The 111,770-nt window shown below is 68.5% G+C and carries 112 protein-coding genes, 3 pseudogenes and 2 riboswitches (1 of these 117 only partly in view); of the genes and pseudogenes, 75 read left to right on the forward strand and 40 right to left on the reverse strand.

Annotated elements, in window-relative coordinates:
* The first annotated feature begins 135 nt into the window (after positions 1-135).
* The 10 genes and pseudogenes from clpB to glpX all read left to right on the forward strand — a co-directional run.
* A complete protein-coding gene (gene clpB / locus RHCRD62_RS14190) occupies positions 136-2,688 on the forward strand; it encodes an ATP-dependent chaperone ClpB (RefSeq protein ID WP_050065386.1) in 2,553 nt (850 codons plus the stop codon).
* A 444-nt stretch (positions 2,689-3,132) separates the two neighbouring features.
* Complete coding sequence (locus RHCRD62_RS14195) at positions 3,133-3,873, forward strand: FadR/GntR family transcriptional regulator (RefSeq protein ID WP_253277324.1); 741 nt, start codon at positions 3,133-3,135, stop codon at positions 3,871-3,873.
* A gap of 107 nt (positions 3,874-3,980) precedes the next feature.
* Positions 3,981-5,009: a DUF5666 domain-containing protein gene (locus tag RHCRD62_RS14200; protein WP_050065388.1), complete on the forward strand. Its 1,029-nt coding sequence runs from the start codon at positions 3,981-3,983 to the stop codon at positions 5,007-5,009.
* A gap of 72 nt (positions 5,010-5,081) precedes the next feature.
* Positions 5,082-5,771: a type III secretion system chaperone family protein gene (locus tag RHCRD62_RS14205; protein WP_157050931.1), complete on the forward strand. Its 690-nt coding sequence runs from the start codon at positions 5,082-5,084 to the stop codon at positions 5,769-5,771.
* Between the two features lie 61 nt (positions 5,772-5,832).
* Positions 5,833-6,456: a LemA family protein gene (locus RHCRD62_RS14210; protein ID WP_084734278.1), complete on the forward strand. Its 624-nt coding sequence runs from the start codon at positions 5,833-5,835 to the stop codon at positions 6,454-6,456.
* The gene (pyrE, locus tag RHCRD62_RS14215) at positions 6,453-6,983 is read left to right on the forward strand and encodes an orotate phosphoribosyltransferase (protein ID WP_050065390.1); all 531 of its coding nucleotides are present in this window, start codon (positions 6,453-6,455) and stop codon (positions 6,981-6,983) included. Before RHCRD62_RS14210 ends, pyrE begins: the two co-directional genes overlap by 4 nt.
* 89 nt (positions 6,984-7,072) lie before the next feature.
* Positions 7,073-8,197 carry a galactose-1-phosphate uridylyltransferase gene (gene galT / locus RHCRD62_RS14220; RefSeq protein ID WP_050065804.1) on the forward strand — a complete coding sequence of 375 codons (1,125 nt, stop codon included), beginning with the start codon at positions 7,073-7,075 and terminating at the stop codon, positions 8,195-8,197.
* Positions 8,122-9,384, forward strand: a complete 1,263-nt coding sequence (gene galK / locus RHCRD62_RS14225) for a galactokinase (protein WP_084734279.1) — start codon at positions 8,122-8,124, stop codon at positions 9,382-9,384. Before galT ends, galK begins: the two co-directional genes overlap by 76 nt.
* Before the next feature lie 375 nt (positions 9,385-9,759).
* Positions 9,760-9,981 (forward strand): hypothetical protein, encoded by a 222-nt coding sequence (locus tag RHCRD62_RS14230; protein WP_050065391.1) that lies wholly within the window; start codon positions 9,760-9,762, stop codon positions 9,979-9,981.
* 192 nt (positions 9,982-10,173) lie between these two features.
* Positions 10,174-11,121, forward strand: a pseudogene (glpX, locus tag RHCRD62_RS14235) (class II fructose-bisphosphatase); the annotation flags it as partial.
* A 174-nt stretch (positions 11,122-11,295) separates the two neighbouring features.
* On the opposite strand, the gene RHCRD62_RS26615 reads toward glpX, so the two are convergent.
* Together RHCRD62_RS26615 and RHCRD62_RS14240 are read right to left on the reverse strand one after the other, a co-directional pair.
* Positions 11,296-11,424, reverse strand: a complete 129-nt coding sequence (locus RHCRD62_RS26615) for a hypothetical protein (protein WP_301280722.1) — start codon at positions 11,422-11,424, stop codon at positions 11,296-11,298.
* A 1,752-nt stretch (positions 11,425-13,176) separates the two neighbouring features.
* On the reverse strand, positions 13,177-14,904 hold the full coding sequence (locus tag RHCRD62_RS14240) for an APC family permease (protein WP_157050959.1): 1,728 nt from the start codon (positions 14,902-14,904) through the stop codon (positions 13,177-13,179).
* A gap of 493 nt (positions 14,905-15,397) precedes the next feature.
* On the opposite strand from RHCRD62_RS14240, the pseudogene RHCRD62_RS25495 reads away from it, so the two are divergent.
* Positions 15,398-15,923, forward strand: a pseudogene (locus RHCRD62_RS25495) (CorA family divalent cation transporter).
* On the opposite strand, the gene RHCRD62_RS14245 reads toward RHCRD62_RS25495, so the two are convergent.
* The 5 genes and pseudogenes from RHCRD62_RS14245 to RHCRD62_RS14260 all read right to left on the reverse strand — a co-directional run bounded on the left by RHCRD62_RS14245 (position 15,901) and on the right by RHCRD62_RS14260 (position 19,444).
* The gene (locus tag RHCRD62_RS14245; RefSeq protein WP_157050932.1) at positions 15,901-16,389 is read right to left on the reverse strand and encodes a hypothetical protein; all 489 of its coding nucleotides are present in this window, start codon (positions 16,387-16,389) and stop codon (positions 15,901-15,903) included. The pseudogene RHCRD62_RS25495 and the gene RHCRD62_RS14245 sit on opposite strands and share 23 nt — an antisense overlap.
* Before the next feature lie 358 nt (positions 16,390-16,747).
* Positions 16,748-16,902: pseudogene (locus tag RHCRD62_RS26415) on the reverse strand (DUF3703 domain-containing protein); the annotation flags it as partial.
* A 115-nt stretch (positions 16,903-17,017) separates the two neighbouring features.
* Positions 17,018-18,271 carry an MFS transporter gene (locus RHCRD62_RS14250; protein ID WP_050065807.1) on the reverse strand — a complete coding sequence of 418 codons (1,254 nt, stop codon included), beginning with the start codon at positions 18,269-18,271 and terminating at the stop codon, positions 17,018-17,020.
* A gap of 29 nt (positions 18,272-18,300) precedes the next feature.
* A complete protein-coding gene (locus RHCRD62_RS14255) occupies positions 18,301-18,774 on the reverse strand; it encodes a MarR family winged helix-turn-helix transcriptional regulator (protein ID WP_050065394.1) in 474 nt (157 codons plus the stop codon).
* A gap of 70 nt (positions 18,775-18,844) precedes the next feature.
* Positions 18,845-19,444 carry a phosphoribosylanthranilate isomerase gene (locus RHCRD62_RS14260; RefSeq protein WP_050065395.1) on the reverse strand — a complete coding sequence of 200 codons (600 nt, stop codon included), beginning with the start codon at positions 19,442-19,444 and terminating at the stop codon, positions 18,845-18,847.
* Between the two features lie 92 nt (positions 19,445-19,536).
* Here RHCRD62_RS14260 and RHCRD62_RS14265 point away from each other — a divergent pair, with 92 nt between their 5' ends.
* The 8 genes from RHCRD62_RS14265 to RHCRD62_RS14295 all read left to right on the forward strand — a co-directional run bounded on the left by RHCRD62_RS14265 (position 19,537) and on the right by RHCRD62_RS14295 (position 25,242).
* Entirely contained in the window at positions 19,537-20,217 is a 681-nt protein-coding gene (locus tag RHCRD62_RS14265; protein ID WP_050065396.1) for a lysoplasmalogenase family protein, read from the forward strand.
* Positions 20,214-20,999, forward strand: a complete 786-nt coding sequence (locus RHCRD62_RS14270) for an SDR family oxidoreductase (protein WP_050065397.1) — start codon at positions 20,214-20,216, stop codon at positions 20,997-20,999. The genes RHCRD62_RS14265 and RHCRD62_RS14270 overlap by 4 nt, the downstream gene beginning before the upstream one ends.
* 80 nt (positions 21,000-21,079) lie before the next feature.
* Positions 21,080-21,661: a hypothetical protein gene (locus RHCRD62_RS25500; protein ID WP_253277325.1), complete on the forward strand. Its 582-nt coding sequence runs from the start codon at positions 21,080-21,082 to the stop codon at positions 21,659-21,661.
* A gap of 181 nt (positions 21,662-21,842) precedes the next feature.
* Positions 21,843-21,977: a hypothetical protein gene (locus tag RHCRD62_RS26620; protein WP_301280723.1), complete on the forward strand. Its 135-nt coding sequence runs from the start codon at positions 21,843-21,845 to the stop codon at positions 21,975-21,977.
* Positions 21,978-22,081: 104 nt separating this feature from the next.
* Positions 22,082-22,783: a TrmH family RNA methyltransferase gene (locus RHCRD62_RS14280; RefSeq protein ID WP_050065399.1), complete on the forward strand. Its 702-nt coding sequence runs from the start codon at positions 22,082-22,084 to the stop codon at positions 22,781-22,783.
* 34 nt (positions 22,784-22,817) lie between these two features.
* Positions 22,818-23,975 carry a glycoside hydrolase family 76 protein gene (locus RHCRD62_RS14285; RefSeq protein WP_050065400.1) on the forward strand — a complete coding sequence of 386 codons (1,158 nt, stop codon included), beginning with the start codon at positions 22,818-22,820 and terminating at the stop codon, positions 23,973-23,975.
* Between the two features lie 42 nt (positions 23,976-24,017).
* Positions 24,018-24,506 (forward strand): DUF6194 family protein, encoded by a 489-nt coding sequence (locus RHCRD62_RS14290; protein WP_050065401.1) that lies wholly within the window; start codon positions 24,018-24,020, stop codon positions 24,504-24,506.
* On the forward strand, positions 24,499-25,242 hold the full coding sequence (locus tag RHCRD62_RS14295) for a TipAS antibiotic-recognition domain-containing protein (protein ID WP_157050933.1): 744 nt from the start codon (positions 24,499-24,501) through the stop codon (positions 25,240-25,242). Before RHCRD62_RS14290 ends, RHCRD62_RS14295 begins: the two co-directional genes overlap by 8 nt.
* Here RHCRD62_RS14295 and RHCRD62_RS14300 read toward each other — a convergent pair.
* Both RHCRD62_RS14300 and RHCRD62_RS14305 read right to left on the reverse strand, forming a co-directional pair.
* Positions 25,227-25,877 (reverse strand): DedA family protein, encoded by a 651-nt coding sequence (locus RHCRD62_RS14300; RefSeq protein ID WP_050065402.1) that lies wholly within the window; start codon positions 25,875-25,877, stop codon positions 25,227-25,229. The two genes, RHCRD62_RS14295 and RHCRD62_RS14300, sit on opposite strands and share 16 nt — an antisense overlap.
* Positions 25,878-25,880: 3 nt before the next feature.
* Complete coding sequence (locus tag RHCRD62_RS14305) at positions 25,881-26,624, reverse strand: VTT domain-containing protein (protein WP_172671067.1); 744 nt, start codon at positions 26,622-26,624, stop codon at positions 25,881-25,883.
* A gap of 152 nt (positions 26,625-26,776) precedes the next feature.
* Here RHCRD62_RS14305 and fbaA point away from each other — a divergent pair, with 152 nt between their 5' ends.
* Both fbaA and RHCRD62_RS14315 read left to right on the forward strand, forming a co-directional pair.
* Complete coding sequence (gene fbaA / locus RHCRD62_RS14310) at positions 26,777-27,814, forward strand: class II fructose-bisphosphate aldolase (RefSeq protein ID WP_050065403.1); 1,038 nt, start codon at positions 26,777-26,779, stop codon at positions 27,812-27,814.
* Between the two features lie 102 nt (positions 27,815-27,916).
* Positions 27,917-28,753 (forward strand): NAD(P)H-binding protein, encoded by an 837-nt coding sequence (locus RHCRD62_RS14315; RefSeq protein WP_050065404.1) that lies wholly within the window; start codon positions 27,917-27,919, stop codon positions 28,751-28,753.
* A gap of 18 nt (positions 28,754-28,771) precedes the next feature.
* On the opposite strand, the gene RHCRD62_RS25890 is transcribed toward RHCRD62_RS14315, so the two are convergent.
* The gene (locus RHCRD62_RS25890; RefSeq protein WP_157050934.1) at positions 28,772-29,386 is read right to left on the reverse strand and encodes an Rv0361 family membrane protein; all 615 of its coding nucleotides are present in this window, start codon (positions 29,384-29,386) and stop codon (positions 28,772-28,774) included.
* 62 nt (positions 29,387-29,448) lie between these two features.
* Here RHCRD62_RS25890 and RHCRD62_RS14325 point away from each other — a divergent pair, with 62 nt between their 5' ends.
* Both RHCRD62_RS14325 and RHCRD62_RS14330 read left to right on the forward strand, forming a co-directional pair.
* Positions 29,449-29,865 carry a DUF3151 domain-containing protein gene (locus RHCRD62_RS14325; protein WP_050065406.1) on the forward strand — a complete coding sequence of 139 codons (417 nt, stop codon included), beginning with the start codon at positions 29,449-29,451 and terminating at the stop codon, positions 29,863-29,865.
* A gap of 37 nt (positions 29,866-29,902) precedes the next feature.
* Positions 29,903-30,994 (forward strand): FUSC family protein, encoded by a 1,092-nt coding sequence (locus RHCRD62_RS14330; RefSeq protein WP_050065810.1) that lies wholly within the window; start codon positions 29,903-29,905, stop codon positions 30,992-30,994.
* Between the two features lie 59 nt (positions 30,995-31,053).
* Here the strand turns inward: RHCRD62_RS14330 and RHCRD62_RS14335 are convergent, their stop codons facing one another.
* Positions 31,054-32,193: a serine hydrolase domain-containing protein gene (locus RHCRD62_RS14335; RefSeq protein ID WP_050065407.1), complete on the reverse strand. Its 1,140-nt coding sequence runs from the start codon at positions 32,191-32,193 to the stop codon at positions 31,054-31,056.
* Positions 32,194-32,329: 136 nt separating this feature from the next.
* Here RHCRD62_RS14335 and RHCRD62_RS14340 point away from each other — a divergent pair, with 136 nt between their 5' ends.
* The gene (locus tag RHCRD62_RS14340; protein ID WP_050065408.1) at positions 32,330-33,259 is read left to right on the forward strand and encodes a cation diffusion facilitator family transporter; all 930 of its coding nucleotides are present in this window, start codon (positions 32,330-32,332) and stop codon (positions 33,257-33,259) included.
* A gap of 4 nt (positions 33,260-33,263) precedes the next feature.
* On the opposite strand, the gene RHCRD62_RS14345 is transcribed toward RHCRD62_RS14340, so the two are convergent.
* Together RHCRD62_RS14345 and RHCRD62_RS14350 are read right to left on the reverse strand one after the other, a co-directional pair.
* Complete coding sequence (locus RHCRD62_RS14345) at positions 33,264-34,184, reverse strand: SDR family oxidoreductase (protein ID WP_050065409.1); 921 nt, start codon at positions 34,182-34,184, stop codon at positions 33,264-33,266.
* On the reverse strand, positions 34,181-34,645 hold the full coding sequence (locus RHCRD62_RS14350) for a pyridoxamine 5'-phosphate oxidase family protein (protein ID WP_050065410.1): 465 nt from the start codon (positions 34,643-34,645) through the stop codon (positions 34,181-34,183). Before RHCRD62_RS14350 ends, RHCRD62_RS14345 begins: the two co-directional genes overlap by 4 nt.
* Before the next feature lie 64 nt (positions 34,646-34,709).
* Between RHCRD62_RS14350 and RHCRD62_RS14355 the strand changes: the two genes are divergently transcribed.
* Positions 34,710-35,666, forward strand: a complete 957-nt coding sequence (locus tag RHCRD62_RS14355; protein ID WP_050065411.1) for a helix-turn-helix transcriptional regulator — start codon at positions 34,710-34,712, stop codon at positions 35,664-35,666.
* 33 nt (positions 35,667-35,699) lie between these two features.
* Here RHCRD62_RS14355 and RHCRD62_RS14360 read toward each other — a convergent pair whose 3' ends face one another.
* From RHCRD62_RS14360 to RHCRD62_RS14380, 5 genes are read right to left on the reverse strand one after another with little or no spacing between them, the layout of a single operon-like run.
* Positions 35,700-36,662, reverse strand: a complete 963-nt coding sequence (locus tag RHCRD62_RS14360; RefSeq protein ID WP_050065412.1) for a DUF389 domain-containing protein — start codon at positions 36,660-36,662, stop codon at positions 35,700-35,702.
* A 47-nt stretch (positions 36,663-36,709) separates the two neighbouring features.
* Positions 36,710-37,474, reverse strand: a complete 765-nt coding sequence (locus tag RHCRD62_RS14365) for an ABC transporter permease (protein ID WP_050065413.1) — start codon at positions 37,472-37,474, stop codon at positions 36,710-36,712.
* Positions 37,471-38,247, reverse strand: a complete 777-nt coding sequence (locus RHCRD62_RS14370) for an ABC transporter ATP-binding protein (protein ID WP_050065414.1) — start codon at positions 38,245-38,247, stop codon at positions 37,471-37,473. The genes RHCRD62_RS14365 and RHCRD62_RS14370 overlap by 4 nt, the downstream gene beginning before the upstream one ends.
* Complete coding sequence (locus tag RHCRD62_RS14375; RefSeq protein ID WP_050065415.1) at positions 38,244-38,606, reverse strand: DUF1048 domain-containing protein; 363 nt, start codon at positions 38,604-38,606, stop codon at positions 38,244-38,246. Before RHCRD62_RS14375 ends, RHCRD62_RS14370 begins: the two co-directional genes overlap by 4 nt.
* A gap of 2 nt (positions 38,607-38,608) precedes the next feature.
* The gene (locus tag RHCRD62_RS14380; protein ID WP_050065416.1) at positions 38,609-38,938 is read right to left on the reverse strand and encodes a PadR family transcriptional regulator; all 330 of its coding nucleotides are present in this window, start codon (positions 38,936-38,938) and stop codon (positions 38,609-38,611) included.
* 141 nt (positions 38,939-39,079) lie between these two features.
* On the opposite strand from RHCRD62_RS14380, the gene RHCRD62_RS14385 reads away from it, so the two are divergent.
* Positions 39,080-39,991: an aminotransferase class IV gene (locus RHCRD62_RS14385; protein WP_050065417.1), complete on the forward strand. Its 912-nt coding sequence runs from the start codon at positions 39,080-39,082 to the stop codon at positions 39,989-39,991.
* Between the two features lie 79 nt (positions 39,992-40,070).
* Here the strand turns inward: RHCRD62_RS14385 and RHCRD62_RS14390 are convergent, their stop codons facing one another.
* Positions 40,071-40,892 (reverse strand): class I SAM-dependent methyltransferase, encoded by an 822-nt coding sequence (locus RHCRD62_RS14390; protein WP_050065418.1) that lies wholly within the window; start codon positions 40,890-40,892, stop codon positions 40,071-40,073.
* Between the two features lie 148 nt (positions 40,893-41,040).
* On the opposite strand from RHCRD62_RS14390, the gene RHCRD62_RS14395 reads away from it, so the two are divergent.
* Entirely contained in the window at positions 41,041-41,712 is a 672-nt protein-coding gene (locus RHCRD62_RS14395; RefSeq protein ID WP_050065811.1) for a winged helix-turn-helix transcriptional regulator, read from the forward strand.
* Positions 41,713-41,759: 47 nt separating this feature from the next.
* Complete coding sequence (locus RHCRD62_RS14400) at positions 41,760-42,626, forward strand: alpha/beta fold hydrolase (RefSeq protein WP_050065419.1); 867 nt, start codon at positions 41,760-41,762, stop codon at positions 42,624-42,626.
* Between the two features lie 6 nt (positions 42,627-42,632).
* On the opposite strand, the gene RHCRD62_RS14405 is transcribed toward RHCRD62_RS14400, so the two are convergent.
* Both RHCRD62_RS14405 and RHCRD62_RS14410 read right to left on the reverse strand, forming a co-directional pair.
* Complete coding sequence (locus tag RHCRD62_RS14405; RefSeq protein ID WP_050065420.1) at positions 42,633-43,406, reverse strand: site-2 protease family protein; 774 nt, start codon at positions 43,404-43,406, stop codon at positions 42,633-42,635.
* 36 nt (positions 43,407-43,442) lie between these two features.
* Positions 43,443-44,105 (reverse strand): hypothetical protein, encoded by a 663-nt coding sequence (locus RHCRD62_RS14410; protein WP_050065812.1) that lies wholly within the window; start codon positions 44,103-44,105, stop codon positions 43,443-43,445.
* A gap of 196 nt (positions 44,106-44,301) precedes the next feature.
* Between RHCRD62_RS14410 and RHCRD62_RS14415 the strand changes: the two genes are divergently transcribed.
* The 6 genes from RHCRD62_RS14415 (at position 44,302) to RHCRD62_RS14440 (ending at position 50,743) form a co-directional block, all read left to right on the forward strand.
* On the forward strand, positions 44,302-44,802 hold the full coding sequence (locus RHCRD62_RS14415) for a hypothetical protein (RefSeq protein ID WP_050065421.1): 501 nt from the start codon (positions 44,302-44,304) through the stop codon (positions 44,800-44,802).
* 89 nt (positions 44,803-44,891) lie between these two features.
* Positions 44,892-45,191: a hypothetical protein gene (locus RHCRD62_RS14420; RefSeq protein ID WP_050065422.1), complete on the forward strand. Its 300-nt coding sequence runs from the start codon at positions 44,892-44,894 to the stop codon at positions 45,189-45,191.
* A 128-nt stretch (positions 45,192-45,319) separates the two neighbouring features.
* Positions 45,320-46,609: an adenylosuccinate synthase gene (locus RHCRD62_RS14425; RefSeq protein ID WP_050065423.1), complete on the forward strand. Its 1,290-nt coding sequence runs from the start codon at positions 45,320-45,322 to the stop codon at positions 46,607-46,609.
* 275 nt (positions 46,610-46,884) lie between these two features.
* Complete coding sequence (locus RHCRD62_RS14430) at positions 46,885-47,289, forward strand: nuclear transport factor 2 family protein (RefSeq protein WP_050065424.1); 405 nt, start codon at positions 46,885-46,887, stop codon at positions 47,287-47,289.
* A 4-nt stretch (positions 47,290-47,293) separates the two neighbouring features.
* Positions 47,294-48,967, forward strand: coding sequence for an FAD-binding protein (locus RHCRD62_RS14435; protein ID WP_050065425.1), 1,674 nt, complete (start codon positions 47,294-47,296; stop codon positions 48,965-48,967).
* A gap of 270 nt (positions 48,968-49,237) precedes the next feature.
* Positions 49,238-50,743, forward strand: a complete 1,506-nt coding sequence (locus tag RHCRD62_RS14440; RefSeq protein WP_050065426.1) for an MFS transporter — start codon at positions 49,238-49,240, stop codon at positions 50,741-50,743.
* 30 nt (positions 50,744-50,773) lie between these two features.
* On the opposite strand, the gene RHCRD62_RS14445 is transcribed toward RHCRD62_RS14440, so the two are convergent.
* The gene (locus RHCRD62_RS14445) at positions 50,774-51,307 is read right to left on the reverse strand and encodes a methylated-DNA--[protein]-cysteine S-methyltransferase (protein WP_253277344.1); all 534 of its coding nucleotides are present in this window, start codon (positions 51,305-51,307) and stop codon (positions 50,774-50,776) included.
* Positions 51,308-51,370: 63 nt separating this feature from the next.
* A complete protein-coding gene (locus RHCRD62_RS14450) occupies positions 51,371-51,613 on the reverse strand; it encodes a hypothetical protein (RefSeq protein ID WP_050065428.1) in 243 nt (80 codons plus the stop codon).
* Between the two features lie 61 nt (positions 51,614-51,674).
* Here RHCRD62_RS14450 and RHCRD62_RS14455 point away from each other — a divergent pair, with 61 nt between their 5' ends.
* Positions 51,675-53,174, forward strand: a complete 1,500-nt coding sequence (locus RHCRD62_RS14455; protein ID WP_050065429.1) for a MocR-like transcription factor YczR — start codon at positions 51,675-51,677, stop codon at positions 53,172-53,174.
* Between the two features lie 19 nt (positions 53,175-53,193).
* Here RHCRD62_RS14455 and RHCRD62_RS14460 read toward each other — a convergent pair whose 3' ends face one another.
* The gene (locus RHCRD62_RS14460) at positions 53,194-53,445 is read right to left on the reverse strand and encodes a hypothetical protein (RefSeq protein ID WP_050065430.1); all 252 of its coding nucleotides are present in this window, start codon (positions 53,443-53,445) and stop codon (positions 53,194-53,196) included.
* Positions 53,446-53,598: 153 nt separating this feature from the next.
* On the opposite strand from RHCRD62_RS14460, the gene RHCRD62_RS14465 reads away from it, so the two are divergent.
* Positions 53,599-54,306 (forward strand): PadR family transcriptional regulator, encoded by a 708-nt coding sequence (locus tag RHCRD62_RS14465; protein WP_050065431.1) that lies wholly within the window; start codon positions 53,599-53,601, stop codon positions 54,304-54,306.
* A gap of 29 nt (positions 54,307-54,335) precedes the next feature.
* Positions 54,336-55,244, forward strand: a complete 909-nt coding sequence (locus tag RHCRD62_RS14470; RefSeq protein WP_050065432.1) for an alpha/beta hydrolase — start codon at positions 54,336-54,338, stop codon at positions 55,242-55,244.
* A gap of 30 nt (positions 55,245-55,274) precedes the next feature.
* On the opposite strand, the gene RHCRD62_RS14475 is transcribed toward RHCRD62_RS14470, so the two are convergent.
* The 4 genes from RHCRD62_RS14475 to RHCRD62_RS14490 all read right to left on the reverse strand — a co-directional run bounded on the left by RHCRD62_RS14475 (position 55,275) and on the right by RHCRD62_RS14490 (position 59,637).
* Positions 55,275-56,066, reverse strand: coding sequence for an IclR family transcriptional regulator (locus RHCRD62_RS14475; RefSeq protein ID WP_050065433.1), 792 nt, complete (start codon positions 56,064-56,066; stop codon positions 55,275-55,277).
* 195 nt (positions 56,067-56,261) lie between these two features.
* Positions 56,262-57,194 (reverse strand): biphenyl-2,3-diol 1,2-dioxygenase, encoded by a 933-nt coding sequence (gene bphC, locus RHCRD62_RS14480; RefSeq protein ID WP_050065434.1) that lies wholly within the window; start codon positions 57,192-57,194, stop codon positions 56,262-56,264.
* Between the two features lie 45 nt (positions 57,195-57,239).
* On the reverse strand, positions 57,240-58,421 hold the full coding sequence (locus RHCRD62_RS14485) for an acyl-CoA dehydrogenase family protein (protein WP_050065435.1): 1,182 nt from the start codon (positions 58,419-58,421) through the stop codon (positions 57,240-57,242).
* A 40-nt stretch (positions 58,422-58,461) separates the two neighbouring features.
* Positions 58,462-59,637, reverse strand: a complete 1,176-nt coding sequence (locus RHCRD62_RS14490; protein ID WP_050065813.1) for a 3-ketosteroid-9-alpha-monooxygenase, oxygenase component — start codon at positions 59,635-59,637, stop codon at positions 58,462-58,464.
* Positions 59,638-59,846: 209 nt separating this feature from the next.
* Here RHCRD62_RS14490 and RHCRD62_RS14495 point away from each other — a divergent pair, with 209 nt between their 5' ends.
* The 3 genes from RHCRD62_RS14495 to RHCRD62_RS14505 are packed head-to-tail and all read left to right on the forward strand — an operon-like array spanning position 59,847 to position 62,325.
* Positions 59,847-60,656 (forward strand): mycofactocin-coupled SDR family oxidoreductase, encoded by an 810-nt coding sequence (locus RHCRD62_RS14495; protein ID WP_050065436.1) that lies wholly within the window; start codon positions 59,847-59,849, stop codon positions 60,654-60,656.
* Positions 60,656-61,489 (forward strand): mycofactocin-coupled SDR family oxidoreductase, encoded by an 834-nt coding sequence (locus RHCRD62_RS14500; RefSeq protein WP_050065437.1) that lies wholly within the window; start codon positions 60,656-60,658, stop codon positions 61,487-61,489. The genes RHCRD62_RS14495 and RHCRD62_RS14500 overlap by 1 nt, the downstream gene beginning before the upstream one ends.
* A gap of 11 nt (positions 61,490-61,500) precedes the next feature.
* Entirely contained in the window at positions 61,501-62,325 is an 825-nt protein-coding gene (locus tag RHCRD62_RS14505) for an SDR family NAD(P)-dependent oxidoreductase (RefSeq protein WP_050065438.1), read from the forward strand.
* 98 nt (positions 62,326-62,423) lie between these two features.
* Here RHCRD62_RS14505 and RHCRD62_RS14510 read toward each other — a convergent pair whose 3' ends face one another.
* On the reverse strand, positions 62,424-64,049 hold the full coding sequence (locus RHCRD62_RS14510) for a flavin-containing monooxygenase (RefSeq protein ID WP_050065439.1): 1,626 nt from the start codon (positions 64,047-64,049) through the stop codon (positions 62,424-62,426).
* A gap of 275 nt (positions 64,050-64,324) precedes the next feature.
* Entirely contained in the window at positions 64,325-65,428 is a 1,104-nt protein-coding gene (locus RHCRD62_RS14515) for a CaiB/BaiF CoA transferase family protein (RefSeq protein ID WP_050065440.1), read from the reverse strand.
* 147 nt (positions 65,429-65,575) lie between these two features.
* Between RHCRD62_RS14515 and RHCRD62_RS14520 the strand changes: the two genes are divergently transcribed.
* Both RHCRD62_RS14520 and RHCRD62_RS14525 read left to right on the forward strand, forming a co-directional pair.
* Complete coding sequence (locus RHCRD62_RS14520) at positions 65,576-65,953, forward strand: VOC family protein (protein WP_050065441.1); 378 nt, start codon at positions 65,576-65,578, stop codon at positions 65,951-65,953.
* Positions 65,954-66,083: 130 nt separating this feature from the next.
* Positions 66,084-66,566 (forward strand): DUF456 domain-containing protein, encoded by a 483-nt coding sequence (locus RHCRD62_RS14525; RefSeq protein WP_050065442.1) that lies wholly within the window; start codon positions 66,084-66,086, stop codon positions 66,564-66,566.
* 4 nt (positions 66,567-66,570) lie between these two features.
* Here the strand turns inward: RHCRD62_RS14525 and RHCRD62_RS14530 are convergent, their stop codons facing one another.
* Both RHCRD62_RS14530 and RHCRD62_RS14535 read right to left on the reverse strand, forming a co-directional pair.
* Positions 66,571-67,311 (reverse strand): amidohydrolase family protein, encoded by a 741-nt coding sequence (locus RHCRD62_RS14530; protein ID WP_050065443.1) that lies wholly within the window; start codon positions 67,309-67,311, stop codon positions 66,571-66,573.
* A gap of 69 nt (positions 67,312-67,380) precedes the next feature.
* Entirely contained in the window at positions 67,381-68,748 is a 1,368-nt protein-coding gene (locus tag RHCRD62_RS14535; RefSeq protein WP_050065444.1) for an FAD-dependent oxidoreductase, read from the reverse strand.
* Between the two features lie 291 nt (positions 68,749-69,039).
* Between RHCRD62_RS14535 and RHCRD62_RS14540 the strand changes: the two genes are divergently transcribed.
* The 9 genes from RHCRD62_RS14540 to RHCRD62_RS14580 all read left to right on the forward strand — a co-directional run bounded on the left by RHCRD62_RS14540 (position 69,040) and on the right by RHCRD62_RS14580 (position 77,524).
* Positions 69,040-69,924 carry an ABC transporter permease gene (locus RHCRD62_RS14540; RefSeq protein ID WP_050065814.1) on the forward strand — a complete coding sequence of 295 codons (885 nt, stop codon included), beginning with the start codon at positions 69,040-69,042 and terminating at the stop codon, positions 69,922-69,924.
* Positions 69,925-70,018: 94 nt separating this feature from the next.
* Positions 70,019-71,002 (forward strand): taurine ABC transporter substrate-binding protein, encoded by a 984-nt coding sequence (locus tag RHCRD62_RS14545; protein WP_253277345.1) that lies wholly within the window; start codon positions 70,019-70,021, stop codon positions 71,000-71,002.
* Positions 71,003-71,036: 34 nt separating this feature from the next.
* Positions 71,037-71,780, forward strand: coding sequence for an ABC transporter ATP-binding protein (locus RHCRD62_RS14550; protein WP_253277346.1), 744 nt, complete (start codon positions 71,037-71,039; stop codon positions 71,778-71,780).
* 32 nt (positions 71,781-71,812) lie between these two features.
* Complete coding sequence (locus tag RHCRD62_RS14555; RefSeq protein WP_050065446.1) at positions 71,813-72,229, forward strand: rhodanese-like domain-containing protein; 417 nt, start codon at positions 71,813-71,815, stop codon at positions 72,227-72,229.
* Entirely contained in the window at positions 72,226-73,449 is a 1,224-nt protein-coding gene (locus RHCRD62_RS14560) for an O-succinylhomoserine sulfhydrylase (protein ID WP_050065816.1), read from the forward strand. Before RHCRD62_RS14555 ends, RHCRD62_RS14560 begins: the two co-directional genes overlap by 4 nt.
* 19 nt (positions 73,450-73,468) lie before the next feature.
* Positions 73,469-74,389, forward strand: coding sequence for an ABC transporter substrate-binding protein (locus RHCRD62_RS14565; RefSeq protein ID WP_050065447.1), 921 nt, complete (start codon positions 73,469-73,471; stop codon positions 74,387-74,389).
* 59 nt (positions 74,390-74,448) lie between these two features.
* On the forward strand, positions 74,449-75,411 hold the full coding sequence (locus RHCRD62_RS14570; RefSeq protein WP_253277347.1) for a FecCD family ABC transporter permease: 963 nt from the start codon (positions 74,449-74,451) through the stop codon (positions 75,409-75,411).
* On the forward strand, positions 75,408-76,184 hold the full coding sequence (locus RHCRD62_RS14575; protein WP_050065449.1) for an ABC transporter ATP-binding protein: 777 nt from the start codon (positions 75,408-75,410) through the stop codon (positions 76,182-76,184). Before RHCRD62_RS14570 ends, RHCRD62_RS14575 begins: the two co-directional genes overlap by 4 nt.
* On the forward strand, positions 76,184-77,524 hold the full coding sequence (locus RHCRD62_RS14580) for a bifunctional adenosylcobinamide kinase/adenosylcobinamide-phosphate guanylyltransferase (RefSeq protein WP_050065450.1): 1,341 nt from the start codon (positions 76,184-76,186) through the stop codon (positions 77,522-77,524). Before RHCRD62_RS14575 ends, RHCRD62_RS14580 begins: the two co-directional genes overlap by 1 nt.
* A gap of 77 nt (positions 77,525-77,601) precedes the next feature.
* On the opposite strand, the gene RHCRD62_RS14585 is transcribed toward RHCRD62_RS14580, so the two are convergent.
* Positions 77,602-78,408 (reverse strand): HAD-IIA family hydrolase, encoded by an 807-nt coding sequence (locus RHCRD62_RS14585; RefSeq protein ID WP_050065451.1) that lies wholly within the window; start codon positions 78,406-78,408, stop codon positions 77,602-77,604.
* Between the two features lie 111 nt (positions 78,409-78,519).
* A riboswitch (SAM riboswitch) is annotated at positions 78,520-78,611 on the forward strand.
* 133 nt (positions 78,612-78,744) lie between these two features.
* Here RHCRD62_RS14585 and RHCRD62_RS14590 point away from each other — a divergent pair.
* From RHCRD62_RS14590 to RHCRD62_RS14665, 17 genes are all read left to right on the forward strand, one after another.
* A complete protein-coding gene (locus tag RHCRD62_RS14590) occupies positions 78,745-79,653 on the forward strand; it encodes an amino acid ABC transporter permease (RefSeq protein ID WP_253277348.1) in 909 nt (302 codons plus the stop codon).
* Positions 79,650-80,432 carry an amino acid ABC transporter ATP-binding protein gene (locus tag RHCRD62_RS14595; protein WP_050065453.1) on the forward strand — a complete coding sequence of 261 codons (783 nt, stop codon included), beginning with the start codon at positions 79,650-79,652 and terminating at the stop codon, positions 80,430-80,432. The genes RHCRD62_RS14590 and RHCRD62_RS14595 overlap by 4 nt, the downstream gene beginning before the upstream one ends.
* A 33-nt stretch (positions 80,433-80,465) precedes the next feature.
* On the forward strand, positions 80,466-81,434 hold the full coding sequence (locus RHCRD62_RS14600) for an ABC transporter substrate-binding protein (RefSeq protein ID WP_050065454.1): 969 nt from the start codon (positions 80,466-80,468) through the stop codon (positions 81,432-81,434).
* A 4-nt stretch (positions 81,435-81,438) separates the two neighbouring features.
* Positions 81,439-82,569 carry an FAD-dependent oxidoreductase gene (locus tag RHCRD62_RS14605; protein WP_050065455.1) on the forward strand — a complete coding sequence of 377 codons (1,131 nt, stop codon included), beginning with the start codon at positions 81,439-81,441 and terminating at the stop codon, positions 82,567-82,569.
* Entirely contained in the window at positions 82,566-83,075 is a 510-nt protein-coding gene (locus RHCRD62_RS14610; protein WP_050065456.1) for a GNAT family N-acetyltransferase, read from the forward strand. Before RHCRD62_RS14605 ends, RHCRD62_RS14610 begins: the two co-directional genes overlap by 4 nt.
* On the forward strand, positions 83,072-84,118 hold the full coding sequence (locus RHCRD62_RS14615; RefSeq protein ID WP_050065457.1) for an LLM class flavin-dependent oxidoreductase: 1,047 nt from the start codon (positions 83,072-83,074) through the stop codon (positions 84,116-84,118). The genes RHCRD62_RS14610 and RHCRD62_RS14615 overlap by 4 nt, the downstream gene beginning before the upstream one ends.
* The gene (locus RHCRD62_RS14620) at positions 84,115-85,329 is read left to right on the forward strand and encodes an LLM class flavin-dependent oxidoreductase (protein WP_050065458.1); all 1,215 of its coding nucleotides are present in this window, start codon (positions 84,115-84,117) and stop codon (positions 85,327-85,329) included. The genes RHCRD62_RS14615 and RHCRD62_RS14620 overlap by 4 nt, the downstream gene beginning before the upstream one ends.
* Positions 85,330-85,344: 15 nt before the next feature.
* Positions 85,345-86,703, forward strand: coding sequence for an NtaA/DmoA family FMN-dependent monooxygenase (locus RHCRD62_RS14625; protein ID WP_050065459.1), 1,359 nt, complete (start codon positions 85,345-85,347; stop codon positions 86,701-86,703).
* Positions 86,704-86,875: 172 nt separating this feature from the next.
* Positions 86,876-86,968: riboswitch (SAM riboswitch) on the forward strand.
* A gap of 25 nt (positions 86,969-86,993) precedes the next feature.
* On the forward strand, positions 86,994-87,194 hold the full coding sequence (locus RHCRD62_RS26735) for a putative leader peptide (RefSeq protein WP_367379649.1): 201 nt from the start codon (positions 86,994-86,996) through the stop codon (positions 87,192-87,194).
* Positions 87,110-88,750: an ABC transporter substrate-binding protein gene (locus tag RHCRD62_RS14630; protein WP_050065460.1), complete on the forward strand. Its 1,641-nt coding sequence runs from the start codon at positions 87,110-87,112 to the stop codon at positions 88,748-88,750. Before RHCRD62_RS26735 ends, RHCRD62_RS14630 begins: the two co-directional genes overlap by 85 nt.
* 3 nt (positions 88,751-88,753) lie before the next feature.
* Positions 88,754-89,752, forward strand: coding sequence for an ABC transporter permease (locus RHCRD62_RS14635; protein WP_050065461.1), 999 nt, complete (start codon positions 88,754-88,756; stop codon positions 89,750-89,752).
* Entirely contained in the window at positions 89,745-90,644 is a 900-nt protein-coding gene (locus RHCRD62_RS14640) for an ABC transporter permease (protein WP_050065462.1), read from the forward strand. The genes RHCRD62_RS14635 and RHCRD62_RS14640 overlap by 8 nt, the downstream gene beginning before the upstream one ends.
* The gene (locus tag RHCRD62_RS14645; RefSeq protein WP_050065463.1) at positions 90,641-92,278 is read left to right on the forward strand and encodes a dipeptide ABC transporter ATP-binding protein; all 1,638 of its coding nucleotides are present in this window, start codon (positions 90,641-90,643) and stop codon (positions 92,276-92,278) included. The genes RHCRD62_RS14640 and RHCRD62_RS14645 overlap by 4 nt, the downstream gene beginning before the upstream one ends.
* Positions 92,268-93,371, forward strand: coding sequence for an LLM class flavin-dependent oxidoreductase (locus RHCRD62_RS14650; RefSeq protein WP_050065464.1), 1,104 nt, complete (start codon positions 92,268-92,270; stop codon positions 93,369-93,371). Before RHCRD62_RS14645 ends, RHCRD62_RS14650 begins: the two co-directional genes overlap by 11 nt.
* A gap of 14 nt (positions 93,372-93,385) precedes the next feature.
* The gene (locus RHCRD62_RS14655) at positions 93,386-94,774 is read left to right on the forward strand and encodes an NtaA/DmoA family FMN-dependent monooxygenase (RefSeq protein WP_050065465.1); all 1,389 of its coding nucleotides are present in this window, start codon (positions 93,386-93,388) and stop codon (positions 94,772-94,774) included.
* Complete coding sequence (locus RHCRD62_RS14660) at positions 94,771-95,538, forward strand: DUF1684 domain-containing protein (RefSeq protein WP_050065466.1); 768 nt, start codon at positions 94,771-94,773, stop codon at positions 95,536-95,538. The genes RHCRD62_RS14655 and RHCRD62_RS14660 overlap by 4 nt, the downstream gene beginning before the upstream one ends.
* Positions 95,535-96,731 (forward strand): LLM class flavin-dependent oxidoreductase, encoded by a 1,197-nt coding sequence (locus RHCRD62_RS14665; RefSeq protein ID WP_253277326.1) that lies wholly within the window; start codon positions 95,535-95,537, stop codon positions 96,729-96,731. The genes RHCRD62_RS14660 and RHCRD62_RS14665 overlap by 4 nt, the downstream gene beginning before the upstream one ends.
* A 97-nt stretch (positions 96,732-96,828) precedes the next feature.
* On the opposite strand, the gene RHCRD62_RS14670 is transcribed toward RHCRD62_RS14665, so the two are convergent.
* Both RHCRD62_RS14670 and RHCRD62_RS14675 read right to left on the reverse strand, forming a co-directional pair.
* Complete coding sequence (locus RHCRD62_RS14670; RefSeq protein ID WP_050065467.1) at positions 96,829-97,302, reverse strand: VOC family protein; 474 nt, start codon at positions 97,300-97,302, stop codon at positions 96,829-96,831.
* 99 nt (positions 97,303-97,401) lie between these two features.
* A complete protein-coding gene (locus RHCRD62_RS14675) occupies positions 97,402-97,893 on the reverse strand; it encodes a C40 family peptidase (protein WP_084734313.1) in 492 nt (163 codons plus the stop codon).
* Positions 97,894-98,091: 198 nt separating this feature from the next.
* Between RHCRD62_RS14675 and RHCRD62_RS14680 the strand changes: the two genes are divergently transcribed.
* Together RHCRD62_RS14680 and fgd are read left to right on the forward strand one after the other, a co-directional pair.
* The gene (locus RHCRD62_RS14680; RefSeq protein WP_050065468.1) at positions 98,092-98,433 is read left to right on the forward strand and encodes a YidH family protein; all 342 of its coding nucleotides are present in this window, start codon (positions 98,092-98,094) and stop codon (positions 98,431-98,433) included.
* A 111-nt stretch (positions 98,434-98,544) separates the two neighbouring features.
* Positions 98,545-99,558, forward strand: a complete 1,014-nt coding sequence (gene fgd, locus RHCRD62_RS14685) for a glucose-6-phosphate dehydrogenase (coenzyme-F420) (RefSeq protein WP_050065469.1) — start codon at positions 98,545-98,547, stop codon at positions 99,556-99,558.
* A gap of 62 nt (positions 99,559-99,620) precedes the next feature.
* Here the strand turns inward: fgd and RHCRD62_RS14690 are convergent, their stop codons facing one another.
* Genes RHCRD62_RS14690 through RHCRD62_RS14700 form a run of 3 tightly spaced genes read right to left on the reverse strand, consistent with a single transcriptional unit; the run spans position 99,621 to position 102,970 of the window.
* Positions 99,621-100,559 (reverse strand): tyrosine-protein phosphatase, encoded by a 939-nt coding sequence (locus tag RHCRD62_RS14690; RefSeq protein WP_050065470.1) that lies wholly within the window; start codon positions 100,557-100,559, stop codon positions 99,621-99,623.
* A gap of 33 nt (positions 100,560-100,592) precedes the next feature.
* Positions 100,593-101,756, reverse strand: coding sequence for an Rv3169 family protein (locus RHCRD62_RS14695; RefSeq protein ID WP_050065471.1), 1,164 nt, complete (start codon positions 101,754-101,756; stop codon positions 100,593-100,595).
* Complete coding sequence (locus RHCRD62_RS14700; RefSeq protein WP_050065819.1) at positions 101,753-102,970, reverse strand: phosphotransferase family protein; 1,218 nt, start codon at positions 102,968-102,970, stop codon at positions 101,753-101,755. Before RHCRD62_RS14700 ends, RHCRD62_RS14695 begins: the two co-directional genes overlap by 4 nt.
* Positions 102,971-103,165: 195 nt before the next feature.
* Here RHCRD62_RS14700 and RHCRD62_RS14705 point away from each other — a divergent pair, with 195 nt between their 5' ends.
* The 3 genes from RHCRD62_RS14705 (at position 103,166) to RHCRD62_RS14715 (ending at position 107,115) form a co-directional block, all read left to right on the forward strand.
* On the forward strand, positions 103,166-103,813 hold the full coding sequence (locus RHCRD62_RS14705) for a TetR/AcrR family transcriptional regulator (RefSeq protein ID WP_050065472.1): 648 nt from the start codon (positions 103,166-103,168) through the stop codon (positions 103,811-103,813).
* Between the two features lie 17 nt (positions 103,814-103,830).
* Positions 103,831-104,433, forward strand: coding sequence for a suppressor of fused domain protein (locus RHCRD62_RS14710; protein ID WP_050065473.1), 603 nt, complete (start codon positions 103,831-103,833; stop codon positions 104,431-104,433).
* 69 nt (positions 104,434-104,502) lie between these two features.
* A complete protein-coding gene (locus RHCRD62_RS14715; protein ID WP_050065474.1) occupies positions 104,503-107,115 on the forward strand; it encodes a LuxR C-terminal-related transcriptional regulator in 2,613 nt (870 codons plus the stop codon).
* Here the strand turns inward: RHCRD62_RS14715 and RHCRD62_RS14720 are convergent.
* Entirely contained in the window at positions 107,098-107,742 is a 645-nt protein-coding gene (locus tag RHCRD62_RS14720; RefSeq protein ID WP_157050936.1) for a hypothetical protein, read from the reverse strand. The two genes, RHCRD62_RS14715 and RHCRD62_RS14720, sit on opposite strands and share 18 nt — an antisense overlap.
* Positions 107,714-109,063 (reverse strand): hypothetical protein, encoded by a 1,350-nt coding sequence (locus tag RHCRD62_RS25895; RefSeq protein WP_157050937.1) that lies wholly within the window; start codon positions 109,061-109,063, stop codon positions 107,714-107,716. The genes RHCRD62_RS14720 and RHCRD62_RS25895 overlap by 29 nt, the downstream gene beginning before the upstream one ends.
* A gap of 225 nt (positions 109,064-109,288) precedes the next feature.
* On the opposite strand from RHCRD62_RS25895, the gene pta reads away from it, so the two are divergent.
* Both pta and RHCRD62_RS14735 read left to right on the forward strand, forming a co-directional pair.
* Positions 109,289-111,382, forward strand: coding sequence for a phosphate acetyltransferase (pta, locus tag RHCRD62_RS14730; RefSeq protein ID WP_050065477.1), 2,094 nt, complete (start codon positions 109,289-109,291; stop codon positions 111,380-111,382).
* A gap of 2 nt (positions 111,383-111,384) precedes the next feature.
* On the forward strand, positions 111,385-111,770 hold the 5' end (the start) of the coding sequence (locus RHCRD62_RS14735; protein WP_084734280.1) for an acetate kinase. 814 nt of this gene lie beyond the right edge of the window; only the first 386 of its 1,200 coding nucleotides appear in the window; its start codon is at positions 111,385-111,387; the stop codon falls past the right edge of the window.

Consider the following 111,770-nt stretch of genomic DNA (forward strand, 5'->3'; position numbering starts at 1 on the left):
GTCCGGCTTCTCCGAGAATTTTCAAAGTTGAGCGGAACAGACTCAACCTTTCGTGCGTTGATCTTGATGACAACGCCGCACCAGCCGCGCCTAGGCTGACAGGTGGCGACCTACGTCCTCTCGAAGGGGTGACCAGTGGACTCGTTTTCTCCGACCACCAAGACTCAGGCGGCCTTGACGGCCGCCCTGCAATCCGCATCCTCGGCAGGCAATCCGGACATTCGTCCGGCGCACCTGCTCGTGGCGCTGCTCGACCAGACGGACGGCATCGCCGCGCCGCTCCTCAAGGCGGTCGGCGTCGACCCGACCGTCGTACACCGAGAGGCGCAGGCCCTCGTCGACCGGCTACCCCAGGTGACCGGCGCAACCGCTCAGCCGCAACTCGGTCGTGAGGCGATCGCCGCGATCACCGCGGCGCAGCACCTCGCCACCGAGATGGACGACGAGTACGTCTCCACCGAGCACGTCCTCTTCGGGCTCGCGTCGGGCGACTCCGATGTGGCGAAGATCCTCACCGGACACGGCGCCACCCCGCAGGCACTGCGGGATGCATTCACCGCCGTCCGCGGCAGCGCCCGCGTCACCAGCCCCGACCCCGAGGGCAGCTACCAGGCGCTCGAGAAGTACTCGACCGACCTCACCGCCGCCGCCCGCGCGGGCAAGCTCGACCCCGTCATCGGCCGCGACACCGAGATCCGCCGCGTCGTGCAGGTTCTCAGCCGCCGCACCAAGAACAACCCGGTGCTCATCGGTGAGCCCGGCGTCGGCAAGACCGCCATCGTCGAAGGGCTCGCGCAGCGCATCGTCGCGGGCGACGTCCCGGAGTCGTTGCGCGGCAAGACCGTCATCTCCCTCGACCTCGGTTCGATGGTCGCGGGCGCCAAGTACCGCGGCGAGTTCGAGGAGCGTCTCAAGGCCGTTCTCGACGACATCAAGAACTCGGCCGGGCAGGTCATCACGTTCATCGACGAGCTGCACACCATCGTCGGCGCGGGCGCGACCGGCGAATCCGCCATGGACGCAGGCAACATGATCAAGCCGATGCTCGCCCGCGGCGAACTGCGACTGGTCGGCGCCACCACTCTCGACGAGTACCGCAAGTACATCGAGAAGGACGCCGCCCTGGAGCGTCGCTTCCAGCAGGTGCTCGTCGGTGAGCCGTCGGTCGAGGACACCGTCGGCATCCTGCGCGGACTCAAGGAGCGCTACGAGGTGCACCACGGCGTGCGCATCACCGACTCGGCTCTCGTGGCGGCGGCCACGCTGTCGGACCGCTACATCACGTCCCGATTCCTGCCGGACAAGGCGATCGATCTCGTCGACGAGGCGGCGTCGCGACTCCGCATGGAGATCGACTCGCGTCCCGTCGAGATCGACGAGGTGGAACGGAAGGTGCGTCAACTCGAGATCGAGGAGATGGCACTGACCAAGGAGACCGACGCCGCCTCCCAGGACCGGCTCGCGAAGCTGCGCGAAGAGCTCGCCGACGACCGCGAGAAGCTCTCGCAGTTGAGCGCACGCTGGCAGAACGAGAAGCAGGCCATCGACTCGGTCCGCGAGATCAAGGAGCAGCTCGAGGAACTGCGGGGTGAGTCGGAGCGTGCCGAACGCGACGGCGACCTCGGCAAGGCCGCCGAGTTGCGGTACGGCCGGATCCCCACGCTGGAGAAGGATCTCGAGGCCGCGGTGGAGGCGTCCGGTGGCGCCTCCGACGGCGACGTGATGCTCAAGGAGGAGGTCGGCCCGGACGACGTCGCCGATGTCGTCGCCGCGTGGACCGGCATTCCCGCCGGTCGGATGATGGAAGGTGAGACGGCCAAGCTGCTGCGGATGGAATCGGAGCTCGGCAAGCGTGTCGTCGGTCAGTCCGACGCCGTGCAGGCTGTTTCCGACGCGGTGCGCAGGGCGCGTGCCGGGGTCGCCGACCCGAACCGGCCGACGGGCTCGTTCATGTTCCTCGGCCCGACCGGTGTCGGCAAGACCGAGCTCGCGAAGGCGTTGGCGGACTTCCTGTTCGACGACGAGCGGGCGATGGTGCGGATCGACATGTCCGAGTACAGCGAGAAGCACTCGGTCGCACGCCTCGTCGGCGCGCCTCCCGGGTACGTCGGCTACGAGACCGGTGGCCAGCTGACCGAAGCGGTGCGTCGACGGCCGTACACGGTGGTGCTGTTCGACGAGGTCGAGAAGGCGCACCCGGACGTGTTCGACATCCTGCTGCAGGTGCTCGACGACGGCAGGCTCACCGACGGGCAGGGCCGCACCGTCGACTTCCGCAACACCATCCTGATCCTCACCTCGAATCTCGGGGCGGGTGGTGACAAGGAGCAGGTGATGGCCGCGGTGCGGTCGAAGTTCAAGCCGGAGTTCATCAACCGGCTCGACGACGTCGTGATCTTCGATCCGCTGTCGGAGGAGCAGCTCGAGTCGATCGTCGACATCCAGCTCGGCCAGCTCGCCAAGCGTCTGCAGGCGCGGCGGCTCACGCTGGACGTGTCGCCCGCGGCGCGCATGTGGCTGGCCGTCCGTGGGTACGACCCGCTGTACGGGGCACGGCCCCTGCGTCGGCTCATCCAACAGTCGATCGGTGACCAGCTCGCGAAGAAGTTGCTCGCGGGTGAGGTGCACGACGGGGACGCGGTCTCGGTCGGAGTATCCGAGGACGGCGATCGGCTGGTTCTCGGCTGACACGCACAGACGCACGGTCCGGGAGGGGGTATTTCGGACCGTGCGTCTGCTTTTCACGCATCCGGCTCATGACTCGTGAGGGGCGAGGCATGCGGTGCCGAATACGGCGTCGTGCCAACAGGCACTCGATCGAAACTATCGGCATCATTCGCGTGGATCAACGAAATCGACACGACCCGAGTGAGACACATGTCACGCATGTCTTGCGCGACATCCGGGTTGGAGTGTGATCCGAGGGTGAGGCGGACGACACAATGCGCGCGGATGACTCTCCACACCCGCCTCCCGACGGTATTGTTCGCAACCACCGCGCCGGGAGGCGGTGCGGTGCACGGGGACCGACGGTGCACGGGGGCATCAAGTGCACGGGGATTGCAGTGCCGAGGGGTTCGCAGTGTCATGGGGTATGCACTGCCAGGGGATATGCAGGGGGCAACAGCAGTGGTGAGCAACAGGTCCGGGCGTCCGCAGAAAACGGCGATGATCATCGCGCGGCGCATCGTCGGAGAGATCCACCGAGGCGGTCTCGTGCGGGGCGACAAACTGCCGTCCGAGAAACTCATGCTCGACGAGTACCAGGTGGGTCGCGGCACCCTGCGTGAAGCGTTGCGCTACCTCGAACTGTCCGGGGCCATCTCCCTCAAACCGGGGCCCGGCGGCGGACCCACCGTCGAGAAGCCCGACGCGACCCACCTGATGAACAGCCTCGGGCTCGTCCTCCAATTCGAAGGTGCACCCTTCTCGACCATCGTCGAGGCCCGCGCCGGGCTCGAGCCGATGGCCGCGCGGCTCGCGGCCGAACGGATCACCGGCGACCAGCTGCAGGCACTGGCCGACTCGGTCACGAAGATGGGCGAGAACCTCCGCGACCTCGAGGTGTTCCTCGAGACCAACAGGGTCTTCCACGACGTCATCGCGACGGCATCGGGCAACGTCCTGTTCGGATACCTGATCGACGCCGTCGACGGGATCTTCGAAGGCGTCGCGGTCGGAGTCGAGTATCCGACCGTCCGGCGAGCGAAGGTTCACGAGGCGCACCGGGCGATCCTCGACGCCATCGAATCGGGTGACGGCACGGCGGCTGAAGAGGCGATGCGCACGCACGTGGCGGAACTGTCGGCCTACCTCCGGAAGAAGTTCCCCAGCGCATTGTCGAAGCCGGTCACCTGGGAAGCAATGCAGTGAAGGGGCGGGAGCAGGGGTAGTGCCCGCACCGTCTCACAGGCGCGCCTCAGGATCTGCCCCTACCCTGGAGGGTCGGCCCGAACCCGCGGAGAGAGCAGGCCCGAACCATGAGCAACACGGACGACAAGCGCACACCCGACGGCACAGAAGCGCTGCCCGTCGACGCCGATCCGACATCGGACTGGGCGCCGCGCCCGAACCCGCAGACACCGGACCAGCAGACGGAGCGGCTGGATCCGCAGGGCTACACCACCAACCCGTACGAGGCGTACGGCGGCGGGCCCACCCAGTCGATTCCCACACACGTCGATCCGGCACAGAACCAACCCACGCAGGCGTATCCGACGTACGAGGCGTACCAGGGCCAGCAGCAGCCGAACGCCACGCAGGCGTATCCGACGTACGAGGCGTACCAAGGTCAGCAGCAGCCGAACGCCACGCAGGCGTATCCGACGTACGAGGCGTACCAAGGTCAGCAGCAGCCGAACGCGACGCAGGCGTATCCGACGTACGAGGCGTACCAAGGTCAGCAGCAGCCGAACGCGACGCAGGCCTACCCGACGGGTGATCCTCGGCAGCCGTACCCGCCGGAGCAGCCGTACGAGTCGGGCGAACCGGGTGGCGGCAAGAAGGGGCCGAGCAAGGGCGTGCTCGTCGCGGCGGTCACCGTCGCAGGGCTGTTGCTGATCGCGGTCATCGGAGTCGGCGCGTTGCTGTTCTCGGGTGGCGACGACGACACGACGGCATCGGCGCCGACGACGACACGGGCACTGCCGCCGGCGCCAATACCGGCACCGAGCACACCCCGGTCCGCGGATCCCGAGATCGTGCCCCCGGACCTGTCGCAGATCCCGGGTGGTGTCGGCGAGGCGATCGGAGCGGCGGGTGCCGCTATCGGGAGCGTCACCTCCAACGACGGCACCACCCTGATCCTCAATGGGATCGGTGGTTCCAAGGTGACGGTGACGACCGACGCGTCCACGCAGGTGATCGCGATCGGCGCGAGCAGCGTCGACGAGCTCGACGTGGGGGAGACGGTGCTCGTCCAGGGCGACCCGGGCCCGGACGGCACGGTCGCCGCCCGCGTCATCATCAGCACCACGATTCCGAATCTGGGTGAGTTCGGTGGCAACTGACGCGGCCCCCGATCCGAGCGAGTTCGAGCCGAGTGCCGCGCGTGTCGGTCCGGCTGGATATTGTGGCGTGCAATGACGCTCATCTGGTTCGGACTCTCGGCGATCGCGCTCGCGGGCGCGGTCGTGTTGTTGTACATCGATCGCGACCGCCGTGAGCAGTTCGGCCGGGTCCGGCAGATGTGGGCGAAGGCGCAGGGCTACATCTACAACGAGTCCGACGACCATCTCCCGTCCACCTGGCATCGGGCCGCGCTCTCCCGGCAGGAGTATCTCGGTGCGGTCGACGTGGTGCACGGCACCCGGCGCGGTGAGAACTTCGTGCTGTTCGACCTGCCCGAGTCGATGACGATCGTCGCGGTGCAGCGGACCTCCGGTTCCGACGTCGACATCGACCTGCGTCTCAAGTCGACGCCGCCGCCCAAGGACTCGGACCTGAATCTGCTCGGTGCCATCGGGCCGCGCGTGGTGTTCACGACCGACCTCGAGATCGCCCGTCGCGTGTGCGACCAGCGGATGGTGACGTTCACCGAGTCGGTGCCCCCGCAGATCCAGATGTTGTGGAGCGAGGGCGACTGGACGCTCGGCTCGCTTCCGATCACGAGCAGTGGCCGGGACTGGGAAGCCGCCATCGAAGCGGTGTCGCGGCTGTCGGGCATTCTGCACGTCCTGCCGCCCGCGTCCCAGCCGACGGGCACTCGCTCGGGCAGCGTGCACGATCCGGGTCGGCCTCGTCCGCATCCGCTGGATCTTCACGACGACTGACGAGTTCTCGCCGCCTGACCGGTGTGGCGGGTGATGTCCGAAGTGAGTAGATTTCTGCTCCGTGACTGTTGTGGCGATTGTGCTTGTTGTTGCCCTGGTTGTGTGCTGGGTCGCGACCGTGGCGCGCCGCGTGCGGCGGTGCAGCGCGAGCCTCACCGCGAGTCGCGCGCTCCTCGAGACGGAGATCGACCGTCGTCACGCGCAGACCGAGACCCTCGTGGCAGCGACGCGCGTCGCGGGGGTCGGCTCGGCATTCACCGGGCCGCTCGCCGGGGCCCGATCACTGGCGATCGGCGTCCGCGACCAGGGCCTGACGCTGCGTGAACGGGCGGGCGCCGAGAATGCGCTGTCCGTCGCCCTGCACGCGGTGACGAACGTCGCGGCGACGGACCCGACGGTGAAGAACGACTGGGCGGTCCAGCGCCCCATCCTCGACCTCGCGACCACCGAGCAGCGTCTCGCCGGAGCGGCCCGCGTCTACAACGACCACGCTGCCGCGATGAACGCACTGCTCCGCGGAGTCACGCGTGCGCCGGCCCAATTGTTCGGCGCCCTCCCGGCCACCCTGTTCGAAGCGGACGTCACCGAGGTGGCGCCGTACGCCGACGACGCGGTGCGGTCGTCGGATGATCATGGCCTAGGCTCATTGGTCGAGACTGGACGCGACGAGGGAGCGGTTCGATGACGGAAAAGGCTGAGCTCGCAGGGCTCGTACGCGAGCTGGCTGTGGTGCACGGCAAGGTCACCCTGTCGTCCGGCAAGGAAGCCGACTACTACGTGGACCTGCGTCGCGCGACGCTGCATCACCGCGCGGGACCGCTCATCGGCTCCCTGCTGCGTGACCTCGTCGCGGACTGGGACTTCGACGCCGTCGGTGGCCTCACCATGGGAGCCGACCCGGTCGCGCTCGCCGTCATGCACGCCCCCGGACGCCCCATCGACGCGTTCGTGGTCCGCAAGGCAGCGAAGGCGCACGGCATGCAGCGTCAGATCGAGGGCCCGGACGTCGTGGGCAAGCGGGTGCTCGTCGTCGAGGACACCACCACCACCGGCAACTCCCCGCTGACCGCGGTCCGCGCGCTGCGTGAGGCCGGCGCGATCGTCGTCGGCGTCGCGACCGTCGTGGACCGTGCCACCGGCGCCGACGAGGTCATCGCCGCCGAGGGCGTCGAGTACCGGTCGCTGCTCGGTTTGGCAGATCTGGGCTTGTAGCCGCCCTCGGCGCTCGTGCGCCTTCTGGGGTCCAGGGGACCCGCGATCAACGCACGAGCGGCGGCGCCCCCTATCGTGGTGCGGTGCCGATCCGGAAGACCACGACCGCGCTCGCCGACGGCCGCGAGCTGATCTACTTCGACGACACCGCGCCGTACGTGGACGGGTCGGCGACACGCGAACTGCGCGACAGCAGGACGCTCGATGCCGTCGCGTCGACCGGGACGATGCGCTACGACGTCCTCACCGGCGAGTGGGTGACGCTCGCGTCGCACCGCAACGCCCGGACCTTTCAGCCCGCGGCCGCCGAATGCCCCCTGTGCCCGACCCGTCCGGGCCTGCCCGCGACGGAGATCCCCGGCGACTACGACGTTGCGGTGTTCGAGAACCGCTTCCCGTCCTTCGCATCCGGAGTGGCGGAGCCCGGCGCGGACCATGTCGACGGCGAACCGCTGTGGCCGCAACGCGCCGCGGCAGGCCGCTGCGAGGTGGTGTGTTTCACCAGCGATCATGACGTCGACTTCGCTCGGCTACCGGTGTCGCGGGTGCGGACGGTGCTGGGCGCGCTGGTCGACCGGACCCGCGCGCTGTCGGCGTCGCCCGGTGTCGCGCAGGTGTTCTGCTTCGAGAACCGTGGCGCGGAAATCGGTGTGACGCTGGATCATCCACACGGGCAGATCTACGCCTACCCGACGGTGACGCCACGAACGGAGGCGCTGCTGCGGCAGTCGCGTGCGCACCGTGCCCGGACCGGAGGCAACCTCCTGCGCGACGTCATGGACGCCGAACGACGCGCCGGGACCCGCATGGTGCTCGAGGGTGAGCACTGGTGCGCCTACGTGCCTGCAGCGGCCCGCTGGCCGGTGGAACTGCACGTCGCGCCGCTGCGTGACGTCGCGGACCTCACCGAACTCACCGATGCCGAACTCGACGAGCTCGCCGGCGTGTACGTCGACGTACTGGGACGGCTGGACCGGTACTTCGACGGAGTCGAGCGGCTGCCGTACATCGCGGGCTGGCACCAGGCGCCGGTCGGCGACGGTCGGGAACTGGGCCGGCTGTACCTGCAGGTGTTCTCGCTGATGCGGTCGCCACACCGGATGAAGTACCTGGCCGGGTCGGAATCGACGATGGGGGCATGGATCTCCGACGCCGCACCGGAGTCCATCGCGGCCCGCTTGCGCGACGTGGCGCCGGGGCGGTCGGCGCCGTGACGGAGTGGGTGCGGGCGACGCCCGACGCGGATCTCGCCGCATCGGCGACCGCGACGTTCCGGGATGCGTTCGGAGGTCCTCCGGACGGGGTGTGGGTGGCACCGGGCCGAGTGAATCTGATCGGCGAGCACGTGGACTACGCGGGCGGACTGTCGCTGCCGATCGCGCTGTCTCACCTCACCGCCGTCGCCGTGCGGCAACGCGGGGACGGATACCTCCGTCTGCGGTCGGGTCTCGGGTCGTGGGAGGGCGCGGTGGACGCCGTCGGGCCCGGCGCTCCGTCGGGATGGCCGGCGTACCTCGCCGGGGTGGTGTGGGCGATGCGTCGAGGCGGATTGTGCGACACCGATTTCGGCGCCGATGTCGCGGTCGCGTCGGCGGTCCCGATCGGTGCGGGCCTGTCGAGTTCGGCGGCGCTGGAGTGTGCACTGGCGATCGCGGTCGCCGACCTGGTCGGTGCGCCGACCGACGACGCCGGACGCACCGCGCTCGCAGCCGCGTGCGTCGCGGCGGAGAACGAGATCGCCCTCGCCCCGACCGGCGGCATGGACCAGGCGATCGCCCTGCACGCCAGGGCCGGTCACGCAGTCCTCGTCGACTCGGGCGACGGTACCGTCGCCCCCGTCCCGTTCGACCTCGCAGCGGACGGCCTGGCGCTGCTGGTGATCGACACCCGCGCCCCGCACCGTCTCGTCGACGGGAAGTACGCGCAGCGGCGGCGGTCGGTGGAGGATGCGGCAGCGCGGCTCGGCGTGCCGACGCTGCGGCACGCGACGCGCACCGATCTGGACCGACTGGGTGATCCGCTCACGGAACGCCGGGCCAGGCATGTCGTCACCGAGATCGACCGGGTGCGGGAAGTCCTGCAGTTCTTGAGCTCTGGACGTCTCAGAGATGTGGGCGCCGTGCTCACCTCCTCGCATGTCTCGCTGCGCGACGATTTCGAGGTGTCCTGTCCCGAACTCGACAGCGCGGTCGACGCCGCGCTTGCCGCAGGCGCGCACGGAGCCCGGATGACGGGCGGCGGATTCGGAGGCTCCGCCATCGCACTCGTGGACGCGGTGGATGTGGACAAGGTTGCGGGGGAGGTGCTTTCGACGGCAGAAACGCGGGGGCTTGTGGCCCCCGCGTTCCTCCGGATCGACACCGGGGGAGCCGCGGCGCGGCGTGTGACCCCGGTGTCGTGACGTTCCGATTACGGAACCACGAAGTAGGCCTGGATGGACGAAGAGGTTCGAGGTCGGACGCGCACCCCATTCCATGCACGCCCCACGAGTTCTGAGCGACCGTCGCCGAGACCGATCGCGTGGGTCCGTCCTGTAGGCCGTTGCACCTGAACCTGCACCTGGCCTTCGCGGCCGGTCATCGGCAGGTACGCCTCCTGGCGCGACAAGAGCGCCGGCTGCGGTGCGGCAGCCGAAGTCGCGCATCGGCGGTCTGCGACGGTGAATCCTGCGCCGGCGTGCCGATGTGGACAAGGCGGTGGGGAACCCTGCTCGACGCCCGGAGCAGGGTGGTCCGCGCGGACGCGGTCCCCGCGGGTTCGTTGGTAGACTGCATTGGTGCAGATCAGGTACAGGGCTCCGCGTATGGAGCTGCGGTCTGCCTTCATTCCCGCGAGTGCCGAGTGCTCATCCGACAGATATGCGGTGCGGTTCGGTGCCCCGTCGATGGTGTTCGTTGAGGAGAACCTGCGCCCCGGCGGGACGAACGGGTACACCACCTCGTGGGGGACCAACGCGCACGGCAAGCTCGCGGGCGCCCCGCCGCCAGCACTGGACTGAGCGGCTCCTTCTCGGCGTACACCTTGACCTTCCTCGATTACCCTGCCCGGACGGGCATAGGCGGACGGTCGAACCGCAACCTCGTCGGTATCCGATAGGTGTGCCCCTGAACCGCTTGCAGTCGACTTCCCTTTCCCTGGCTCGATCCACCCTCTTGCAGGGGTGGTGAGTCCGGTCTGCCGATGGAGTGAGATGAACCCAAATACTGTTCCTGACCGCAATCTGGCCCTAGAACTCGTTCGTGTCACCGAGGCGGGCGCTCTTGCCGCCACCCGCTGGGTCGGCCGCGGTGACAAGGAAGGCGGCGACGGCGCCGCGGTCGACGCGATGCGCGCGATGCTTGCAACCGTCGCCATGGACGGCATCGTGGTGATCGGCGAGGGCGAGAAGGATGATGCACCGATGCTTTTCAATGGGGAACGCGTCGGTGACGGGACCGGCCCGGAGTGTGATTTCGCAGTAGACCCGGTGGAGGGCACCACACGGATGGCCACCGGCAGTCCCGGCGCGATCAGTGTCGTCGCGGTCGCCGAGCGAGGCACGATGTACGACCCGTCGGCAGTGTTCTACATGGACAAACTCGTGGTCGGGCCCGAGGCCGCGGGGCTGGTGGATCTGGACATGCCGACTGCCGACATCGTCGAGGTGGTCGCGAAGGCGAAAGGGATCCGGCGGCGGGACGTGACCGTCGCGGTTCTGGACCGGCCACGCCACCAGCGTCTGATCGACGATATCCGCGGCTGCGGCGCGCGGGTGAATCTGCTCGGTGACGGGGATGTGGCGGCTGCGATCGCCGTCACCCGCCCCGAGTCGGGTATCGACATCGCCGCGGGAATCGGGGGCAGCCCCGAAGCGGTGCTCGCCGCCGCGGCATTGCGTTGTGCGGGCGGTGAGATCCAGGCCCGGATCGCCCCACGGGACACTGGCGAGGTTGACCGCGCCCGTGCGGCCGGCCACGACACCGATCAGGTGCTGTCGACCACCGATCTCGTTCGGGGCGAGAACGTGTTCTTCGCCGCGACCGGTGTCACGGACAGCCCCCTGCTCGACGGTGTCCGCTTCCACGGTGGACGCGCGCTCACACAATCGATCGTGATGCGCAGCCGGAGCGGAACGCAACGCATCATCAACGCCGAACACATCTGGCCGCAGGCACCACGCGCCCGCTGACCAACCGGTCCCGGCAGGCTCTCGCCCTCCACCGGAAAGTGCCGACCGAACGGCATGGCAACTTCGCCCGGGCGGACTGCTGGCACTCGCAGAACTTGCGGAAGGCCCGGCCCCCATCGGGGACCGGGCCTTCCGTGTGTTGGGTCAGTGGCTGTTGTCGTTGTTGAAGTGTTGGTCGGCGCTGCCGTTGCCGTCCGCGCCGGGGCCGCGGCCGTCGGTGCCAGGCTCGACGTGGTTGGTCTTGGTGTGCACGAAGTCGTAGTAGACGCTCATGTCGGCTGTGTTCACTACGGGCAGTACGAGCTGTAGTCCGCGGCCGTGTCGCTTTGTTCCGCTTCCGAGAATGTCTTGTCAGGCAACATCACCACCCGCAACGCCTGACACTCCTCGTATGAGTACGACGGACCCTCGTCTCGAGCGGGCGCGTTCCCATCGTTGCCACCGAAACCGCCACCAACACGCAACGAAACTCGGTGGACATGTCGGCGTCGCGGAGCTGTTGTAACCAGGCTGGACGCAATACAGCGTCGACTCCTGTCCGACAACGGGAATGGACTTCCGTGAAACGAGTGCCGTCGAGATTTCGTATGGATCCTGGTGTGGACGTGAGAGTGGGGGTAGGTGTGAATGCATGGCTACTGAGGAACCTCCCGACTTGAGGATTGATGAGCTTGAGCGCGGGATCGGGGTGTGGGCGGGTACTCGCAGGTGGGGGGCGTGTGCAGGTGCCGCCGGCTTGTTTCGGCTGGTGTCTGAAGGTGGTGGTGTATCCACCAGGAATCAGTGCAGGGGAACCGCGGTGGATGCGGTGAGCGTGGCTTCTTCCGTCGTCGGCGGTGGTCGTGTTTCGGGCGATGGTTGCGGTGGTGGGAGAGGGGCTCACAGCGTGGGCGGCCTGATCAGTGAGTTGGAGTGTGAATTCAGGCGGGCACGTTGTCATTCGGTGGCGTCCTCGATAGGGCTGGCCATTGGGGGACTGGGTCGATGATTGATCCAGTCGTGTTGGCACTGCTCGGTATTCCACTGTTGGTGCTGTCGACGGTGAGATTTCTCAATCGACGCGATGAGCGTCGTGACACTGCCCGGGAGCAGTCGGCGCCAGGAATGGTGCGCATCGCCGGGTCGGGAGGTCCCGTTCCACAGGCTGTGGGATGTGATTGAACCAGCCGACCCATTCGAGGGTGGCGGATCTCGACATGGTCCGTGGCCCGCAGCAGTCCCTGGGTCCTGATCAGTTCGTTGGTGTCAGTCGATCGGTTCTGCGAGCACGTTGTCGTATCTGTTGCCGGTTGCGCCGATCGAGGCATCGATGCCGGCGTCGATACGGATGATCGTTGAGGGCCACGGACGTGTACAGAAGCCTCGGCAGAACTGGTTTCTGCACCGGCTTGTCCGGACGCCCTCCTGCGGATCAGTGATCGTGGCGCGCTGGGTCCTGCCGTGACGGGCTCCCTCGAGGCCGATATATCCCCCATCAGGCGTTCGGCCGTGCGGCGGGCCACCCCGATGCCCTCCCGGTGGCAGTGCAGCCATATCTCGCGGGCGCCGTCGACCGAGTAGTTCTCCCGGTGAACGCGTGCGATCTCCACGTTGAGGTCTTTGTCGTGGATCTGCCGCTTCGAGGGCTGACGCCGGCGCCGCATCCCTGTGCGGTCAGCACGCGGCAGATCGGTTCGACCGCCGCGAAGTAGATCGACGCAGGAACCAGAATACTGCTGGCGCGCTTGAGTTCTCGATCATCGTCCCGGAGTCGACGTGTTCTCGGGTTCCGGGTGAGTACTGGATCGGCGACGAGTGTCCGGAACGATCCGACCGACGCGAGACGGTTGCCTCGAACTGGTGGTGCATCACTACGGTCTTCCTGCCGCCGGCTCGAGTGACCGGTGACGTGCCGGCACGCCTTTCCCGACAATGCCGCAACCTGGTGGGAGTGATGTCACCGCCACCGAGCGCGTCGAATGCGATCGACGCGGCAGGAACGGGGGGTCCTTGAGCAGCGTGCACCGCACGACCGCGGTACCGCCGTCAGGCCCGCAGGCTCAGATTCCGGTGTGCGGGGTTGATGTGGAACGCGATCTGGCACACCAGCGCATCGCTGTGCTTGCGCAGGGCGTGTTCGATCTCGTCGGCGCGGTGAGTGGGCAGGAGCCGGTGCCACGTGGTGGCGGGTTCGATGGTGGCCACGACCACGAACACGCGGTCGTCTCCGAAGTGGGTGCGAATGTATCGCGCCAGCGACAGCCCGACCGAGTTGTCTGTGTCCTCGATCAGAATGAGTCGAGTGTCGGGGTACCGTTCCTGCCACTGCCGGGTGAACTCGGTTGTGGATTCGTGGGGGTGGCAGACGCGGATCGCGGCCGGCGTAGGTGTCATCGCCGTGGCGGCGGCCAACGCCATCCGGCTCAGTTCGGTCACCCCTGACACCGGAACCAGTACCGTCGGCCGTGATCCGATGACGCGTGGGCCAACACGGTCCGGGCCGATGGTGAGCCGGTCGCCGAGGTGTTCGTAGGCGGCGCGGACCCGTTGCATCCCTGCCACGAGCAGCGGTAGGGCAACGACGACGAGCCAGGCGCCCTCGGTGAACTTCATTGTCGTGGTCACCACTGCCGCAACGGCGGTCAACAGTGCGCCTGTGCCGTTGAGGGCGGTTCGCCATGCCCATCCAGACGTCCGCTCGATGCACCAATGCCGCACCATCCCGACCTGCGCCAGGGTGAATCCGACGAACACACCGATGGCGAACAGGGGCACGAGGGCGTTCATGTTGCCCCCGGATCCGATCACCAGCACCCCGGCCGCGACCCCCAGCGCCAGCACCCCATACGCGTACACGTCCCGGGAAGTTCGCCGGGCAAGTCGATGGGGTAGAAGGTTGTCGTCGGCGAGAACGCGCATCAGGGTCGGCAAACCGCCGTACGAGGTGTTTGCTGCGAGCGCCAGCAGCACCACCGTCGAGAACTGGACGACGTAGTAGCCGGCACCGTCTCCGAGGGACGCCGCGGTGAGCTGGGAGAGCACGGTGGTGCCCTCGACGGGGGCGAGTGAGAACTTTTCGATCAGTACAGCCAGACCGATCAGCATCGTGCCGAGGAGCACACCCAGTGCCACTTCGGCGCGCTGAGCATTGACCACTCGTGGCGTCCTGAAGCTCGGGACGGCATTCGCGATCGCCTCCACACCCGTGAGCGCCGCGCACCCACTCGAAAAGGCCTTGAGCAGTAGCAGAATGCCGATCGTGTGGGCATTGTCCATGGCGACACCTTCGCCGACGGTGCCCGCCGGTTCCGAGCGCAGCAGGCCGGCGACGATGACGGTGAGGATGCTCGCGACGAAGACGATCGTCGGAAGCATGAACGCACGAGCCGAATCCGCGATTCCCCGCAGGTTCAGTGCGGTGATACCGAGCAGGATCACCAGCGCGATCCACACCGTGTAGGGAAGCAGCGCGGGAAAGGCCGATGTCAACGCCGCCACACCGGCCGCGATCGACACGGCGACGTTGAGAACGTAGTCGATGATCAACGATGCCGCCGCGGTCAGACTCGACCGCCGGCCCAGGCGTTTGCGTGCCACCGCGTAGGCGCCGCCGCCGTTGGGGAATGCCGCGATGACCTGACGATAGGACGCGACCAACACGGCCAGGAGTACGGCAATGGCGACAGTGACCGGGAGGGTGAAGCCCAGTCCGGCTCCTCCCGCGACCGCCAGCACCAGGACGATGGCCTCGGGCCCGTAGGACACCGAGGCCATCGCATCGAGGGAGAGCCCCGCCAATCCTGTCGCAACAGAGAGTTTCTTCCGTTCGCTGCCGGAACGGGTCACCCCGGGTTCCTGGTGGCCGATCGTGGCTCCAATTCTCACTGGCCCAGCGTGAGCATTTTCGCGGTGACAGAGAAGCACTTTGACACCATCTTGACGATCGCGGCGAGCTCCTGACGCACCTCACTTGCCCGCTGCACCACCTCCCGGAGCAACCACAACCGTCTCGCATGGCACTGCTGGACAACGGAATGTGCCTCCGGCTGCCGATTGTCGAGGCGAGTGCGCGGGCCGCACCGGCATCGACCGCACACGGGCCCGAGACGGCGCCCGGCATCGAATCCGGGCGTTCGACCCGATCCTGACGACTTCCAGACGCCGGAAATCGTGAATCGGACGCTGAGTTCGGCCCACCCGGTGGTGGAATGGGGTATTCCCCCGGCGCCAGCAGTCCTCAGCGCTCGCCGTCTGGGACGAGGGTGACATGACGATTGTGGACAACGCGGTGTACGTCGACGGGAAACGTACCGACAACCAGGAAAGCCACGACTGCACCTACGAGACCATGCGGGGCGTGGCGGGATGGCCTGGATCGGTCTGTACCGGCCCGACCGCGCCGAAATCAGCTCCGCCGCGAACGAGTTCGACCTGCATCATCTCGCGGTCGACGATGCCATCGCTGCCCACCAACGACCCGAACTCGAACGATAGGACACCACGTTGTTGGTCGTCCTGCGCCCTGCCCGCTATCTCGACGACGTGGAGAAGGTCGAATTCGGTCCCCACACCTGCTGAAACTGGGGCCGGAGGCGGTTCTGTATGCGGTCAAGAAGATCTCGGCCTGGGCCGCCATCCTTTTCGCTCCCACCCTGGTGGGAACCATCTACGGGATGAATCTTGACCACATGCCCGAACTCGGCTGGACCATCGGGTACCCGCTGGCGCTGGTGCTGATGGTGGCAACCTCGGTGGTCCTGTTCCGGGTCTTCAAACGTCAGCGCTGGTTGTAGTCGACGCCTCTGTGTCGTCCAACACGGCACGTGATCGCCCTGTCACCTCCCCGGCGAACGGGCGGGTCATGAAGGTGATGCTGGGGCGAGGGAACCGGTAGGTGACGCACGCCGTCTCGATGGTGTCGTTGACGGACTCGATCAGGTCGGCTTCGTGACCGGCCGGCGAATGGTCCATTTCGAGGACCAGCTCGGGCAGGATCAGTCCGTGATCGAGGTAGACCTGGTGCATTAGGGAGATCACCAGGTCGATGGTGGCCCGCGAGCTCGGTGTTTGGGGATCGCCGCCGGGGTGCAGCGTGCAGCTCAAACCCACGAGTGTGAGGTTTGGCTGTGCGATGGCCTCGGCGAGCTCACGGCCAATCGAATCCCGCGTGGCGGAATCGGCCCGCGAGGGGACATGGACCAACGTGTTGCAGCGCAGTCGTGGATCGACCCGGTGTCGACGCTGGAGATGAATGGTCATCGAATCCTCCTCGGTCACCCCGGTGTCCGTAGATTCGTGGGGGCCTGCTTCCCGGTGTACCGGCCTGATCGGGTGGCGGGCACCATACTGGCGCGTTTCTGACAGCGCTGACGCAAACCCTGATGCCCCGGTTACACCGGGGTCGCGCGCCCCTGAATCTTCTCCGAACGCCACCCGGAACTCGCTCGTCGTGTCACCGCTCGCGCTTGCCTTGCCGCCGGCTGTGTAGTGGCTCCGGTCATCGTGGTCACCCGTACCCTCGTCGGACTCGTCGGCATGGTCGTCTGCGTCAATCAGGGTCCCCGGCCTGGTCCCCGACACCGAGACCGGGCCACCGCGCCAGGACCCCCACTCGTCCTCACCGGCGCGTGGCGGCCGCCAGGTCAGGCGGAACTGGCATCGGCGTCGTGAGCCCTGCGGCGACGCGGCCGGTGTTGCCCTCGGGTAGCGGCTGGTGAGCGATTCGGGTGCGGCGACGACGATGCGGTTCGCCTGGCCGAGCGCCTCACGGCGTGTTGCCGCAGCGCCGAAGCCGGCATGGCCACGCTTGTCGCCATTGCAGCCACGCCCGATTCGCCTGAATTGTCTGCCCAGTCGGCGGTGGCTTCGTAGTGCTGCCGTGGGATCCTCAGTCGGCGTCGCCGACGGTGACCGCGGTGGCTTCCTCGATGCTGTGCGGCGCGGGGTCGTGGTCGTCCACGTGCGCGAGAACCTTCCGCCCGCTGGCGAGCACACCGATCGCGAGGACGGTGCACGCCGCACCCACCCAGAACGGCAGGTTCGCCTGGTGTTCGCCGAGCTTGCCTGCCACCCAGGGTGCGGCGGCGCCGCCGACGAAGCGGACGAAGCTGTACGCCGCGGACGCGGTGGACCGTTCGACGGGCGCCGAGATCATCACGGTTTCGGTGATGAGGGTGTTGTTGACGCCGAGGAACAGTCCGGCGGCGACCACGCACGCGATCAGTACCGGTTTCGAGTCGGTGAACAGGGCCATCACTGCCAGGTCGGCCGCGAACAGCGTCAGTGACAGCATCATCATCGGCAGTGTGCCGTAGCGGCGTTGGAGGCGAGGCGCGAGGAACACCGACGAGATCGCCAGCGCGAGGCCCCATCCGAAGAAGATGAACCCGATGGGATAGGCGCCCATGTCGAGAGGGAACGGCGTGTAGGCGAGCAGGGTGAAGAAGCCGTAGTTGTACAGCAGTGCCGTGATCGCGACGGTGAGCAGTCCGCGGTGCCGCAGGGCGAGGAAGGGTGCGGCGAGGGAGGTGCCTCCGGATGCGGGTGGCGGTGTCGCGGGCAGCATCACGACGAGCAGGATGAACGCGACCGCCATCAGCGTGGCGACCCCGAAGAACGGTGCCCGCCAACTGATGTCGCCGAGGACGCCCCCGACGAGCGGCCCGACGGCGATGCCGACGCCGAGTGCCGCCTCGTACAGGATGATCGCCTTGGCGACTCCTCCGGATGCGGCGCCGACGATGGTGGCCAGGGCGGTCGCGATGAACAGGGCGTTGCCGAGTCCCCAGCCGGCGCGGAAGCCGATGATGCCGCCGACGGTGTCCGAGGCTCCTGCGAGCGCGGCGAAGACGACGATGATCGCGAGGCCGCTGAGCAGCGTCTTCTTGGATCCGATGCGGCTGGAGATGGCTCCGGTGACGAGCATGGCGACGCCGGTGACGAGCATGTACGACGTGAACAGGAGTGAGACCTGGGACGGCGAGGCATCGAGTTCCTCGCCGATCGGTTTGAGGATGGGATCGACGAGTCCGATTCCCATAAAGGCGATGACGCTGGCGAACGCGACCGCCCAGACCGCTTTCGGTTGGTGCAGGATGCTGGACGCGCGTTCCGTGACGGGGGCCGTGGCAGTGCTGGTCACCGGCACCTCCTTGTATGTGAAATATGTTGCTATCGTGTGATTTTCGATTCCTTCACGATTTCTCTGAGATCGCGGAGGCTGCGGGACAAGCGCTCGACCTGGTCGACATCGAGGTCGCGCAGGTGTTCGGCGAGGGTTGCGCCGATGTGGTCGCGTGCCTGCGCTAGCCACTGGCGTCCCGCGTCGGTGATCTCGACGACAACGGCCCGAGAATCGATCGGGTCGCGTTGCCGCCGCACGAGTCCCGCCTCGCCGAGCTGCTTGAGCAGGGTGGTTGCCGTCGGTTGTGACGTGCTGTCGAGGCGGGCGAATTCGCTGACTCGGAGTCCGCCGTACTCCTCGAGGAGGGAGAGCGCGCGCGTCCACGGCCGGGGGAGGTTGTCCGTGGCCATGGACGACGCGAGCCGGGTGAGGCGGGACGAGTTCGTGACCAGTTCCGCCAGTACTCGGCGCAGGTGGGCCTCGGTGTCGTCGGATGCGTTCGAGTGCCCTGCTGTCTCCACGAGGAGAATTATTGCATAGCGTAACTATGTATGTAAACGGTGTCCGCAGCGCGTGCGGAACGATGCGTCGTCAGGACGCCGACCGCACCGCCGCCGCGAAGGCCGTCATCAGCTCCGGGTCCTTGACGCCGCGGCTCGACTCGATGCCGCTGGACACGTCGACGCCCCACGCCCCCGACGTCGTGACTGCCCGCGCGACGTTCTCGGGGGTGAGGCCGCCCGCGAGGATCCACCGGCCGGTGGGCAGGGCGCTGCGGTCCTGCCAGTCCCAGGTCACCCCGGCGCCCGCGACGGCGCCGTCGACGAGGAGCAGGTCGGCGCCGAAGTCGGCGTTCACGGCGTCGGCGCCGCCCGAGTTGACGGCGCGGATCACCGTCAGGCCGGCGTCGTGCAGGACGCGGACATCGTCGGCCGAGCGGAGATCGTGAACCTGCACGTGGTCGAGGCCCGCCGCCGACGCCGTCGCGACGATCTCGTCGAGCGGCATCCGGACGTACACCCCGACCGCGAGCACGCCTGCGGGCACCCGCGCGCGCAGCTCCGCGGCCTGCTCCGGCGTCACACGCCGCGGGCTCTCGGCGAGGACGAAACCGACCGCATCGACGCCGAGCTCCACCGCGTGATCGACCGTCGCCTCGTTCCGCAGCCCGCACATCTTGATGAACGCCATCGCCTACCTCTCCGTCACATCCCGGTGGTTCGAGGATATGGCCAGGGGAGGCGGCTACCGTCATGCGGAGATATCCGCAACCGGAGGTGGGCATGAAACTCGAGCACGTCGTGTTCCTTGGCGCGACCGCGGCGACCGTCGTCGGCGCCGTCACCGAGAACGAGAAGTTGCAGTTGGCCGCGAAGCCGCTGATCGGCCCGGCCCTGGCGGCACGGGTGCTGCGGCGACGCGGGAACATCGACCGCCTCGACACCGGACTGCTGCTCGGGTCGCTGGCCGCCGCCACGGTCGGTGACGTGTTCATGATCGACCCCGACGACGACGCCCGCTTGAAGGCAGGCGCGCGGTCGTTCGCGGTGATGCAACTCGGGTACTCGGCCGTCCTCGCGCGCCGCGGCGCGCGCCCGACCGCGCCCGCGCTGGTCCCGCGTGTACTCGGCTGGCTCGGTGCCGCCGGCCTGCTGCGGGCTCGGGCAAAGTCCGTGGCACCGACGCTTACTGCCTACGGCGCGGTGCTCGCGACGACGTCGACACTGTCGGCCGATCCCGCGCTCGCACCGGGCGCCCGGGTGGTCGCGGGCACGGCCGTGCCGAACGCCGATCCGCGGAGCAGGCTCGCGCTCGGCGGAATCCTGTTCACCGGATCGGACGCGATGATCGTGGTTCGGCGACTGTTCGTCCGCGGGCACGCGGGTCGGCGGGTCGCGGAGGCCGCCATCCTCGCGAGCTACGCCGCCGCCCAGGCTCTGCTCGTGGAGGGCATGACCGAATGACGGTGCGCGCCGTCGCGATCACGGGAGCTGCCGCGGGTATCGGGCGTGCGACGGCCTTGCGGTTCGCCCGCGACGGCTGGTCGGTCGGGGCGTTCGACGTCGACGAGGCCGGGTTGGCGTCGCTCGCGGACGCGATCCGGGGTGCGGGCGGAACCGTGCACACCGGGGTCCTCGACGTCACCGCCGCGGGGCAGTGGCGCGAGCGTCTCGCCGAGTTCGTCGCGGCTTCGGGCGGACGGCTGGACGTGCTGGTCAACAACGCCGGGGTGCTGGCGTCGGGGCCGTTCGCGCAGACCGACCCGGCCCGGCATCGCGCGATGATCGACGTCAACGTCGGCGGCGTGGTCAACGGCTGCATCGCCGCGTACCCGCATCTGGCCGCGAACCCGGGATCGGTGCTGGTGAACCTGTGCTCGGCGTCGGCGATCTACGGCCAACCCGACCTCGCCACGTACAGCGCGACCAAGTTCGCGGTCCGCGGACTCACCGAGGCACTCGAACTGGAATGGCGGGCGGTGGGGATCAGGGTCCTCGCCGTCTGGCCGCTGTTCGTGCAGACCGCGATGGTCGAGGGGATGCACACGGGGGCCGTCGCCTCGCTCGGTGTCCGGTTGACCGCCGACGACGTCGCGGACGAGATCGTGTCGGCGGTGCGGAAGGGCCGGCGCCTGCCGACGGTGCACTATCCCGTCGGCCGCCAGGCGCGGGCGATGATGCTCGCGTCGCGGTTCGCACCCGCCTGGCTGAGCCGCGCGATCAACTCCCGCCTCACCCGTATGTAACGACCAGGGTTCGCGACGTGGGTTCCGTCACTCTCGTCGCGGCCCGTAGGGTCTAACGGGTTCTTTGCGAGGAAGAAGGAGTGCCGGTGGTTTTTCGTCGAACGGTGATCGGGCTGGGTGCGGTTGTGACCGCAATGGCGGTGACGGGCTGCGGAGGGGCCGAGACGCCAGAGGCGGCGAGCATCACGACGACCACCGCCGCGTCGTCGGTACCGGTCACGACGACCACGGCGCCTCCGACGACCACCACTTCGAGCGCCACCCCGACCACGACCAGCGCGGCACCGACCACGACGTATCGGCGTAACGAAGCCGTGTACTTCACGGCACTGAACGGCGAGTTCCAGTGCGGCATCATCGAATTGGCGACCCGCGTCGAAGCGGGCTGTCAGGGACCGACGACGCCGATCCCGCCGCGTCCGGAGAACTGCATGATCGCGTGGGGAACGGGCATCCGCGTCACCAGTGCCGGACCTGCGGAATTCCTGTGCGCCGGCGGTGTCGTCTACACGTCTGGTGACAGTGATCCGGAGTTGCCGGTCGGGGAGTCCGTGTCCTCGTTCGGGTTCACATGCACATCGGAGGCGGCCGGCGCAAGATGCCTTAACGACTCGAATGGTCATGGCTTCGCGATAGGCGAAGATTTTAACGAAATTTTTTGAAAAGTCCTGGTTAACAACAGGTTGCGCATGTGCTTATGTGAGCCAACTCACTGCTGTAGCGCTTGAAGCAGACCTTGGTCGGTACGTACGGTCATCACCGTTGTTGTCATCGAATTGTGATGTCGACTCCGATCACAAGCCCAGTGCGGCCCGCCAGCTGCGCTCGACGAAAAGGAACACCATGGACTTCGATCAGGCCATCGAGCTGCTCACCGCCCTCGGCGACTTCGGCAACCTTCTCACCGGCGTCGGCGACGCCCTCGTTGGTGTCGTTGAGTTCGGCGGCTCCGTCGAAAAGCTCGCCAGCGGCAGCTAGTCATACCCCTCGCCTGTGGGCGGGTACCGCATCTGCGGTACCCGCCCACAGGTGTATCCGGGGTCCCTTCGCTCGGCGTTCGCAGCGAGCGGAACAATGACCTCATGAGTGCGAGCGGTCCCAGCGGCAACGAGCCAGGCCCCGGCGAGGACCACGAGGCCGGCCCCACCGAGTGGGGTGAGCATCCGCACGGAGTCGGTCCGTGGACCCTCGAGCATCCGGGCGAGCCGGCCGACGATCCGCGGTACGACCCCGAGTTGCTCGCAGGCGGTGACCGCCGCAACGTCGTCGACGCCTACCGGTACTGGAGCCGCGAGGCGATCGTCGCGGACATCGACTCCCGCAGGCATCCGTTCCACGTCGCGATCGAGAACTTCGGGCACGACGCCAACATCGGCACCGTCGTCCGCTCCGCAAATGCGTTCGCCGCGGCGGCCGTGCACATCGTGGGTCGCCGCCGCTGGAATCGGCGCGGAGCAATGGTCACCGACCGCTACCAGCACATCGTGCACCACCCGACCGCCGAGGAACTGTTCGAGTACGCGGCCGTCGAGAACCTGGCAGTCGTCGCCGTCGACAACGTTCCCGGGTCGGTTCCACTGGAGACGGCGAGCCTGCCTCGCGAGTGCATCCTGCTGTTCGGGCAGGAGGGTCCCGGCGTCAGCGACCACGCCAAGCAGTCCGCGGTGATGACCGTGTCGATTGCGCAGTTCGGTTCCACCAGAAGCATCAACGCCGGGGTGGCCGCAGGCATCGCCATGCACGCCTGGGTCCGGCAACACGCCGATCTCGGCCGTAGTTGGTAGCGATTTGTGACACGAGTGGGCAAGATCGGTTGTCATGCAGCACCAGTGGTCGGGGCGGGCGGATGCGGCGGAAGCCGCTGTGGTCACCCGGCACCTCCGACGATTGTGGGCGCTGCCCGGCACATCGATGGCGGTCGTCGCGTGGCCCCCGGTCCGTCGTGAGCGGATGTTCTTCTCCTGGCACTACTGGTGGCAGGCGCATCTGCTGGACTGCGTCGTCGACGCCGCCGACCGAGAACCCACCCCGCGCCGTCGGCGCAGGATCACGAAAATCGCCCGGGCCCACCGAATCCGGAACGTGACCGGGTGGACCAACAACTATTACGACGACATGGCCTGGCTCGGGATCTCGTTGGAGCGGGCGCAGCGGCTGCAGCATCTGGACTTCCGTCGTCCGATCGGTGACCTCGAAGCCCAGCTGTGGGATGCCTGGGCGCCGGAATCCGGCGGTGGAATCCCGTGGCGAACCCGGTCCGACTTCTACAACGCCCCCGCGAACGGGCCAGCCGCGATCCTGCTCGCCCGCACCGGGCGCCTGCTGCGCGCCCAGGCGATGACCGACTGGATCGACCTCGCTCTCAAGGATCCGGCTACCGGGCTGATCCTCGACGGCATCCGCTTTCCTCCGGGGAAGCCGGTGCCCGCAGGCATCCTCGACCGCGCCGTCTACAGCTACTGCCAGGGCGTGGTGCTCGGCGCGGAGACGGAACTCGCCCGCAGTCTCGACGAGCCTCGGCACCGACTGCGGGTCCATGCCCTCGTCGATGCCGTCGACAAGCACCTGACCGTCGACGGGGTGATCGTCGGAGGTGGGGGTGGAGACGGGGGACTGTTCAACGGCATCCTGGCCCGCTACCTCGCGCACGTTGCCGCGTCGCTGCCAGGGAGTGAGGACGCCGACCAGCGTGCGAGGACGGTCGCCGCGCAGATCGTTCTCGGCTCCGCCGAGTCGGCCTGGGAGAACCGGTTGCAGGTGGAAGGTCAGCCCCTGTTCGGCTGCGACTGGGCGAGCCCGGCCCGCCTGCCCGGTTTGGGTGACGGCATCGCCGCGTTCTCAGGCGGAACCGTGCACGCGTCCGACATCGCCGAGCGGGACTTCTCGGTGCAGCTCGGTGGCTGGATGCTGATGGAGGCCGCCCACGTCGCGGCGGGCACACTCGAACGGAAGGCGACCCGTCCGCGTCACGTCTGACGACTTGCACCTCACGTAGCGTGAGGTTCTAGCGTGGCTGACATGACCGACCTACCGCGCTCCTGGACACTCGACGAGATGACGACCAGGGTCGCCGCGATGGACGGGGTACGGATTCTCGTCGCAGATGCGGAGTCCGGGGCCCCTGAGTCCGCGTGGGGTGACATGTTCGTCTACGACGCCGGCGCTTCCGCTGCCGCGGCATCTGCGGGCGCCGGGATCCCGTTCGCGACGATCGTGGTCAGCGACTACCCCGGATTCGACACCGCATCGGACCTCGACCGCCTCGGCGTGTACCGGGTCAACATCCATGTCGGACGCGACCGGTTCCGCGACCTCGTCGGGTACGGCCCGGAGTCGAGTTCGTCCCGCCGCGACGAGCACGACTACCGCGAAGCGGACCGGGTGCTCCCGCATCCCGTGTACGCGCCGCAGGCGTGGGTGTCGATCGTCAATCCGGGTCCGAGGACCGGTGACCTGGTGACGTCGCTGCTCGCCGAGGCGCTGGCGTGGAGCCGCCGTCGTGGCTGACTACTCCGTCGGCGAGGTCGCGGCCATGTCGGGAATCTCGATTCGGACGCTGCATCACTACGACGAGATCGGCGTGCTGGTCCCGAACTCCCGTACCGCGGCGGGGCACCGCCGCTACTGCGACGACGACCTCGCGCGACTGCGGCGCATCCTCTACTACCGCGCGCTCGACTTTCCCCTCGACCGGATCGCGGCACTGCTCGACGACCCCGATCCCGGGACGCATCTGCGACGCCAGCACCGGTTGCTGAGGCAGCGGCAGGCCCGCACGTCCGACATGCTCGCCCAACTGGACCGCGAGGTGGAGGCGCTGGAACTGGGCATCGCGCTGTCGCCGGCCCAGCAGCGGGAGATCTTCGGGACGGACCGGTTCGCGGACCTGCTCGCCGAGGCCGAGGGAACGAGCGCGCAGTGGCGGGTGACGGCGGTGTACGGGGAGCAGGAGTGGCGAGCGATCAAAGCGGAGGCGGACGCCGTCATCGGGCTCTTCGCGGATGCCATCGCGGCGCAGGCACCCGTCGGATCGGACTCGGCGACGGACGCCGCGGAGCAGCATCGGCAGCACCTCGAGCGATGGTTCTTCGAGTGCGGCCCGCAGCGTCACGTCGAGATCGCAGACCAGTATCTGGCGGATCCGGCGGCCGCCGCGACCTGGGATGCCGTCGCCCCGGGATTCGCGCAGTACGTCCACGACGCTGTCGTCGCGAACGTCGCGCGTCGTCACTCCACCTCGTAGTCCTCGGCCGGTTTCGCGAGTTCCTGCCGGTACTGCGCCACACCGACGGCGGTGCCGACGACGAGTCCGACCACCAGCACCCCCAGGACCGCGGGCATCAGCCACGGCACCCGTTCGAGGAACTCGCCCGCATAGAAACCGAGCAGCAGCAGGACCGGCGCCCAGGCGAGCGCGCCGAGGGTGCTCGCGATCGTGTAGGTGCGGTGGTTCATCCGCGCCGCGCCCGCGACGAGCGGGCAGAGGGTCCGCACCCACGGAATCCAGCGGGCGATCAGGACAGCCCAGAATCCGTTCCGGTCGAGCAGGGCGTTGACCTTGTGCAGATTCTGGGTGTTGACGTAGCGGCCGTTGCGGCGGGCGACGAGGTGGTGACCGCTGCGATGCCCGAGCACATAGCCGACCTGGTTCCCGGCGATCGCGGCAGCAGCAGCGGCCGCCGACAGCGTCCACACATGGGTGCTGCCCGCCGAATGACCGGCCAGGACGATGCCCGCGGTCAGCAGCATCGAGTCACCGGGCAGGAACAGTCCGATGACGAACGCGCACTCGAGGAACACGAATGTGACGACCAGGACCCACACGAGCACAGGGCCGACGGTCGCGAAGTGCCCCAGGTCGGGGGCTGCGAACGCCATCGATTACGGCGTGTACTCGTCCGCGGGGTTGTCGGCGGCTGGCTTGCTCTTACGGGACGCCGTGTAGCGCTTGACGATCTCGACCATGATCGGGATGACCGAGACGAACACGATGAGCAGGAAGATCGCGTCGACGTTGTCGCGGATGAACTCGATCTGGCCGAGCAGGAATCCGAGCAGCGTGACGCCCGCGCCCCACACGACCGCGCCGAGGATGTTGTAGGTGAGGAACACCGTGTACTTCATCTTCGACGCGCCGGCGACCAGCGGCGCGAAGGTGCGCACGATCGGAACGAAGCGGGCCAGGAAGATGGTGATCGGACCGTGCTTCTCGAAGAACGCATGCGACTCGTCGATGTAGCTCTTCTTGAAGAACTTCGCGTCGTTCGACTTGAACAGTGCGGCGCCGCCCTTCGCGCCGATCCAGTAGCCGACCTGGTCGCCGAGGAACGCGGCGATCGGAATGGTCACCAGCAGGACCCACAGGGGGGCGAACGGCTCGACCTCGGTGGACTTCGACGCTGCGATCAGGCCCGCGGTGAACAGCAGGGAGTCGCCGGGCAGGAGCGGGAACAGCAGACCCGACTCGATGAACACCACCAACAGCAGACCGACCAGCACCCAGGTGCCGAACGAGTTGAGGAGGTTGACCGGGTCCAGGAATCCCGGCAGAAGTGCCAGATTCGTCACGGAGTCCTGGCCTGCGGTCACGAGGTCAGCGGCTGCCTGCACAATCACGCGGACCACAGTACCGTCGATGCGGGGCAGCGCCCGTATCGCCCGATCTCGGACTTGCAGGAGACGGCGTGCCCGGCAGTTGCCATACTGCTAGGACGACGCTGCCGGCCCGACCGGCCGAGCGCACCCGAATGAATTCGTCGACGTGGAGGTCAGCCGCCGTGCCCATCGCAACTCCCGAGGTCTATGCCGAGATGCTCGGACGGGCCAAGGAACACTCCTTCGCCTTTCCCGCCATCAACTGCACCTCGTCCGAGACGATCAACGCGGCCATCAAGGGGTTCGCGGACGCGGGCAGCGACGGCATCATCCAGTTCTCCACCGGTGGCGCCGAGTTCGGTTCGGGCCTCGGCGTCAAGGACATGGTGACGGGCTCCGTCGCGCTCGCCGAGTTCGCGCACGTCATCGCCGCGAAGTACGACGTCACCATCGCGCTGCACACCGACCACTGCCCGAAGGACAAGCTGGACGGATTCGTCCGCCCGCTGCTGGCCATCTCGCAGGAGCGCGTCAACCAGGGTCTGAACCCGCTGTTCCAGTCGCACATGTGGGACGGGTCGGCCGTGCCGATCGACGAGAACCTGCAGATCGCGCAGGAACTCCTCAAGCTGTCGAAGGCAGCGAACATCATCCTCGAGGTCGAGATCGGCGTCGTCGGCGGCGAAGAGGACGGCGTCGAGGCCGAGATCAACGACAAGCTGTACACCTCGCGTGAGGACTTCGAGAAGACCATCGACGCCCTCGGCGTCGGTGAGAACGGCAAGTACCTGCTTGCGGCCACGTTCGGCAACGTCCACGGCGTCTACAAGCCGGGCAACGTAGTCCTCAAGCCGGAGGTTCTCAAGGAGGGCCAGGAGGCGGCCGTTGCCAAGCTCGGCCTCCCTGCCGGTTCGCAGCCGTTCGACTTCGTCTTCCACGGCGGCTCGGGCTCGCTGAAGTCGGAGATCGAGGACTCGCTGCGCTACGGCGTCGTGAAGATGAACGTCGACACCGACACCCAGTACGCGTTCTCGCGTCCGATCGCCGGACACTTCTTCAGCAACTACGACGGCGTGCTGAAGATCGACGGCGAGGTCGGCAACAAGAAGGTCTACGACCCGCGCAGCTACCTCAAGAAGGCCGAGGCGGGCATGACCGCTCGCGTCGTCGAGGCCTGCAACGACCTCAAGTCCGCCGGCCGGTCGGTTTCCGCCGGATAGTCCTCCCGCCACGGTTCTCGCCGACAGTGCAGTTCCCGTCGCGTTCGCCGAATGGCGCGACGGGCACTGCACTCTCGTGCTTTCCCGCCTTAGGCTTGTCGCATGACCGTCGCGGTGTCTGGGGCAAGCGGATTCATCGGCGGGGGAGTGGCTCGCCTGCTCTCCGAGGCGGGCACCGACCTGCGCCTGCTCTCCCGCGACCCGTCCCGACTACCCGACCTGCCGCACGCGACCGCCGTGCAGGCCGGATTCGGTGACGCCGGGTTGACGGACGCGCTGCGCGGCGTCGACACCTTCTTCATGGTCTCGGCGACCGAAACCGAGCACCGCGTCGACCTGCATCGCGCCGCCGTGCGGGCCGCCGCGGACGCCGGGGTCCGGCGGATCGTGTACCTCTCCTTCGTCGGCGCCGCACCCGACTGCACGTTCACCTTCGGGCGCGACCACTGGCACACCGAACAGGCCGTCCGCGACACCGGGCTGACGTTCACGTTCCTCCGCGACAACCTGTACCTCGACCTCATGCCCGGCATGGTCGGCGCCGACGACGTCATCCGTGGGCCCGCCGGCCACGGGCGTGCCGCGATGGTCGCGCGGGCCGACGTCGTGGAGGTCGCTGCCGCGGTGCTCGGCTCGGCCCGTCACGACGACCGGACACTGGACCTCACCGGTCCGGCGGCGCTGTCGCTGACCGATGTCGCGGACGCGTTGACCGCAGCGCTGGGACGCCCGATCCGGTACCACCGCGAAACGCTCGACGAGGCGTACGCGTCCCGCTCGGACCTCGGCGCGCAGCGGTGGGAGGTCGACGGCTGGGTCAGCTCCTACGCGGCGATCGCGAATGGGGACCTCGCGCGGGTCACGAGGGACGTCCGACATGTCCTGCACCGCGACCCCGTCGGGATCGGTGACGTGTTTCCGCCGCTCGCCGAACTGTAGGGCGTCAGGAGACACGCCCTAGCTGCACACCTTCCACACGCCGTCCTGCTGCTCCAGTGCGAACGAGCGCACCGACGTCGCCGCCGGATCGTTCGCCGTGTGCACGGTGACCTGCGCGAGGGCGGTGCCGTCGGTGACGGCGACGGCGTCGATGCTGTCGATGATCGGGACCGCACGGTCCGAGTTCGCCGACTTGTACACGTCGGCGAAATCGGCATCGGACACCTGTTGGTAGTAGGCGCCGAGTTCGCCGCAGGTACCGGCCCGCAGGGTCGCGAGGTCGCCGCGGTCCACGGCGTCGACGAATCCGTTGATGGCGCCGCGGACGTCGTCCTCGGTGGAGTTGCCGCCTACTCGGCTCGCGAGAAGCGCGATGCCCGTCGCGACCACAGCGAGCAGAACCACGGCCGCGAGGACCAGTGGCCAGCGTCGCCGCCCGCGTGGGGCAGGGTCGGGGATACGGGTCGGCGTCGGTGCCACGCCGGGTGGGGGAGGCGTCCCGGGCCCGACACGGGTAGGGGTTGCCCGCGCCGCGTGCGGGATGGCGACCGTCGGTGCCTCGGACGGCGCGGCGGGCGGCGGGGGTACGGCTGCCGGCGACGACGGCGTCGCGTCCGATTCGCTGTTGTCCACGGCCAGCAGCCTACGGGGGTGTCGGGGGATCGTCGGGGATGCGCGGCGCGCACAATGGACGAATGACCTCCTTCGGTGATCTGCTCGGCCCCCAGCCCACCCTCCTGCCCGGCGATGACGACGCCGAGTCCGAACTGCTGAACAAGGCCGACCCCAAGCAGGTGGCCGCCGACCATCCGACGGCGTCGATCGCGTGGGCCTACCTGGCGGAAGCTGCGCTCGAGAGCGGCGAGACGATCACCGCCTACGCCTACGCTCGTACCGGCTACCACCGCGGACTCGACCAGCTGCGTCGCAACGGATGGAAGGGCTTCGGGCCCGTCCCCTACAGCCACGAACCCAACCGTGGATTCCTGCGGTGCGTGGCCGTGCTGGCACGTGCCTCGCAGGCCATCGGTGAGAACGACGAGCACGCCCGCTGCCTGGACCTGCTCGAGGACTGCGATCCGCGCGCCGCCGAAGCGCTTGGCGTCGAATAGGTTCCGTCCCTACTCACGCAGTCGCGCGCGAGAGCGACTGCGGGCGTCGACTGTCCGGGTGCGGGCGTCCGCGTTCCCGGTACTGCAGTGCGCGTTGGCGGCGGGCCTTGCATGGTTCGTCGCCAACGACGTGTTCCATCACCATGATCCGTTCTTCGCCCCGATCGCGGCGGTGGTGTCCCTCGGGCTCTCGCTCGGTGCGCGGGTCCGTCGCTCGGTCGAGCTGATCGTCGGTGTCACCGTCGGAATCGGCATCGGCGACACCCTGATCTCGCTGATCGGTACCGGCGCCTGGCAGATCACACTCGCCGTCGCGTTGGCGATGACGACGGCGATCTTCCTCGACGGCGGCCCGATCATCTCCATGCAGGCGGGGACGTCCGCGGTCCTGGTCGCGACCCTGATTCCGCCGCAGCAGGGCGGCGGTCCGGACCGGATGCTCGACGCCCTGATCGGTGGGGTGGTCGGTTTCCTCGTCGTCACACTCGTCCCCGTGCATCCGGTGCTGCGCGCCCGCAAGACCGCTGCCGACATCCTCGGCGCCGCGTCCGAGGTGCTGCAACTGGTCGCGGACGGGCTCGTGGCGAACGATCCGAAACCGATCGAGGCGGCGCTGCGCAAGGCTCGGGCGTCGCAGTCCGCGATCGAGGGGCTGCGGTCGAGCCTGAGTGGTGGTCGCGAGATCAGCCGGTTGTCGCCGCTGTACTGGGGGTCGCGGGATCGGTTCGACCGGCTCGCCGCCGCGGCGGACCCCCTCGACAACGCGATGCGCAACATCCGCGTGTTGGCGAGACGGTCGCTGACGTTGGTCCGGGACGACGAGATTCTCGACCCCCGGCTGGTCGACGAGGTGGAGAAGCTCGCGCACGCGGTGGACGTGCTGCGCGGTGTCGTCCTCGCCGACCCGGGCCAGCAGCCCGACCGCGCGGAGGCGGCGCGGGTGCTGCGTTCGGTAGCGGTGGGCGCGAAGGCCGAACTGGTCGAGAACGCGGGTATTTCGGCAACCGTGGTGTTCGCGCAGATTCGGTCGCTGATCGTGGACCTGCTGCAGGTGGCGGGGCTGAGCCGGATCTCGGCGATCGCGACCCTGCCCCCGACGGTGCCGAACCCCGCCTACCCGCCGGAGTAGGCGGTTCCGCCCGCCCGTGGGTCCTGGTGGCCCCCGAGTGGACCGGAAGGACTCACGGTTCAGTCGAGTGCGGCGTACGCGGCGGCCACGTATTCGGCGGAACGCGGGGAGCCGAGGAAACCGGCACCCATCCGGTTCATCGTGTAGGCGATGGTCGCGCGGCGCTCGGTGTCGATGATGATCTGCGAGCCACCCCAGCCACCCCAGAAGCAGATCCGGCCCTCGGGGATGAAGGCCACGGATTCGGGGGTGGGCAGACCGAATCCCATGCCGAATCGGACCGGTACACCGAGAACGACGTCCACGCCGTCGGACTGCTTCTCGAAGATCAACTCGACGGTGTCGGGGGACAGCAGTCGCACCCCGTCGACCTCGCCGCCGCACGCGATCACGGACTGGATGCGGGCCAGGGCGCGGGCGTTGGAGTGGCCGTTCGCGGCGCCGATCACCGCGCCTCGCCATTCGTCGGTCCAGGCGATGGTGGCGTTGGCGGGAGGGTTGCCGAACGTCTTGACGAGGATCGAGTCGGGGTCGAGGGATGCGAAGTCGATGGGGAGCGGCGGCGGGGGAACGACGTTCGAGACGCGCCCGTAGTCGGCGCGGTCGACGCCGTACCGGAAGTCGGCGCCGAGTGGGCCAGTGATCTCGTCGGCGACGAACTGCTGCAGGTCGCGTCCGTCGACGCGCCGGACGAGTTCGCCGAGCAGGTGGCCGTGGTTGATCGCCTGGTAGCCGGACGCGGTGCCGGGTTCCCACCACGGCGCCTGTTCGGCGAGCCGGGAGCAGGCGAGGGTCATGTCGTAGATCTCGTGGGGCGCGATGGGTTCCTGCCAGCCGGGCACCCCGGAGGTGTGGGACAGCAGATGCCGGACCTCGACGGTGTCCTTGCCGTTTGCCGCGAACTCGGGCCAGTACTTCGACACCAACGCGTAGGGGTCGATGCGACCGCGGTCGATCAGGATCAGCACCGCCAGTGCGGTGACGGTCTTGCTGCACGACCACACGTTGGTGATCGTGTCGCGCTGCCAGGGTGTGGTCCGTTCGGTGTCGGACCAGCCGCCCCAGATGTCGACGACGGGGGAACCGTCCACCGTGACGGCCAGGGACGCGCCGAGGTCCTCGCCCGTGTCGAGGTTGCGGCGCAGCGCCTCGCGCAGTCCGTCGAAGCGTGCGTCGCAGGTACCCGAGATGTCGGTCATGGTGGCCCTTCGAGACGAGTGGTGTGAGTCAGGTCACCTTAGTTGAAGTTGACTTCAACTGTGAATGGGCGGGCTGGGGTTTCTATATATGCGAATGTATGCATATGATGGCCGCGAGTGAACCAAGGGAGTGGTGATGGGCGTCGGACACGGACATTCGCACGGGCAGGTCGGGGTCGAGCCCGGCGCAGCCGGGCCGAGCACGCAGCGCATCCGCCGCATGGTGTTCGCGCTCGCGATCCTCCTGGGCTTCCTCGTCCTCGAGGTCGTGGTCGGCCTCGCCATCGGGTCGCTCGCCCTGCTCGCCGACGCGGGGCACATGGTCACCGACGTCGTCGGTATGAGCATGGGCCTGGCCGCGCTCCTCCTCGCCCGCCAGGGTTCGACCGCCGCCGCCCGCACCTTCGGCTGGCATCGCGCCGAGGTGCTCACCGCGATGGCCAACGCCGTCCTGCTTCTCGCCGTCGCCGCCTGGGTGATGTACGAGGCGATCGGGCGCATCGGGGACAGCCCCGAGATCCCCGGCCTTCCGCTGATGCTCACCGCCGCCGCAGGTCTCGCCGCGAACCTCGTCGTCATGCTCATGCTCCGCGGCGACTCCAAGGATTCGCTCGCCGTCCGCGGCGCCTACCTCGAAGTCCTCGCCGACGCCGTCGGTAGCGTCGGTGTGCTCATCGCCGGCGCCCTCGTTCTCGCGTTCAACTGGACCTGGGCCGACGTCGTCGTCGGCGTCGCGATCTCCCTGTGGGTGGTGCCGCGGGCGGTCAAGCTCGCCGCCGCGTCGCTGCGCATCCTCACCCAGGCATCACCGGCGAACGTCGACATCGAGGGCGTCCGCGCCGATCTGCTCGCGCTGCCCGGGGTCACCGACCTGCACGACCTGCACGTCTGGACGCTGACCACCGGCATGGACGTCGCGACCGTGCACCTGACCACCGACACCGACACCCAGGCCGTGCTGCGGGCCGCGAAGACGGTGCTCGACGCGCACGGACTCGGGCACGCGACCGTCCAGGTCGAATCCAGCGCGGACGGCGCGCACTGCGAGGAGAACCTGACCTGGTGACGGGTCAGCGATAGCCGTCGGTGTTCGCAGGCAGGTCGCGGTCGGCCACCTCGACGAGATAGCGCCAGCAGTCGGGCCGCGATCCGTCCACATCGGTGAAGCCGTACCGCTGCGCCAACTGCCCGCTCGAGACGACGGTGCCGCTGAACTCACCCGCATCGGGGTCGGCGGCCAGCGCCGCAACCGCCCGGCCGACGAACGTCGGCGTCTCCGAGATCGCGAAGTGCGGCACCCGGTCCAGCGCGTCGCGCCAGGTGTCCTCCGTGACGCCGAACGCGTCGAGCATGTTCTCCGACCGCAACCAGCCCGGCGTCAGCGCGACCGCCGCGCCACCGTGCGGCGCCAGTTCGTAGGCCTGCGCGGTGGTCATCCGCTGCACCGCGGCCTTCACGAGGTCGTAGTAGAAACCCACGTGGTGCCGGTAGGCGACGTTGTAGTCGGCTGTCCCGTCGGTCATCTCGACGACCAACCCGCCTGGCCTGCGGATCAGCAGCGGCAGCGCGAAATGACTCGTGATCGCGTGGGTGTCGATGCCCATCCGCAGCATCCGCAGCCCGCCGTCGAGGTCGTGCTCCCACAGGGTCGTGCCGAACTGCGCGTACCGATCACCGCCGAAGATGTCGTTGACGAGAACGTCGAGACGCCCGTGGTCGGCATCGATCCGCTCGACGAGGGCGCGCACCTCGTCGGGCTCCAGGTGGTCGACGCGCAGCGCGACGCCGTCGCCGCCCGTCGCGGCGATGAGTTCACCTGTCTCCTCGATGGTTTCGGGCCTGTCGATCTCGGACCTGCCCGCGCGACTGCTGCGCCCCGTCGCGTAGACGTATGCGCCCGCCCGTGCCAGTTCGACGGCGATCGCCCGCCCCGCGCCGCGTGTCGCGCCCGCGACCAGCGCCACCTTCCCGGTCAGATCGGGTGTGCTCATCGGCTCCTCCTGACGACACCGGCGCCCGGCCGCCACAGGTCGACGTGCAGTTTGTTTGCCGACACGGTGGTCAGCACCACCGACTCGATGTCGAGTGCGAAGAACTGGGCGTCGCCGCCCGGATCGTCCGGGTAGCAGTCGCGGATCGCCCGCTTCTCGGCGCCGAGCAGTTCACGGGCGCGCCCCGAGATCTTGGCGTCTCCGCCGTCCATCGTGTGGTGTCCGGGATTCGAGTGCAGCGAGTAGCGCGGGTCCCGTCGCAGGTCCAGGACCTTGCGGGCGTTCGGCATGGAGCCGAGCACGAGCTCGCCGAGGAACGTCTCGACCTCGGTGCCGCTGACCCGCGGTGAGCCGTCCGCCCGCAGGGTCGCGAGGACGTGGTGCTTGTGCGCCGTGAGGCGTGCGCGGACGGCATCGGCAAGGTCGGGGGCTTCGTCGGTGAACTGCTGCCAGGTCGTCATGGATTCCAGTCTGCGCCCGTATCCCTGACATCTCCTGTCAGGGATTGTCACTACTCTGTCCGGTATGCGATCCAGCCGATTGCTCGACCTGATGCTGCGACTGCAGGGCAGTGCGGGCAGCACCGCGGGTCGCCTCGCCGACCAGCTCGGAGTGTCCGTCCGCACCGTCTACCGGGACGTCGCGGCGCTGCAGGCGGCGGGCGTCCCGCTCTACACCGAATCTGGGCCGGGCGGCGGAATCCGTCTGCTCGACGGCTGGCAGTCCAAGCTCAGCGGCATGACGGCACTCGAAACGTCCGCGCTCATGCTGCTCGGCATCCCCGGGCTCGCGGACGACCTCGGCCTGGGGGAGGAGACGGCCGCTGCCGAGGCCAAACTCCTCGGGGCCATGCCCCTGCCCCTTCGTGCGGGAGCGCAGATGTGGCGCAGCAGGATTCACGTCGACGCCCCCGGCTGGTTCGACAGCCCCACGCGCGCACCGCACCTCGCCACCGTCGCGCGGGCTGTCCTGGAGGGGAGACGGCTGTGTGTCGACTACCGGCGCGGGGAAGGCACCGTCACCCGAACCGTCGACCCGTACGGTCTCGTCGCGAAGGCCGGGACCTGGTACCTCGTCGCCGCGCACCGGGGTCGCGTTCTGTCCTACCGCGTGACGCGGATCGACTCTGCCGAGCACCTCGACGCCCCCGCCGAGCGGCCCGCCGACTTCGACCTGGCGTCGTGGTGGACCGAGTCGACCGCCGAGTTCGACCGGTCCCTGCTGCGGTGCCCGTGCCGGGTGCGACTCGCTCCCGCCGCGTGGCGCGCGCTTCCCGCCGTCGTCGGGGTCGAAGCCGCCCGCGTGACACCGGGGCCGCCGGACGGCGACGGCTGGGTGGAGGTCGACCTCGCCCTCGAATCGGAAGCCGTTGCGGTGCATCAGTTGACCGCGCTCGGCGATGGCGTCGAGGTGGTGGCGCCCGCGTCGGTGCGAGCAGGTCTACGCGAGATTGCGCAAAGGATGGTGGCGAACAACTGCTGACCGGACCTCGTGTCCCGGCATGGTCTCCCTCTTCTACAACATGCGTCGTCTGCGGTCGAGTGCCTTGGCCCGGCGGACCGACACCTTCGACCACACCGCCTGCTGGATCGCCAGCGTCGCCCAGCCTGCCAGCGCCATTCCCGTCAGGTTGAGCAGCAACTGCAGTGTGCTGCCCCAGATCTCCGCACCGATACCGAACGCGAGACCGAGCCCGACATTGCCCGCCGCCGGAACCGTCGTCACGGAGATGAACACGCCCGACAGCCCGCCGAGCTTCGACGACGTCAGTGACAGCACTCCCGCGGCGGCAGCGATGATGGCGACGATGAAGGACCACTTGTCCGGGGTGTAGATGAACGCGGTTTCCGGGCGTGGACCCGTCACGTCCTCGAGGGTCACCCAGCCGAGGGCGCGCCCGGCCAGCGCCGCGAGCGCCGTCGCCGCGATCGCGACGACGAACCCGACCACGAGTGTGCGTATTGCCGTCGCGAGCAGCACGTACCGATGTTTGACCAGCGCGACACCGAGGGCGGCGATGGCGCCGAACTCCGGTCCGAGCACCATCGCGCCGATGACCAGGATCTGTGAGTCCGTGATGATCGCGATCCCGGCGAGCAGCGTCGCCATGGTCATGAAGCTGAGGTACGTCCAGTTCAGTTCGACGTCCTCGTAGGAGCGTTGCGCGACCTCCGCCCACACGACGGTGTCGGCGGAGCTGCCGGGGCTCTTCAGTTCCGCGTCGAGGCCGTCGCGGGAGAGCCAGGTGTGCACCGGTTCGAGTTCGATCGTGCCGTGGTGGTGCAGGCCGGTCGCGCGCAGTTGCTGGATCACGTCGTTGGCGACTTCCCGCGCGAGGTCGGCGTGGACGATGTCGCCCACCGGACGGACCGCAGCCCCGCGGTGGACCGCGAGGCTGCTGACGCCGGGTTCGTCGCCGAGGATTCCCAGGACGTCGTCGGTGTATGCCGTGGGCGCCAGGATCCGAAGATGCAGCATCCGCTCAGTCTGCCGGGAGCGGCCCGCTGCCGCGCGCAGGCGCGCGCCTAGCTGATCTTGCGGTTGTAGACGGCCGTCGCTGCGATGTAGGCGAGGACGAGAATGCCGACGCACCAGGCGAGGGCGATCCAGATGTCGCCGCCAACCGGCTGCTGCGCGAACAGGGCGCGAATGGTGTTGACGATCGAGGTGACCGGCTGGTTCTCGGCGAACCAGCGCACCGGGCCCGGCATGGTGTCGGTGGGCACGAACGCGGAGCTGACGAACGGCAGGAAGATGAGAGGGTAGGCGAAAGCGCCTGCGCCGTCGACGGTTTTCGCGGAGAGGCCGGCGATCACCGCGACCCAGGTCAACGCCAGGGTGAACAGGATCAGGATGCCCGCGACCGCGAGCCACGCCAGCACACCGGCGCCGGTGCGGAAGCCCATGAGGAGGGCGATGCCGATAACGACGACGAGGGAGATCATGTTGGCGACCAGCGAGGTGAGAACATGTGCCCACAGTGCGCTCGACCGGGCGATCGGCATGGACTGGAATCGCTCGAAGATCCCGCCCTGCATGTCCATGAAGAGCCGGTAGGACGTGTAGGCGATGCCCGACGCGACCGTGATGAGCAGGATGCCGGGCAGCATGTAGTTCACGTATGACGCGGACCCGGTGTCGATCGCGCCGCCGAACACGTAGACGAACATCAGCATCAGGGCGACCGGGGTGACCGCCGTGGTGATGATGGTGTCCGGGCTGCGCAGGATGTGGCGTAGTGAACGCCCCGTCAGCGCGGTGGTGTCGCCGTAGAAGTACGTGGTGGTCATCGCCGTTCCTCCTGGTCCGTGTGGGTGTCGCCGACGATCGCGAGGAAGACCTCCTCGAGGGTGGGCTGCTTCTCGACGTACTCCACGGTCGCGGGTGGCAGCAGTGCCTTGAGCTCGGCGAGGGTGCCGTTCACGATGATCCGGCCCTCGTGGAGGATCGCGATGCGGTCGGCGAGGTGTTCGGCCTCGTCCAGGTACTGCGTCGTCAGCAGCACGGTCGTCCCGCGGTTGGCGAGCTCCTTGACCGTGTGCCACACGTCGATCCGCGCCTGCGGGTCGAGCCCGGTGGTCGGTTCGTCGAGGAAGACGAGCGGCGGATCCCCGATCAGGCTCATCGCGATGTCGAGGCGGCGCCGCATGCCGCCGGAGTACTCGGTCGCCTTCCGGTCACCGGCGTCGGTGAGCGAGAATCGAGCGAGCAGGTCGTCGGCGACCTGGGCCGGGTTCTCGACGTGACGCAGCTTGGCGACGAGCACGAGATTCTCTCGCCCGCTGAGGATCTCGTCGACTGCCGCGAACTGGCCCGTGAGGCTGATCGACTCGCGGACGTTCTGCGGCTGTGCGGCGGCATCGAAGCCGTTGACCGTGGCTGTGCCCGCATCCGCCTTGAGCAGCGTCGCGAGGATCTTCACGACCGTGGTCTTGCCCGCGCCGTTCGAGCCGAGCAGCGCGAAGATGCTGCCCGGCGCCACGTCGAAGTCGACGCCGCGCAGCACCTGCAGATCCTTGTACGACTTCTCCAGGCCCCGCACCTGGATCGCTGCCGAGGTCATGACTGCTCCCGTTCCGCGTCGTCGATCGCCTTGGTCAGGCGGGCACGTTCCTTGTCGATCCACTGCTTGCCGGTGTAGGCCTCGACGAACGCCTCGGCGAACTCGACCGGGTTCTCGCCGACGATCTCGCGGACCGGTGTGCCGTCGACTGCGGCGCGCTCCCAGAGGTCGGCCAGGTCACCCACCATCTGGACGAGGGTTGCGCCGTCGGTGATTCCACTGGAGTAGGTGAAGTACCGCAGCAGCGCCTTCGCGGTGGTGCTGTACGGCTCGGGAAGGGTGTCGATGCGTGCCTTGTTCTGCTTGTACTGCTTCTTCTCGCCGAACGATCCGGTGACGTTCTCGATCCAGTTGGTCATGATCACTTCTCTCCCTCGTGAAGCTGTTCGATACGGTCCGAGAGGAACGTCCATGTCCTCCAGAACTCGTCGAGTTGGTCGCGTCCTTGTGCGTTGATCGAGAACACCTTTCGCGGCGGCCCCTTCTCCGAAGGGACCTTCTCGACGTCCACGAAGCCCCGCTGCTCGATCCGGACGAGCAGGGCGTACACGGTGCCTTCGGCGAGATCCGTGAATCCCTGCTCGCGAAGCAGTGCGGTGATCTCGTAGCCGTACGCGGATTGCCTGGCGAGGAGCGCCAGGACGATGCCCTCGAGAGTGCCCTTGAGCATCTCCGTCATCTGATTGGCCATTGCCCACCTCCGATCTAGTCTGTGTCGCTGACTACCGGTAGAAAGTAACACTGAGTACCGGTACTTAGCAAGAGCGAATAGCGATGGATTTCGAGAAAAGGGAAGGACGCCAACCAGGGGTCGGCACTAGCATTGCCCGCCATGGCCAAACCACACCCCCGCGTGTACTTCGGTGACCGGATCGTCGACGCGGCCGAGGCGACCCTCGGCGTCGCGACATCGGCGATGCTCTACGGGCTCAGCGTGTACACCGTCTTCCCTGTCCATGTCGACGGTGACCGCCGCACCGCGTTCCGCCTCGCCGACCACTTCCAGCGGATGGTCGAGTCCTGCCGGATCATCGGGATGGACGGGTTCGCGGCGGAGTGGGACTACGACCGGTTCGTCTCGGCGGCAACCGAACTCGTCGCCGAGAACGCTCCGACTTCGGACGTGTTCGTCCGGGCGAGCGTGCACGTCGACGAGTCCATCCCCGGCACCCGGGTCCGCGGCTGTCACACCACAGTCAGCATGTTCGTCTACGACGCCGTCCCGATCGTCCCGCAGGACGGCATGCGCCTGAAGACAAGTCAGTGGCGCCGCATCCCGGACGCCGCGATCCCGTCGCGTGCCAAGGTCAACGGCGCATATGTGAACTCGGTCCTCGCGAAGCAGGACGCCATCGACGCCGGCTACGACGACGCGGTGTTCCTCGACGGCAACGGTCACGTCTGCGAGGCCAGCGCCGCGAACATCTTCCTCGTCCGTGGCGGCACTCTGATCACACCCGACGTCTCGTGCGACATCCTCGACGGCATCAACCGCCGGACCCTGCTCACTCTCGCCGCCGAGGACGGTGTCCCGGTGGTGGAGCGGACCGTCGACCTCACCGAGCTGTACATCGCGGACGAGGTCTTCGTGACCGGCACTTCGGCAGGCGTCGCGCCCGTCCTCGAGGTCGACGGCCGGGTCGTCGGCAGCGGGCGTCAGGGCCCGATCTCGGAGGCGCTGCGCAAACGTCACGCATCGGCGTTGCGGTCGGACACCCTGCACGGCTGGGTCACTTCGCTGTAGGCGCCAGAGGCGCCCGTGCGCCTTTTTGGTAGTGGCCGCTACCAAAAAGGCGCACGGCGGCGAAGCCGCCAGCAATGGATCAGGCCCTGCGGGCCGTGGTGAGCAGGTACTCCCACTCCATCGTTCCGCCGCCGGTGTCGTGCGAGGCGGCGAGTTCGGACAGCGCGGCGTCGAGCGCCCGCACCTTGTCCTGGTCGTCGGCGATCGCCCGGTACACCGCGATGGTCGGGCCATAGCAGGCCTTGAAGAAGTCGCGGAACTGTTCGGGGGTGTCGAAGCAGTCGACCGTCAGCCGCCTGCGCTGCCCTTTCAGGTCCACCACCCGGTCACCGAGCAGGTCGCGGACATGGGCCTCGTCTCCCCACAGCGGCGGCGGCTGGGCACCGGGCGGTGGCGGCGGGGCGTACGGCTTCATCGTCGCGAACATACGGCCGATGAACCCTTCCGGTGTCCAGTTGATCAGGCCGAGGGTTCCACCCGGCCGGAGCACCCGAACCAGTTCGTCCGCGCTCGCCTGGTGGTGCGGCGCGAACATCACGCCAACGCAGGAGATCACGGAATCGAACTCGCCGTCCGCGAACGGAAGTGCCTCGGCGTTCGCCTCCCTCCAGTCGAGGCTCAAGCCGAGCGAGTCCGCCTGCCGACGTCCCGCGTCGAGGAGTTCCGGGGTCAGGTCCGACGCGACGACGCGTGCGCCCGCCGCGGCGGCGGGAATCGATGCGTTCCCCGAGCCGGCGGCGATGTCCAGGACTCGGTCGCCGGCGCCGATCCCGGTCGCGTCCACGAGGGTCGGGCCGAGTTCCGCGATCACGTCGGCGGCGACGGACGGGTAGTCGCCGAGCGCCCACATCGCGCGGTGGCGTGCGGCGAGGTCGTCGGTGGGTGGGGGTGTCGTGGACATGTCCTACTCCTGATCGTGGGTGGATCTCGGTCTGAACCCAGACTCCGCCCGTCGCCCCGGTGCAATCCAGTTCTGGATCTGTACTGGCGGCACCGGCCGACCGGGCGTGTACTTGTCGGGTAGCGCTCGCGACGGCGAGGAGACGCCCATGACCGAGTACGGCCAGTTCTGCCCGGTGGCGAAGGCGATGGAACTGCTCGACGAACGCTGGACGATGCTGGTGGTCCGGGAACTGCTCGCGGGCAGCACCCGGTTCAACGACCTGCGGCGCGGGAACCCGAAGATGTCCCCGGCGCTACTGTCCAAGCGGCTGCGCACCCTCGAACGTGCGGGAGTCGTCCTCCGCACCGTCGAGGGCGGGCACAGTAGCTACACGCTCACACCCTGCGGCGCCGAACTCGCCACGGTCGTCGAGGCCCTCGGCGCCTGGGGCGTGCGGTGGGTCGCCGAACTCGACGACGCCGATCTGGACCCGCACCTGCTGATGTGGGACATGCACCGAACCATGCCGATCGGCGCGTGGCCGCGCGAGCGCACCGTCGTCGCGTTCGAGTTCGAGCAGTCCGCCCGGCCCCGCAGCTGGTGGTTGTGCGTGTCGGACGGCGAGGCCGACGTCTGCGAACGGGACCCCGGCTTCGACGTCACCGCCACCGTCGACACCGGATTGCGGACGCTCGTCGAGATCTGGCGTGGCGACCGGTCCTGGGAGCAGGCGATCGGCGCCGGGATGGTGACGATCGCCGGCCCGACGTGGGCGGCCCGCGAGGTGCCGCGCTGGCTTGGGCAGATGACCTTGGCCGCCACCACCCGCCCCGGCTGACCGGTCCCGGTCCGTGGCGGTCGCCGCCGACCGGCTAGCGTCAGATCATGAGCACTGAGAACGACACGGCGCCACGGTGGTTCGTCGACGCGATCGCTGCCCCGGTCGAGACGGGACGGGTCACCGTCGACGGCACCTCCATCGCGTACCGCGCCTGGGGTGAGCCCGACCAGCCCGGCGTCGTGCTCGTGCACGGCGGCATGGCCCATTCGCGCTGGTGGGACCACGTGGCGCCGCAGCTCGCGGTGGGACGACGCGTCGTCGCGCTCGACCTCTCCGGGCACGGCGACAGCGCACACCGCGAGAACTACACCCTCGAACAGTGGGTCGAGGAAGTGCTCGCGGTCGCGCCCGCGGGCGGCATCACCGGGCGCCCGACGCTGATCGGCCACAGCATGGGCGGCATCGTCTCGTACCTGGCGTCGACCCTGTACGGGGACCGCCTCGACGGCGTGATGATCCTCGACTCGCCGATCCGCGATCTCACGCCCGAGGAACGCGAGATGCGCGACCAACGGAAGTCGTCGACCACGAAGGTCTACCCGAGCGTCGACGCCGCGGTGGAACGGTTCCGGCTCGTACCGCCACAGGACACCGCCGAACCGTACGTCTTCGACTACATCGCGCGGGCTTCGCTGAAGGAGGTCGACGGCGGCTACAGCTGGAAGTTCGACCTGAGCCGCATCGGAAAGGGCGGGCGCAGCAGCCTCGACGGGACGGTCGCCGGGTGCCGCGTTGCGTACTTCCGCAGTGAGAACGGCATCGTCTCGCCCGAACTGCTGGACCGGATGCGGCCGATGTTCGGGCCGGACGCGCTGGTCGTGGAGCTGCCCGCGGCCGGACACCACCCCGTGTTCGATCAACCGATCGCGGTGGTCACCGCCGCGCGGATCGTCCTCGACGCCTGGTCCTGATCTGGTTCACAACCAGAAGCGCATCAGGTAGTTGCCGTACTGGGCCCAGACACTCGGCACGCCGGACAGTTCGAACAGTCCGTAGATCGCGTCGAAGAACGCCCGGTTGATCGACGGGACGAACAGCAACGCGATCAGCGCCAGCAGACCCACGCTTTTGTACTGATCGAGGGCGCGGCGGGTCTTCGGCGACAGCGACGGCTCCAGCGCGGCATAGCCGTCCAGGCCGGGGATCGGAATCAGATTCAGGACCGTCGCCATCACCTGAAGGAAGGCGAGGAAGCTGAGTCCCCACCAGAACACCGGGTGGGACTCGGTGTCCGCGAACAACCGGATCACCGTCAGCAGCACCACCGCGGCGAGGGCGTTGACCATCGGCCCCGCCAGCGAGATCCGTCGGGCGGCTCGCGGCGAGAGCAGGTCGGTGCGCAGATACACGGCGCCGCCAGGAAGGCCGATTCCGCCGAGCGCGATGAACAGCACCGGCAATCCGATCGAGAGCAGCGGGTGGCTGTACTTGAGCGGATTCAACGTCAGGTAGCCGCGGGCCGCGACGTCACGGTCGCCGTACCGCCACGCGGTGTACGCATGCGCGAACTCGTGGAGGCAGACGGTGACCACCCAGCCCGCGACCACGAGGACGAAAACCCCGACACTCGCGGCCGTCGACTTCGGCGCCGCCTGCCACGCCATCGCGCCGCCGGCGATGGCGACGGCCAGTACCGCCAGGAAGACCGGGCTCGGCCGGACCGCGGAGCGGCGGGTGTCGGGGGACGTCATGAATCCAGTATCACCGCGGCGTTCACTGCGCGGCGATCAGCGGACCAACAGCCACGACCGATCGTCGCGATAGAAGCTGCAGCGCTTGAGGGCACGGGGAGTGGTGACGCCGTCGCGGGTCACGACCGCGCCGACCGCCCCGAGCTGAACGGCCCGCGCAGGCAGCCAGTGCGTGCGCAGCAGTCGCCTGCCCGCACTCGCCCGGACCCCCGGCAGGGCGGGGGTCGGCGCGACCCGCAGCGCGGGGATCTCGCCGGAGAAGACGCGTTCGGAGTCTGCGTACGCCTCCCCGACAAGCGGTCCGCCGTCGGGTCCGGTGATTGTGGCCTCTCCGACGAGCGCGGTGCCCGAGTCGTCGCGGATCAGTGGCAGCGGCGACACGGCCCCGGTGACGGCCAGGCGTGCCGCCCGCGCACCGACCGGCAGTCCGTACAGCCGCGTGACCGGGGTCCGCTCGGCCGCGACGTACGCGACCTCGACGTGCAGTCGTTCGCCGCGCATCAGCCGGGTCACCGTCGCGGCGAGGGCGCCGTCGTCGCCGACCACGACGAGACGCGCGTCGGTGTCGTCGAGCGCGGGAAGCAGTGCGTCGAAGTCGGGTTTCGCGGGCACCGCGGGCACAGGTGTGCAGGGAAGGGTCGACAGGGACTCCGGCAGTGCGGCGTCGCCGCACACGAGTACGTGAATGGTCAAGATCAGCTCCGGTCGGTCCGCGGTCGTCGTGGTCGACGATACGAACGCGCACCCGACGGCCGGCAACCGGTGGCCCGATGCTTACGGAATTGGCGGTCTGATCGAGACTTTTCGGTTCTAGGCTGGATAGCTGCAGGTACCGCCGACACGCACGCGCGACCGGCCGATCCGACCGCCCGCGCGTCGACCACCGGAGCATTCGATGCTGACCGCTGACACGTCGTCACACCGCCCGTCGACCCGAGTCACCCGCTTCTGCCGGTCGGGTCTCACCTCCGTGGTGAGCGAGTTGCGCAAGGAGGGCCTCGCCGAGACGTCGGCTGACCTCCTCGCGGCGAAGGACCTCCTCGACCTCGGCATCGGCCAGATGTCGACTCCGACGTCGGCGCTGAGCCACCCGTTCCAGGTTCAGCCGGTGATCGGGGCGCACGTGCTGCACGCCGACGTCGAGCGGTCGCTGACCGATCCCGACGTCGTGCTGCTGCATGCGGACCTCCCGGACGACACCGCTCCCGGTCCGGTCCGCGTCGTGTGGTTCAACATGTCGACGTTGGTCGGGGGAACCGCGACGGTCGAGCCGACCCGAGTCGAGGACGGGAGCTACCGAGCCGAGGGGAGGATGCGGGCGGGCCACGGGGTCGTCGTTGCCGGAATCGTCCCGGGCGACGGGGGTAGTCCCGGGTTCGCGCTCGTTGCCGAATGAGGGAGTGAACGGGACTTGTGGGCAGCGGGGGAGTGTTGAACAGAGTGTGACCCGGCACGTCGAGGTGAGTTGGAGTCGAGGTGAGTTCGATGACAACCGTGAGCGTCACCATGGTCAACACTACGAACGAGGACCTGATTCTCGACACCGGTGACTACCCGTCCGAGATCCCGCGTCGAATAGCGGCGCACGCGACCGGCCGCTTCGGTATGGACGGGCACGGTGTCGCCTATCTCGTGGGTGGTGACCCGGACCGGGCCGTCTACCTGCAGGAGAACGGTTCCGTGTGGGCGCCGCCGACGTGCGTGATCCGATCCGCGACGGTCGGGGAGGCGGTCGCGGTCCAGGTCAGTCCCGCGCCGTGGCTGCACGATCACTCGGCTGCCTGAGACCTGTTCCGTGATGTACCTGTGAGGGTTCCGACGGCACTGGACTAAACTGTCGTCCCGGCCACTGTCCACGGACGGCTGGCCTCTGCGCTGAGATGCGCAGAAGTCTGTCGACTCTAGGAGACGTCATGCCGGCAATCGTCCTCATCGGAGCCCAGTGGGGCGACGAGGGTAAGGGCAAAGCTACCGATCTACTGGGCGGCCGCCTGCAGTGGGTGGTGCGGTACCAGGGTGGCAACAATGCCGGTCACACCGTCGTTCTCCCCAACGGCGACAAGTTCGCCCTGCATCTCATCCCGTCCGGCATCCTCACGCCGGGTGTGAAGAACGTGATCGGCAACGGCGTCGTCGTCGACCCGGGCGTTCTGCTCACCGAGCTCGCCGGCCTGGAGGATCGGGGTGTCGACACCTCCGCCCTGCTGCTCTCGGCCGATGCGCACCTGATCATGCCGTACCACGTGGCCATCGACAAGGTCACCGAACGGTTCCTCGGTGCCAAGAAGATCGGCACCACGGGACGCGGTATCGGGCCTTGCTACCAGGACAAGATCGCCCGTGTCGGCGTGCGTGCCGCGGACGTTCTCGACGAGAAGATCCTCACCCAGAAGGTCGAGGCTGCACTGGAGTTCAAGAACCAGGTGCTGGCGAAGATCTACAACCGCAAGGCACTCGACGCGCAGCAGGTCGTCGAGGAGGTGCTCGAGCAGGCGGAGGGGTTCAAGCACCGCATCACCGACACCCGCCTCGAGCTGAACCTCGCGCTCGAGCGCGGCGAGACCGTCCTCCTCGAAGGCTCGCAGGGCACGTTGCTCGACGTCGACCACGGCACGTACCCGTACGTGACGTCGTCGAACCCGACGTCGGGTGGCGCGGCCGTCGGCTCCGGCATCGGCCCCACCCGGATCACCACCGTGCTCGGCATCCTCAAGGCGTACACGACCCGTGTCGGCTCGGGACCGTTCCCGACCGAACTGTTCGACAATCACGGTGAGTACCTCGCCAAGCAGGGCGGTGAGGTCGGTGTGACCACCGGCCGCGCCCGCCGCACCGGCTGGTTCGACGCCGTCATCGCGCGCTACGCGACCCGGGTCAACGGCATCACCGACTACTTCCTCACGAAGCTCGACGTGCTGTCCAGCCTGGACACGATCCCGATCTGCGTCGCGTACGAGGTCGACGGGGTCCGCTACGACGAGATGCCGATGACGCAGACCGACATCCACCACGCGAAGCCGATCTACGAGGAGATGCCGGGCTGGTGGGAGGACATCTCGCACTGCCGCACCTTCGAGGAGTTGCCCGTCAACGCGCAGAACTACGTGCTGCGGCTCGAGGAGCTGTCCGGCGCGTACATCTCCTGCATCGGTGTCGGCCCGGGTCGTGACGAGACGATCGTCCGCCGCGACATCCTGGCCTGATCTCGGGCGCCTTCATTCACGGGAAGACCCCGGACCGATCGATTCGGTCCGGGGTCTTTCGCGTGCGACGACGACTGCGATCGGGGTAGGGGAGGCGCCGGCCGGCCTGGCGGAGCCGGCTGGGAAGCAGGTGTGGGCCGATCTCCGGCGACCTCGTGGCGTGGCCCCGGACCGGGGGTGACGGACTTCCCGCTCGGTGGGAGAGCGGGGGGTCGGACCGGCCGGAACGTCGCTACCGTCACGTCGCAGTTCCCTCCCGACACATTGGAGTAGCAATGGCCTACGAAGACGACGTCCGTACCGCGGTGTCCAACTATCTGGATGCGGTCGCGAACGGCACCTCGGCCGACATCGCCGCCCTGTACGCCGACGACGCGACCCTCGAGGATCCCGTCGGGACCGAACCCAAGGTCGGACGAGAGGCGATCGAGAAGTTCTACTCGGCTCTCGACGCCGTCGACAACCGCACCGAACTGCTTGCGGCCAAGGTCTCGGGCAACACCGCCGCCTTCCACTTCCGGGTCGTGACCGAGACGGGCGATCAGACGATCACGGTGGAGCCGATCGACGTCATGACCTTCGACGAGCAGGCCCGCATCACCAGCATGCGTGCGGTGTGGTCGGTAGCTGACATGACCGTCGCCGACGGTGCGGACCTGACGGTCACCGACGGGAAGTAGTGGCATGAACGAGAACGAGAACGAGAAGTGGGACCACGAGGTCGATTTCGTCGTCGTCGGTAGCGGCTGTGGTGGACTCACCGGTGCTCTCGCCGCCCGGGACGGTGGCCTGGACACGCTGATCGTGGAGAAGGCGTCGGTCTACGGCGGCACCACTGCGCTCTCCGGTGGCAACATCTGGATCCCGAACAACCCGACCCTGCGTCGCGAAGGGCTCTCCGACACCCGGGAGGACGTCCGGCGCTATCTCGACGCCGTCGTCGGTGACCAGGTCCCCACCGCGAACCTCGATGCCTTCATCGACGAGGGCCCGGCCACGATGGAGTTCCTCGAGAAGACGAGCCCGCACCTTCGTTTCCAGTGGTGCACGGGCTACTCCGACTACCACCCGGAGAAGGACGGCGGCAGGCCCCGCGGCCGCACGATCGAGCCGCTGCCGTTCGACCTGAAGCGGCTCGGCGAGGACGAGAAGCTGCTGCGCCCCGGTGCATTGGCGACACCCGCGGGTCTGTACATCACGTCCAAGGAATTCGTGAAGCTGAACATGGTGATGCGGACCTGGGCGGGCCGCCGGGCCGCACTGGCCACCGGATGGCGTGCGATGACCAGCATTCTGCTGCGACGGCACATGGAGACCCTCGGTCAGGCGCTGATCGGACGCCTCCGACTGGCGGTCAAGGAGGCGGGAATTCCGCTGTGGCTGGGCAGCCCGATGCGGGAACTGGTCACCGACTCCTCCGGCGCGGTGCGCGGACTGGTGGTGCGCCGCGGCGGCGCGGACCTGCGGATCCGGGCCCGCAAGGGCGTCCTGCTCGCAAGTGGCGGCTTCGAGCAGGGCGACCAGCTGCGGAAGAAGTACCTGCGCGACGGCGGCAAGGACAACTTCAGCGCGGGATCCGTCGACAACACCGGTGACGGTATCCTCGCCGGCGAAAAGGTCGGGGCCGCACTGGACCTGATGGACGACGCCTGGTGGATGCCGTCGTTCCGTCGGCCGGACGGCATCATGCACGTGCTGGTGTCGGAGCGATCGATTCCCCGGTCGATCATCGTCGACCAGTCGGGGCGTCGATTCACCAACGAGGCGGCGCCATACGTGACGTTCGTGCACGAACAGCTCGCCGGGCGGCACGACCCGATCTGGTTCATCTTCGATGGAAAAGCGAAGAACCGCTACCAGTTCGGCGGTGTGATGCCAGGCCAGAAGTTCTCCGAGTCGTGGTACTCGACCGGGCTGATGCACCGCGCGGATTCCATCGAGGAGCTCGCGTCGGCGATCGGGCTTCCGTCCTCGCAACTGTCGGAGACGGTCGCGCGTTTCAACGGATTCGCCCGCGCGGGCCGCGACGAGGACTTCGGTCGCGGTGAAAGCGCCTACGACAACTACTACGGCGATCCCACTCTTCCCGCGCCTGCGCTGGACGTCCTCGACACCGGACCGTTCTACGCGGTCCGGATGGCCGCAGGTGACCTCGGCACGAAGGGGGGCATCGTCTACGACGAGCATGCCCGGGCTCTGCGCGAGGACGGGTCGGTGATCGACGGCCTGTACGCGACCGGCAACACTTCGGCCGCCGTCATGGGCAACGACTACGCGGGCGCCGGAGCAACCATCGGTCCCGCAATGGTCTTCGGGTACATCGGTGCCCGGCACGCCGCGAGCGCTCCGACCGACTGACGCGCGCCCCGACCACACGCTCTGACTGTTCCCCGATTCCGCAACCGCTCACTCACGCTGAGCGAGGCGCGGAATCGGGGAACTTTTTGTTTGTCCGGTCGGTACTCCTCCCGGTGGGCGGAACACTGTCTGGCACGACACACCGTGCCGCCAGTGTGATGTGGGTTACACGATCCACTCGGGTCCGTGAATCTGCTTCGTCAACAACGAATCTCGTCCCGCCTCTCCAACACGCGCGGGAGCTCGGGATGTCGAACGGAAGGAACATCAATGGTCAACGGAACTCCCGCGGTTCCCGACGCGAGCGGGTCCGCCCAGCGCTGGACGCCGCGGCTCATCTTCTCGCTCGCCTCGATCGTGCTTCTCCTGGAGATGCTCGCGGTCAGCTACATGATGATCAGCATGGCGCTGCCCGCCATCTCCGGCCATTACCAGACCACGCAGGGCGCCTGGCTGCTGACGTCGTTCCTCCTGGTCGGTGCCGTCACCGCGCCGCTCATCGGCAAGCTCGCCGACATGTACGGCAAGCGCAGGCTGCTGATCGCGTGCGTGGGCGTCGCCGCGGCAGGCTCCCTCGTCTCCGCGGTTGCGGACAGCTACGCGGTGCTGATCGCGGGCCGTGCCCTGTCGGGCCTGCTCGTGCCGTGCCTCTTCCTGAGCTACTCGCTCATCCGGGACGTGTTCCCGCCGAAGACGATCGCGCTCGCGGTGAGCATCGCAACCAGTGGCATGGGTCTGATCGCGATTCCCGCCCCGTTCCTCACCGGCTGGCTCATCGACAACCACGGGTTCCGCAGCATCTTCTGGTTCTTCGTCGTCGGGCTCGTCGTACTCGGTGCCCTGATCCTCGTCACCACCGACGAATCCCCTGTCCGCCTGCGCTCGAGCGTCGACCTGATCGGTGCGGTCCTCCTCGGGGCAGGTATCGCGGGCGTTCTGATCGCGGTGAGCTTCGGACCCACCTGGGGATGGGCGAGCGGATCGACCCTGGCGTACCTGGTCGGCGGTGTCGCATTGATCGCCGCCTGGCTGGTCTCGGCGCGGCTCGTCCGCGAACCGCTGATCGACCTCAAGGTCCTCGGACGCAGGCCGGTGCTGCTGACGGCCGTGGGAGCCGGATTCTGCTACGGCGCCAGCGGCCTGTTCACGATCCTGCTGCCGATGCTCGCGATGACGCCGGCGATCCTCGGGCTCGGTTACGGATTCGGTGTGAGCGCAGAAGGATTCGCAATCTTCCAGGCACCGATCGGCGGCATGGTGGTCGTCGGCGGTGTGATCGTCGGCATGCTCGTCGGGCGGGGTGCACGACCGCGCCCGCTGATGGCGATCGGCATGCTCGGTATGGCGGCGGGCTTCACCTGTGTGGCGCTGTCCCACGACAGCAAGCCCCTGCTCATCGCATTCGCGGGACTGTTCGGGACCGGGATGGGTATGGCGTACGCGTCGATTCCGAACCTGCTCATCGAGGCCGTCCCGCCGCAGTTGCAGGCGAGCACCGCGAGCATCGTGGGAGTGTTCCAGTCGGTGTTCCCGGCGGTGCTTCCCGTCATCGCGTTCACGGTGCTGAACAACTCGTACATCGCACCGATCCCGCTGGAGATGACGCAGGGCGTCGTCTTCTACACCGATGCGGGGTTCCAGGTCGCGTTCCTCATCGGTGCGGTCGCAGCCGTCCTCGGCGCGGTGGTCGCGTTCGCCCTGCCGCGCCGCATCGAGCAGGTCGTGGTCCCCGGTACCGACGACCGGTCGTCCGCACCGGTCCTCGTGGCCGACTGACGCGCCGATACGGCGCACCGGGTCCCGGGTTCAGAACAGGGTCGGTTCGCCGAACCCGGGTGTGTGCTCGGCGGCGAGCAGGGCGCGTTTGGTGACGGTGCCGCCGGCGGCGGAGAACCCGCCGACGGCACCGTCAGCGGCAAGGACCCGGTGGCACGGGACGAGAACGGGAATCGGGTTGCGGCCCAAGGCCTGTCCGACGGCCTGTGCCGCACCGGGGCTGCCGATCGCCGCGGCCACCTCGCCGTAGGTGAGTGTGTGGCCGGGCGCGATGGCGCGGGTGACGGCATAGACGCGGCGGTCGAAGTCGGGGAGACCGGTCAGGTCGAGGTCGACGTCGGTGAGGTCGTCGGTGGTGCCGGCGAGCAGGGAGGCGACGCGGTCGGCGACCGGGCGAACGGCGGTGTCGAGTGCGCTCTCGACCGCCTCGGGGAAGCACTTACGCAGGCGGCCGATGGTGCGGTCGTCGGAGCCCTCGGGTAGCTGGAAGCCGACGATGCCGTGCTCACCCCAGACCAGGCCGCACCGGCCGAGGTCGGTGTCGAAGAGCGAATAGTTCAGCATCGTCACGCCACCAGTATGGCCGCCGGCACCGACACCCGGCTTCATCGACCAGTCCAGTTGGTGTCAACTGGACTGGTTATCGACGAGGGTGCGACCGACGGCGATTCCCGGCTCGGAGCGCGATGCCACGGCCTGGAGGTCGCGGTAGGCGCGGTCGGCGTCGTGGGTCTCCGGCAGGCGACCGGCCAGCGGAGCGGCAGGTCGGAACTGGTCGAGGCGGAAGAGTGGCGTGCCGCGGTCGCGGCGGACGAGAGCGACTGCCGTGAGGGCGGCGAGGACTGCGAGGAAGGTCAGGAAGGGGGCCATGTCTCCATCGTGCGGACAACTGGCCTTGTAGAAAATGGCCACTTTCGGAATACTGGCCTGCATGCCACGTGTGATCGGAGCTTCCACTCTCGCCCGCGACCTCGGCCACTGGCAGCCCGACGACGCCCGCGGCGCGGCGACGACTGCCCGAGGGGCCGGCCGCCGTCCCGGGTACCGCGCCCTCGCGGACGGCATCCGGTTGCTGATCGCCGACGGACGCATCCCGATCGGGGTCTCGCTGCCGAGCGAGCGGGATCTGGCCGTCGTACTCGAGCTCAGTCGCACCACCATCACGTCCGCATACGCGGTGCTGCGGGAGGACGGCTTCCTCACCAGCAGGCAGGGGTCGCGGAGCACGGTGACGATGCCCGCCGCGGTACCGCCGCGCCAGGCCCGCGGCGCGGTCGCGGGGGAGGCACTGGTCTCGCGGCAGCCGGCCATCGATCTCACGTGCGCGGCGATGCCCGCGCCCGCCGAGCGCATCCGCGACGCCTACGCCGGTGCGCTGCTCGACCTGCCTGCGTATCTACACACCCCGGGGCTGGAGTCGCTCGGACTGCCGGTGCTGCGCGAAGCCGTCGCGCAGCGTTACCGCGATCGCGGCGTCCCGACGACCGCCGACCAGATCATGGTCACGACGGGCGCTCAGCAGGCACTGGTGCTGGTGCTCTCGCTCCTGGCGTCGCCGGGCGAGCGGATCCTGATCGATCACCCCACCTACACCAACGCCATCGAAGCGATCAAACGTACTGGGGCGCGGCCGGTTCCGGTCCCACTGAGACTGGAGTCGAAGGGCTGGGACCTCGACGCGATGCGCAACGCCGCCCGGCAGACCGCCGCCAAGATCGCCTACGTCGTCCCGGACTTCCACAACCCCACCGGCTTCTGCCTCGACGACGCCGGCCGCGCCGAGATGGTGCGGATCGCGGGCGACACCCATATGACACTCGTGGTCGACGAGACGATGACGGACCTCGGTCTCGACGCGCCGACGCCGACGCCCGTCGCGCGGTTCGCGGTCGGTGCCCGCGCCGACGTGATCACCGTCGGATCGATGTCGAAGGCGTACTGGTCCGGGCTACGGATCGGCTGGATTCGCGCCGACGTGTCGACGATCAACGCCCTGCTCGCGATCCGCTCGGCCCTGGACCTCGGTTCGGCGGTCCTCGAACAGGTCGTCGCGGCCGAGCTCCTTTCGGATCCCGATTCGGTGCTGCCCGCACGACGCGATCGGCTGCGGGCCCAACGCGCGGCTCTCCTCGACGAGCTGGCGGTCGAACTGCCCGAGTGGCAGTGCGACCCCGGTCCCGGAGGAATGGCGCTGTGGGTGCACCTGCCTGCGCCGCTGTCGACGGCCATCGCCGCGACCGCACCCAGCCACGGCGTGCAGGTGGCGGCGGGTCCGCGGTTCGGTCTCGACGGTGCGTTCGAGCGGTACCTTCGCCTGCCCTACGCCCGAAGCGAGGACGAACTGCGCGCGGCCGTTCGGGGGCTTGCACACGCTTATCGCGGGCTCGCGGGTGACGCGCGCCTGGGCGCAAGCGTGCCGGTTGTGGTGTGAGCGCAGGTCGTCTGATGCGCTATTCGAGCCGGCCGGGGATCGGGTAGCTGCGCAGGGACATGCCGATCTGCCCGGACAGCGTCAGCCCGTCGATGCTCTCCTGCAGGTTGTGGCATGTCGGGACCCGGGCGCGTCCGTCCCGGGGATGCGACTCCGCGAATTGGGGGCATGCACTGTCGACGTCCCCCAGCCACTGGATGCTGGTGTGCGCCTCGCTGTACTTCTCGACGAGGACTCGGGTGCTGCAGGTGGTGCAGCGGACGCTTTCCATGATGTCGGACCTCCCTGGTGTCCTTCGCGACGGTAGTTGCGGTTCGAGTGCTCCGGGTGTCGTCCTCCCGTGGAGCGGGAGGGGAAGTCCGCTGACCGGTACGACGCCACTCGGGTCGTGAACGGCGCCTACCTGGGCTGTTAGTCTTCGCTCATGTCCGACACCGAGTCCGTTGCCGACGGTTTCCCAGCCGCGGCCGCAGACGACCGCTACCCGTCTCTGCCCGCGACCAGCTGGGCCGTTCTCGGGATGCTCACTCTCGGTGAGGGACTCACGGGATACGACCTCAAGAAGTGGGCCGACTGGAGCATCGGCTTCTTCTATTGGAGCCCGTCGATCAGCCAGATCTACGCCGAGCTCAAAAGGCTCGAGAAGGCGGGGCTGGTCGAGTCGGAAATGGTGTCGGAGCCCGGTGAGCGGGGTCGACGGGTCTACCGCATCACAGCGGAGGGAACGCGCGCGGTACGGAACTGGTCCCGCGACGCGCCGGTGGAGCAGCCAGTTCTCAAGCACGGTTTGATGTTGCGGCTGTGGATGGGTCACCTCAACGAGCCGGACCAGCTGAAGGCGTTGATCCGGTCGCACATCGAGAACATGGAGTCGATGCGCGACAGGGCGACACTGCACGCCGAACATGCGACGCGTGAGCCCTCATGGGCCTTCTCGCAGATGAGCCTGGTCTGGGCGGAGCGCTACTTTCAGGCCGAGGTCGATCTCGCCCGGCAGATGCTCGACGACATCGACGCCGCCGCTACCGAGTTCTCGCACGTTCGGAGACGGGACGAACTGGGGAACCCGCTTCCCGAGGTGGTCGGCTCCTGGCGTGCCGTCGAGGACTTCGTGGAAGGTCTCGAACCCTGAGGGGCTCGCCGGCTCGATAGCCTGGGCAGGTGAAACTCGGCCTGTCCCAGCTGATCGACCCGCGTCTGCTTCCTCTGGTGGACTCGACCCGCGAGTTCTACGAGCACCGCGGCACGGGTCGGGGGCCGCGTGATCAGGACGAGCTGCAGTCGATCCGGCGCGGGGCGAAAACTCCCGAGCGGTCGAGTCCTCCCGCGGAGGTGGAGACGGCCAGGCACGGTGACCGCACGGTCCCGGTCAGGATTCACTCTCCGGTGTCGATCACTCCTCGGGGCGTGCTTCTCGACATTCACGGCGGTGGCTTCTACGGGGGGTCGGCGGCGGCGGACGACGTCCGCAACCGCGAGCTGGCGGACGCTCTCGGCATCGTGATCGTCAGCGTGGACTACCTTCTCGCGCCGGAGAATCCGTGGCCGGCCGCACCCCGCGACTGCGAGACCGCGGCATTGTGGCTCGCGGAACACGCGGCCGGTCGTTTCGGAACGGGTCGACTCTGCATCGGCGGGTTCTCGGCGGGCGCGACGCTCGCGATGACGACGCTCGTCCGTCTCCGGGACCGCGGCATGTCCGCGTTCGACGCCGCCGTGTTGCAGTTCGGCACCTATGACCTCAGCGGGCAGACACCGAGCGGACGCCTGATCGCCGGCGAGTACTTCATCGAGGCGTATGCGGGTACGGCGCCCGACCGGACCGATCCGGACTTCTCGCCCGTCTACGCCGACCTGACCGGCCTGCCCCCGGTGCTGATCGTCGTCGGCGAGGAGGACGTCCTGTTGCGCGACAACCTCGCCATGGCCGCGCACCTGTCCGCGGCAGGCGTTGCCGTCGACCTGCGTGTCTACCCCGCCGCGCCGCATGGCTTCACCGGGCACCGGACGGCCATGGCGGATGCGGCGAACGGCGACCTTCGTGCCTGGCTCGACCGTCGGTTCGGCTGAGCGCAGGACCGACGGTCGGGTGTACCGCGGTCAGGCGGACTGAGCGCGCAGTCCGGACACCGCGGTGGGCAGGCTCTGGAGTCGGTTGCGGTGCGCGATCGGTCCCGCACCCGCGGCGTGTCCGGCGAGGGCGTGTTGAATCGCGTTCGCGGCCATGCGGACGGGCGACGAGTGACGGTGGTCGAACTTGAGATGGCTGGTCGGTCCGCAGATCGACAGTGCGGCGTGGACACCGCCCACGGGGCCGATCGGGACGGCGATGATGCCGATTCCTCCGGAGATCTGGCTGACCTCGTACGCGACCCCCAATTCGCGAACCTTGTGCAGTTCGGGGGTGAACCCGACGAGGTCGTCGGTGCGCCCCGGGGTGTAGGCCAGGAGCGCCTTGCCGATTGCGGAGTTGCGCGCCGGGTAGCGGCTCCCGACGCGGGTGGGGAGTTCGGCGGCGAGTCGCCCGCCGACCTTGTCGAGGTACAGCACGTCGGAGCCGTCGAGGACGCCGAGGTGGACGACGTAGCCGGTGACCCGGTGCAGTTCCTGCAGGATCGGCGCGGCGGCGCCGTGAAGGCGGTTCTGATGCAGGGCGATCGACCCGAGTTCCATCAGCCCGGTCCCGAGCTCGTACGCGCGGCCGTCGCGGCGCAGCCAGCGCATCGTGACGAAGCGCTCGAGCATGCGGTGGACCGAGGACCGTGGCAGTCCGGTGCGCTCGACGACCTGCGAGAGGGTGAGCCGGCCGGGGCCGTCGAAGGTGTTCAGGACGAGCGACACCCGGTCGAGTACCGCGGTCGGGGTGGATTCTGCGGTTGCTGCTGCAGTCATCACTGTCTCCTTGGTTCTGGCGCTCTCTGCCGCTAGACCCATCTGGCATGGGTGTTTCGATTAGGAATAGTGGCACAGAATCAGGAGATTGTGAAGTGGGTCACGAAAGATCTTGATGCGAAGGAGGGGCGCGACGTCCGTCGAGACGTCGCGCCCCTCCATCTGGAACCGGGTTCGCGCGGTGCGGGCGACGCGCTACATCGCCGCCAGGGGCTCGCTGCCGGACCAGTCGTGACCCCAGTAGCTGTCCGCGGTGATCTCCTCGGCCGAGTAGTGCGCCTCGTCGACCTTCATGCCCTCGGTGCCGAACTCGATGTCCCAACCGCCGGGTGCGCGGACGTAGAAGGACACCATCTTGTCGTTCGTATGGCGGCCCAGCGTCGACGAGACGGAGAAGCCGTCCTTCACGACGCGGTCGAGTGCCTGGCCGACGGCATCGAGCGTGTCGACCTCGACCATGATGTGCACCAGGCCGGGCGCACCGCCGTGCGGGGAGGGGCACAGCGCGAGGCTGTGGTGGCGCTGGTTGACTCCGAGGAAGCGCACACGCATCGGGCCGAACTCCGGCGGAGCCGGAATCCGGAAGGCGCCGCGGGGCAGGAAGCCGAGCACCTCGGTGTAGAAGTCGAACGTGCCGTTCGGGTCCATCGTCGGCAGCACGACGTGGCCGAGACCCTGTGCGCCGGTGACGAACTTGGCGCCGAACGGCGTGACGACGGGGCTGTGGTCGAGCACCGCGCCGTGGAAGACCTCGAGGGTGGTTCCGGCCGGATCCTGGAAGGTCACGACCTCCTCGACACGGCGGGCGTCCGCCTCCTCGAGCGAGAGCGGCTTGACCGCGATGCCTGCGCGCTCGACGGCCTCGGTGACCCGGACCAGTGCGGCGTGGTCGCGAACCTCCCAACCGACGGTGACGACCTCGTCGGTCTCACCGGGCACGATGACGATGCGGGCGGCGCGCTCGTCCATGCGCAGGTACAGGGCGTTTTCGTCCGGACCGGTGCCTTCGGCGAAGCCGAGCACGTCGAACGCGAACGTCCGCCAGCGTTCGATGTCGTTGGTCTGGATCTTCACGTATCCCAGGCCGCGGATGTCGGTGCCGAATCCGCCGAGGTCAGGGTTCGTCATTGTGTTTGTCTCCGTTGTCGATTCGAGTGGTGTGGATTCGGCGGGTCAGATCATCGCGCGGAGCGGGCCCTGCGGGTCGACGCCCAGTCCGCTCAGCGTCGCGGCGTGGTACACGGTGCCGGGTACGTGGATCGCGTGGTGCAGGCCCGCGTGCGCGTCACGCCAGAAGCGCTGCATCGGCTTGTCCATCCGCAGGGCGTTGCCGCCGCAGCGTGCGTAGACCTGATCGATCGCGGTGACGGCCTGCCAGGCCGCGTTCACCTGGGTCTCGCGGCCGGCGGCGCGCTGCGCGAACGTCGGGGTCTTCCCGGCATCCACCAGATCCCACATGCGATCGACGTTGGCGAGCAGGGAATCCCGGGCAGACTGCAACTTCGCGGTGGCCTCGCCGATCGCGAACATCGAGTACGGGTCGTCCTTGACTGCGGTGCCCTGCGGGTTGATGCGCTCACGCTGGTAATCGTTCGCGTGCTGCAGCAGGCCCTCGCAGATGCCGATCGTCGCCGACGTGATGCCCAGCGGGAACATCGTGGACCACGGCATCAGGTACAGCGTTTCGGTACGGCCGTACTCGCGCACCGCGGTGCCGTCGATGACCGCATCGCCGTCCATGACCCGGTAGGCAGGCACGAACGCGTCCTTGACGACGAGGTCCTTGGATCCGGTGCCGCGCAGGCCCATCACGTCCCACGAGTCCTCGATGATCTCGTAGTCGGTGCGGGGGATGATGACGTGCAGCATGCGGGGCGGCATCTCGATGCTGCCGTCCGGGTTGCATGCCATTGCGCCGAGGAATGCCCAGTCGCAGTGGTCGGTTCCCGACGAGAACGACCACTTGCCAGAGAACTTGTACCCGCCGTCCACCGGCACGCACAGGCCGGCGGGCATGTACGGCGATGCGAGCCACGTGTCCTGGTCCTCGCCCCAGACCTCCTGCTGGACCTTGGGATCGGCGAACGCCAGCTGCCACGGGTGGACGCCCACGATGCCGTGCACCCAGCCTGCAGAGGGGTTCAGCGACGCCATCCGCATGACGGTTTCCGCGAACTCGCGCGGGTGGACCTCGAGTCCTCCGTGCTCCTTGGGCTGGAGCATCCGGATCGAACCGGCCTCCTTCATCCGCTTCGCGGTCGCATCCGCGACCTTGCCGATCCGCTCGGCCTCGATGCCCTCGAGGAAGATGTCGTCCGAGGCCGCCTCGATACGGGCGAGAACTTCGTAACTCATGGTGTGATTCCTTCTGATCATGTGGTTCGACGGCTGGTGGTCAGGAGTTCGCGGCGGAACCCTCTGCCTGCTTCGCGACGTTCTCGTCGACCTCCTGCTGCCAGCTAGCGACGGCCCGGGTGGTGTCGATCTCGAACTCGAAACGCGTCGTCATGTCCTCGGTGATGTCCTCGACGTCCACGTAGAACTGCTGGTACCAGCGGCGCAGCTGGTACACGGGGCCGTCCTCCTCGGACAGCAGCGGGTTGTCGATGGGTGCCTTGTTCTTCCAGATCTCGACGTCCTGCTCGAAGCCCGTCTCGACACCCTCCGCGAACTGGGCCGCCATGCCCTCCGACATCTCGTCCGACAGGCCCGGGAGCTTCTTGACGATCGCGCCGTACTGGAGGACGAACTCGTTGTTGCTGACCGGGTAGTGGCAGTTGATCAGAACGGTTTCGATGGTTTGTCCGTTCGCATCCGACTCGAGCCAGTCGATCATGTACGACGGACCGAAGTACGTTGCTTCCGAGCGGAGCTCGGCGTTCGGGTCGTCGTAGTTGGTGCCGGAGATGACGTCCTCACGGCCCGTCGACTGCATGTACTGCGTCGCGGTGTGGCCCTCGAAGACGTTCTTGAAGTAGCGCGGGAACGAGTAGTGGATGTAGAAGAAGTGGGCCATGTCGACGACGTTGTCCACGATCTCGCGGCAGTGCGAACCCTTGATCCGCAGCGTCTTCCAGCTCCAGTCCGTCCACTCGTCGGTGCCGTAGCCGGCGATCTCCGGGATGGTCACGTCGGCGGGAGGGGGATTTCCCTGCGGGTCGTTCCACACGTAGAGCTGGCCGTTGCGCTCCAGCGTCGTCCAGGCACGGGTCCTGGCGAGCGGGGGCACGCGGCGGGCGTACGGGATGTTCGTGCACTTGCCGTTGCCGCCCCAGCGCCAGTCGTGGAACGGGCACGCGATCGAATCGCCCTTGACGGTGCCCTGGGTCAGATCGCCGCCCATGTGGCGGCAGTAGCCATCGAGGACGTTGAGCTTGCCGTTGCTGTCGGCGAAGACGACGAGTTTGGTGCCGAAGGCCTCGACCGCGTGCGGCTCACCGTCCCGGAAGTCCCGGAGCAGGCCGATGCAGTGCCATCCGCGGGCGAACCGCACGGGCGCGGCAGCGGCCTCGATCTCGCGGATGTCGCCGTCGTCGGCTGAGTTGGTCGTGGATGTGCTGGCGAGCGACATGTGTTCCTCCGTGCCATCAGGGGGCTGTCCTGTGATGCGGATCATGGAACTGGCGGTTCGTCCGGCGGGTAAGGGGTCTTCCCGCTCAATGGAACGGTGCCGACCCGTCTAGGGGAAACCGGGTCCACACCTCCCATCACGCGGGAGAACAGCTGCCGTCGCGCCCGATTTCGCCGTTAGCGTCCCGACGCCGGCGAAAGGAACGAACCATGACACGGATGGCGGGCAAGAACGTGCTCATCACGGGCGCGAGCAGGGGGATGGGGCGCGCACACGCGGTTCGCCTCGCGGAGGAGGGCGCGGACGTCCTCGCGATCGACCTGCCGGGGCAGGAGTCGGAGGCCGACCTGGCGGAGACCGTCCGCCTCGTGCGGGAACTGGGGCGCCGTGCGGTCGCAGGCACCGCCGACACCCGAGACTTCGCGGCGGTCACCGCGGCGGTGCAGGCGGGTGTACGCGAACTCGGGCCGCTCGACACGATCGTCGCCAACGCGGGCGTCTGCGACAATCCCGGGCCGTCGTGGACGATCGACGACGACGTCTGGGACCGGTCGATCGACGTCAACGTCACCGGAACGTGGCACACGATCAAGGCCGGCGTCGCCGAGATGAATTCGTCCGGCGGCTCGATCGTCGTGGTCGGCTCCACCGCCGCGATCAAGGCAGTGCCGGGGGCATCCCACTACTCGGCCGCCAAGCACGCGATCACCGGCCTCGCGAAGACGCTCGCGAACGAGCTGGGTGCGCAGTCCATCCGGGTCAACACGGTCCATCCCGGTGCGGTGGCCACACCGATGACCATCAACCCCGCCACCTTCGCCCGCCTGCGACCGGACCTGGAGAACCCCACGGAGGCGGACGTGGCCGAGGTCCTGGCGAGACGGATGCTGCTGCCGGTGCCGTGGGTGGAGCCGATCGACGTGAGCAACGCGGTGCTGTTCCTGGCATCGGACGAATCCCGGTACGTCACAGGCCTGCAGCTGGTCGTCGACGCCGGTCAGACCCAGAAGGTGGCGTGATGAGTGGACGGCTCGAAGGCAAGGTTGCGCTGGTGACCGGCGCCGCGCGGGGCATGGGCCGCGCGCAGGCGGTGCGGTTCGCGCAGGAGGGCGCGGACGTCATCGCCGTGGACGTGTGTGCGCCCGTCGAACACTCGACCAACCCCGGCGCGTCGCCGGGTGATCTCGCGGAGACGGTGCGACTCGTGCAGTCGCACGGCCGCTCGATCCGCGCGTTCGTCGCCGACGTCCGCGACCAGCAGTCGCTCGACGCCGCGGTGGCGCAGGGCGTCGACGCCCTCGGTCGCCTCGACGTCATCTGCGCGACAGCCGGGATCAGCTCGTCCGGCCGCGCCGTCGAGATGGGAGCCGACCGCTGGCAGACCATGCTCGACGTCAACCTCACCGGTGTGTGGCGCACCTGCAGGGCAGGCATCCCGCACATCCTGGACGGCGGACGCGGCGGCTCGATCGTGCTGATCAGCTCCATCGCCGGCCTGCGGGGTCTGGTGAGCGTCGGCCACTACACCGCGGCCAAGCACGGTGTGGTCGGCCTGATGAAGTCCCTGGCCAACGAGCTCGCACCGCACAATGTCCGGGTCAACACCGTTCATCCCGCGAACACCCGCACACCGATGATCCAGAACCCGGCCACGATGCGGACGTTCTGCCCCGGTGACGACAAGCCGACGCAGGAGCGGTTCGAGGCGGCGACGCAATCCATGCACCTGCTGCCCGTTCCGATGATCGAACCCGAGGACATCGCCGCGGCGTGCCTGTTCCTCGCGTCCGACGAGTCCCGGTACATCACCGGCGTGACACTGCCCGTCGACGCCGGTCACTGCGTCAAATAGGAAGGGGCACCGTGCGATACGAGGACCTATGGGGCCGAACCGCCGTCGTGACCGGGGCGGGCAGTGGAATCGGGGAGAGTGCGGCCCGACGTGCAGCCGAACTGGGCATGAACGTCGTGCTCGCCGACATCTCGGCTCCGCGGGTGGACGCGGTGGCGGCGGATCTGCGCGCGGACGGTTACGCCGCCCTCGCGGTGCCCACCGACGTCCGGGACGCCGCCGCGGTCGATGCGCTCGCCGACGCCGCCTACCACGAATTCGGTTCGGTCACGGTGCTGCTCAACAACGCCGGCCTCGAGTCGCTCGGGTTCACGTGGGAGGTGCCCGCCGACGAGTGGCGGCGCGTGATCGACGTCAACCTGCTGGGCGTCTTCCACGGCATCCGCTCGTTCGTGCCGCGAATGGGCGCCGACCCGCGCCCGTCGCACATCGTCAACACGTGTTCGGTGGGCGGAATCGCGATCACGCCGCGGATGACGGCATACGCGGCGTCCAAGCACGGCGTGCAGGCGCTCACCGAGTCCCTGTACCTCGAGTGCGCCGAGGCGTTCCCGCAGATCGCGGTGTCGGTGTTCAGCCCCGGGCAGGTCGCCACCCGCATTTTCGAGGACGCCCCGGACCGCGGGGAGACCGCCGTCGACGCCGAATTCTGGCGCGATCAGATCCGGGAGGGGATGAGCCCGGGCACCGCCGCCGAGCTGCTGTTCGATGGCATTGCGCGCGACGACTTCTGGATCCTCACCCACCCCGGCTCGTTCGAGCGGCTCGCGTCCCGGCGTGCTCGGGTACTGAGTGGGAAGCTGCGTCCGGACGCGGCGCTCGACGAGCAGTCCTGACCGACGGCGCGGAGCCGAACACAGCACGGGGCCGGACCCTTTCGGGTCCGGCCCCGTGCTGTTCTGGATCGCTGCCGTTCCAGAGCGCCCCGGCGGTATCAGTTCTGGAGGATGTCGAAACCCTTGTACCCGGATTCGGCCACCTCGGTGATGATCTCGCGATAGGCGGAGAAGCCGCCGAGGAACGGCATGAACACGCGCGGTCGGCCGGGGATGTTGGCACCGAGGTACCACGAGTTCGCGGTGTTCAGCAGTGACGCCTCGGCCCGCGTACGGCACTCCTCGATCCAGCCGGTGACGGCCTCCGGCGTGCCCTCGATGGCGGCGGCGCCGCGGTCGTCGAGGTGGGCAATGGCGTCGGCGACCCAGTCGACGTGCAGCTCCGAGTGAAGCACCATGTTCGCCAGCACCGACGGGCTGCCGGGGCCCGTGAGGTTGAAGAAGTTGGGAAAGCCGTCGATGCCGAGTCCGAGGTAGGTCTCGGGGCCGGCGGCCCACTTCTCCTTGAGGGTGCGTCCACCTCGACCGACGATCTCCAGCTTGTCGAGCGAGCCGGTCATGGCGTCGAATCCGGTGGCGAGGACGATCGCGTCGAGGTCGTAGTGTGCGGCGGTGGTGTTGATGCCGCTGGCGTCCATGCCGACGATCGGCGCGACCTTGAGATTGACCAGTTCGACGTTGTCGCGGTTGTAGGTCTCGTAGTAGCCGCTGTCGGTGACGATGCGCTTGGCGCCGATCGCGTGATCGTTGGGGATGAGCAGTTCGGCGATCGCGGGGTCGTCGATGACGGCGCGGACCTTCTCCTCCCAGAACTCGCGGGCGGTGTCGTTCGCGGCCTGGTCGGTGAGCTGGTCGGCGAAGGTCTTGGAGTAGAGGACGCCGCCGAGCTTCCAGCGCTCGTCGTAGGCGGCACGGCGTTCGTCCTCGGACGCCTCGAGCGTCAGCTTGGGGTGCGTGCGGTGCGGGGAGCCGCCACCGGATTCCCAGGACAGACGGCGTCGTTCGGCGTAGCCGGCCTTCTGCTCGGCGCGGGCCGCGTCGTCGAGTTCGGCGTTGCCCGCGGGGACGCTGTAGTTCGCGGACCGCTGGAAGACGAACAGCTTGTCGGCCTGCTCGGCGATGTGGGGAATCGACTGGATGCCCGACGATCCGGTGCCGATCACGCCGACGCGCTTGCCGGTGAAGTCGACGCCCTCGTGCGGCCACCGCGCGGTGTGGAGGACGTCGCCGGTGAAGGTGTCGAGGCCGGCGAAGTCGGGGGTGTTCGCGTTGGACAGCGGCCCGGCGGCGACGACGAAGAAGCGGGCGGACACGACGTCACCGCGGTCGGTACGGACGGTCCACCGCAGCGTGTCCTCGTCGAGTGTCGCGGAGGTGACCCGGGTGTCGAACTGGATGTCGCGTCGCAGGTCGAAGCGGTCGGCGACGTGGTTGATGTAGCGGAGGATCTCGGGCTGGGTGGCGTACTTCTCGCTCCAGTCCCACTCCTGTTCGAGCTCGGGGGAGAAGGAGTAGGAGTAGTCGACGGACTCGACGTCGCAGCGGGCACCGGGATAGCGGTTCCAGTACCAGACGCCGCCGACCCCGCTCGCCGCCTCGAAGGCGCGCACCGTCAGCCCCTGCTGACGGAATCGGTGGACGGCGTACACGCCCGCGATGCCCGCACCGACCACGACGACGTCGTACTCGGCGGTGACGGTGGGTGCCGAATCCTGATCGTTCACTTGAATGTCCTTCCACGAGCGCGATATTCCGGCCCGGAACCTTCCGGGTGTCGCGGCTCAAGCGTGAAACCACGCTAGGGCGGGGCCGGCCACGAGGGCATCGGTGCATCCCGCCCAGCGGGCGCCCCGCGCGGTCGCGGACCGCGACCGTGGATGTGTCCAGTGGAGACGACGAGGACATCGGTGGTGTGGATCTCCCACCACGAGGGACGTCGTGGTGGGCGGTACGGCGGCGCGCCTGCGGATGCCGGGCATCCGCAGGCGCGCCGGGTCGATCAGCGCCAGAGGGTACCGAGGTCCGTGTTCTCGGTCGCGGGCGCGGACGGCAGGTCCGGGTTGGTGCGGGAGAACCGCGGTGCGGGACGGTGCTGGACGACGCCGTCGAGCTCGACGAGCGTGCCGCGGGCCGCGAGGTGCTCGTTCTCCGGGGCCTCGGCGAACGTCAGGACCGGAGACACGCAGGCGTCGGTGCCGAGGAAGATCGCCGACCACGCGTCGCGGGTCTTCGACAGGAACGTCTCCGTGAACACCTTGCGTAGCTCCGGCCACGCGCTCTTGTCGTTCTGGCCGGGCAGCGACGCCGGATCCAGTTCGAGCAGACGCAGCAGCTCGGCGTAGAACTGCGGCTCGATCGCCCCGACCGCCATGTACTTGCCGTCGGACGTCTCGTAGGTGTCGTAGTAGGGGGCTCCGGTGTCGAGCATGTTGGTGCCACGCTCGTCCGACCACACTCCGGCACCGCGGAACGCCCACATCATGTGCGACAGGGCGGCGGTGCCGTCGACCATCGCCGCGTCGACGACCTGGCCCTTGCCGGACGTCTGACGCTCCACGAGCGCGGCGAGGATGCCGAAGATCAGGAACATCGATCCACCGCCGAAGTCGCCGACCATGTTCAGCGGCGGAACCGGGCGCTCACCTTCGCGGCCGATCGCGTGCAGCACACCCGTCAGGGAGATGTAGTTGATGTCGTGGCCCGCGGCCTGCGCCAGCGGACCTTCCTGACCCCAGCCGGTCATCCGGCCGTACACGAGCCGCGGGTTGCGTGCGAGCGCCGCATCGGGGCCGAGACCCATCCGCTCGGTGACGCCGGGGCGGAATCCCTCGATGAGGACGTCGGCGCGCTCGATCAGGCCGAGGACCTTCTCGATGTCCGCGGGATCCTTCAGGTTCGCCTCGGCGATCCGGCGGCCACGCAGGATCTGGTCACGCGGACGGTCGGGGGAGGGGAGCTGTCCGGCTCGCTGAACGCGGACGACGTCGGCACCGAGGTCGGCCAGCAGGGTCGCGGCGTGCGGAGCCGGACCGAGACCGGCCAGCTCGACGACGCGGATTCCGGCGAGCGGGCCGCCCTTGCTGGTGTGGTTCTCTGCGGACACGGTTCTCCTCGATTCGTCGGGGTATCCACTCAACACCCGCGGTCACTTAACACCCGCTAAGTTAACGCCTTGCTGGTCGCGGGTGTGCCGCGGGTCACGATTGAGGCAACGGTTGCCCCCGCCGAGGAGTCCGCGCACAGTGGATCCATGACATTTCCCGGTGAACTCGTGGCCTTCGTGCCCAGCACCGACCTGGACGTCTCGGCGATGTTCTACGTCGACACGCTCGGTCTGACGCTGCGGGAACGGACACCCTTCGCACTCGTCCTCGACGGCGGCGGTGGCGTCCCGTTGCGCGTCACGCTCGTGCAGGCCGTCCCCGATGCCGGGTACACGGTCCTCGGCTGGAAGTGTGCCGACCTCGACGCCACCGTGGACGACCTCCGCGCCCGCGGCATCGAGTTCGTCGACTACAAGGGCATGGAGCAGGACGAGCACGCCGCCTGGACAGCACCCGACGGTACCCGCGTCGCGTGGTTCCGTGATCCGCACGGCAACGTGCTCTCCCTGCATCAGGCGCCGTGAGGTAATGGCACTGAACCACCCTCTGGTGCAGCGATATTCGCGCGCCCTCGTGTGGAGGTTGGCGCAGCAGGTGGTCCTGGGGGTGTCACCGTAACGGCGAAGGCGCGGAAGGTCTGGCACAGTGGCGCCCGTGAGCGTGGGCGCAGAGATACTCGTCGGGCTGGCGATCCTGGTGGGACTGGTGGGCATCGTCGTACCGATCCTGCCGGGATCGCTGCTCATCCTCGGGGCGATCGCGGTGTGGGCGATCGCCGTGGGCACCTCGACGGCATGGGCCGTCTTCGGTGTCGCCGCAGTGCTTCTCGTGATCTCCGGAGTGGTCAAGTACACGTGGCCCGGCCAGCGACTCCGCGACGCCGGGGTGCCGAACCGGTCACTGGTGATCGGCGGCCTGCTCGGCATCGTCGGGTTCTTCGTGATCCCGGTGATCGGACTGGTGCTTGGGTTCCTGCTCGGCACCTACCTGTCGGAGGCGCAGCGGCACCGCACCCACGCGGGTGCCTGGCGTGCGACGGTGCACGCCACCAAGGCCGTCGGCCTGTCGATTCTCGTGGAACTGCTGGGAGCGCTGCTCGCGGCGGGGGTGTGGCTCGCGGCGGTGCTGGTGACCTGACGCGTCAGATGCGGTAGAACGATCGAGCGTTGCCGCCGAGCACCGCGGCCAGATCGTCGCCGACCGCCTCGGTGATCGTCTCGAGGTCGGTCAGTTCGAAGGCCCGCCGGGCGCGGGTGCCGGGGAGGTCGGTGCCGAACATCAACGCTGTCGGGTTGACGGCGTGAATGCGACGCAGGGCGTCACCGACGTCGTCGATGGTGGCGCGACCGAACCCGGTGGCCTTCACGCGCGCACCCCGGTCGACGAGGTTGAGGAGGTAGGGCAGGCCTCGCGTCGACATCCCCAGGTGGTCGATGCTCACCGCGGGCAGCTTCTTGAACACCGGTTCGAGGGACAGCAGCAGTGACGCGTCCACATAGAATTCGGCGTGCCACCCGACGAGCTCGTAGGCCCGGAGTGCCTGTGTCGTCAGCAGTTTCATGTCGGTGGCGCTGCGCCTGAGGTTGAAGCGAACGGCCCGCACTCCCGCCTGATCGAGGGCGACGATGTCCTCGTCCGTGACATCCGGATCCAGTTGTGTCACGCCGACCCAGCCCGGCCCGAGTTCGCGCAGCGCCGTCACGAGGTAGTCCTGGCCGGTGCCCTGATACGACGCCGTGACGACGGCGCCGCCGTGCACGCCCAGTCCCAGCTTGGCGACCCGGTCCCGGTAGTCGGCGATCGTGAACGGCTCGGGCAGGTAGCCGTGATTGGCGACCAGCGGAAACCGCGGGTCGATGATGTGGACGTGTGCGTCGAACACTGTGCTGCCCTGTCGATCACACGAGCGTGGCGCCCGGGTATCCGGGCGCCACGCTCGTGAACAAGTGGACTACTGCTGCGATGCGCGCAGCATGTCGTCGCGCTCGACGACCTTGATGCGCTCGCGGCCTTCCGGCTCACCGAGGCTGCGCTCGTGGGCGTCGAGTCGGTACCAGCCGTCCCACGTGGTGTAGGGCAGCTTCTTGCCCTCGAGGAACTCGATGATCGCGTTCTCGTCGGGATTCGGGGCGCCCGCGAAGTTCGGGGCGTCCGCGAGCAGGCACGCGATGGTCTCGTTGGCGTCGCCCTTGGTGTGGCCGATGAGGCCGACGGGGCCGCGCTTGATCCAGCCGGTGACGTAGGTGGCGTCGATGTGCTTGCCGTCCTCGTCGAGGACGCGTCCGGCCTCGTTGGGGACGGTGCCCGCCTGCTCGTCGAACGGCAGCTTGGCGATGTTCTGCGACAGGTAGCCGACGGCGCGGTACACGGCCTGGACGTCCCAGTCGTTGAACTTGCCGGTGCCGCGGACGTTTCCGGTACCGTCGAGTTCGGTGCGCTCGGTGCGCAGGCCGACGACCTTGCCATCCTCACCGAGAACCTCGGTGGGCGACTCGAAGAAGTGCAGGAACAGCTTGTGCGGGCGGTCGCCTGCGTCGCGGATGGCCCAGTCCTGCAGGGTGTTCGCGACCATGTCGACCTGCTTGGAGCCGCGGCGCGCAGCCTCGGAGCCCTCGTCGTAGTCGATGTCCTCGGGGTCGACGATGACCTCGATGGTCGGGGAGTGGTCCAGCTCGCGCAGCTCGAGCGGCGTGAACTTGGCCTGCGCGGGACCGCGGCGGCCGAAGACGTGCACCTCGACGGCCTTGTTGCCCTTGAGGCCCTCGTAGACGTTGGCGGGGATCTCCGTCGGCAGCAGCTCGTCACCGGTCTTCGCGAGGACGCGGGCGATGTCGAGGGCGACGTTGCCGACACCGAGGACGGCGACCTTCTCGGCTTCGAGGGGCCATTCGCGCGGGACGTCCGGGTGGCCGTCGTACCAGGAGACGAAGTCGGCGGCACCGTAGGAGCCGTCGAGATCGATCCCGGGGATGTTCAGGGCGCGGTCGGCGTTGGCACCGGTGGAGAAGATGACCGCGTCGTAGAAGGTACGCAGGTCGTCGAGGGTGATGTCGGTGCCGTAGTCGAGGTTGCCGAGCAGGCGGACCTGCGGCTTGTCGAGGACCTTGTGCAGGGCGGTGATGATGCCCTTGATGCGCGGGTGGTCGGGCGCGACGCCGTAGCGGATCAGGCCGAACGGGGCGGGCATGCGTTCGAAGAGGTCGATGCTCACGCCGCGGTCGGAGGCGGTGTCGGACTTCATGAGCGCGTCGGCGGCGTAGATGCCGGCCGGGCCTGCGCCGATGATGGCCACCCGGAGCGGGCGATTCTGATCAGTCATCTCGAGCGAACTACCTTTGCGGCTAGCGGACGGACGGTTCGGGTGCACAGGCCGTGTCGGCCCGTCCTCAGTTTACTGAGCCGTACCTAACTTGCGCGGAGCGGCCTGAGGCCGGACCCTGCCTCGATCCTCCACTCCCGAGCGAAACTCCGCTAGGGCACCCTTCGTTGAGGGGGCACAAGCGGTGTTTGTGAGGGTGATGATTCGCCAGCGTGGACGCCGTGACCAGTGTTGTGATCACGCCGATCGCAACACTGGGTCGGGTTCGTCACACGCGGTTCGATGACCGTCATGTCCGCGACGCTCGATCGGGGCGCCGTGGCCCGCGCGCAATCCGTACCCACCCCCACCCGCCTCGGAGGGAAGGCCCGACTCCGGCGCCTCGGGAGGCGGCGGTGGGCCACCGCCCTCGGGTTGCCCCTGCTCTCGCTCCTCGTCTTCCTCGGTCTCTGGCAGCTGGCCGCGTCCAGCGGCATCTGGAGCGAGGTCTTCGTCCCCCGCCCGTCGACGGTCTGGTCCGCCGCCGTCGATGCCTCCACCACCCACGACGGCGTCCGCGGTTACCAGGGCTATCTGCTCTGGGAACACGTCTACATGACACTGCGGCGGGTCGCGGCGGGCGTCGTGATCGGCATCGTCGGTGGCGTCGCGCTCGGCCTCGCTATGGGCACCGTCAGCTGGATCCGCCGCATCCTCGAACCCTGGCTGACGTTCCTGCGTGCGCTCCCGCCGCTTGCGTACCTGTTCCTGCTCGTCATCTGGCTCGGCATCGACGAGGCACCCAAGATCGCGCTGCTCGCGCTCGCCGCCCTGCCGCCGACCGCGGTCGCCACCACGACGGCGGTGCTCGGCGCGCCGGTCGGGCTGATCGAGGCGGCGCGGGCGGTCGGCGCGAACCGGTTCCAGGTGATCCGTGACGTCGTGCTGCCCGCGGCACTGCCCGAGACGCTCACCGGAATCCGCCTGGCGGTCGGCATCGCGTACTCGTCGGTGGTCGCCGCCGAACTGTTCAACGGCATTCCCGGCGTCGGTGGCCTGGTCAAGGACGCCTCGAACTACAACAACACCCCGGTCGTCCTCGTCGGCATCTTCGCCATCGGACTGTCCGGACTCACCATCGACGCCCTGCTCCGCGTCGTCGAACGACGAGCGGTCCCCTGGCGGGGCACCCACTGAGAGGCAAGTGATGAACAAGTCCCCCGGGCGCGGCCCGAGATCGTTGGGTCGCGCTCTCGCCGCGGCGGCTGCCGCGGCGCTCGCCGTGCTGACCATGGCGTCGTGCTCGGTGGACGGCGCGGACGACGCGGGCGCGGACAAGCCCGTCATCCGGGTCGGCTACCAGACGTTCCCGAGCGGTGACCTGGTCGTCAAGAACGCCGGCTGGCTCGAGGACGAGCTGCCCGACTACACGATCGAGTGGACGAAGTTCGACTCCGGCGCCGACGTCAACACCGCCTTCGTCGCAGGCGAACTCGACTTCGGTGCGCTCGGGTCGAGTCCCGTCGCCCGCGGCCTGTCCGATCCGCTGCGCATCGACTACAAGGTGGCGTGGATCCTCGACGTCGCCGGCGACAACGAAGCCCTCGTCGCCCGCAACGGAACCGGCATCGCGAAGGTTGAGGACCTGCGGGGCCGCAAGGTCGCCACCGCCTTCGCGTCGACCGCGCACTACAGCCTGCTCGCCGCCCTCGACCGGGCCGGGCTCTCCGCCGCCGACGTCCAGTTGATCGATCTGCAGCCGCAGGCATCCCTCGCGGCGTGGCAGCGCGGCGACATCGACGCCATCTACACCTGGCTGCCGACGCTCGACGAGGTCCGCGCGAACGGAACCACGTTGATCACGAGTCGAGAGCTCGCCGATGCGGGGAAGCCGACGCTCGACCTCGCGGTCGTCGCGGGCGGATTCGCCGCCGACCACCCCGACGTCGTGGACGTGTGGCGCCGCGCGCAGGCCCGAGCGCTGACCACCATCGCCGACGATCCGGATGCGGCCGCGAAAGCCGTTGCCGCCGAAGCGGGAATCACGCCCGACGAGGCGAAGTCCCAGCTGAAGCAGGCCGTGTTCCCGAGCCCCGAGCAGGTCGCGTCGACGCAGTGGCTCGGCACCGACGCCGCGCCCGGTGCCCTCGCGAACAACCTGCACAGCGCGGCGCAGTTCCTCTCCGACCAGAAGCAGATCCCGTCCGCCCCTGATCTCGCGGACTTCCAGGACGCGCTCTACGTGACCGGTCTGCCCGGTGCCGTCGAGCAGTAGCGCGGTGTCGTCCAGCAACCACGCGGGGCCGCGCATCCGGCTGACCGACGTCCGGCACGACTACGGGTCGGTCACCGCAGTCGGGCCGGTCTCGCTGGCGGTGCCCGACGGCGAGTTTCTCGTCCTCGTCGGTGCCTCCGGATGCGGCAAGAGCACCCTGTTGCGGCTGATCGCCGGATTCGAGGAGCCGACGCACGGTGAGGTCAGGGTGGCGGGCAGCGCCCCTGTGCCCGGCGCGACGGCCGGAGTGGTGTTCCAGCAGCCGCGGCTGCTGCCGTGGCGAACCGTCGGGGGCAACGTCGACCTTGCCCTCGACTACGCCGGAGTGCCGCGGGCGCAGCGGGGGGAGCGTCGCGCCGACCTGCTGGGGCGCGTCGGGCTTGGCGGGCTGGCCGGGCGCAGGATCTGGCAGGTCTCGGGTGGGCAGCAGCAGCGGGTGGCTATCGCCCGCGCGCTGGCAGTACCGACGTCGCTGCTGCTGCTCGACGAGCCGTTCGCTGCACTCGACGCCCTCACCCGTGAGCGCCTGCAGGAAGACCTGCGCGCCGACTCCGGGGGCACTCGGACCACGGTGTTCGTCACGCACAGCGCCGACGAGGCCGTGTTCCTGGGGTCGCGGATCGTCGTCCTGGGACGTCAACCGGGCCGGGTTGCGCTCGACCTGACCGTCGACCTGCCCCGCCGCGGCGTCGACGCGGACGATCTGCGCGGCTCCGCTCGGTTCGCCGCGCTGCGCGCCCAGGTCGGGCACGCGGTCAAGGAAGCGGCCGCGGCGTGAGGCGCCGGAAGGGATTGTGAAAAGCTGTGTCCATGACCTACGCAGGTGACCTGACCCCTCAGCAGGCATGGGACCTGCTGCGCGAGCATCCCGGGGCCGTCCTGGTCGATGTCCGCACCGAAGCCGAGTGGCGATTCGTCGGCCTCCCCGACCTCACCGCGCTGGGCCGCGAGCCCCTGACGATCGAGTGGGTGTCGTTCACGGGTGACCGCAACACCTCGTTCGTCGACCAGCTCCAGGCCGCGGGCGTGACGGGCGGCGACGACGCCGAGGTCATCTTCTTGTGCCGTTCCGGTCAGCGTTCCATCGGCGCCGCCGAGGCCGCGACCGCCGCGGGCATCGCCCCGGCCTACAACATTCTCGACGGGTTCGAAGGCGGACTGGACACCGACGGTCACCGCGGCGGTGCGGGCTGGCGTTCCGTCGGACTCGCGTGGAGGCAGTCGTGAGCGCGATTCCCCGCGGCGGTGCATTCTCCAAGCCGCTCCCCGACACCATCCGCCCCGCGACGCTCGGCGTCCGCGGTGGGACGATCCGCTCGGGTTTCGAGGAGACGTCGGAGGCGATCTTCCTCAATTCCGGATTCGTCTACGAGTCCGCTGAAGCGGCGGAGCAGGCGTTCACCGGCGAGATAGACCACTTCGTCTACTCCCGGTACGGCAACCCGACGGTGAAGATGTTCGAGGAGCGGATGCGTCTGCTCGACGGCGCGGAAGGCTGCTACGCCACCGCGTCCGGCATGTCCGCGGTGTTCACCGCCCTCGGTGCACTGCTCGGCAAGGGCGACCGACTCGTCGCCGCACGCAGCCTCTTCGGATCCTGCTTCGTGGTCTGCAACGAGATCCTCCCGCGCTGGGGTGTGGAGACGGTGTTCGTCGACGGCGAGGACCTCGATCAGTGGGAGCAGGCGCTGTCGGTGCCGACCACAGCCGTGTTCTTCGAGACCCCCTCGAACCCGATGCAGACCCTCGTCGACGTCCGCAGGGTGTCCGAGATGGCGCATGCCGCGGGCGCGAAGGTGGTGCTGGACAACGTCTTCGCCACCCCGATGCTGCAGCGCAGCCTCGACCTCGGCGCCGATGTCGTCGTGTACTCGGGCACCAAGCACATCGACGGACAGGGCCGCGTCCTCGGCGGTGCGATCCTCGGCTCGCAGGACTACATCGACGGACCCGTGCAGCAGCTGATCCGCCACACCGGGCCCGCGCTCAGCCCGTTCAACGCCCACACCCTGCTCAAGGGCCTCGAGACGATGCCGTTGCGCGTGCGGCACTCCACCGACAGCGCACTGCGGATCGCCCGCTTCCTCGAAGCGGACGACGCCGTCAGCTGGGTGAAGTACCCGTTCCTCGAGTCGCATCCCCAGTACGACCTGGCGACGTCGCAGATGAGTGGCGGCGGCACCGTCGTCACCTTCGAGTTGGCGGCAGCCGAGGGCGAGGGGAAGAAGAAGGCGTTCGAGCTGCTGAACAAGCTGCGCGTCGTCGACATCTCCAACAACCTCGGCGACTCGAAGTCCCTCATCACCCACCCCGCGACCACGACGCACCGCGCGATGGGTCCCGAGGGACGCGCCGCGATCGGCCTCTCCGACGGGGTGGTCCGGCTGTCCGTCGGCCTCGAGGACACCGACGACCTGCTCGAGGACTTCGCGCAAGCGTTGGCCTGACGCGTCCGAAGGGATTGCTGTGCACCTGACCCCGCGCCGGTTGGTGACCGCCGGCATCGCCGCTCTCGTACTCCTGGCCGCGGGCTGCGGCAACGACGAGAGCGGCGACGGTCCGTCGACCGCGACGGCGGCGGCCGGCGACCCGCAGGCGATCGTCTCGCTCAGCCCCACCAGCACCGAGATGCTGTACGCCGTCGGTGCGGGGGATCAGGTCGTCGCCGTCGACGACCGGTCCGACTACCCGGAAGGCGTCCCCGTCACCGACCTCTCGGGGTACACGCCGAACGTCGAGGCGATCCTCGGGTACGAACCGGACCTGGTCGTCGCGAATGCCGACACCGGCGATCTCGTCGCCGGTCTGGAGAACGCGGGCGTCGAAGTGCTGATTCTGCCGGCGGCGAGCACCCTCGACGACACGTACGCGCAGATCGAGCAGATCGGTGCAGCCACCGGACACGTCGGGGACGCCGCCGAAGTCGTCGCGCGGATGAAGACGGACATCGACGCGATCGTCGCGGGTGTGCCCGCGCGCGCGACGCCGCTGCGGTACTACCACGAGCTCGACGACACCCTGTACTCCGTCACCGACGACACCTACATCGGTGAGATCTACGGGATGCTCGGGCTCACCTCCATCGCGACCGGCGGCGACGGGTATCCGCAACTGTCGGCGGAGTTCATCCTGGAACAGGATCCGGACCTGATCTTCCTCGCGGACGGCCAGTGTTGCGGCGTCACCCCCGACGCCGTCGCGAAGCGTGCCGGGTGGTCCGACCTGACAGCGGTCCGCGACGGCAACGTCCACGTCGTCGACGAGGACCTCGCGTCACGGTGGGGACCGCGCGTCGTCGACTTCATGCGCGAGGTTGCAGGAATCGTGAGCGCCGTCCCCGCCGACGGCGGCGCCGTCACTGCCGTCACCGTCCAACCCACCGGGTAACCGTGTCCCGCAGACGCGCACTCGTGCTGGCCGGTTCGGCGCTCGTGCTGCTCGCAGCGATGCTGCTCGGCATCCTCGTCGGACCCGCCGGGCTCACGCCCTCCGGGGTGATCCTCGACGTGATCGACCGGCTGCCGTTCGTCGACGTCGACTCCGGGCTGACCGCCCGGCAACAGTCGATCCTGTGGAACATCCGCATGCCCCGCGTGGTCCTCGGCGCGCTCGTCGGCGCGACCCTCGCCATCGCGGGCGCCGCCTACCAGGGCGTGTTCCGCAACCCGCTCGCCGACCCGTACCTGCTCGGCGTGTCCAGCGGCGCCGGGCTCGGCGCGACCCTCGCCATCGCCGTCGGAGGGGCGGCCGGGTTCGCGGGCGTCCCGATCGCCGCGTTCGCGGGCGGCATGCTCGCCGTCGGCGCCACCTACGCGCTCGGCCGGACCGTCGGCAGCGGACGCACCGAGGTCGTCATCATCCTCGCAGGTGTCGCGGTCGCGGCGTTCGCCAATGCCATCCAGACGTTCTTCATGCAGCGCAATGACGACACCCTCCGCCAGGTGTACTCCTGGCTGCTCGGGCGGCTGTCCACCGACGGCTGGTCCGACGTGCTCACCGTGTTGCCGTACGTCGTGGTGTCCGTCGCCGTCGTCCTGCTGCATGGACGCACCCTCGACGTCATGGCCGTCGGAGACGTCGAGGCCGGGAGCCTCGGTATCAACCCCGACCGGGTGCGGCTCGTCCTGATCGGCGTCGCGACGCTCGGCACCGCCGCCGTCGTCTCGGTGAGTGGCCTCATCGGATTCGTCGGCATCGTCGTGCCCCATGCGGTCCGGCTCCTCGTCGGGCCCGGACATCGGCTGCTGCTGCCGCTGTCGCTGATGGTCGGCGCCGCGTTCCTCGTCCTCGCCGACGTCGTGGCCCGCACCGTGATGTCGCCGGCGGAGCTGCCGATCGGCGTCGTCACCGCCGCCATCGGAGCACCGTTCTTCCTGCTCGTCCTGCGGCGCGGGCGGGTGAGCGCATGATCTCCTGCACCGGCCTGCGCGTCGAACGAGGAACGGTCGCCGTCCTGGCCGGGGTGGACCTGCGCGTCGACGCCGGCGAATGGGTGGCGGTGGTCGGGCCCAACGGTGCGGGCAAGACGACGTTGCTGCACGCCCTCGCCGGGCTGGTTCCCGCCACCGGCGAGGTACTCGTCGACGGCCACGCCCCGGGCCGTGCGTCGCGGCGCGTCATGTCGCGGTCGGTGGCACTGATGCCGCAGCGTCCCGTTGTCCCCGACGGCGTCACCGTGCGCGACCTCATCACCCTCGGACGCACCCCGCATCTGCCCCGGTTCGGCAGCGAGAGCTCCGACGACCGTGCCGTCGTCGACGACCTCGTCGATCGACTCGGCCTGCGAGCGTTGGTGTCCCGGCCTGCCACCGATCTGTCCGGCGGCGAACTGCAGCGGGTGGTACTGGCCCGGTCCCTCGCCCAGCAGCCGAAGGTGCTGCTGCTCGACGAACCCACCAGCGCCCTCGACATCGGACACCAGCAGCAGGTGCTCGACCTCGTCCAGGAGCTGCGAGCTTCGGAGGGGTTGACGGTGGTCGCGGCGATGCACGACCTCACCCTCGCGGGCCAGTACGGGCGACGGATCGTGATGCTCGACGGCGGCGCCGTCGTCGCGGACGGAACCCCGGCGGACGTGCTGACCGTCGAGCGCATCGCCGAGGTCTACGGTGCGCGCGTCGAAGTTCTGGCCCGGCCCGGAGGTCCCGTCGTCCTGCCGGTCGCGGGCGGGGGTGCCCGCTGATGGAAGTCGTGCTCCTCGGCACCGGCGCCGCCGACGGATGGCCCAACCCGTTCTGCACCTGTTCCTCGTGCCGGATCATGCTGGAGCGCGGCGAGATCCGCTCCCAGACCGCCGCCCTCGTCGACGACGTCCTGCTGCTGGACTGCGGACCCGAGGTGCCGCGGGCCGCGATGCACGCCGGTCGGACGCTGTCCGGGGTGCGGCACCTGCTGCTCACGCACGCGCACCCCGACCACGTCGGACCGCTCGCGTTGCTGATGCGGTCGTGGGTGGCGCGCGATCAGCCGCTGGACGTGATCGGCCCGCCGGAAGCGCTGGACCTGTGCCGTGACTGGGTCGGACCCGACGATCCGGTGCGGTGGATCCCCGTTGCACCCGGAGACGCGTTGACGGTCGGCGAGTACGGCATCCGGGTGCTGCCCGCTGCCCACCGTGTGCATAACGACGGCGACTGCGTGCTCTTCGAGGTCGCGGCGCGTGGCCGGAAACTGCTGTGGGCCACGGACACCGGACCTTTCGATGCGGTAGCGCTCGATGCCGTGCGTGACGCCCGGTACGACGCGGTGTTTCTGGAGGAGACCTTCGGTGATCTCGCGGAGCACGAGCCCGACCACCTCGACCTGGTCAGCTTCCCCCGTGCCCTCGCGGCCTTGCGCGGCGTCGGAGCGGTCGTCGACGGCACCGACGTGATCGCCGTTCACCTCGGACACCACAATCCTGTCGACCTGCAGGACCGGTTGGGGCCGTGGGGTGTTCGCATCGTCCCCGACGGGACGGTGGTGACCGTGGGAGACGGTGCCCTCGGGGCGTCGGCGCCGCGCCGGACCCTGGTCCTCGGCGGCGCCCGAGCAGGCAAGTCGACCCACGCGCAGCGACTGCTGTCGGACCGCGACGACGTCACCTATGTCGCGACCGGTGCTCCCGCACGCGGCGACGCAGAGTGGGCCGCCCGCATCGCCGCGCATCGCGCGTCGCGGCCCGGCACCTGGCGCACCGTCGAGACCGACGACCTCGTGGGTGTCCTGCAAGCAGCGACCGGCCCGCTGCTCGTCGACTGCCTCGGCACCTGGCTCACCCGGCGCATCGACACTCACGGCGCCTGGGACGACGAAGAATCATGGGCCGCAGTGCGAGCCGACCTCGACGGACTGGTCGCCGCGCTGCGCAGGGTCCGGGTGCCCGTCGTCGTGGTCAGCAACGAGGTCGGCAGCGGCGTCGTCCCCGCCACCGCCTCCGGCCGTCGCTTCCGCGACGCGCTCGGCAGGCTCAACACCTCCGTCGCGGCGGAGTGTGAGTCCGTGGTCCTCGTCGTCGCCGGCCGCCCCCTGCCCCTGCGCTGACCGCCCGGGGGTTCCCTAATGTCACATTGGGGGTCGCCGAGTGACCTGATGTGACATTAGGGAACCAGGGGGGAGGGTCAGGCGGCGGCGAACGGGTCCTGGGTCCGGCCGACGAGGTCCGCGACCGAGTCGAGGACCAGCGTCGGGCGGTAGGGGTACGCCTCGACGGTCGAGCGGCTGGAGATGCCGGTGAGGACGAGGATGGTCTGCAGGCCCGCTTCGAGTCCGGAGACGACGTCGGTGTCCATCCGGTCGCCGATCATGAGGGTGTGTTCGGAGTGCGATCCGATGGCCCGCAGCGCGGACCGCATCATCAGCGGATTCGGCTTGCCGACGTAGTACGGCTCGCGGCCGGTCGCGCGGGTGATGAGCGCGGCGACCGAGCCGGTCGCGGGCAGTGAGCCGTCACGGGACGGGCCGGTGGCGTCGGGGTTGGTGGCGATGAACCGGGCGCCGCGTTCGACGAGCCGGATCGCGGTGGTGATCGCCTCGAACGAGTACGTGCGGGTCTCGCCGAGCACCACGTAGTCGGGATCGCTGTCGGTGAGGACGTACCCGATGTCGTGCAGGGCCGTCGTGAGACCCGACTCGCCGACGACGTACGCGCTGCCGTCGGGGCGCTGATTGTGCAGGAAGGTGGCGGTGGCCAGCGCGGACGTCCAGATCGACTGCTCGGGGATGTCGAGACCCGTCCGCAGCAGTCGGGCGCGCAGGTCGCGGGGTGTTCGGATTGAATTGTTGGTCAGCACCACGAACGGGGTGCCTGCTTCCTGCAGTTCGGCGAGGAACTTGTCGGCGCCCGGTACGAGGTGTTCCTCGTGCACGAGTACCCCGTCCATGTCCATCAGGTAGGTCCACCCGGGGGTCTGCTCGGTGTTCGCCATGGACCCATTGTGCTCGCTCACGGCGTGACCCGTCGGGCCGTGTATTTCGAATCACCTCGAACGCAAAGGGTGACCGTGCAGGCGGGTTGGGGGACATTTCATCGCGAGAGTTGACCATCGAGAGCGACCGAGAGACCCGGCTCAGCGACGTCGCAGCAACCCCCGCCAGTGGGTGTGGGTGCTACCGCCGGGAGCGATGGTCGGCGCGACGGGACGGCATCGGCCGCCCCGTCCCAACCGCGAAAGGTCGCCCGTGACCGTGTCAGAGATCCGCTCGTGAGCGCGCCGGCTGTCAGTGCCCCGCCGGCTGTCGCCGATGTCGCCGACGAGGCCGACCTGCGTGTCGTCCCCACCCGGCACCCGTGGCGCTGGGTCGTCGCGGCCGCCGCACTCGTCCTCGTCGCGCAGTTCGTGCACGGCCTGGTCGTGAACCCCGGCTGGGACTGGGCGACGTTCGCGCAGTACTTCACCGCGCCGTCGGTGCTGTCCGCGCTGTGGACGACGATCGAGCTCACGCTGTGGGGCACCGTCCTCGGATTCGGCCTCGGTGTCCTGCTCGCCGTGGCTCGACTGTCGAACAATCCGGTGCTGCAGGTGATCTCGTGGACCTACGTCTGGGCGTTCCGGTCGATCCCGCTGATCGTGCAGCTGCTGTTCTGGTTCAACATCGCCTACCTCTATCAGACGCTGACGCTGGGAATTCCGTTTGGGCCGGGGTTCCTCGAGTTCAACGTCACCGGCGTGATCTCCGGGTTCACGGCGGCGGTCGTCGGTCTCGCACTGCACCAGGCTGCGTACTCCGCGGAGATCGTCCGGGCAGGCATCATCTCCGTCGACCACGGGCAGATCGAGGCGGCGAACGCGCTGGGCATCCCTCGCGGCCGACAGTTGGTGAAGATCGTTCTGCCGCAGGCGATGCGCTCGATCCTGCCGAACGCCGCCAACGAGGTCATCAGCCTGTTCAAGGGCACCTCGATCGTCTCGACGATGGCGATCGCGGAACTCTTCTACCAGGTACAGGTGATCTTCGGCCGCAACGGTCGCGTGGTTCCGCTGTTGATGGTCGCGACCGTCTGGTACATCGTGCTGACCACGCTGCTGTCCATCGCGCAGTACTACATCGAACGGCACTATGCCCGCGGATCGGCTCGCGCATTGCCGCTTACGCCCTGGCAGAGGGTGGTCGCGAAGTATCGCGAGATCCGCGACACCAGTCACGGCGCACCGAGGGGAGCGACACGGTGACGGGCCCCGAGGTGCAGGCGGTGCATGCCGTCGACGTGCGCGGGGTGCACAAGTCCTTCGGCGCACTGGAGGTTCTCAAGGGTGTCGACCTGACCGTCCGGCAGGGTGAGGTGACGGTGATCCTCGGCCCCTCCGGTTCAGGGAAGTCGACGCTGCTGCGCACGCTGAACCACCTGGAGAAGGTGGACCGCGGCACCATCCGCATCGACGGTGAACTCGTCGGGTACCGCCGCCGCGGCAGTGTCCTGCGCGAGCTGCGGGACCGGGAGATCCTGCGTCAGCGCTCGAAGATCGGGTTCGTCTTCCAGAACTTCAACCTGTTCCCGCATCTCACGGTTCTCGAGAACGTCACGGAGGCACCGGTGTCCGCGCAGCGCCGCGACCGCACCGAGGTGACGGCCGAGGCCAGGCAACTGCTGGACCGGGTGGGTGTCGCCGACAAGGCGGACCAGTATCCGAAGCAGTTGTCGGGTGGTCAGCAGCAGCGGGTGGCCATCGCCCGTGCGCTGGCGTTGCGCCCCAACGTCATCCTGTTCGACGAGCCCACCTCGGCCCTCGACCCCGAACTCGTCGGCGAGGTGCTCGACGTCATCCGAGACCTCGCGGGCGCGGGCGCGACCCTCGTCATCGTCACTCACGAGATCGGGTTCGCCCGGGAGGTCGCGGACACGGTCGTGTTCATGGACGACGGCGTGATCGTCGAGCAGGGCCCGCCGCGACAGGTGCTCGACCACCCGACCCACGACCGCACTCGCGCCTTCCTGTCGCGCGTGCTCTGAACAGTTCTCAACGAAAGATCCAGGAAGGAAACGATGTCCGCCACCATCCGCCGCACGAGGTTGTTCGCCTCGGCTCTGACCGCCGTCGCCCTGTTGGCGGGTGCCGCGTGCAGTTCGGGCGAGGCCGCCGAACCCGACGCCGCGACCGCAGCCGGATACAACCTGACGGCTGAGCAGAACCGCATCACCACGGACGAGGTACCGGACATCGCCGCGAAGGTGCCGCAGGCGATCCGGGATCGAGGGACGCTGATCGTCACGGGGTCGGCCGGCACGGCGCCGCCGCTGCGTTTCTACGCCGACGACGACAAGACGATCATCGGATCCGAAACGGACATCGCGTATCTCATCGGCGACGTCCTCGGCCTCGACATCGAACTGACCGCTGCCGACTGGGCGCAGAACTTCGTCCGCATCGACTCCGGCGAAGCGGACACGTTCATCTCGAACGTCACCGTCACCGAGGAGCGCAAGGAGAAGTACGACTTCGCCACCTACCGCCTCGACAGCCTGGCCGTCGAGGTCAAGAAGGGCAGCGGCATCACCTTCTCGGGACCGAAGGACATCGCAGGCCTGAAGATCGGAGTCGGTTCCGGAACCAACCAGGAAGCCCTGCTGGTCGAGTGGAACGAGCAGAACGTCGCGGCCGGACTCGAGCCCGCCGAGATCCTGTACTACCAGCAGGCCACCGACTACTATCTGGCGCTCGGCTCCGGCCGGATCGACGCCTACGTCGGCCCGAATCCGTCGTCCTCGTTCCACGCCCTGCAGACCGGTGAAACCGAAGTCGCGGGGACCTTCTCGGGTGCGGGACTCGACCTCCAGGGTGAGATCGCCGTCTTGACGAAGAAGGACAACGGGCTCGTCGGTGCGATCCACGAGGCGCTCAATCACCTCATCGAGAACGGCGCGTACGCACAGGTGCTGGAGCGGTGGGGAATCCAGACCGAAGCGCTCGACGCGTCCGAGATCAACCCGCCCGGCCTGCCGAAGAAGCAGTAGCGACATGGTGCAGGTGAACGGACCGGTCGACGTCGTGGTCGTCGGAGGTGGTGTGATCGGGTCGGCCGCGGCGTGGCGGTTGGCGGCGCGCGGGCGGTCGGTGGTGCTGCTGGAGCAGTTCGGACCGGGCCACCGGCGCGGCGCCTCGCACGGCACGTCCCGGATATATCGGCAGGCGTACGAGGATGATTTCCACACCACCCTCGCCGGTCGCGCGTTGCCGCTGTGGCGTGCGGCCGAGAAGCTCGCCGGTACCCGGGTACTGACGTTGACCGGTGCGGTGGACCACGGGCACCCCGTCTGCACCCTGGCCCGCGCGAAGACCCTCGCCACGCTGGGGATCGCACACGAGGTCCTCGACCCGGCGGAGGCGGAGAAGCGCTGGCCCGGAATGCGATTCGACACCTCGGTGCTCTTCCATCCGGCGGCGGGTCGTCTGCACGCGGACCGGTCGGTGCAGGTGTTGAAGGACGCGGCGCAGCGCGCGGGCGCCGAGGTGCGGCATCGGGCCGCGGTACGCGAGATCCACGGCGCGGCAACCGGGGTCGAAGTGGTCACCGACACCGGCGTGGTCCGGGCCCGCCATGCGGTGCTCGCCGCGGGTGCCTGGACGAGGAGTCTGCTCGCCAGTACGAGCATCGCGCCGACTCCCGTGCTGCCGCCACTGCGGACCACCCAGGAGCAGCCTGCTCACTTCGTCCCGGTGATCGATGCGGAGTGGCCGAGTTTCGTCCATCACCCCGGAGCGGAGCTGGCCGGCGAGGGAATCTACGGACTCGGCTCGGAATCCGGCATCAAGATCGGTGAGCACGGCACCGGCCCGGTGGTGCATCCGGACACGCGTGACTTCCGGGCCGACCCGGACGGTGTGCAGCGCCTCGCCGACTACGCCTCGGTGTGGTTGCCCGGAGTGGACGCGTCCACCGCTGTGGCCGACACCTGCCTGTACACCAGCACTCCGGACAGTCGCTTCGTGGTGGACCGACTCGGCGACGTCACGGTCGCTGCCGGATTCTCCGGACACGGCTTCAAGTTCGCGCCCGCGGTGGGTGACCTGGTCGCCGGGCTCGCCGCAGGGGACGTCAGGTCCCCGGAGCCGTTCCGGTTCGGACCGCGGGCGGCGGTGGTCGCATGAGGGCCGGTTCTCGTCGACTCGAGGTGCGCACGGTGACGCAGGACGATCCGCTCGCCGAGCCCCTTCTCGAGGAACTGGCGTACGAGTACAGCACCCGGTACGAGCGTCCCTTCGAGGAACAGTTCGAGGCGCTGACCACCCACCCGGGCGAGGAGTTCGCACCGCCGGATGGGGCGCTGCTGATTCTCGTCGAGGACGGGGAGCCGGTGGCGGGAGGCGCATTCCGTCGCTACGACGAGACGACGGCGGAACTGAAACGCATCTGGACGTCGGCGGGCCATCGGCGCCGCGGACTCGGCCGAATCGTTCTCGCGGAACTCGAGGTGGAGGCGATGATGCGCGGCTACACCCGCATCTACCTGACCACGGGATGGCGTCAGCCCGAGGCCGTTGCGCTGTACCTGGCGGCCGACTACACCGCGCTGTTCGATCCGACGCGGCCGTCGGAGGAGATCGGTCCGCATCCGTTCGAGAAGCACCTGATCCGAAAGGCACACTCCGCGTGAAATTCCTGCTCCTCAGCTTGATCACCCATCAACCCGACCCCGTGTCGGGGGAGTGGCTCGACCCCGCGGCCCGACTCAAGGAGGTCGTCGACACCGCCGTCCTCGCGGAGCAGTTGGGCTTCGAGGGTTTCGCCGTCGGGGAGCGCCACGAGCGGCCGTTCCTCGCATCGGCGCCGCCGGTGGTCCTCGGCAACATCGCCGCCCGGACCTCCACTCTCGAACTGTGGACCGGAGTGACGACGCTCAGTCTGCTCGACCCGGTCCGCGCCTTCGAGGACTACTCCACCCTGGACAATCTGTCGGGCGGACGGCTCCAGCTCATGATCGGGAAGGGCAACGGCACTGCCCAGGCCGACTTGTTTCACGTGACACCAGACGACCAGTGGGAACGCAATCGTGAAGGGTACGAACTACTCCGGGCGTTGTGGGAGAACGAGAGCGTCACCTGGGATGCGAAGTTCCGGCCTCCGCTGACCGACGCGGTCACGGTGCCGCGGCCGTTGCAGCCGCGCCTGACGATCTGGCACGGCAGCGCGACCAGCCGCGACTCCGTGGATCTCGCCGCGAAGTACGGCGACCCGGTGTTCTCGGCGAACGTCACCAACCCCATCGAGCCGTACGCCGACCTGATCGACCACTACCGGCAGCGCTGGATCGCCTACGGGCACGACCCGGCGGACGCCCGTGTCGGCGCAGGCACCGCGGGACTGTACGTGGCCCGCACGTCGCAGGAGGCCGTCGAACGCTACCGACCGCTGTTCGAGCAGCGGCTGCAGTTCGCGCGGGAAACCGGGCTGCCGGTGGTATTCGAGTCGATCGAGGACTTCGTCGACCGCAGTTCCGCACTGATCGGCAGTCCGCAGCAGGTCGTCGACAAGGTGTTGCGCTACCACGACCGCCTCGGGCACGAGGTCATGCACCTGACCGCCGATCGCGGCGGGCTGACGACCGCGGAGCAACGCGCGAGCCTCGAACTGTTCCAGGCCGAGGTGGCCCCCGCACTGAGAGCGACCGTCCCGAACCTGAGGAGATCATTCGCATGACCCGACGTCACCCACTCCATCTCGGTGTCGCGCTCGACGGCGCGGGCTGGCATCCCGCGGCCTGGCGCGAGCCGAATTCGCGGCCCCACGAACTGTTCTCTGGTTCCTACTGGACCGACCTCGCCGCCACCGCACAGCGCGGACTGCTCGACTTCCTCACCATCGAGGACAGCCTGTCGGTGCCGGCCAACCCGTACGTCGCCGAGGACCCGGACGCAGTCGATCAGGTGCGGGCGCGACTGGACGCGCATCTCGTTGCCGCACGCATCGCCCCCACGACGCGGCACCTCGGCCTGATACCGACGATCACCACCACCCACACCGAGCCGTTCCACGTGTCGAAGGCCCTGGCAACACTGGACTACACGTCGCGTGGTCGCGCGGGATGGCAGGTGAAGGTGTCGTCGTCGGCGCAGGAGGCCGCGCATTTCGGGCGCCGTGACGTTCCCGGTCTCGACAAACGCGACCGGGAGGCGTTGGCGAACGGGGAACTTCCCGGGTTCGTGGCCGACCTGTTCGACGAGGCCGCCGATGTCGCCGACGTGGTGCGCCGGCTCTGGGACAGCTGGGAGGACGACGCGGAGATCCGCGACGTTCCGACCAGACGATTCATCGACCGCGACAAGTTGCATCACATCGACTTCGAGGGGCGGTTCTTCAGCGTGCGCGGACCGTCGATCACGCCGCGACCGCCGCAAGGGCAGCCCGTTGTCACCGCGCTCGCCCACCGGGACGTCGCCTACGAACTGGCCGCGTGTGCAGCCGATCTGGTGTTCACGACACCGACCGAGACCAACGGCCCGCAGGTGCTGGCCGATGTCGTAGCGGCCGCGGCGAACGTGGGCCGCCGCGGCGAGCCGCTCCGCGTGTACGCGGACGTGCTCGTCTTCCTCGACACCGAACGGGAGTCCGGTTCGGCCCGGTTGCGCCGACTCGACGATGTCGCGGGCAACGAACTCGTGACCGACGCGACGGTGTTCGCAGGCAGCGCAGCCGATCTCGCGGACCTGCTCGAGTCCTGGCACGGCTTCGACGGGTTCCGGATTCGTCCTGGCGTCGCGGTGGACGACCTCGAAGCCGTGACCTCGACGCTGATTCCGGAACTGCAGCGGCGCGGACTGTTCCGCACCGAGTACCCCGACACGTCGCTGCGCGGACTGCTCGCACTGCCGACCGCCGTACCCAACCGCTACGGCGCCCCCGCAGCCTGAACTCAGGAGAGACCCATGAGCACAGCCAAGAAGCAGGTCATCCTCGGCGCATATCTGGGCGGCGTCAACCACCACACCGCCTGGTGGCATCCAGATGCCGGCAGTCAGATCGACTTCGACTCCTTCGAACACACCGCCGTGACCGCCGAGCGCGGAAAGTTCGACTTCTTCTTCCTCGCCGAAGGTCTCGCGTTGCGCGAACGCGCCGGTGAGGTCTTCGACCAGGACGTCGTCGGGCGTCCCGACACCTTGACGGTCCTCGCGTCGCTCGCCGCGGTCACCGAGCACCTGGGCCTCGCGGGCACCATCAACGCCACCTTCAACGAGCCCTACGAGCTGGCACGGCAGTTCGCCACCCTGGACCGGTTGTCCGGTGGCCGCGCCGCATGGAACGTCGTCACCTCCTTCGACGCGTTCACCGGCCAGAACTTCCGGCGCGGCGGATTCCTGTCGCACTCGCAGCGGTACGTCCGCGCGGACGAGGCGGTCGAAGCAGTGCGGAAGCTGTGGGATTCGTGGCGGGACGACGACATCGTGGCCGACCCGGTGACCGGCCGGTTCCTGAGTCGGCCCGACGCAGGCGCCTTCGAATTCCACGGCAGTCAGTTCGACATCGGCGGGCGCTTCACGGTGCCCCGCAGCCCACAGGGCCGGCCGGTACTCCTGCAGGCGGGAGTGTCGCCGCAGGGGCGTGATTTCGCCGCAGCCAACGCCGACGCGATCTTCTCGCCGTACGGAAGCCTGCCCGAGGCGTCGGAGTACTACCGGGACGTCAAGGCGCGCGCGGTCGCCGCGGGTCGGAGTCCCGACGACCTCAAGATCCTGCCGTCGGCGAGTTTCGTGATCGGTGACAGCGAAGCCGACGCCCGAGAGAAGTACCTCGACATCCGTGACCAACAGGTCACCGGGCAGACGGCACTGATCCTGCTCGAACAGCTGTGGAACAGGGACCTGTCGGCGTACGACCCGGACGGGCCGATCCCGGACATCGACCCCGATCCGGAGGCGCCGCCGATCATCCAGGGTCGCGCGTTCATCCACCAGGACCGGTTCGACACCGTCGCGAAGCTGCGTGCGGTGTCGGAGGCGAAGAAGCTGACGCTGCGGGAGACCGTCGCAGACCAGTTCGAACGCGGACCGATCGTCGGCACCGCGGCACAGATCGCCGAACAGATCGACGCGTTCGTCCAGAGCAACGGCTCGGACGGGTTCATCATCGGATCACACCTCGTGCCAACGGGTCTCGACGAGTTCGTCGACCAGGTCGTGCCACTGCTCCAGGACCGAGGGGCCCTGCGCACCGAATACAGTGGCTCGACGCTCCGCGACAATCTGGGCTTGCCGATTCCGGCGAACCCCGTCCCCGTCGGTTAGGTCGACCGCCTCGACGAAAGCCCAGTCGCACCGTTGGTGCGACTGGGCTTTCGTCGGCGTTGCGCGGCTTCATGTCCGGGTCGAACGGCGCCCTGTCGTGTCGGTGAGAAGAGTTGCGATCGTGATGACGCAAAGGGTTCGCCCCGTACGCCGTGATCGCTAGCGTGTGAAACGACCATCCAGAGCGACCGAGAGACCCGGCTCGACGACGTCGCAGCAACCCCCTGTGGGCAGGTGAGGGTGCTACTGCCGGGAACGATGGAGGAAGTGGCGTGATCGGTGAGGGCCTGGTGACCGCATGGTCGCGGCTGCACATCGACCTGTGCCGGGTCTCGGCGGACTTCTGTCACTTGTCGACCGCTCTGGGTTCGAACAGCCTTCCCCTTCCTCAGATCATGGAGCCTCGGTGTCCTTCTCGTTCACTTCCTCGGCTGCGCGGCGACGCGCAGCGCTCGCAGTCGTCGCATCGGCTGCCCTCACCGCCGGACTGACAGCGTGCGGGTCGGCCGACACGACCGACTCGTCGGCCGGTGCCGGTACCCCGCAGGCGGGCGGGACCCTGCGCTACGGACTGTCGGGCGCGCCGACGTGCGCGGACCCCGCCCAGTCCGGTTCGAACCAGACCATCTATGTGGCGCGGCAGGTTGTGGACTCGCTCACCGACCAGGACCCCGAGACCGGTGCGCTGACGCCGTGGCTCGCCGAGAGCTGGGAGGTCAGCGGTGATGCGACGTCCTTCACCTTCCACCTGCGTGACGGGGTGACGTTCAGCGACGGGACGCCGTTCACCGCGGACTCGGTGAAGAAGAACTTCGACGCGATTCTCGGCACTCTGACGCCGGCGAAGGCGGCGCTGGCCGCGAGCTACCTGGCGGGATACAAGGGCGCCACGGTCGTCGACCCGCAGACCGTGCATATCGACTTCGCGGCACCGAATTCCCAGTTCCTGCAGGGCACGTCGACGGTGCAACTCGGGTTCCTGTCCGACAAGGACGTCGCGAAGTCCGCCGAGCAGCGCTGCGGGGGCGACCTGTCCGGGACCGGGCCGTTCGTGTACGAGAGCTACGTCCAGGACAAGTCCGCGACCCTCGCCAAGCGCACCGGATACGCGTGGGGCTCCGCCGTGTTCGCGCACGACGGCGAGGCATACCTCGACAAGATCGAGTTCACCATCGTTCCCGAGTCGGGCGTGCGCAGCGGTTCGCTCGCGTCGGGTCAGCTCGACGCCGTCTCCGACGCCCTGCCGCAGGACGCGCCGCAGATCGAGGGCGCGGGCGGACGCATCCTCACGGCCTCGAACCCGGGTGTGCCCTTCGGTTTCCAACCGAACGTGACCCGTGGTGTCCTCGCCGACCCGGTGGTGCGGTCCGCGATCGTGCCCGCGATCAACCGGCAGGAACTCGTCGACACGGTCCTCGGACCCGACTTCACGCCCGCGACGAGCACGCTCGCGTCCCGCACTCCCGACTACGTCGCGCTGTCCGACGTCACCTTCGATCCGGATGCCGCGAAGAAGATCCTCGACGACGCGGGCTGGGTGCCCGGTCCGGACGGTGTTCGTGCCAAGGGGGGTCGACCGCTCAGCTTCTCGGTCACCTTCAGTTCGGTGTTCGCCGGTAACCAGGCGATCCTCGAACTTGTCCAGCAGCAGCTGCGAGCCGTCGGCATCGATCTGAAGCTCGAACTCGTCTCGACCGCGGAGCAGACCGCTCGGCAGGGAACCAAGGACTACGACTCCACCTACTACAACGTCACCCGCGCCGACGGCGACATCCTGCGGACCAGCTTCGGTCTCGAAGGACGGAACCTCAACGCCCGCGGCCCGATTCCCGAGCTGGACGAGGTGCTGGCGGCACAGCTGCGGACGACCGATCCGCAGGAACGCGGCGAGCTGATCGAGCGGGCCCAGCAGCTGATCCTCGACAACGGACTGTGGCTGCCCACCGTCGAGTTGTCCCAGGCCATCGGCGCCGCCGGTACCGTGCAGGACCTGAAGTTCGAGGCATCGGCGCGGCTGCAGTTCTTCGACGCCTGGCTCAGCGAGTAACCGATGACTCGCTACCTCGGATCTCGTGTCCTGCAGGCGATCGGAGTGCTGTGGGCGGCGTTCACGGTGTCTTTCGTGGTGCTGTACCTGCTGCCGTCGGATCCGGTGAGCATGGCGGTGGATTCCGCCGCCACCAGTGGCGCCGCGATCGACGCGGACGCGGTCGCAGCGTTGCAGGCCCGGTACGGACTGGATCAGCCAGTGCTGGTGCAGTACTGGAATGCGCTGACGGCCGCGATCCGGGGCGACTTCGGCATCTCCATCGCGACGGGGCAACCGGTGACGGAGGCGATCACCGCGGCGCTGCCGAGCACCCTGGCCCTGGCCTCGTTCGCTCTTGTCCTCGCGGTCGTGTTCGGTACGGCGGTCGCGTTCCTCGCCACCTACACGCGGATCGGGTGGCTGCGTAACGCGCTGTTCTCGCTTCCGCCGCTCGGTGTCGCCGTCCCGACATTCTGGGTGGGTCTGATCCTGCTGCAGATCTTCTCGTTCCGGCTCAAGCTGTTCCCCGCTTTCGGGGAGGGTGGGTTCGATCACCTGCTGCTGCCCGCGATCACCCTCGCGCTTCCGATCGGCGCGGTCATCGCGCAGGTGCTCGCCACCAGTCTGCAGTCGACATTGCGACAGCCGTTCGTCGAGTCCGCGCGAGCGAAGGGTGCGTCCCGATGGCGAATCCAGACACGGCACGCGTTGCGGCTCTCCAGTATTCCGGCTTTCACCATCGCCGGTGTTCTGGTGGGCACCCTCCTCGCCGGGTCGGTGGTCGTGGAGACGGTGTTCTCGCGGGCGGGTCTCGGCCGGCTGACCCAGACGTCGGTCATGGCCCAGGACATTCCGGTGGTGCAGGGCGTTGTCGTGTTCAGCTCGCTGGTGTTCGTGCTCGTCAACCTCGCGGTCGACCTGCTGTACCCGTTCATCGATCCACGGATCGTCGGCGCCGGTCGCCGCACCGGTGCTCCGGCGACCGTCCCCGCGAAGGATGAGGTGAAAGTACATGTCTGACACATTGGTCCGGGAAGACGTTGCCGTCACGGTCCAGTCCGCAACGACTGCTCCGCGCGGCGGTACCCCCACTGTTCGTGCACTCTTCGCGGCCGTCCGCCGCAACTGGGCGATCGCACTGTCCGCGGCGGTCCTGGTCGTTGCCGTCGGATTCGCGTTGTTCCCGTCGTTCTTCGCGTCCGGCGACCCGCTGCAGGGCGTCCCGGCCGACAAGTTGCAGGGTCCGAGCGTCACGCACTGGTTCGGTACCGACAACATCGGGCGCGACGTCTATACCCGTGTCGTGCACGGCGCCGCGCTCTCGCTCACCGCAACGCTGCTCGCGGTCGGGATCGCCTTGGTGGTCGGCTCACTCGTCGGCCTCCTGTCGGGTGCGGTCGGAGGTACGGTCGACGCGGTGCTCATGCGCATCGTCGACGTGCTGCTGTCGATTCCGGCGCTGCTGCTCTCGCTCGCGTTGGTGACGGCGCTCGGATTCGGGACGCTCAATGTCGCGATCGCGGTCGGCATCGGGCTCGTTGCCAACTTCGCCCGTGTCATGCGCTCGGAGGTGCTGCGGGTCCGGCGGGCATCGTACGTGGAGGCGGCGTTCGCGTCCGGCGTCCGCTGGCACACCGTCCTGGGCAGGCATGTCCTGCGCAACGCCTACGCCCCCGTGGTCGCCTTGGCGGCAGTCGAATTCGGCATGGCCGTGCTGGCGGTGTCGTCACTGAGTTTCCTCGGATTCGGTGCCGTCCCACCGACGCCGGAGTGGGGATCGCTGATCTCGGAGGGTCGCAACTACCTGGCCACCGCGTGGTGGATGACGACGCTGCCCGGCCTCGTCATCGTCGCCGTCGTTCTCGCCGCGCACCGTATCGGCCACGCCATCGACCATCGGAGCCAGAGATGACCCCGTACCTGTCCGCCCCGACCCCCGCACCCACCGGGCCGTTGCTCGCCGTCGACGGACTCCGTGTCGCCTATGGCAGCCACGACGACCCGGTGCACGCCGTCGACGGTGTCGGATTCACGGTCTCCCGCGGCGAGGTCGTTGCCGTGGTCGGCGAATCCGGTTCCGGCAAGTCGACCACCGCGCACGCCGTTCTCGGGCTGCTCTCCGGGACCGGCCGGGTCACCGGCGGCACCGTCACCTTCGACGGCGTGCGCCTCGACACACTGCCGGAGCGAGCCTACGAGAGGCTGCGCGGCGCCCGCATCGGCCTGGTCCCACAGGATCCGACGACCTCGCTGAACCCGGTGATCCGGATCGGTGACCAGGTCGCCGAGGTCCTGCGGATCCACGGCCTGGCGGACCGCCGGACCGCGAAGATCGAGGCTCTGCGCATTCTCGGTGAGGCTGGTCTCGACGATCCGGAACTGCGGGCCAGGCAGTATCCGCAGGACCTGTCGGGCGGCCAGCGTCAGCGGGTGCTCATCGGGATCGCGTTGGCGTGCAATCCGGATCTGGTCATCGCCGACGAACCGACCAGCGCACTCGACGTCACCGTGCAGCGGCGCATCCTCGACCATCTGCAGGCGCGGATCGCCGAGACCGGCACCGCCGTCCTGTTCATCACCCACGACCTCGGGGTGGCCGCGGACCGCTCCGACCGCATCGTCGTCATGCAGAACGGGCGGGTCGTTGAAACCGGTCCCACCGGACAGGTTCTGGGTGATCCGCGGCACGAGTACACGCGGGCGCTGCTCGCGGCGGCGCCCAGCCTGGCGGACACGCCCGTCCGGCCCGTGTACAAAGCGGCCGGTGAGCCGCTCCTCACGGTGTCGAACGTGTCGAAGACGTTCCGCGTCGACCGCCGCACCTCGCTCGACGCGGTGAAGGGCGTCTCCCTCGAGGTCTCCCGTGGGCGGACGCTGTCGCTGGTCGGCGAGTCCGGGTCGGGGAAGTCAACGACCGCGCGGATCGCGATCCGGCTGGAGAACGCGACGTCGGGCACGGTGCTGTTCGACGGACGGGACATCACCGGGCTGCGCGGTGGGGAACTGCGGGCGTTGCGGCGTCGGGCGCAGATCGTGCACCAGAACCCCTACGCGTCACTGAATCCGAAACTGAAGATCCGCGAGATCATCGCCGAGCCGCTCGCGGCGTTCGACATCGGGACCCGGACCGAAAGGGCGCGGCGGGTCCAGGAACTCCTCGATCAGGTGGCGCTGTCCGCGACGCACCTCGACCGTAAACCCGCCGATCTGTCCGGCGGCCAACGGCAGCGGGTCGCGATCGCGCGGGCGCTGGCTCTGCAGCCCGAACTGCTCGTCCTCGACGAACCCGTCTCCGCGCTCGACGTGTCCGTGCAGGCGCAGATTCTGAACCTGCTCGGGGACCTGCAGACCGACCTGGGCCTCGGCTACCTGTTCATCTCCCACGACCTGGCGGTGGTTCGGCAGGTCAGCGACGACGTCGCCGTGATGCGTTCCGGCGAGATCGTCGAATTCGGAACCACCACAGACATTTTCGACCACCCCCAGCACGAGTACACGAGGTCGCTGCTCGACGCGATCCCGGGAAAGGCAACACATGTCCGATAACCCAGAACTTCTGGTCGGCATCGAATTCGCAGGCACCGGCGCGCACCCCGCTTCGTGGCGGCGCGACGACTCGCGCGCCGAGGAGATCTTCACCGGCGGATACTGGGCCGACCTCGTCGGCGCCGCGGACCGAGCGGGTGCAGACCTGGCCTTCCTGCCCGACACCTTCGGCGAGACTGCCGCGCAGGGCGCCGTCCGCGGCAGGCTCGAAGCGGTCGGCGTCGCGGCCCGACTGTCCGCCGTCACCTCGCGGATCGGATTGATCCCCACGGCGACCGTCACGCACACCGAGCCGTTCCACGTGGCCAAGGCGATCCAATCCCTCGACCACACCACCCGCGGCCGGGCGGGATGGCAGGTTGCGGTCTCCGGCGGGCTGGAACAGGCAGAGCTGTTCGGTCGCAAGGCCGCCCAGGACGAGGCGTCGTTGTGGTCCGAGGCCGACGAGGCCACCGAGGTGGCCCAGCGACTGTGGGACAGCTGGGACGACGACGCGGAGATCCGCGACGTCGCGACGGGCCGGTTCGTCGACCGGGAGAAGTTGCACTACATCGACTTCGCCGGCGAGCACTTCTCCGTCAAGGGACCGTCCATCACGCCGCGGTCGCCGCAGGGCAGGCCTCCGATCGCGGTGTCGGTGGACGGTGAGCGGTCGCTCGCCTTCGCGGCGGCCCGTGCGGACGTCGTGCGGATCTCCGCGCCGGACGTGCGCGCCGCGGCGGCCCTCGCCGACGAGGTGCGAACCAGGGCAGGTGAGCGGCGACCGGCGGTATTGCTCGACGTCGACGTGCTCCTCGCGTCCGAGAACGCCGTCGCGGCGGTGGACCTGGCCCGGCTGGACGAGTGGTCGGGGTCCGAGTACCGGTCGAATTCGGTGCTGCACCACGGGGACCCGGAGAGCCTGGTGAATCTCCTGACAGAACTTCGCGGCATCGACGGCGTCGTGCTGCGGCCTCTCGCGCTCGCGTCGACGTTGGAACTGCTCACCACCCGAGTGATCCCCGCGCTTCGGCCCGCTCCGCGTCCCGCCACCACCGTTCGCGACCTGCTCGGGCTGACGCGTCCGCGCAGCCGCTACGCCACCACTCACTGAAGGGATCGATCACGATGCCACGCACCACTGTCCGCAAGCAGGTGCACCTCGCGGCCCACTTCCCCGGAGTCAACAACACGACCGTGTGGGCCGACCCGGAATCGAGGAGCCAGGTCGACTTCGACTCGTTCCTGCACCTGGCCCGCACCGCGGAACGGGGACTGTTCGACTTCTTCTTCCTCGCCGAGGGTCTGCGCCTGCGCGAACACCGGGGCCGCATCCACGACCTCGACGTCGTCGGCAGGCCCGACACGCTGACCGTGCTCGAGGCGCTCGCGGGTGCGACCACGCACCTGGGTCTGGCGGGCACCATCAACACGACGTTCAACGAGCCGTACGAACTGGCCAAGCAGTTCGCGACCCTCGATCACCTGTCCGGTGGCCGTGCGGCGTGGAACATGGTGACGTCGTCGGACGCATTCACCGGCGAGAACTTCCGCCGCGGAGGCTATCTCGACCACTCGCAGCGCTACGTGCGCGCAAACGAGCTCATCGACGCCACCCGGCAGTTGTGGGACAGCTGGCGTCCCGGCGCTCCCGTCGTCGACCGCGCCAACGGCGTCTTCGCAGCCGACGGCGACATCGCCCCGTTCGACATCCACACCACCCAGTTCGACATCCGCGGACGCTTCGAGGTCCCGCGCAGCCCGCAGGGACATCCGATCCTGTTGCAGGCCGGCGACTCCGACGAGGGCCGCGAGTTCGGAGCCGCCAAGGCAGATGCCATCTTCACGGGGCACGGCACCCTCGAAGCCGGTCGCGAGTTCTACGCCGACGTCAAGGGCCGACTCGCGAAGTACGGACGCGGCCACGACGAACTCAAGATCCTGCCCGCCGCCACCTTCGTGCTCGGGGACAGCCCGGAGGATGCCGACGAACGGGCCCGGCACATCCGGCTGCAGCAGGTCGGCCCGCAGACCGCGATCGCGTTCCTCGAACAGGTCTGGGGTCGGGCCCTGTCCGGCTACGACCCGGACGGGCCCCTGCCCGACATCGAGCCGGAGGACAACGTCGACATCACCCGTGGGCGTGTCCGACATGCGAAGGACCCCCGCGCCGTCGCGCTGGCGTGGCGGGAGAAGGCCGAGGCCGAGAACCTCAGCATCCGTGAGCTGATCATCGAGGTCACCGCCCGCCAGCAGTTCGTCGGGACGGCGCAGCAGGTCGCCGACGAGATCGACACCTATGTGCAGACCGATGCCAGCGACGGCTTCATCCTCGTTCCCCATCTGACGCCCGCCGGACTCGACGAGTTCGTCGACACCGTCGTGCCGCTGCTGCAGGAGAAGGGCAGCTTTCGCACGGCCTACGAGGCCACCACGCTCCGCGGCCATCTCGGACTCGGCGCACCCCGTCCCGCCCACGAATCGCACACCGCAACCGAAGGAGTCCGCGCCTCATGACCGCAACCGACACATTCCAGACCGAGTGGCAGGACTGGCGCACGGCGCGCGAGGCGGCGCTGGCGGATCCACACGGATGGCTGAGCCTGACCGCACTGCACTGGCTGGACGAGCAGCCGATCGGTCTCGACGAGGTCCCCGGGCTGTGGCACGTCGACGGTGACGCCGTGGTGCACAGCGGCACTCACGCCGCCAGGACGCTCACACCGGTCGAGGGGGCGCCGGGCGAGCGCATCGAACTCGCGGATCGCATCGCCGAAGTCATCCGCCGCACGGGACGGTTCGCAGTTCGAATCCACGACCCGAAGGCGCCCGCACTCGCCGCGTTCACCGGGATTCCCGCCTACGACGCGGATCCGGCGTGGGTGCTGGCGGGCCGGTTCGACGCGTTCCCTGACAGCCGCACCGTGACCACCGGCGCCGTCGTCGACGGACTCGAACACCACCACAACGCCGTCGGCACGGTGACATTCGAGTGGGACGGCAGCGAGCACACCCTCGTCGCGTTCGGGGACGGCAGCGGCCCAACACGGGTGCTGTTCACCGACGCGACCAGTGGCGTCACCACCTATCCCGCAGCCCGCATCCTGCACCTCGCGGCGCCCGCCGCCGACGGCACGGTCGTCCTCGACTTCACCCGCGCCGAGAACCTGCCCTGCGCGTTCACCGACGCCGCGACCTGCCCGATCGCACCGGCTGACAACCGCCTGCCGTTCGCCGTCGAGGCGGGCGAGCGCAATCCCCGTCAGGAGGTCACCGCATGACCCGCGCTCCTCTGTCTGCGCCAGAAGGGACCCGCGTTCCGCTGTCCGGGCGGGATGGGACACGCGTTCCGCTGTCCGTGCTCGACCTGTCGCCGATCAGTGAAGGCAGTACCCCCGCGGAGGCACTGCGCAACACCATCGACCTCGCCCGCCATGCGGAGCAGTGGGGCTATCGCCGCTACTGGGTGGCCGAGCACCACTTCGTCGGCGTCGCCTCGTCGTCGCCCGCGGTGCTGATCGGGGCGATCGCCTCCGCCACCGAGAGCATCCGCGTCGGCGCAGCCGCGGTGCAGTTGGGCCACCACACCGCGGCCGCAGTCGTCGAAGCGTTCGGCACCCTTGACGCCCTGCATCCCGGTCGCATCGACCTCGGGCTGGGACGGTCCGGGCAGCGCCGCGCCGAGGCCCTCGCCGCAGGACGATCCGGCCCTGCAACCGAGCCGCGGCGCGAGACGGTCGTCCGCGACGGGCTGGTGATTCCGCCGCCCTTCTCGGTGGGCGCGCTGCTCTCGTCGTCGCGGCTCGCGGCGGGGCTCGGCGTCCTGCAGCAGCCCGGTGCACAGGCACCGGACTTCACGCAGCAGGTCGACGACATCCTCGCCCTGATCGACGGCACATACCGCGCGCCGGACGGCGTCGACCTGCACGCCGTGCCCGGTGAGGCTGCGCGGCTGCAGACGTGGATCTTCGGGTCGAGTGCCGGGCCGTCCGCCGAACTCGCGGGCAGGCTCGGGTTGCCCTTCGGGGCGAACTACCACGTCAGCCCCGGCACCACGGTCGACGCGGTCGAGGCGTACCGCGCCGCGTTCCGTCCGTCCGCCGTCCTCGCCGAGCCGTACATCGTGGTGTCCGCGGATGCCGTCGTCGCCGAAACCGACGGGGAAGCACAGGAACTCGCATCCACGTACGGGCACTGGACGTACAGCATCCGGTCCGGGGAGGGCGCAGTTCCCTACCCGGACCCGGCGAACACCGCACCGCTCACCGACAGCGAACTCGGCCTCGTCGAGGACCGTCTGGTGACGCAGTTCGTCGGAGCACCCGGCACGGTTGCGGATCGGCTTGCGTCGTTGCAGCGCGTCACCGGTGCCGACGAAATCGTCGTCACGTCCGTGACCCACGGTCACCGGGACCGGCTGCGGTCGTACGAACTGCTGGCCGAGGAATGGGGACGCGGGCTGCGCGCCGCCTGACCGTGCCCGAGGTTCCCTGATGTCACATCGGGGGTCGTCGTCGTGTGAGCGAATGCGACATCAGGGAACCTCGACTGCGGGGTGTCCGCCGCACCGGTCAGCCGGCGTAGGCCTCCTTCAATGCGTTGATGTCGAGCTTGCGCATCTGCAGCATCGCCTGCACCGCGCGCTGGGCGCCCGCGGGGTCGGGGCCGCCGAGCACCGACTGCAGTTCGCGCGGCACGATCTGCCACGACAGCCCGAACTTGTCCTTGAGCCACCCGCACTGCGACTCCTCGCCGCCGTCTGCGGTGAGCGCGGCCCAGTACTCGTCGACCTCTGCCTGATCCGTGCAGTCGACCTGGAACGAGATCGCCTCGGTGAACGCGAACTCCGGACCACCGTTGAGAGCGGTGAACGTCTGACCGTTCAGGGTGAACTCGACCGTCATCGCGGTGCCCGCGGGCTTCGGCATGCCCTCGCCGTACCGGCTGATCTCGCCGATCGACGAGTCCTTGAAGACGGACGTGTAGAACTGCGCGGCCTCCTCGGCCTGGGTGTCGAACCACAGGCAGGGTGTGAACTTCTGCATGGTGCCAATCCTCTCGGGGACGGAAGCGGGTGTCACCTGTACAGACCAGGCTGAGCGGCGAAACTCATCGCGTCCACCGGGGCAGAGGAACGGTCGGCCTCAGAAGCGGCGGATCTGATTGATCGGCGGCAGGTCCGACAGCGCCGTCAGCCCGATGGGCACGCCCGCGCCGTACGCGTTGAACACCTGCCCGAAGCCGGCGTAGATCCCGACGTGGTCGTTCGCGGCGCGGAAGGTGATGATGTCCCCGGGTGCCAACGCCGCGAGCGGAATCGGTGTCCCCGCCCACGCCTGGTCCTGGCTCACGCGAGGTAGTTGGACACCGGCCTGTCGGAAAGCCCACTGCACCAGGCCGGAGCAGTCCCAGGCGTTCGGGCCCGTCCCGCCCCACAGGTACGGCTTCCCGGTCTGGGTGGTCGCGGCGGCCAACGCCGTCAATCCGGCCGGGGACGAGATGGGCAGCGGAATGGCGGCGCTGCCCATGCTCACCGAACCGGTCGAACTGCCGGCGCTGCCGACGGCGAAGGCAGGCGCGGCGGGCAACGTGACGACGCAGACGGTCGCCGCGCCCGCGACGAGGGCGCGTTTCAGGCGTCGTTTGGTCGTGATGATCGAATTCGTGGTGGTCACGGGGTCGCCTCCCGGGAGAGTTCGGTGTCGGTGACGGCAAGGACTGCACTCGGTACATCACGAAGAGACGAAGTTGTGTTACACATCACAGCATGTTCCTGATGGTTTCGTGACCCTGGATCGCAGGGGTTGCCCGGATGGTGATGTGAGGATGGGGCAGTGTCCGACGCCGACAGCCGTCCCGACGAGCGCTTCACGCTCGCGAGCGAACGCACTTTCCTCGCCTGGATTCGCACGTCCCTCGGGTTCCTGGCAGGCGGAATTGCCATGGTCCACCTGGTGCCGGACTTCAGTACGGGGTGGGTGCGCACCATGCTCGGACTCGCACTCGTCCTGCTCGCCGTCTGTGCGCCGATCGCCGGGCTCCGACGCTGGATGCAGGTCAGGCGCGCACTCGAGACCGGTGCGTCCATGCCCCCGGAACGGGACCTCTGGATCTTCGGTGTCGCAGTCGCAGGGATCGCGGCCGTAGCGGCAGTCGCGGTCGTGCTCGGGGCCTGAGCCGACGCGGGCGACCCGCCGCTGTTCCCGGCGCCGGTCTGGTTTAGCGTCGCGGGACAGGTGTAAGGGCCGTCACCCACACCACTCACAGGCAGCACGACCGACCGGAGGATGACAGTGGCATTGAAGCTGGGGTACAAGGCGTCGGCGGAGCAGTTCGGTCCGCGTGAGTTGGTGGAGTTGGCGGTGTTGGCGGAGTCGCGGGGGATGGATTCGGCGACGGTGTCGGATCATTTTCAGCCGTGGCGGCACAACGGTGGTCATGCGCCGTTTTCGTTGGCGTGGATGACGGCGGTGGGGGAGCGGACGTCGACTCTGCAGTTGGGGACGAGTGTGTTGACGCCGACGTTTCGGTACAACCCGGCGGTGATTGCGCAGGCGTTCGCGACGATGGGGTGCCTGTATCCGGGGCGGGTGATGCTCGGGGTGGGGACGGGTGAGGCGCTCAACGAGATCGCGACGGGGTATTCGGGTGAGTGGCCGGAGTTCAAGGAGCGGTTTGCGCGGTTGCGGGAGTCGGTGCGGTTGATGCGGGAGTTGTGGACCGGTGACCGGGTGGATTTCGAGGGGGAGTTCTACAAGACGGTGGGGGCGTCGATCTATGACGTGCCGGAGGGTGGGATTCCGGTGTACATCGCGGCGGGTGGTCCGGTGGTGGCGCGGTATGCGGGTCGGGCGGGGGATGGGTTCATCTGTACTTCGGGTAAGGGTATGGATCTGTACACGGAGAAGTTGATGCCTGCGGTGGCGGAGGGTGCGGAGAAGGCGGGCCGTGATGTCGCGGGGATCGACANGATGATCGAGATCAAGATTTCGTATGACACGGATCCGGAGTTGGCGTTGGAGAATACGCGGTTCTGGGCGCCGTTGTCGTTGTCGCCGGAGCAGAAGCATTCGATCGAGGATCCGATCGAGATGGAGGCGGCGGCGGATGCGTTGCCGATCGAGCAGGTGGCGAAGCGGTGGATTGTGGCGTCGGATCCGGATGATGCGGTGGAGCAGGTGAAGGCGTATGTGGATGCTGGGTTGAATCATTTGGTGTTTCATGCGCCGGGTCATGATCAGCGGCGTTTTCTGGAGTTGTTCGAGCGGGATTTGGCGCCGCGGCTGCGCGCACTCGCCTGACAGGGACCTGGCCCCAGATCCGCAGAGGGATGAGATCCGGGGCCAGGAGTCGGGAGTGCTTGTCAGGCAAGCAGTTTGGCCTTCAGCTTCGCGATCGTCGCCGTGTCGAGGCCGAGGCCCTCGGACAGGTACTTGTCGACCGTGCCGTAGTCCGCGGTGATCTGGTCGAGACCGGCCTGCAGGTAGCTGGCGTCGACACCGAGAATCGGGGTCAGGTTGGTCGCGGCCTGGGCGCCGAGCGCGCCGGTGATCTGCTGGAGGATCTTCTGGTTGGTTTCCTCGAGGTAGGTGTTGCTCAGCAGGTAGTCGTCCATGATGGTCTGCTGCGGCAGCCCTGCGAGCGACTGCAGAAGCATTGCCGTCCAACCGGTGCGGTCCTTACCGGAGGTGCAGTGGAACAGCTGGGCTCCATCGTTGTTCGCGATGTCGGTCAGGACCGTGGCGAACTGGGTCCGCTTGGCGGCATCGGTGACGAAGGACTTGTTGGTGTCCACCAGGAACTGGGCGGCCTGCTCCGGTGAGGTGATCGTCTGTGCCAGCTGGATCAGATTCGAGAACTCGATCGGCACGTTCTTGTACACCGCGTCGGCGGGGAGCTTGTCCTGACCGCCGATGAGCGGGTTGGTGATCTCGGACTGGCCGCGCATGTCGTACGCGTCGGCGACACCCAGGGCGGTGAGCGTGGCCAGGTCTGCATCGGACGTCTTGGTCGGTGCGTCGGACCGGTAGATCACGCCGCGATTGAGGCGGTGTCCGTTCGCGGTCTTGTAGCCGGCGCCGGTGTTGCCTGCGACGTCGCGGAAGTTGGCGACGGAGGCGAGGCGCGGAGTGTCGGCGAGGTTTTCGGGGCCGAGCGACTCCGTGCCGAGCGACCCGGTGTCGAGGGCGCCCAGCGGACCGAGGGGCCCGGTGTCGAGGGCGCCGGCCGCGGCAGGCGCGGACAGCAGCAGACCGCTCGCCAGCAGCACTGCGGTGAAGGTCTTCATGGTGTGAGTGGACATGGGGAACCTTTCTCTTGGTGGAGCTGTGGACGATCAGGGAGTGACGTCGGCGAGGCCGGTGAAGCCGTAGCGACGGTGCGGGCCGATGACGCCGATCTCGAACAGGCCTGCGCCGGTGTAGGTGTCGGAACCTTCGGACAGGGTGAAGCGGGCGAGGTTGTCGACGGGGCAGAGGATCTTCTTCCACGATTCGATCTCGGAGACCTTCTCGCGCAGACCCTGGACGACGAGGTCGCCCTGCCACATGCCGTGCCGCCAGTCCTGCTCGAGGCCGTACCCCGTGCCCACGCCCAGGTAGTGCGGCAGCACCGGTTCGCACGTGACGGTGACGATCTCGTCGGGGCCGCCGGGCTCGCCGGGGCGACGGAACCGCAGTGTCGATGTGGACACTTCGCGGGTGCCCGGGACGAAGCGCAGTTCGTGCTCGGGTCGGCCGAGCCACTGCGGCTGGCGAGTCCGGTCAGCCCACACGCGGGTGGCGTCCTCGACGATGCGCCTGCCCTCCGTGTCCTCCTGAATGACGGTGATCACGGAGAAGTCGTCGAATTGCATGATCGCGTAGATCCAGAAGAAGTTCTGTGTCCCCGCGATGGACGGATCCGCCCGTCGCCCAGGAGGTTCCGGTTCGCCGATGGGACGGACCCCCCACGACCGATCGCGGTTGCCGCGCCACCGGTCCGCGGTGACGTCGTGGACGACGTCGTTGACGGAGAGCGTCCCCTGCCACGACCCGGTCTGCACGAACCGCTGGGTGTCGAAGGTGACCCGCTCGAGTTGTCGGTGGAAGTGCCGGGCTTCGAGATTCGCCGGGACATCGGAGGTGAACGTCAGGTCGAAGGACAGATCGGGTGCCTGCGCGCTCGGGTCGAGCACGACCCGAAGACGGTGCAAGCCCTCGAGCACCTCGATTCGCAGCGGCCCGACGGACAGGTCCATCCGGTCCTCGCCGAGGGCACGCGATGCCCGGAAGACGATGTGGTCGTCGCCGCGGCGCAGCACCGCGAACCCGTCGCACACACCGAGGTTCGGGTACTGACCCAGGCCGACGATCAGGAACAGTGGTTCGGTGTCGCCGTCCACCCCGGGGTGGCAGTTGAAGTAGTAGCGGTCGTAGAAATTGCGGTCCGAGGTGCCGACGTGACGGATCGTCTCGGCGATCTGGTGGACGGGGTAGTCGTCGAGGGGGGAAAGGCTCACGGCTGCACTCCGATTCCCGGCCAGTACGTGCCGTCGAGCATCGCGGTCAACGTGGCGCGGTGCAGGATCATGTCGTCCGGGTCGGCCGGGGCGGGCGCCTGCCCGAACGCGATCGTCCGGGTCTGTACCCGGAACATCACGATCGCGTGCCGTAGGGCGGCGTACAGAGTGTGGAACTCGAGGTCCCGCGGGTGGTGGCCGGTGCGGTCGAAGTAGTGGGCGACGACGTCCGCCGGGCGCAGGAGGTCAGGTAGGCCGGGCAGGCCGGCGAGTGCGGCCAGATCGTCGAAGAAGCGGTGCAGATAGATCATCCAGCCGAGGTCGAGTTCGCGTGGACCGAGGGCGGCCATCTCCCAGTCGAGGACGGCGACGGGCTCGAACTCGCGGTACATGATGTTGCCGATCCGCGAGTCGCCCCAGCACAGCACCGCGGGCCCGGCGGGCTCCGGCATGTTCGTCTCGATCCAGTCGAGAGCCCGCTCGATCAGCGGCGAGCGTGGGCCGTCCGCGGTCGCCCAGCGGTAGTAGTCCCGCTGGTCCCGGATGTGCGCGCGAAGCGCGGCGGCAGCGGTCAGTGGAGCGTCGGGGTCGTGACCGGCGGGGCGCAGCAGCGCGAAGCGGTCATCCGGAGCGTCGATCGTGTGCAGGTCCGCGAGCACCTGGACCGAGGCGTCCTGCAGCCGGCGGCGGGCCTCGGGCGGCGCCTCGGAGAGCCATGAACCGAACGTGTAGGGCATGACGTCCGGCGGGACGTCGCCGTCGAGTCGCCCCATGACGAAGAACGCGCCGCCGAGCGGCTCGGGGGAGGTCTCGGACCAGTAGACGGCCGGGACAGGGACGGGCGAGTGCGCCGCAACCGTTCTCATCACCCGGTACTGCCGGTCCAGGTCGTAGGTGGGGAAGAGGGGGACCGCGGAGTCGGCGGGCGCGATCCGGGCGACGAGGCGGTGCTCGGCGCGGATGCCCGATTCCGTCCATTCGGCGTTGAAAAGGATTGTCTCGTTCGACATCCCGTTCGCCGCGGGGACCTCGACCGAGGTGACCTCGGGTGTGGCGTCGGCTGGGAGGACGGACTCGAGCCAGTCCCGTAGTCGGATGCGCAGGTGCTCCGGATCCTTTCGCGACTCGCCTGGGCGGGCGAGTTGGGCGAAGTCCGGGTCGGACAGTTGAGCCGAGTCCGGGTCGGATGGCGGGGCCGAGGTGTCGGGGGTCATGACCACTCCTGGTAGGTGGTGCGCGCTGTTCGTGGGGTTGCCGCTCTGCGACAAGGCCGATGTGGGGCAAAGCCGCTACAGACCGTGGGGCAAAGCCGCTACAGACCGTGGGGCAAAGCCGTTACAGACTGTAATGACTAGAACCGTGACAGAATGTAACGGCACCAACCGCACTGCGTACGAGGTTTTGCGAAAATGTCACACGAACAGGTGTCGAAACACCGACTCGGGCCACAGCGCGACCCGGCGATCGACACGGCGGTACTCGACGCCGCACGGCAACTGCTCGTCGAGCGGGGCTACCGCGGCACCTCCATCGACGCGATCGCGACCCGGGCGGGTGTCGGTCGTCCCGCGATCTACCGGCGGTGGCCGTCGAAGGCCCACATCGTCAACGATGCCGTCTACCCGGTGCTCGACACCGACCGTGACGCGGACATCGACGCCGAGCTCGGCACCAACGGGGTGATGCCCGACCAGGTCCGCGACCTGGTGTACGGGGCGATGGCACTGTTCTCGAATCCGGCGACCAGGGCGGCGGTTCCAGGTCTGATGGGCGAATTGCGCACGGACGACGCACTCCGCGACGTGCTCGTCGACCGCCAGTTGACCGGGGTCCGCGACGAACTGCGCAGGCGGCTCGACGCGGCCGTCGACGCCGGCGAGATCCGTCGCGGCGTCGACGCCGACGTGCTCCTCGACATCCTCGGCGGCGCAGCCATCTTCGCGTCGTGCATCCGTGAGGTGTCGGACATCGGGAACGTCGCCGCAGCTCTCACCGACATCGTCCTGAACGGCATCCTGCCGACCCCCGCAGGTGACGGGGCCGCCGAAGATTCGTGACGCTAGGCTTTCGTCACATGGAACCCACCGACGACGTCATCGAATCCGCCCGCCGCATCGGCATCGTGTTCGGGGCGATGCCGCAGGTGGTGCTGTACCGGGCAGCTGTCGACGAGGACGCCGACGGCGAGGAGCCGGACGAGGTGTCGATCGCGATCGGCGACGCGTGCCCGGGTCCCGGCTACGCCTCGTACGCGACCCTCGACCTGTCTCGCTACCCGACGAACGTCACCACCGATGACGGCCGACCCATCCGTACCGAACTCGTCACCGTCGGCCGCGCCGACCATCGGGCACTGGCCGACGTCCTCGCGCAGTGCGCGTTCGCACTTGCGTCCGGTTCGTTCCATGTCACCCCGAACGCGATCGTCCCCAACGCCGTGCACGAGGCCGACCCGGGGCGCACCACCAAGCACCTGCTGCTGGTCGTTCCGTTCATTTGGCCGGACCTGGAAATCCTCGTCGACCGAGAAGAGGACGTCACCACCTGGCTGCAGGCCGTGCCGATCACCGATGCCGAACTCGAATTCGCCTCCCGAGAGGGCCCCGACGCGCTGTTCTCGCGTCTCGAGGAGGCCGCGGCCGACGTGTCGGAGATCGATCGGCCGTCGGTGGTCTGACGCCTGCTCGGGGCGCCACAAACTCGAACGGGCTGCCGACCCGGCCCGGATGGGCATAGGATTCTGACCATGGATCGGCCGTGGCCGCTGATTCAGCGGCAGCACGAGTTCGACGCGCTCACCTCCGCCCTGACGTCTGCCACCGGCGCGTGCGGAGTGGTCCTCACCGGTGATGCCGGCGTCGGCAAGACCACCCTCGCCCGGGTTGCCACCCAGTCGATACCCGGGGAAGTCCGCTGGGTCGCGGGCACCGAGTCCGCACGCAGCATCCCGCTCGGGGTCTTCGCCCACCTCGTCGGCAGCTCGACCGCGCGCGACCCCGTTGCGTTCATGGCCGCGGCACGCGAAGCCCTCCTCGGAACGTCCGGGCAGGTGGTGATCGGCGTCGACGACGCACACCTGCTCGACCACCTCTCCGCGACGTTCCTCCACCAACTGGCGATCGACCGGGTCGCGCACATCGTCGCGACCGTCCGCAGTGGCGAGTCCACCCCGGATGCCGTCACGTCTCTGTGGAAGGACGGGCACCTGAGACGGCTCGAACTGCGACCGTTCACTCGCGACCAGAGCGTGACATTCATCGAATCGGTGCTCGGCGCGCCGCTGGAAGGTCTGAGCGCGAAGCTGATGTGGGAGGCGTCGGGCGGCAACGCGCTGTTCCTGCACCACCTCGTCGAGGGAGCCCTCGAAGCGGGGACACTGCGCGAGCGGAGCGGGGTGTGGCAGTTGCGGGGCCGGGCGGCGATCACCTCGGAGCTGGCATCCCTTCTGGAGGACCGCATCGAGCACCTGCCGGACGACGTGATCCGGGTGCTGGAACTGCTCACCTTCTGCCAACCCCTCGCACTCGGCACTCTCGACGGTCTCGTCGGGGAGGAGGCGGTCGAGGATGCGGAACAGCGCGGACTGGTGCAGATCGTCGAGGACGGACCGAAGATCGAGGTGCGGTTCAGCCACCCCATGTTCAGTGAAGTGGTCCGGCGCCGGGTCGGACGTGCCGCGGCACGTCGGCTGCGCGGCAACCTGGTCGAGGCCCTCCGGGCGAATCCCCCTGCCACGCCCAGCGACCGGATCAGGCTGGCGGAACTGGCTCTCGACAGCGACCAGACGCCCGACGTCGACCTGCTCGTGACCGCCGCGAAGGACGCGATCGCCTTCGCGAACGTGCCGCTCGGCGAACGACTTGCCCAGGCCGCAGTGGACAGGGACGGAGGATTCCGCGCGGCGAACCTCCTGGCCCGAGCGCAGCTGTGGCAGGGACGTCCCGCGGACGCGGATGCCGCGCTCCGGAGATTCGACCCGGACTCGCTGGACGAGCGGCAACTGGTGCGATGGGGCGCTACCCGCGTCGCGAACCTGTTCTGGGCCGCCGGTGACGCCGATGCGGCACACGTGGTCCTCGACCAGGTCCAGCAGCGGGTCAAGGACCCGATCGGCGTCGCGGTGATGCGCGGTGTCGGCGCCACCTGCACCGTGTTCGAGAACCGCATCGACGAGGGCCTCGCCGAAGCGGAAGCCGTTCTCGCGGAGTCCGGTACCGCTCCGTGGATCGACGAGTGGGGGATCTTCGCGGCGGCGTTGGCGCTGGCCGTCGGTGGGCACGGGAACCGGGCGGCGGAGCTGGCGGCCCGAGGCGATGCGGTGCGAACCAAGGTCGACGGTCTGACCCGCTATCCGGCCGCGATGGGGCCGGTACTCGCGTTGGTGCTGACCGGTGAACTCGAGGCGGCCCGTCAGCGCGCGCAGCGGTACCTCGACGAGGCCGCCGCGACCGGGCAGTACCTGAGCTGGGGACAGGCGAACATTCTGTACGCGCCGGTCGACATCGCGAGCGGGCGGTTCGCGGATGCGGCGCGACGGCTGGAGCAGGCGATGGCGGCCCTGGCCGTCGGAGACACCGGCTCCGCACTTGCCTGGACCTTTCCCGCCTATTCGTATCTGGCGCAGGCCTATTCGGCGCTCGGCCGGGTTTCCGACGCGACCGCGATCCTCGCTGCCGGACAGGAGAGATTCGGCAGGCATGTCGCGGTCTTCGGTCCGTACTTCGAGATCGGCAAGGCCTGGGAGGCGGCCGGGAAGGGCGAGACGTCCCGCGCCATCTCCGCGGCGCACACGGCCGCCGACGCCGCATGCGAGTCGGGTCAGTTCGCCGTCGAGGCAGTGGCACTGCACCTCGCGACCAGGCTCGGGGACGCGACGACGGCGCCTCGGCTCGCGGAACTCGCCGCCACGTGTGACGGCGTTTTCGTCCCCCTCGCCGCCGCGCAGGCGGCCGCCTTCGAATCCGGTGACGGCGACGAACTGGCAAGGATCGCCGGTGAATTCGAGAGAGGCGGTGCGCTCCTCGACGCCGCCGATGCAGCCGCGCAGGCCGCTGTCGCCTACTCGAACGCCGACCGCAGACGCGATTCGCTGGACGCCGCGGCGATTGCGAACTCCCTTGCGCAGAAGGCGGACCACGCCTCGACACCCGCGATTCTCGAGGCAGCCCGGCCGCTGCCACTGACCAGCCGCGAGCGTGAGATCGCCTCGATGGTCGCGGTCGGGCTGTCGAACCGGGAGATCGCCGATCGCCTGGTCGTGTCCGTGCGCACCGTCGAGGGGCACATCTACCGCGCCTGCACGAAACTCGACGCCGCCGACCGCAACGGGCTGGCGGAGTCGCTACGAGCGCGGCGCTGATCGGCAGGTCCGGCCCTCCGGAAGCGGAATCCGCATCGGCGGTCGAACTTCCTGCCGTACCGGAAACTTCGCCGTTCGGTGCAGGAGTCGTTCACCGTCGGCCAGCGCGAGGGACACCGTCAGTGCCCCGGCAGCGCAGTCGACGGCCTCGATAGCACCCCGCCGAACCGCGAGCGACGTCTCGCACATGGCGAAGGTGACGACGAGGTCGAACGGCACGTGCGCGATCTCGTTGCCGTCGAGGATCACCGCGACCTCGGGGCGATGTCTGGACGTGACGCGATAGGGCTCGACCAGCGACACCACCACCTGACGTCCCGGCGCGGACAGTGTGTCGCGTGCTGCCCTCGTGAGGGCCTGGAATCGGGTGAGTCCGGACAGCAGCAGCGGACACGGAGGCTGATCCAGGAAGCGGAGCGAGGTCGCGAGGATTCGGCTGTCGATCAGCCGCAACGCCGTTCGGGACACCGCACGCCTCCCCGTCAGCTGCCCGGACGCCAGACCCCGTGCCGGGACGAGGGGTGTCATCCGGTCCGTGAGGACCGCGTCGGGCTCGTCCCCGAAGGCGGCGGCCCGCAGGGTCGTCCGAGACGGGACGTCAGCTGTCGTCATTGCGTTCGTCGTCATGGTGTTCCACCTCGCTGGTCCTGTATCCGGTGTCGGTTCGTGCGTCGAGTTGGATCGAATGCGCGCCGCCGTCGCCGGCAGGCGGATCGACCGTGATGGACGGAGGCGGCATCAGCGGTTCGACGTCAATGTGGCCGTCCATCCGATTTCTGGCCTGCCGTTTCCGGTTGAGAAGTAGGGCGCCTGCGATGGCGGCGGCTGCCACGGCGGCAGCGGTGACGAGCATGATCGGTGAGCCGGTGCCCTGCTCCTGCGCGCTGTTGTTTTCGCCGCTGCTGCCGCTGTTGTTCCCGCCGCCGCCGCTGCTGCTGTTGTTCCCGCTGCCGCCGCCGTTGTTCCCGTTGCCGCCGCTGTTGTTTCCGCCGTTGTTCCCGTTGCCGCCGCCGTTTCCGCCCGCCGCGAGGACGGTGAACGATGCCTCAACCTCGGCGCCCGGCTCGGGGCATTCAAGCAGAACCGTCCGTTGGCCCGTGTCCGCGTCATTCGGAACGGTCAATTCGGCGGCGAGGTTCGGTCCGGACTGTTCGGCAGTCGCGATCGCTTGGCCGTCGAACAAGACGTTCCAGGATTCGGCGCAACGGGGCAGGCCCGTCGCGGACAGCGATACCGGGGTGTCACGCCGTCCCTGTCGCGGGTCGAGCGAGAGGACTGGGTCCGCCCCAGTCCCGGTGACGGTGAACGTACTTTCCACCAGGACGCTCGGCTCCGGGCATTCGAGCTGGACCGCGTGTTCACCCGCATCCGCGTCGTCAGGAACGGCCAGTTCGGTGGCAAGGGTCGATCCGGACTGTTCGGCCGTCGTCATCTGCTGTCCGTCGACCAGGACGTACCAGGGCTCGGCGCACGTGGGCAGCTCCGTCGCATACAACGAAATCGTGGTGCCCGGCGGCCCCGACTTCGGGGCGAGAGTGAGCACCGGGTCCGGTATCTCTCCGAGAACGGTCAAGAAAGCCGTCCCGCCGCAGGTTGTGGTCACGGGGTGCACGCCACCCGTGATGTCCGGAACCGTGAACCCGGAGTCGAACCTGTGCCTGCCGCTCGCAATGGGATTGGTCAACGACACTGTCACGCCGTTGACGTCAACCGCCGACATGTGCCCGTCAACGCCCTCAGCGCACGTTGCGGTCAGGTCGACATGCTCGCCCACCGCGGCCTCACTGGTTCGGAGTTGGAGGGACGTGGCGACGGACGGTTCGCTCGTGCCGCCCGTCGCGGCCGTTGCCGCGGCGGGCACGGCCAGCAGCAGTGCGAACGCACCGGTCCACACCAATCGCAGGGATTGACTTGCCAGGCTCGGCGTCCGCCGAGACACGGTTCGCATGAGCGATCACCTCGTGGGACGGCCCCGATCGGCTGCGAACGGCTGTCCGTCCTGGCGGTTCGCCGATCGGGTTCTGCGGATCACCTTGCCGGTCCGGTCCGCGGCCGGCACGCGTAGTCGACTACTCGATTCGCTCGACCGGGCGGGTGCCCGGAGCTGTGGCCGGGCACACAGAGCCGGGCAGGCTTCGGAGGCTCCGCCTCCCCTCCCCACTAGTCTGACGTCATGGCAACCGGAGCGTCGGCAGTCTCGAGCATCTACGTCGCCTCGCCTGAGGGGGACACCGGAAAGTCCACGATCGCGCTGGGGCTGCTGCAGATGCTCTGCGGCTCGACGGCGCGGGTGGGGGTGTTCCGGCCGATCGCCCGATCCACCGACGAGCCCGACTACATCCTGGAGTTGCTCCTCGAGCACACCACCGTCGATCTCGGCTACGAGCAGTGCATCGGCGTCACCTACGACGACGTTCACGCCGACCCCGAACTCGCGATCGCGGAGATCGTGGCGCGCTACCACGTGGTCGCGGCGGAATGCGATGCCGTCGTGATCGTCGGCAGCGACTACACCGACGTCGCCAGCCCCAGTGAACTGGAGTTCAACGCGCGGATCGCGGTCAACCTGGACGCCCCGGTGCTACTGGCGCTGCGGGGCGCCCGCCGCACCCCCGACGAGGTTTACCAGCTCGGACAGATGTGCGCCGCGGAGCTGCGATCCCGGCACGCGCATCTCCTCGGGATAGTCGTGAACCGCTGCGAACCGGCCGACCTCGACGCGGTGGCCGCTGCGGTCGCTCCGCTCGGGGTGCCCGTCCGGACCCTTCCGGAGGTGCCGCTGCTGGTGGCGCCGACGGTGGCGGAGCTGCAGAAGGCCATCGGAGGCCAGGTGTACAGCGGGGACGCCGAACTGCTGCAGCGGGAGGCGTTGGAGGTGATGGTCGGCGGCATGACCGCCGAGCACATTCTCGAGCGGCTCGTCGACGGCATGATCGTGATCGCGCCTGCCGACCGTTCGGACGTTCTGCTCGCCGTCGTCAACGCGCACGAGGCGGAGGGCTTCCCGTCGCTCGCCGGGATCATCATGAACGGTGGCCTGCTTCCGCATCCGGCGATAGCGAAGCTGATGGCGGGCCTGCGTCCGAGCCTGCCGATCCTCACCACCGACCTCGGCACCTTCGACACGGCATCCGCGGCGTCGAAGATCAGGGGAAGGGTCGCGGTCGGATCACAGCGCAAGGTGGACACCGCGCTGAGCCTGATGGAGCAGCGGGTCGAATCCGCGGATCTGCTCGCCTGGCTGCAAGTCGAGCGGCCCGAGGTGGTCACACCGCAGATGTTCGAGTACCAGCTGATCGAGCGCGCACGCGCCGACCGCAAGCACATCGTGCTGCCCGAAGGCGACGACGACCGGGTGCTGCGAGCGGCGGGTCGGCTGCTGCAGCGGAAGGTGGCCGACCTGACCATCCTCGGAGACGAGGCGGCGGTCCGGCGCCGCGCCGCCGAACTCGGCGTGGACCTCGATGACGCGGCCGTGCTCGATCCATTCGACTGTGAGCACTCCGAGCGGTTCGCGGTCGAGTACACCCAGCTCCGTGCGCACAAGGGCATGACGGTCGAGCGGGCCCGCGAGGTGATGGCGGACGTCTCCTATTTCGGAACGATGATGGTGCACATGGGAATCGCCGACGGCATGGTGTCGGGTGCCGCCCACACGACGGCGCACACGATCAGGCCGTCGTTCGAGATCATCAAGACCGAGCCCGGCGTGGCGACGGTGTCGAGCATCTTCCTGATGTGTCTCGCCGATCGTGTTCTCGCCTATGGTGACTGCGCCGTCGTGCCCGATCCGACCGCCGAGCAACTCGCCGACATCGCGATCTCCTCGGCAGCAACCGCCGCCCGGTTCGGAATCGACCCGCGCATCGCGATGCTCTCGTACTCGACGGGCGACTCCGGCGCGGGCATCGAGGTGGACAAGGTGCGGACGGCCACAGCACTCGTTCGCAAACGGCGTCCGGACCTGCTGGTGGAAGGGCCGATTCAGTACGACGCGGCGATCGAGCCGGCCGTCGCCGACGCGAAACTGCCCGACTCCCTGGTCGCGGGACGGGCGACGGTGTTCGTGTTCCCGGATCTGAACACCGGCAACAACACGTACAAGGCGGTGCAGCGCAGCGCAGGCGCGATCGCCGTCGGACCGGTCCTGCAGGGACTGAACAAACCCGTCAACGACCTTTCTCGGGGCGCACTCGTCCAGGACATCGTCAACACCGTCGCGATCACCGCGATCCAGGCGCAGGGCATCGCCGAGAAGGAGTGGTAGTCGTGAAAGATTCCGTGCTCGTCGTCAATTCGGGTTCCTCGTCGGTGAAATACCAACTCGTCGACCCGGTCACCGGAGTGGCGATTGCGTCGGGCCTGGTCGAGCGGATCGGGGAGCCCGACGGTCGGATCACCCACCATCACGACGGCGTCGACCGCGAGCGTCGGGGTCCGATCGGCGACCACGGCGACGGACTGCGCCTGGCGTTCGAGATGTTCGCCGAGGACGGGACGGACCTGGCGACCGTGGGCATCGCGGCGGTCGGGCATCGTGTCGTGCACGGTGGGGAGGTCTTCTACGAACCGACCGTCATCACCCCCGACGTGCTCGCCGAGATCCGGCGGCTCTCATCCCTTGCGCCCCTGCACAATCCGGCGAACGTCCTCGG

It is taken from the genome of Rhodococcus sp. RD6.2 (genome assembly GCF_001040705.1).
In the GTDB taxonomy this organism is placed as follows: Bacteria; Actinomycetota; Actinomycetes; order Mycobacteriales; family Mycobacteriaceae; genus Rhodococcus_G.

What these genes read in the sequence shown, in the direction of transcription:
- RHCRD62_RS14280 (WP_050065399.1), top strand. Translation starts at nt 22,082, where the DNA reads ATGAGTGCGAGCGGTCCCAGCGGCAACGAGCCAGGCCCCGGCGAGGAC.
- RHCRD62_RS14490 (WP_050065813.1), bottom strand. Translation starts at nt 59,637, where the DNA reads ATGTCGCTCGCCAGCACATCCACGACCAACTCAGCCGACGACGGCGAC.
- RHCRD62_RS14390 (WP_050065418.1), bottom strand. Translation starts at nt 40,892, where the DNA reads ATGTCCACGACACCCCCACCCACCGACGACCTCGCCGCACGCCACCGC.
- RHCRD62_RS26620 (WP_301280723.1), top strand. Translation starts at nt 21,843, where the DNA reads ATGGACTTCGATCAGGCCATCGAGCTGCTCACCGCCCTCGGCGACTTC.
- RHCRD62_RS14465 (WP_050065431.1), top strand. Translation starts at nt 53,599, where the DNA reads ATGTCCGACACCGAGTCCGTTGCCGACGGTTTCCCAGCCGCGGCCGCA.
- RHCRD62_RS14395 (WP_050065811.1), top strand. Translation starts at nt 41,041, where the DNA reads ATGACCGAGTACGGCCAGTTCTGCCCGGTGGCGAAGGCGATGGAACTG.
- RHCRD62_RS14715 (WP_050065474.1), top strand. Translation starts at nt 104,503, where the DNA reads ATGGATCGGCCGTGGCCGCTGATTCAGCGGCAGCACGAGTTCGACGCG.
- bphC (WP_050065434.1), bottom strand. Translation starts at nt 57,194, where the DNA reads ATGACGAACCCTGACCTCGGCGGATTCGGCACCGACATCCGCGGCCTG.
- RHCRD62_RS14260 (WP_050065395.1), bottom strand. Translation starts at nt 19,444, where the DNA reads ATGGCGTTCATCAAGATGTGCGGGCTGCGGAACGAGGCGACGGTCGAT.
- RHCRD62_RS14290 (WP_050065401.1), top strand. Translation starts at nt 24,018, where the DNA reads ATGACCGACCTACCGCGCTCCTGGACACTCGACGAGATGACGACCAGG.
- RHCRD62_RS14600 (WP_050065454.1), top strand. Translation starts at nt 80,466, where the DNA reads ATGTCCGCCACCATCCGCCGCACGAGGTTGTTCGCCTCGGCTCTGACC.
- RHCRD62_RS14500 (WP_050065437.1), top strand. Translation starts at nt 60,656, where the DNA reads ATGAGTGGACGGCTCGAAGGCAAGGTTGCGCTGGTGACCGGCGCCGCG.
- RHCRD62_RS14670 (WP_050065467.1), bottom strand. Translation starts at nt 97,302, where the DNA reads ATGCAGAAGTTCACACCCTGCCTGTGGTTCGACACCCAGGCCGAGGAG.
- RHCRD62_RS14435 (WP_050065425.1), top strand. Translation starts at nt 47,294, where the DNA reads ATGAACGAGAACGAGAACGAGAAGTGGGACCACGAGGTCGATTTCGTC.
- RHCRD62_RS14555 (WP_050065446.1), top strand. Translation starts at nt 71,813, where the DNA reads ATGACCTACGCAGGTGACCTGACCCCTCAGCAGGCATGGGACCTGCTG.
- RHCRD62_RS14640 (WP_050065462.1), top strand. Translation starts at nt 89,745, where the DNA reads ATGTCTGACACATTGGTCCGGGAAGACGTTGCCGTCACGGTCCAGTCC.
- RHCRD62_RS14355 (WP_050065411.1), top strand. Translation starts at nt 34,710, where the DNA reads ATGCGATCCAGCCGATTGCTCGACCTGATGCTGCGACTGCAGGGCAGT.
- RHCRD62_RS14315 (WP_050065404.1), top strand. Translation starts at nt 27,917, where the DNA reads ATGACCGTCGCGGTGTCTGGGGCAAGCGGATTCATCGGCGGGGGAGTG.
- RHCRD62_RS14610 (WP_050065456.1), top strand. Translation starts at nt 82,566, where the DNA reads ATGAGGGCCGGTTCTCGTCGACTCGAGGTGCGCACGGTGACGCAGGAC.
- RHCRD62_RS14365 (WP_050065413.1), bottom strand. Translation starts at nt 37,474, where the DNA reads ATGACCACCACGTACTTCTACGGCGACACCACCGCGCTGACGGGGCGT.
- RHCRD62_RS14400 (WP_050065419.1), top strand. Translation starts at nt 41,760, where the DNA reads ATGAGCACTGAGAACGACACGGCGCCACGGTGGTTCGTCGACGCGATC.
- RHCRD62_RS14570 (WP_253277347.1), top strand. Translation starts at nt 74,449, where the DNA reads ATGCTGCTCGGCATCCTCGTCGGACCCGCCGGGCTCACGCCCTCCGGG.
- RHCRD62_RS14545 (WP_253277345.1), top strand. Translation starts at nt 70,019, where the DNA reads ATGGCGTCGTGCTCGGTGGACGGCGCGGACGACGCGGGCGCGGACAAG.
- RHCRD62_RS14270 (WP_050065397.1), top strand. Translation starts at nt 20,214, where the DNA reads ATGACGGTGCGCGCCGTCGCGATCACGGGAGCTGCCGCGGGTATCGGG.
- RHCRD62_RS14690 (WP_050065470.1), bottom strand. Translation starts at nt 100,559, where the DNA reads ATGTCCACTCACACCATGAAGACCTTCACCGCAGTGCTGCTGGCGAGC.
- RHCRD62_RS14580 (WP_050065450.1), top strand. Translation starts at nt 76,184, where the DNA reads ATGGAAGTCGTGCTCCTCGGCACCGGCGCCGCCGACGGATGGCCCAAC.
- RHCRD62_RS26615 (WP_301280722.1), bottom strand. Translation starts at nt 11,424, where the DNA reads ATGAGCGTCTACTACGACTTCGTGCACACCAAGACCAACCACGTCGAG.
- RHCRD62_RS14535 (WP_050065444.1), bottom strand. Translation starts at nt 68,748, where the DNA reads ATGACTGATCAGAATCGCCCGCTCCGGGTGGCCATCATCGGCGCAGGC.
- RHCRD62_RS14425 (WP_050065423.1), top strand. Translation starts at nt 45,320, where the DNA reads ATGCCGGCAATCGTCCTCATCGGAGCCCAGTGGGGCGACGAGGGTAAG.
- RHCRD62_RS14345 (WP_050065409.1), bottom strand. Translation starts at nt 34,184, where the DNA reads ATGAGCACACCCGATCTGACCGGGAAGGTGGCGCTGGTCGCGGGCGCG.
- RHCRD62_RS14645 (WP_050065463.1), top strand. Translation starts at nt 90,641, where the DNA reads ATGACCCCGTACCTGTCCGCCCCGACCCCCGCACCCACCGGGCCGTTG.
- pyrE (WP_050065390.1), top strand. Translation starts at nt 6,453, where the DNA reads ATGACGGAAAAGGCTGAGCTCGCAGGGCTCGTACGCGAGCTGGCTGTG.
- RHCRD62_RS14430 (WP_050065424.1), top strand. Translation starts at nt 46,885, where the DNA reads ATGGCCTACGAAGACGACGTCCGTACCGCGGTGTCCAACTATCTGGAT.
- RHCRD62_RS14440 (WP_050065426.1), top strand. Translation starts at nt 49,238, where the DNA reads ATGGTCAACGGAACTCCCGCGGTTCCCGACGCGAGCGGGTCCGCCCAG.
- RHCRD62_RS14360 (WP_050065412.1), bottom strand. Translation starts at nt 36,662, where the DNA reads ATGCTGCATCTTCGGATCCTGGCGCCCACGGCATACACCGACGACGTC.
- RHCRD62_RS14370 (WP_050065414.1), bottom strand. Translation starts at nt 38,247, where the DNA reads ATGACCTCGGCAGCGATCCAGGTGCGGGGCCTGGAGAAGTCGTACAAG.
- RHCRD62_RS14620 (WP_050065458.1), top strand. Translation starts at nt 84,115, where the DNA reads ATGACCCGACGTCACCCACTCCATCTCGGTGTCGCGCTCGACGGCGCG.
- RHCRD62_RS14265 (WP_050065396.1), top strand. Translation starts at nt 19,537, where the DNA reads ATGAAACTCGAGCACGTCGTGTTCCTTGGCGCGACCGCGGCGACCGTC.
- RHCRD62_RS14245 (WP_157050932.1), bottom strand. Translation starts at nt 16,389, where the DNA reads ATGACCATTCATCTCCAGCGTCGACACCGGGTCGATCCACGACTGCGC.
- RHCRD62_RS14350 (WP_050065410.1), bottom strand. Translation starts at nt 34,645, where the DNA reads ATGACGACCTGGCAGCAGTTCACCGACGAAGCCCCCGACCTTGCCGAT.
- RHCRD62_RS14380 (WP_050065416.1), bottom strand. Translation starts at nt 38,938, where the DNA reads ATGGCCAATCAGATGACGGAGATGCTCAAGGGCACTCTCGAGGGCATC.
- RHCRD62_RS14455 (WP_050065429.1), top strand. Translation starts at nt 51,675, where the DNA reads ATGCCACGTGTGATCGGAGCTTCCACTCTCGCCCGCGACCTCGGCCAC.
- RHCRD62_RS14635 (WP_050065461.1), top strand. Translation starts at nt 88,754, where the DNA reads ATGACTCGCTACCTCGGATCTCGTGTCCTGCAGGCGATCGGAGTGCTG.
- RHCRD62_RS14720 (WP_157050936.1), bottom strand. Translation starts at nt 107,742, where the DNA reads ATGACGACGAACGCAATGACGACAGCTGACGTCCCGTCTCGGACGACC.
- RHCRD62_RS14325 (WP_050065406.1), top strand. Translation starts at nt 29,449, where the DNA reads ATGACCTCCTTCGGTGATCTGCTCGGCCCCCAGCCCACCCTCCTGCCC.
- RHCRD62_RS14485 (WP_050065435.1), bottom strand. Translation starts at nt 58,421, where the DNA reads ATGAGTTACGAAGTTCTCGCCCGTATCGAGGCGGCCTCGGACGACATC.
- RHCRD62_RS14585 (WP_050065451.1), bottom strand. Translation starts at nt 78,408, where the DNA reads ATGGCGAACACCGAGCAGACCCCCGGGTGGACCTACCTGATGGACATG.
- RHCRD62_RS14415 (WP_050065421.1), top strand. Translation starts at nt 44,302, where the DNA reads ATGCTGACCGCTGACACGTCGTCACACCGCCCGTCGACCCGAGTCACC.
- RHCRD62_RS25895 (WP_157050937.1), bottom strand. Translation starts at nt 109,063, where the DNA reads ATGCGAACCGTGTCTCGGCGGACGCCGAGCCTGGCAAGTCAATCCCTG.
- RHCRD62_RS14710 (WP_050065473.1), top strand. Translation starts at nt 103,831, where the DNA reads ATGGAACCCACCGACGACGTCATCGAATCCGCCCGCCGCATCGGCATC.
- RHCRD62_RS14300 (WP_050065402.1), bottom strand. Translation starts at nt 25,877, where the DNA reads ATGGCGTTCGCAGCCCCCGACCTGGGGCACTTCGCGACCGTCGGCCCT.
- RHCRD62_RS14335 (WP_050065407.1), bottom strand. Translation starts at nt 32,193, where the DNA reads ATGACCGACATCTCGGGTACCTGCGACGCACGCTTCGACGGACTGCGC.
- RHCRD62_RS14540 (WP_050065814.1), top strand. Translation starts at nt 69,040, where the DNA reads ATGTCCGCGACGCTCGATCGGGGCGCCGTGGCCCGCGCGCAATCCGTA.
- RHCRD62_RS14665 (WP_253277326.1), top strand. Translation starts at nt 95,535, where the DNA reads ATGACCCGCGCTCCTCTGTCTGCGCCAGAAGGGACCCGCGTTCCGCTG.
- RHCRD62_RS14340 (WP_050065408.1), top strand. Translation starts at nt 32,330, where the DNA reads ATGGGCGTCGGACACGGACATTCGCACGGGCAGGTCGGGGTCGAGCCC.
- RHCRD62_RS14475 (WP_050065433.1), bottom strand. Translation starts at nt 56,066, where the DNA reads ATGACTGCAGCAGCAACCGCAGAATCCACCCCGACCGCGGTACTCGAC.
- RHCRD62_RS14705 (WP_050065472.1), top strand. Translation starts at nt 103,166, where the DNA reads ATGTCACACGAACAGGTGTCGAAACACCGACTCGGGCCACAGCGCGAC.
- RHCRD62_RS14660 (WP_050065466.1), top strand. Translation starts at nt 94,771, where the DNA reads ATGACCGCAACCGACACATTCCAGACCGAGTGGCAGGACTGGCGCACG.
- RHCRD62_RS14205 (WP_157050931.1), top strand. Translation starts at nt 5,082, where the DNA reads ATGACGCTCATCTGGTTCGGACTCTCGGCGATCGCGCTCGCGGGCGCG.
- RHCRD62_RS14240 (WP_157050959.1), bottom strand. Translation starts at nt 14,904, where the DNA reads ATGGCCTCGGTGTCCTACGGGCCCGAGGCCATCGTCCTGGTGCTGGCG.
- RHCRD62_RS14700 (WP_050065819.1), bottom strand. Translation starts at nt 102,970, where the DNA reads ATGACCCCCGACACCTCGGCCCCGCCATCCGACCCGGACTCGGCTCAA.
- RHCRD62_RS14655 (WP_050065465.1), top strand. Translation starts at nt 93,386, where the DNA reads ATGCCACGCACCACTGTCCGCAAGCAGGTGCACCTCGCGGCCCACTTC.
- RHCRD62_RS14650 (WP_050065464.1), top strand. Translation starts at nt 92,268, where the DNA reads ATGTCCGATAACCCAGAACTTCTGGTCGGCATCGAATTCGCAGGCACC.
- RHCRD62_RS14420 (WP_050065422.1), top strand. Translation starts at nt 44,892, where the DNA reads ATGACAACCGTGAGCGTCACCATGGTCAACACTACGAACGAGGACCTG.
- RHCRD62_RS14520 (WP_050065441.1), top strand. Translation starts at nt 65,576, where the DNA reads ATGACATTTCCCGGTGAACTCGTGGCCTTCGTGCCCAGCACCGACCTG.
- RHCRD62_RS14405 (WP_050065420.1), bottom strand. Translation starts at nt 43,406, where the DNA reads ATGACGTCCCCCGACACCCGCCGCTCCGCGGTCCGGCCGAGCCCGGTC.
- RHCRD62_RS14460 (WP_050065430.1), bottom strand. Translation starts at nt 53,445, where the DNA reads ATGGAAAGCGTCCGCTGCACCACCTGCAGCACCCGAGTCCTCGTCGAG.
- galK (WP_084734279.1), top strand. Translation starts at nt 8,122, where the DNA reads ATGGATCTCCGACGCCGCACCGGAGTCCATCGCGGCCCGCTTGCGCGA.
- RHCRD62_RS14450 (WP_050065428.1), bottom strand. Translation starts at nt 51,613, where the DNA reads ATGGCCCCCTTCCTGACCTTCCTCGCAGTCCTCGCCGCCCTCACGGCA.
- RHCRD62_RS14445 (WP_253277344.1), bottom strand. Translation starts at nt 51,307, where the DNA reads ATGCTGAACTATTCGCTCTTCGACACCGACCTCGGCCGGTGCGGCCTG.
- RHCRD62_RS14375 (WP_050065415.1), bottom strand. Translation starts at nt 38,606, where the DNA reads ATGACCAACTGGATCGAGAACGTCACCGGATCGTTCGGCGAGAAGAAG.
- RHCRD62_RS14385 (WP_050065417.1), top strand. Translation starts at nt 39,080, where the DNA reads ATGGCCAAACCACACCCCCGCGTGTACTTCGGTGACCGGATCGTCGAC.
- RHCRD62_RS14285 (WP_050065400.1), top strand. Translation starts at nt 22,818, where the DNA reads ATGCAGCACCAGTGGTCGGGGCGGGCGGATGCGGCGGAAGCCGCTGTG.
- RHCRD62_RS14625 (WP_050065459.1), top strand. Translation starts at nt 85,345, where the DNA reads ATGAGCACAGCCAAGAAGCAGGTCATCCTCGGCGCATATCTGGGCGGC.
- RHCRD62_RS14200 (WP_050065388.1), top strand. Translation starts at nt 3,981, where the DNA reads ATGAGCAACACGGACGACAAGCGCACACCCGACGGCACAGAAGCGCTG.
- pta (WP_050065477.1), top strand. Translation starts at nt 109,289, where the DNA reads ATGGCAACCGGAGCGTCGGCAGTCTCGAGCATCTACGTCGCCTCGCCT.
- RHCRD62_RS14575 (WP_050065449.1), top strand. Translation starts at nt 75,408, where the DNA reads ATGATCTCCTGCACCGGCCTGCGCGTCGAACGAGGAACGGTCGCCGTC.
- RHCRD62_RS14605 (WP_050065455.1), top strand. Translation starts at nt 81,439, where the DNA reads ATGGTGCAGGTGAACGGACCGGTCGACGTCGTGGTCGTCGGAGGTGGT.
- RHCRD62_RS14495 (WP_050065436.1), top strand. Translation starts at nt 59,847, where the DNA reads ATGACACGGATGGCGGGCAAGAACGTGCTCATCACGGGCGCGAGCAGG.